Genomic DNA, 111,374 nt, shown 5'->3' with positions numbered 1-111,374 from the left:
TGCCAAGCCGGGCATGCTGTGGGCCGATTTCATTCAATGGCTTGAAGCTCAAACAAGGAGAGCACGATGTCTGACACCCTGTTTATCACCGGCGCGACATCCGGTTTTGGTGAGGCCTGCGCCCGTCGTTTTGCCGAGGCCGGCTGGAAACTGGTGTTGACCGGTCGTCGTGAAGAGCGCCTCAATGCCCTCTGTGCCGAGCTGTCGAAGCAGACCGAGGTCCATGGCTTGGTACTGGATGTGCGCGATCGCAAGGCCATGGAGGAGGCCATCGCCAATCTGCCGCCGTCCTTTGCCAAATTGCGCGGGCTGATCAACAACGCCGGCCTGGCCCTGGGTGTCGACCCGGCGCCCAAGTGCGACCTCGATGACTGGGACACCATGGTCGACACCAACGTGAAAGGCTTGATCTACAGCACTCGCCTGTTGCTACCACGGCTGATTGCCCATGGCCGTGGCGCCGGGATCGTCAACCTGGGCTCCATTGCCGGCAACTACCCGTACCCTGGCAGTCACGTGTATGGCGCGAGCAAGGCGTTCGTCAAACAATTCTCCCTGAACCTGCGCTGCGACTTGCAAGGCACTGGTGTGCGGGTGAGCAACATCGAACCGGGCCTGTGCGAAAGCGAGTTCTCGCTGGTGCGCTTCGGCGGCGACCAGGATCGCTACAACGCGACCTATGCCGGGGCCGAGCCGATCCAGCCAGAAGACATCGCCGAGACGATTTTCTGGGTGCTCAACACGCCGGCGCACATCAACATCAACAGCCTGGAACTGATGCCGGTGAGCCAGACTTGGGCTGGGTTTGCGATCGAGCGTAACAAGGCCTGAGACCGCGTTATCGTTCATCGCGGGCAAGCCTTGCTCCCACGGGATTGACTTGTCGCGGGCAAGCCTTGCTCCCACAGATTTGGTTCGGCTCTGGGGAGTAGGCACAGCCCAGATCCCTGTGGGAGCAAGGCTTGCCCGCGATAGCCATTGGCCGGTCAGCCCAGGTAATCAGCCAGCCCGCGATAGCAGGTCAGCAGGTGGTAAGGCGTGGAGGACGGCATGTCCCGGCGGCTGACGAGGCCGTCGGCATCCAGGCATTCGTTCCAGCCCTTGGCGTGCAGGAAGTGATGTTGCAGCGCTTGCAACTGGCGCAGCAACACTGCCTGGCCTTGCGTTCGCAAGGTCAGCGCGCGCAAGTACTCTGCCTGGGCCCAGATGCGTTGGGTGGCATCGCGTGGCGAGGCCTCCGGCGCCAACCCCAGCATGGCGCAGACGGCGCCGGATTGCGGGTTCACGCCTTGCTGCTCGGTATGGCTGAAGCTCTGTTCCAGGGCGGTGTGCAGCTTGCCGTTGCGCAGCAAGGGCGAGGAGCCCAGCAGGTAATACCATTCGAACTGATGCCCTGGCTCGAACCAGTTACCCACAGCCCCGAGCGGTTTTTCCATCATGACGTGGTGCTGCGGGTCGATGAAGCGCCTGGACATGGCATCGCACAGCTCGAGCAACGCCTTGCAGGTGCCCGCGTCGTCGCGAACCGCAAGGACCGCGAGGAAGGCTTCGGCCAGGTGCATCAAGGGGTTTTGCAACGGGCCGGATCCGGTCGTTGACCAGTCACGTTCGAGGCTGGCCTCGTAGAGGCCATCGCCGGTGGCGAAGCGGCGGCCGATGATTTCCAGCGCCGCATTGAGCACCGACTCCACCAACGGTTCGCGTACCTTGCCCCAGTAATGGGCGCAGGCGAACAGGATGAACGCGTGGGTATAAAGGTCTTTGCCAGTGTCCAACGGCGCGCCTTGCGGATCGATGCTGTAGAACCAGCCACCGTGTTCGGCATCGTGAAAATGCCGTTGCAGCGAGCGGAACAGCGCGGCGGCGCGTTCCTCGGCCTGGGGTACTTCGCCGATCAGGCTGGCGAACACGAACAGCTGCCGGGCACAGGCCATGGCGCGGTAGCGCTGGGGTGGCAGTGGCGCATGGTCGGCATCCAGGGATTCGTAAGGCAAGGCCAGTTCGGCGTTCCAGCCCGGGCCTTGCCACATCGGCACGATTACCTCGTGAAAATGCTGGCGCACTGTAGCGAACAGATCGGTCAGTTCAGGCTGGAGAGCGGAGCGGGAAGCATCTGGCATTGGCGGACGTCGTCGCGGCAGGGGTGATTTGCGCGACATGGTAGCAGAGTGGCAGGCCAGGGAGAGGCGGTGCCTGTCAGGCCGTTATCGCGAGCAGGCACATCCGGCATCGCTGCAAACTGATCCACCGCTATCGCGAGCAAGCTTTGCTCCCACAGAACCTGTGGCGGCAGGTAAATTACAGCCTCTGCAGAGGCTGTAATGGCAGGTAATTGTGCAGCCTCTGCAGAAGCTGTGATGGCAGGTAATTGTGCAGCCTCTGCAGAATCTGTGATGGCAGGTAAATGTGCAGCCTCTGCAGAACTTGTGGGAGCAAAGCTTGCTCGCGATGAGGCCCTTGCAGACGCTAAAAAATCAACCCGCCAACAACCAGACCCCAGCCCCCGCCGAAGCCGCTCCGGCAAGTCGCACCAGTGGCGCCGCTGCTCGCGGCAACACGCGCACCAGCGCAAAACCTGCACCGTGCAGCGCCGCTGTCGCCGCGACGAAGCCCGCTGCATAGGCCCAGGGGCTCGACATGTCCGGCAATTCCAAGCCGTGGGCCACACCGTGGAACAGCGCGAACATTGCCGTCGCACCCACCGCCAGGCTCAACGGTGGGCGAACCGCCAACGCCACTGCCAGGCCCAGGGCCAGTACCGAGGCGGCGATGCCGCTTTCCAGCGCCGGCAGGTCCAGGCCCGCAAAACCCAGCAGGCCGCCGAGCAGCATGGTCCCGACGAAGGCGCACGGCAGTGCCCAGCGCGCCGAGCCTTGTTGTTGTGCGGCCCACAAGCCGACCGCCAGCATCGCCAGCAAATGATCGAGCCCGCCGATGGGGTGGCCGAGGCCGGCGATCAGGCCGTTGTCGCCGTGCCCGGGGTGAGCGAAGGCCAGGGCCGGGGTCAGCAGCAGGGCGAGGGCGCCGAGGATACGTTTGCAGGTCATGGTTTAGCGTTCCTTGTTGTCAGTCGAAAGAATCAGGGTTTGTACGAAAAGTCGCCGAGCGGCGATCAGGCAAGGCGAAAACAGGCGAGGAACGGCCGGGGTCGCGCCCGACTTGACTGGTTGTCAATGAGCATTCCGATCGGACTCGCGCACGAGCCTGTTTTCAACGCAGCATGATCGTCGCGCAGGCACTTTTCGTATAAAGCCTAAGCCGCGCTCAGCAGGCCCTGGCGCTCAATGAAGGCAATGATGTCGTCCAGGCCCTGGCCGGTCTTCTGGTTGCTGAACACGAAAGGCTTGCCGTTGCGCATGCGTTTGGTGTCGCTGCCCATCATCTCCAGGGACGCCCCCACCAGCGGCGCCAGGTCGATCTTGTTGATCACCAGCAGGTCGGATTTGCAGATGCCCGGCCCGCCCTTGCGCGGCAGCTTGTCGCCGGCCGAGACGTCGATCACGTAGATCGTCAGGTCCGACAACTCCGGGCTGAAAGTCGCCGACAGGTTGTCGCCACCCGACTCCACCAGGATCAGGTCCAGGCCGGGGAAGCGCCGGTTCAACTGATCCACTGCCTCGAGGTTGATCGATGCGTCTTCGCGAATCGCCGTGTGAGGGCAGCCACCGGTTTCCACGCCGATGATCCGCTCCGGCGCCAGGGCTTCGTTGCGTACCAGGAAGTCGGCGTCTTCGCGGGTATAGATGTCGTTGGTGACCACGGCCAGGTTGTAGCGCTCACGCAGGGCCAGGCACAGGGCCAGGGTCAGGGCGGTCTTGCCGGAACCCACCGGGCCGCCGATGCCGACGCGCAGAGGTTGTGTATTCATGGGATTCTCCTAGGAACGGAACAGGCGGCTGTACTGGCGCTCGTGGGCCATGCACGCCAGGGACAGGCCAAACGCGGCGCTGCCGCAGTGGTCGGGGTGGACGTTCGAGGCGTTGTGCTGGGCCTGTTGCAGCAGCGGCAGCAGTTCGCTGGTCAGGCGCTGGGCGGCTTGCTGGCCTAGGGGCAGGGTTTTCATCAGCACGGCCAGTTGGTTTTCCAGCCAACTCCACAGCCACGCGGCGAGGGCGTCCTGGGGCGTGATGTGCCAGGCGCGGGCCGCCAGTGCCCAGCCCAGGGCCAGGTGCGGTTCTGGGCGTTGCTCGAGAAAGCCGCGCGCGGCAGCGTCGAGTTCCGGCAGGCCCGCGAGCAGTTGCTGCAACGAGTAGCCCATCTGCCGGCTCTCCTGATACAGCTCACGGGTTTCCCGGCTGGTGCGGTGTTCTTCGCAGTGTTGCTGCAAGGCCTCCCAGTCGTCGGTGCTGGCGGCGGTGCAATGCGCCAGTAACAGGGGCGCTTCGAAGCGCGCCAGGTTGAGCAGCAACTGGTCGCCGATCCAGCGACGGGCGTCGTCGGGGTTCTTCACCTGGCCGTTGTCCACCGCCATCTCCAGCCCTTGGGAATAGCTGTAGCCGCCAATCGGCAACTGCGGGCTGGCCAGGCGCAGCAGCGCCCAGGCCGGGTTCATGTGCGCACGCCGAATTGATGCAGGCGCGGCGCGTAGTTGAAATCTTCGTCGCCGTGCCGTGAATGATGGTGACCGCCGCCATAAGCGCCGTGTTCGGGTTGGAACGGAGCTTCGATGGCTTCGGCGACGGCGCCCAGTTGTTCGAGCATGGCCTTGAGCACGTAGTCGTCCAGCAGGCGCAACCAGCCATCGCCCACTTGCAGGGCGACATGGCGATTGCCCAGGTGATAGGCCGCGCGGGTCAGTTCGAAGGCGTTGGCGCAGGTGACATGCAGCAGTTGTTCGGGGCGGGCGCAGACGCGCACGATGCGCCCGTCTTCGGCTTGCAGGCATTCGCCGTCGTGCAGCGGCGGCTGGCCGCGCTCCAGGAACAAGCCCACGTCTTCGCCCTCGGCACTGAAACAGCGCAAGCGGCTTTTGCTGCGGGCGTCGAAGGTCAGGTGCAGCTCCGCGTCCCAGCGCGGTTGAGGGTCGATTCTGCGGTGAATCACCAGCATCGGCGTGCTTCCAGCAATGAACGATGCGGTGTTTAGAGCAAGGGGCTTGCCAATCGAAGAGGGTGTAGGAAATGGTGCAGGAATGAGGCTGTGGCGTTTTGGAAGGGGGCGGGTTACGTACTATCTTGGTGCGCAGCGTGCGGGCTGCGCACCGTTTGGTGGCTTGCTGAGAAAGCGAACCTGCTGGCGAATGCGTCGGCTCAGCTGGCATCCATGCAAGCGCTACCCTTTGGCGTTGTTCGCCGCCATCGCTTTTGTCTCCAGGTGATCCAACGCCCGCTCGACCAACAACTGAACCCCATCGGCCATGCGGCTGATTGCCAGGGCGACGCAGCGGCGTGAATCGTCCACATCGTCAGCCAGGTCGGCGGCGATGGTGCTGATGGAGAGCAGGTCTTCGGAGGCGTTGGCGAGTAGGGTTTCGGTGTCGATGTGAGGGGCAACGATGAACAGCTGGGTGCTGTCGGGTTCTGGTGAGGCGGGCTTGGGGTTGAGGTAGTAGTCGAGGGCGCGGGTGGCGGCGTCTTCGAGTTTTTTGGCTTCCTGCGCTTCGACGCGGGATTTTTGGCCGTTTTGTGGGGGATTTGGAGTGGCTTTGAACATGGGGTAGGTTTCCTCAAGAGAACCGCCCTGGATCGCTTGCACGCAATGAAGGGTGGCAGCTGTGTGCGAGTGTGCAAGACCGAGTAACCATACCCAAAACTCGGCAGATCCGAAGATCTCCCGAACACAGCCGCCATAAAACACGGGCGCGATTGCGCCGCGAATGGCTAGAAGCATTATGGGTTGGTGTTTTACTCGGACTTGCACGTCCGTGTCACCGTTTTTTGCGATGACGAACAAAGGTTAGCGGCGCTCGAAAGCGCTGCCTAGTTCATGAACCGCCCGGCGTGTCGAAGGAAATGTCCGAGGGTTTGGCGGGGAAAAAGAATCAAAAGATCGCAGCCTTCGGCAACTCCTACGGAAATGGCGTAGGGCTGCCGAAAGCTGCGATCTTTTGATTTGAGCATTCACGTTCCCACAAAGAAGCCATGCCGGGGGCTATTCAGTACTCCCCAACCCACGCCAATGCTTGAGGCCAATGAAGATGAACCGCAGTTGCTGGGTAATCTTCGCCTGGGGCGTGAGGTGTTCGGGCAGGGCTTGCGCGGGTGGGTCGATGATGTCGGGCAGGGTGGCGAATACGCTTTTGACGATAAGGTCGGCCATCACGCTTAACCCGGGCAGGTCCAGGTGTTGCAGTTTGGGCATCAGGGCAAGGTCGGCGGCCAGGTCCGAGCTGATGTCTTCGCGCAACCGGGCGATGGCTTGGCGCACCGGTAGCGAACCGCCGAATTGCTCGCGGGCCAGGAACAGGAACTGGGAATGGTTGGCTTGCACCACATCGAGAAAGATCCGCACCGACGCATCGATGATGCCGCCCATGACGAATTCGTTGTGGCGCACCAGGCGGATGGTTTCGCGAAAGGTCTGGCCGACTTCGCAGACCAGTGCCAGGCCCAACTGATCCATGTCGTCGAAGTGCCGATAGAAACCGGTGGGTACAATGCCCGCCGTCCTGGCGACTTCCCGCAGGCTCAGGCTGCCGAACCCTCGTCCGCACGCCATCAGGTGACGGGCTGCGTCCATCAGGGCGGTTCGGGTCTGTTGTTTCTGTTCGGCGCGGGGCTGCATCGCAAAGCTGGCTTCTGGTTCAGGGGAGCGACGCACTCTAGCAAATCGACTTTGTCGACGTCGAACGGTAGCAGGGGAGTAAGGGGGAACAACGAACGCCCAAAAAGCAAAAGCCCGATTGCAGGAATCGGGCTTTTTTCCGGGCCGCCATGGATCAGCTCACTATGCCGTTGCGTTCGATGACGCGGTCACCACCGTCGGCGGCAACGAGTTGGCCTTGTGGGGTACGCTCGGTGCCATCAGCGGCAAGGGTCTGGCCTTGTGGAGTGCGATCGGTGCCATCAGCGGCAAGGGTCTGGCCTTGAGGCGTGCGATCGGTGCCGTCAGCGGCAAGGGTCTGGCCTTGCGGTGTGCGGTCGGTGCCGTCAGCGGCAAGGGTCTGGCCTTGTGGGGTGCGCTCGGTACCATCAGCGGCCAACGCGTCGCGTTGTGGGGTACGATCACCACCGCCTTCAACCAGGCCTTTCTGTTCCAGGCGATCACGGCCACCTTCGGCGACGGTCTGGCTGTAGACAGAATGGCTGTCCTTGACCTGAGGCGCGGCTTGTTCGGACGCTGGCAGGGCAAAAGCGGTAGAGGCCAGCAGTGAAAGGGACAGGCTCATCAGTAATTGGCGTTTCATGATCGTTGCTCCTTGGGGGGGCTGAAAAGTGGGTACGAGGGCAATGCTACTCTCGATAAATCGATATAAAAGTTCATAAGCACAATGGTAATAATCAACGGAATTGATTGTTCTGGGGGAAGGCTCTAGCACGGGCCTTTCAGGGGAGTGCTTTTGCACTGCGATGGGTATTTTGTACTCACTCGTGCTTCCGGAAAGTGCGGGAGAGGTAACAGATAGCTGTCTGGATGGTCAGGATCCCGCTGTTTTTTTGCCATTCGTCGTCCTCGGGGTTAAACCTGTCGGCCGCTTCGCCAGTCCAATCTTTATTCACAACGGGCCGACCACAGGCTCGGTTTTCCCAGTCGTCGTTTGGACGCTGGTCTTTTTCAGGAGCCTTGTGCATGACGCGCACTTCAAAAATCCTTGCCTGGAGTTTCGCCAGTCTTGTTGTCCTGCTCGCCGTGCTGGTGCTGGTCATTGCCTTCTTCGATTGGAACCGGATCAAGCCTGCGCTCAACGCAAAGGTTTCCGAGGAGTTGCACCGCCCATTCGCCATCAATGGCAACCTGGCCGTGGTCTGGCAGCGCGAGACGCAGGAAGGTGGCTGGCGCGCCTGGCTGCCATGGCCCCACGTGGTGGCCGAGGACCTGAGCCTGGGCAACCCGGATTGGTCGAAAACCCCGCAGATGGCGACGCTCAAGCGTGTCGAGCTGCGTATCTCGCCCCTGGCCTTGCTGGCCCGGCGGGTGGCGATTCCCCGTATCGACCTGACCGGGCCCGACGCCAACCTGCAACGCCTGGCCGACGGCCGCGCCAATTGGACGTTTCAGTTCGATCCGAAAGACCCGGATGCCGAACCCTCCAGTTGGGCGGTGGACATCGGTACGATCGGCTTCGACAAGGGCCATGTCACCCTGGATGACCAGACACTCAAGACCCGCCTCGACCTGCAGGTCGAGCCGTTGGGCAAACCCATTCCGTTCAGCGATATCGTCGGTGAAAAAGTGGCGACAAAAGCCCGGGAGCGCGGTGCGGCGCCCCAGGATTATGTGTTCGCTCTCAAGGTCAACGGCCAGTACCACGGGCAGAATGTGGTCGGCTCCGGCAAGGTCGGTGGTTTGCTGGCCTTGCAGGACGCGTCACAACCCTTTCCGCTGCACGCCCAGGCGAAAATCGCCGACACCAGCGTAGAACTCGCCGGGACCCTGACCGACCCGACGAACCTCGGCGCCCTGGATCTGCGCCTGAAATTGTCCGGCAACAGCCTGGCCAACCTTTATCCGCTCACCGGCGTGACCTTGCCGGATTCGCCGCCCTACGCCACCGACGGTCACTTGACCGCCAAGCTGCGCGAGCCGGGCGGGGCGCTGTTCCGTTACGAAGCCTTCAACGGCAAGATCGGTGACAGTGATATCCACGGCGACCTGGCCTATGTCGCCAGCCAGCCCCGGCCAAAGCTCAGTGGTGCGTTGCTTTCCAATCAGTTGCTGTTCAGCGACCTGGCGCCGTTGATCGGTGCGGACTCCACCGCCGAGCAAAAGGCCCGCGGCGCCACCAGCAAGCAACCGTCGGACAAGGTATTGCCGGTGGAAGCGTTTCGCACCGAGCGCTGGAATGTGATGGACGCCGACGTGGAGTTCACCGGCAAACGCATCGTCCACAGCCAGGAGCTGCCGTTCAGCGACCTGTATACCCACCTGGTGCTCAACGACGGTCAATTGAGCCTCGAACCCCTGCGCTTTGGCGTGGCCGGCGGGCGGCTCGATGCGCAGATCCGCCTCGATGGCCGTGCCCAGCCTCTTGAAGGCCAGGCAAAGTTGACGGCACGAGGTTTCAAGCTCAAGCAACTGTTCCCGGGCTTCGAGCCGATGAAAACCAGTTTCGGCGAATTGAACGGCGACGCCGATCTCAGCGGGCGCGGCAATTCGGTGGCGGCGTTGTTGGGCACTTCCAACGGCACGCTGAAGATGCTGATCAACGACGGTGCCATCAGTCGGGAGTTGATGGAGCTGGCCGGACTGAACGTCGGCAACTATGTGGTGGGGAAAATCTTTGGCGACAAGGAAGTGAAGATCAACTGCGCCGCGGCCGACTTCGACATCAAGACCGGCCTGGCGACCACACGCCTGTTCGTGTTCGACACCGAGAACGCGATCATCTACGTCGACGGCACGGCGGACATGGCCAGCGAGAAACTGGACCTGACCGTCACGCCGGAATCCAAGGGCTGGCGGCTGATTTCCCTGCGTTCGCCACTGTATGTCCGGGGCACGTTCGCCAAGCCCGCCGCCGGGGTCAAGGCCGTGCCGCTGATGCTGCGCGGTGCCGGGATGGTGGCGCTGGGTGTCATCGCGGCACCGGCGGCTGGCTTGCTGGCGCTGGTGGCCCCCAGCGGTGGCGAGCCGAACCAGTGCGCACCGCTGTTGGAGCAGATGAAGGCGGGCAAGGCGCCGGTGACCGTCAAGCCGACGCGCTAGCGATCGGCCGGGATGTCAGGCCTGAGTCGCGCGCTCCTGAAAAAGGCTTAGGGAATTTTTCAGGGGATAACCGGACAGTCGCGCTTCTTCCTCCAGCCACTGGAAGAATGCCCGTACGGGCGGGTGGCGCTCGCGGCCCGGGACGCACAGGGCGCTGTAGCCGGCGCCGTTGACCTGCACGTGCGGGCGATAGCCCACCAGCAAACCGCTGGCGATGCTTTCCGATGCCAGGATATTGCTCGCCAGCACCAGGCCTTGTCCGGCAATCGCCGCCTGCAAGGCGTAATGCTCCTCGTCGTATTCGCGTATGCACGGTTGCCGGCTGAGCCAGGTTTCCCCGGCCTGGGCGCACCAGGCTTCCCAGCCGTGGGCGTACAGCTTGGAGTTGTGCCAGTGCACGCTGATCAGCGTCGGCACTTGGCGGGTCGCCTGGGCCACCTGTTCCGGCGAGCCATAGACGCCGAAACGTTCATCGAACAGGCACAGGCCGTACAGGTTCGGGTAGGTCTCGAGGCTGTAACGCGCCACCAGGTCGACGCTGGCGTCCTGATGCAGGTCGATCACCTCGCAATGGGTGTCCAGGCGCACGTTGATGTTCGGGTGACGGGCATAAAAGCGTCCCAGGCGCGGCACCAGCCACAGGGCGGCAAACGCGGCGGTGGTGGACAGAGTCAGGTGCGTGGTGCTGCGTTGCGGGCGCAGGGTGTCGACGCTCTGCGCCACCTCCAGCAAGGCCCCGTGCAGGCTGTGGAACAGGCGTTGCCCGCCGTCGGTGAGCCGCACCTGGCGGGGCAGGCGTTCGAACAGCATCAGCCCCAGCCAGTTTTCCAGTGAGCGGATCTGGTGGGAGATCGCTGTCGGTGTGACCGACAGTTCCGCCGCGGCTGCCTTGAAACTGAGCAGCCGCGCGGCTGACTCGAAGGCGCGCAAGGCGTTGAGCGGCAGGTTGGCGAACATGTGCACTCTCCATATGGATGAAATTGATTCATCCTGATGAACTAACCCTCATTTGTCTGAAAACAGCCACGGACGACAAGCTGCACAGCACAAGCCGTGTTGATTGTAGTCGCAAACGAAGGAGATTCAGATGAGCAATATTCTTGTGGTGCAGGGCAGTCCCCGTGGCGAGCGTTCCCATTCCCGGCGCCTGGCCGAAGCTTTTGTCTCGGCGTGGCAGGCTGTCCATCCGCAGGCCCAGGTGACGCGTCGTGAAGTCGGCCGGGCGCTGATCGCGCCGGTCAACGAAGCCTTCATCGCCGCGGCGTTCTACCCCGAGCCCGAGGCGCGGCCGCAGGTCATGCAAGCGGACCTGACCCTGAGCGACACCTTGGTCGAGGAGCTCAAGGCCCATGACCGGCTGGTGATCGCCGCGCCCATGCACAATTTCAGCGTTCCCAGCGGCGTGAAGGCCTGGATCGACCAGATCGTGCGCATCGGGCTGACGTTCAACCACAGTCTGGATAACGGTGTGTCGCACTACGAACCGCTGGTGCAGGGCAAGAAGGCTTTGATCGTCACCAGTCGCGGCGATTTTGGCTTCGGCCCCGGTGGCCCGCTGGAACACATGAACCACGCCGATACGCTGCTGCGCACGGTCCTGGGGTTCATCGGCATCACCGATGTGACAGTGGTGGCGGCCGAAGGCGAAGAGTCGGCCGAGCGCAGCTTTGCGTTGTCCTGCGCCGAGGCCGAGGAGCGTTTGCTGGCGCTGGCGCGGACCTTCTGAAGACGTTCTGAAGGCGTTCTGAAAAGAAACGCGGCTGTCATAGACTGGTCATCATCGGTACCGATGCTGAGCACCTCTCGACCGCAAGGATGTCCCCATGTCGCAACGCTGCGCCACTCGCTACCCGCTGGTATTGGTCCCGGGCATGCTCGGTTTCATCCGCCTGGTGCTGTATCCGTACTGGTATGGGATCGTGTCGGCGTTGCGTCGCGGTGGGGCCGTGGTAGTGCCGGTGAAGGTCTCGCCGCTGCATTCGTCCGAGGTGCGCGGCGAACAGTTGCTGGCGCGGATCGATGAGATCCTGCGGCAGACCGGCGCCTCGAAGGTCAACCTGATCGGCCATAGCCAGGGCAGCCTCACCGCACGTTATGCCGCTGCCAAGCGTCCGGACCTGGTGGCGTCGGTGACGTCGGTGGCCGGGCCCAACCACGGCTCGGAACTGGCCGATTACCTGCTGGCCCATTACCCGGCCGACAGCGCCAGGGGGCGCGTGCTCAGTGTCGTGTTGCGGCTGGTCAACGCCCTGATGAGCCTGCTCGACAGCGGCTACCGTGGCCCCAGGTTGCCGGTGGATGTGCACGCTTCCCATGCCTCCCTGACCACTGCCGGCGTGGCACTGTTCAATCAGCGTTATCCACAGGGCTTGCCGTCGACCTGGGGTGGGCATGGGCCCGAAGAGGTCAATGGCGTTCGTTATTACTCCTGGTCCGGAACCCTGCAGCCCGGCAAGACCGACAAGGGACGCAACCTGTTCGACGGTACCCACCGCACCTGCCGTTTATTTGCCCGCACTTTCGTCAAGGAAGCAGGGCAGTGCGACGGCTTGGTCGGGCGCTGCAGCTCGCACCTGGGCACGGTGATCCGCGATGACTACCCGATGGACCACTTCGACATCGTCAACCAGTCGCTGGGACTGGTGGGCAAGGGGGCCGAGCCGATCCGCTTGTTTGTCGAGCATGCCGAGCGGTTGAAGGTTGCGGGGTTGTAGGCCGGCAGGAAGAGCACATTCGCGGGCACGGCAGATGAAGGTGTAACAAGCGTTGTCTACACTGCACCTCAATGCCGCACCCTCGTGCGGCCCTCAGGAGAAACACCATGAAGATGCTGCGTGTCCCTTTGTTGATGCTGGGGCTTTTGCTGTGTTCCCAAGGTTTTGCCGCCACGGCGCAACAGACCAAGATGACCACCTGCAATGCCGACGCCACTGCCAAGGCGCTCAAGGGCGATGAGCGCAAAGCCTTCATGAGCAACTGCCTCAAGGCTGCCCCGGCGACACCCTCCACGCCGCAGGAGCGCATGAAAACCTGCAACGCCACGGCCACCACCCAGGCTTTGAAGGGCGATGCGCGCAAGGCGTTCATGAGTGATTGTCTGAAGACTAAATAAGCCGGTTTGCGAGGGCCTCATCGCGTGCTCGCGATGAGGCCCTCATGGACGCTAAAAAAACGACCAGGGTCGGCCGATACAATCTCTAGTGCTGCTGGTGGAACGCTGGCAGACTTGCGATCCTCTCTCGCCGTTTTGTCCTGGGGCTGTATGCCAACGTTTTCTCAGCGTCATGTGTTGTTGGTGATCAGTTGGGTGATCATTTTTGGTGGGTTGTTGTTGATGCTGCCATTGCGCCTGGTGCCGAGCCTGCTGGCCGGCTTGCTGGTGTTCGAACTGGTCAACATGCTCACTCCGCAGTTGCAACGTCTGATCGAAGGCCGGCGTGCCCGTTGGTTGGCGGTGGCATTGCTGGGCACGCTGGTGGTCAGCGTGCTGACGCTGATCTTCGCCGGCGCCTTCAGTTTCCTCCTGCACGAAGCGGAAAACCCCGGCGCCTCCCTGGACAAGTTCATGGGCGTGGTCGAGCGCGCCCGTGGGCAGTTGCCGCCCTTCCTCGATGCCTACCTGCCGGCCAGCGCCGCCGAGTTCCGCGTGGCGATCGGTGATTGGGTAAGCAAGCACCTGAGCGATTTGCAACTGGTGGGCAAGGACGTGGCGCACATGTTCGTGACGTTGCTGATCGGCATGGTGCTGGGGGCGATCGTCGCCTTGCAGCGCATCCCCGACCTGACCAAGCGCAAACCCCTGGCCGCCGCGTTGTACGATCGCCTGAGCCTGCTGGTCAAAGCGTTTCGCAACATCGTCTTCGCCCAGATCAAGATTTCCCTGCTCAACACCTTCTTCACCGGGATCTTCCTGGCGGTGGTGCTGCCACTGTTCGGCATCAAGCTGCCGTTGACCAAGACCCTGATCGTGATGACCTTCCTGCTGGGGCTGCTGCCGGTCATCGGCAACCTGATGTCCAACACCCTGATCACCATCGTCGGCTTGTCGCTGTCGATCTGGGTGGCGGTGGCGGCGCTGGGCTACCTGATCGTGATCCACAAGCTCGAATACTTCCTCAATGCCCGTATCGTCGGAGGGCAGATCAGCGCCAAGTCCTGGGAACTGCTCATGGCGATGCTGGTGTTCGAAGCCGCGTTCGGCCTGCCGGGGGTGGTGGCAGGGCCGATTTACTATGCGTACCTCAAGAGCGAGCTGAAACAGTTGGGAATGGTTTAAAAAGCAGCTGCGAGCTGCGAGCTGCGAGCTTCGAGCTTCGAGCTGCAAGCTTCAAGTAAGAGCGGTCGGGTTGCCGCCGATAGCTTTTACTTGCAGCTCGAAGCTCGAAGCTCGCCACTGGCTTCAGCCATACCGTTTCATCGCCTCGATCGCCAACCCGCTACCGATACTGCCGAAGATATTGCCTTCGACATGCCGCGCCTGGGGCAGCATGGCCGAGACGCTGTTGCGCAGTGCCGGGATACCGCTGGAGCCGCCGGTGAAGAACACCGTGTTGACCTGCTCTACGCCGACGTTGGCATCGGCGAGCAGTTGCGTGACGCTGGTGCGCACCCGCTCCAGCAGCCCATCGATGGCCGACTCGAACAATGTGCGGCTCAGGTCGACGCTCAGGCCCGGCTCGATCCTGTCCAGTGGCACATGGTGCTGGTCGGTGTGGGTCAATTGGATCTTGGTTTCTTCCACTTCCATCGCCAGCCAGTGCCCGGCGCGTTGCTCGATCAGCTTGAACAGCCGGTCGATGCCGCCGGTGTCTTCGATGTCATAGCGCATGCTGTTCAAGGCCAGGGTGGATTTCTGCGAATACACGCCATTGATGGTGTGCCAGGTCGCCAGGTTCATGTGGTGGCTGGTGGGCATGTAGGCGCCGCTTTTCATCCGGCTGCCGTAGCCGAACAGCGGCATCAGGCCGGCCAGCGAGAGCTGCTTGTCGAAGTCCGTCCCGCCGATGTGCACGCCGCCGGTGGCGAGGATGTCATCGTGACGGTTGTCGCGGGTACGCCGCTCGGGCGACAGGCGCACCAGCGAGAAGTCCGAGGTACCCCCGCCGATGTCGACGATCAGCACCAGTTCTTCCTGCTCGATGCTCGCTTCATAATCGAAGGCCGCGGCGATGGGTTCGTACTGGAACGAGATGTCCTTGAAACCGATGGCGCGGGCGACCTCCGCCAGGGTGTTTTCTGCTTCCTGGTCGGCGGCTTCGTCGTCATCAACGAAAAATACCGGACGCCCCAGTACCACGGCTTCGAACTCCCGACCGGCGGTGGCTTCGGCACGCTGCTTCAGTTGGCCGATGAACAAGCCCAGCAGATCCTTGAACGGCATCGCCGTGCCCAACACGCTGGTGTCGTGCTTGATCAACTTGGAGCCCAGCAGGCTCTTGAGCGAGCGCATCAGCCGGCCTTCGTAGCCTTCCAGGTATTCGTGCAGGGCCAGGCGGCCGTACACCGGACGGCGCTCCTCGAGATTGAAAAAGACCACCGAGGGCAGGGTGATCTTGCCATCTTCCAGCGCGATCAACGTTTCCATGCCGGGGCGCAGCCAGCCGACAGTGGAGTTGGACGTGCCGAAGTCGATGCCGCAGGCACGGGCCGGGGATGGGTTTTTCATGTCTTTGAGGTCCGGTCGAAAAAACGGCCGCGCAGTGTATGCCAGTGCGGCACGGATTCGAAGGCCGGCTATCTACTAATTCGTGAACATTGGCCTTGAAAGACGCCGTTTTACCCCCAAACTTGCAGGCATAGGTCTGGCAGCGCAGGGCGGATACAAGAAACCGCCACCGGCTGCCGATAAACTTCTTCAAGCGCCGCCCGGTCACAAACCTTGAGATTGGTCAAACCCGGGGGCCTGGACCCCGGGCATGCTGCACAGGGCGGTGCGATATCGATAACGGATGGTGATCCTTCGATGGACTTCAAAGACTATTACAAGATCCTGGGGGTCGAGCCGACGGCCGACGATGCCACGATCAAGGGCGCCTATCGCAAGCTGGCGCGCAAATACCACCCGGATGTGAGCAAGGAAAAGGACGCCGAGACCAAGTTCAAGGACGTCTCCGAAGCCTATGAGGCGCTGAAAAGCGCCGACAAACGCGCCGAATATGACGACCTGCGCCGTTACGGTCAGCACGGCCAGCCGTTCCAGGGCCCGCCGGGCTGGCAGAGCCGCGGCGGTTTTGGTGGCCAGAACGGTGGTGATTTCTCGGACTTCTTCAGTTCGATCTTCGGTAATCGCGGGCCGGGTTTCGGCGGCGGACAGTCAGGTCGCAGCGCCGGCCGACGAGGACAAGACGTGGAATTGGAATTACCGATTTTCCTGGAAGAGACCCTGTCCAGCGACTCGAAAAAGGTCAGCTTCCAGGTGCCGCAATACAACGCGGCCGGCCAGCACGTGAGCAACACCAGCAAAAGCCTGAACGTGAAGATCCCTCAGGGCGTGACCGAGGGCGAACGCATCCGCCTCAAGGGCCAGGGCGCGCCGGGTGTTGGTGGCGGCGCCAATGGCGATTTGTACCTGACCATTCGTTTTGCCCCGCACCCCAAGTTCGACGTCGAAGGCCAGGACCTGATCATCACCTTGCCCCTGGCGCCTTGGGAACTGGCGCTGGGCACCGAAGTGGCGGTCCCGACCCTCACCGGCAAGATCAACCTCAAGGTCCCGGCCGGCAGCCAGAACGGCCAGCGCATGCGCGCCAAGGGCCACGGCCTGCGCAACAAGGCGGGGGAGCGCGGCTACCTGTTCGTGCAGCTCAAGGCCGTGATGCCCAAGGTCAATGACGACGCGGTCAAGGCGCTGTGGGCGGAACTGGCGAAGAAAGCGGCGTTCGATCCGCGGGAGAATTTCTGATCTGCTCGCCACAGTCAGACTTGTCACAATCCTGACTAGACTCGACAGTTAAAGCATTGGGAGAAGCAGCATATGAGCAACCCGATCATTGAACTGAGCCTGACTGAATTCTGCGAGGCCGCCGCGTTGGCGGATGTCCATGTGATCGAAATCGTCGAGCACGGCATCCTCGAACCCCATGGCGCGGCGCCGAAGGACTGGACATTCACCGATTACGAACTGGTCCTGGCCCGCCGCGCCGCCAAGTTGCGGCGCGAGCTGGAACTGGAATGGGACGGCGTCGCCCTGGCGCTGGACCTGCTGGAGGAAGTGCAGCAATTGCGCAACGAAAACCGCATGCTCAAGCAGCGGCTGGGGCGGTTGGTGGAGTGAAAAGCGCTCAATGAGCAAGCGCCAACCTGTGGGAGCAAGGCTTGCCCGCGATGGATTCAACTCGGTTCTCAAAAGTTGAGGCGCCTGTATCGCGAGCAAGCTTTGCTCCCACAAGTCTTTGAGCCCAGGCCACTACGCCAGCCCCTATGTCATTCAAAACAGAAAATACCGCTGCGCCATCGGCAGCACTTGCGCCGGTTCGCACCACAACAACACCCCATCGGCCTTGACCTGGTAGGTCTGCGGGTCGACATCGATGTGCGGCAGGTAGTCGTTGTGGATCAGGTCGGTCTTCTGCACATCGCGACAACCTTTGACCACGGCGATTCTTTTCTTGAGCCCAAGCTGTTCCGGTAACCCCGCGTCGGCCGCGGCCTGGCTGATGAACGTCAGGCTGGTGGCGTGTCGCGAACCGCCGAAGCTGGCGAACATTGGCCGGTAATGCACCGGTTGCGGCGTCGGGATCGAGGCGTTGGCGTCGCCCATCAGGCTGGCGGCAATCGCTCCGCCTTTCAGGATCAAGGTCGGCTTGACGCCGAAGAACGCCGGGCGCCACAGCACCAGGTCGGCCCACTTGCCCACTTCGACGGAGCCCACTTCATGGCTGATGCCATGGGTGATCGCGGGGTTGATGGTGTACTTGGCGATGTAGCGCTTGATGCGGAAGTTGTCGTTGCCTTCGCCATCGGCGGGCAGGGCGCCGCGTTGTTTTTTCATCTTGTCGGCGGTCTGCCAGGTGCGGGTGATGACCTCGCCGACGCGCCCCATGGCCTGGCTGTCGGAGCTGATCATCGAGAACGCGCCGAGGTCGTGGAGGATGTCTTCGGCAGCGATGGTTTCGCGGCGGATGCGGCTTTCGGCGAACGCGACGTCTTCGGCGATGCTCGGGTCCAGGTGATGACAGACCATCAGCATGTCCAGGTGTTCGTCGATGGTGTTGCGGGTGAACGGTCGGGTCGGGTTGGTGGAGCTGGGCAGTACGTTGGAGAAGCCACAAGCCTTGATGATGTCTGGCGCATGGCCGCCGCCAGCGCCTTCGGTGTGGTAGGTGTGGATGGTGCGGCCCTTGAACGCGGCCAGGGTGGTCTCGACGAAACCGGACTCGTTGAGGGTGTCGGTGTGGATCGCCACTTGCACGTCGTACTGGTCGGCCACGCTCAGGCAGTTGTCGATGGCCGCCGGGGTGGTGCCCCAGTCTTCATGCAGTTTCAGGCCGATGGCACCGGCCTTGACCTGCTCGATCAACGGCTCTGGCAGGCTGGCGTTGCCCTTGCCGGTGAAACCGATGTTCATGGGGAAGGCATCGGCGGCCTGGAGCATGCGCGCCAGGTGCCATGGCCCGGAGGTGCAGGTGGTGGCGTTGGTGCCGGTGGCCGGGCCTGTGCCGCCGCCGATCATGGTGGTGACGCCGCTCATCAGCGCTTCTTCGATCTGCTGGGGGCAGATGAAGTGGATATGGGTGTCGATACCACCGGCGGTGAGGATCATGCCTTCGCCGGCGATCACTTCGGTGCTGGCGCCGATGGCGATGGTCACGTCGGGCTGGATGTCCGGGTTGCCGGCCTTGCCGATGGCTGCGATGCGCCCGTCCTTGAGGCCGACATCGGCCTTGACGATGCCCCAGTGGTCGATGATCAGTGCGTTGGTGATCAAGGTGTCGACGACGTCGGCGGCTAGCAACTGGCTCTGGCCCATGCCATCGCGGATCACCTTGCCGCCGCCGAATTTCACTTCTTCGCCGTAGGTGGTGAAGTCCTTTTCCACTTCGACCCACAGTTCGGTGTCGGCCAGTCGGACCTTGTCGCCGACGGTGGGACCGAACATGTCGGCGTAGGCTTGTCTCGATATCTTCATGTGTTTGCCTTGGAATTCAATGTCGGTTTTTACAGATCCAGTCGCTGGTAGTCAGGTTTGTAGAGCCCGATCTGTGGGAGCACAGCTTGCTGGCGATGAACGATGACGTGGTCTGACAGGAGCCCGCGGTGCCTGCGTCGCGGGCAAGCCTTGCTCCCACAGGTCAGAGAGCAAGCCTGGTTCCCACAGGTCAGAGATCACCCATGACCCGCCCGGCAAACCCGAACACCCGGCGCAACCCTGCCAGTTCGACAAGCTCGACTTCCCGACACTGCCCCGGTTCGAAGCGCACCGCCGTGCCGGCCGGGATGTTCAGGCGCATGCCACGGCTGGCCTCGCGGTCGAAGGCCAGGGCGTCGTTGGTTTCGAAGAAGTGATAGTGCGAACCGACCTGGATCGGCCGGTCGCCGCGGTTGGCGACATTCAGCGTGAGCGTACGGCGACCGGCGTTGAGTTCGATGTCGCCGGGCCGGACCTGGTATTGCCCTGGAATCATTGCGGTTGCCCCAAAATCTTGTAGTAGATGGCGGTCGGGGTGGATGTCCCATCCGGGCTCAGGCAGTAGTCGGGCAGTTCACCGACGCGGGTGTAGCCCATGGCGCGGTAGAACGCCTCGGCTTCGGAACCGGCCTGGGTGTCGAGGTACAGCAGGCCACGCTTGTGCTGGCGGGCACCGAGTTCCAGGGCGTGCAGCAACTGCTGGCCCAAGCCACGGCGGCGGGCTTCGCCGCGCACCAGCAGCTTTTGCACCTCGGCGCGATTCAACCCATTGGGTTTCTGGCACAGGGCAAGCTGGACGCTGGCCTGCACTTGCTCATCCTTGACCACCACCCACAGCAGCAGGTCGCCCTGGCTGAGGCTGGCCTGGACCTCGTCGAAATAGGCGCGGGCCTGGACGGCATCGAGATCGGCCATGAAGCCGACGCTGGCGCCATATCCCACGGCGTCGAGCAACAGGTCGATCAGGCCCTGGCGGTAGTACGCAAAGCTTTCAGCGTGGACTCGACGCAACTGGGCGGCGTTCATGGGCGTTTCACTCCTTGTTGACGGCAGGCGCCGGGGCACCGGGGTTGAGGATCAATTGCATGAAAGTCAGGTCGAGCCAGCGACCGAACTTGATGCCCACCTGGGGCATCTGCCCGGTCACGGTAAAACCGGCCCGTTCGTGCAGGCGAATCGACGCCGCGTTGCCGCTTTCGATGGCCGCGACCATGACGTGCTTGCCGCATGCCCTGGCATGCTCGATCAGCGCCGCCATCAGCCGTGGGCCGAGGCCATTGCCGCGCTGGTCGTCGCGCACGTACACCGAATGTTCCACGGTGTGTCGGAAACCGTCGAACGGCCGCCAGTCGCCGAATGAAGCGTAGCCGAGGACGTTCTGCTCGCCATCGACAATCACCAGCACCGGATAACCCTGGGACTGCCGGGCGCTGAGCCAGGCCTGGCGATTGCCCAGGTCCACGGTCTGTTCATTCCAGATGGCGGTGGTGTTCAGTACCGCGTGGTTGTAGATCTCGCGGATCGCCGGCAGGTCGGTGGGCTGGGCATCGCGAATGGTGTAGGTCATGGCGCATCCTCAGGCGATGGGCTGGTGGACGGTGACCAGTTTGGTACCGTCGGGAAATGTCGCTTCGACCTGGATCTCCGGGATCATTTCCGGGATACCTTCCATCACTTGCTCGCGGCTGAGCAAGGTGGTGCCGTAGTGCATCAGATCGGCCACGCTCTGGCCGTCGCGGGCGCCTTCGAGCAGGGCCGCGGAAATGTAGGCCATGGCCTCCGGGTAATTGAGTTTCAAGCCACGAGCCAACCGCCGTTCGGCAACGAGGCCGGCGGTGAAGATCAACAGCTTGTCTTTTTCGCGTGGGGTCAGGTCCATGTGCAATCCATAAGGGCAGGTAAAAAATGATCTTTGTAAACACGTTCCACTGTAGGAGCGGGCCTGTGGGGGCAAAGTCATTGCTCCCACAGGGAAGCACGTTCAGGTACTCCAGATTCTGGGGGGTACGGCCGCTCGACCCAGCAGCGCCGGGCGCAGAAGCCGCCACAACTCAATCAACCACCCCCGCGCCAGCAGCGCCTCGCTCGCCAGGCAGCGGGCCACGACCAGGCCGGGCAGTTGGGTCAGGTCGCCACGCACGGCATGGCCCAAGGATCGGCACTGCTCCAGCAGCTCGCTGTCGACTTCGCCGGTGACCAGCAACGTGGCGAGCACCGGGTCGCCGCCCAGCCCAATGGGCGAATCGAGCAACCCATCGCCTCCGACAATGCGCTGGCGCTCGTGCCACAGCAACTGGCCGTCGCGGCGGATGTCCAGCCGTGATTGGAAGTGCCCGTGGTCGAAGCGCTCGCCGCTGGCTGGGCGGCCGAGGGCAACCATGTCCCAATAGAACAAGCGCCCGTCGCCTTGCAGATCGATCTGGGTATTGAGTTCGGCCTGGGCCGCGCTGAAGACGATGGTTTCCTGGGGCAGCCATTCGAGCGTCGCGCCAGGGGCCACGCTCAAGCTCAGTTGCTGGTACGCAGGCGCCGTGGCGCGATACCACTTGGCTGCGCCGGGGCTGGTCAGTTGTGTCCAGGCGCCAGGGCCGACGTGGGCCGCGATGTTCAACCGGTCGCCACCGGCAATCCCGCCGGGCGGGTGGACGATGATGTGTTGGCACACCTCGGGGCCTTCGGCATACAAGTGCTTCTGCACCCGCAGCGGGCCTTTGTGGCGGCGTTGGACCGGGCGCGTGCAGTCGCCAAAACGGGCGTAGCCCAAGTCCAGCTCGGCGTGCCAGCTGGGGGTGAACAGGGCGGATGGAGAAACAGGTAGATTCATGATTTTCTGATGATCGTCAGGACGCTAGAGACTAGATCGTAACCAGCCCGCGCACACCCTCGGCCTCCATGTTTTCTCCGCGCCCCTGCTGCACGATCTCGCCCCGGGACATCACCAGGTACTGATCGGCCAGTTCGGCGGCGAAGTCGTAGAACTGCTCCACCAGCAAAATCGCCATGTCGCCCCGGGCCGCGAGTTTCTTGATGACCGCGCCGATTTCCTTGATCACCGAGGGCTGGATACCTTCGGTGGGCTCGTCGAGGATCAACAGGCGCGGGCGGCTGGCGAGGGCTCGGCCGATGGCCAACTGCTGTTGCTGGCCGCCGGACAGGTCACCGCCACGGCGTTGTTTCATTTGCAGCAGCACGGGGAACAGTTCGTAGATGAACGCGGGTACTTCCCTGGCTTCGGAGCCGGGAAAACGCGACAGGCCCATCAGCAGGTTTTCCTCTACCGTCAGCCGCGCGAAAATCTCCCGGCCCTGGGGTACGTAGGCGATGCCCGCGTGCACCCGCTGGTGCGGCTTGAGCGCGGTGATGGCCTTGCCTTCCCAGTTCACTGCGCCTTCCTTGGCCGGCAACAGGCCCATCAGGCATTTGAGCAGGGTGGTCTTGCCCACGCCGTTGCGGCCCAACAGGCACGTCACCTCGCCGACCTTCACGTCGAACGACAGGCCCCGCAGAATGTGGCTGCCGCCGTAGTATTGGTGCAGCTTGTCGACTTGCAGCATGACTTGGATTCTCCTCAGTCCCCTGGGGGGGCAAAAACCTGTGAGAGCAAAGCTGTGGGAGCAAAGCTTGCTCGCGATGAACGATGACGCGGTCCAGGGAAAAATTGCGGCGGCCCTATCGCGGGCAAGCCTTGCTCCCACAGGCCCCCCCACAAGGGGAATGTGTTCGCAGGCTATCGACCGAGATACACCTCGATCACCCGCTCATTGTCCTGCACCTGCTCCAGCGACCCTTCGGCCAGCACGCTGCCCTGGTGCAGCACGGTGACGTGGTCGGCAATCGCGCCGACGAAGCCCATGTCATGTTCCACCACCATCAGCGAATGCTTGCCCGCGAGGGATTTGAACAGCTCGGCGGTGAAGTCGGTTTCGGCGTCGGTCATGCCCGCCACCGGTTCGTCGAGCAGCAGCAGTTGCGGGTCCTGCACCAGCAGCATGCCGATTTCCAGGAACTGTTTCTGCCCGTGGGACAACAATCCGGCGGGGCGATTGAGCGAAGGCGTGAGACGGATGGTCTCCAACACTTCGTGGATATGGTCGTGTTGCTCGCCGGTCAGTTTCGCCCGCAGGCTGGCCCACACCGATTTGTCGGTCTTGAGCGCCAGCTCCAGGTTCTCGAAGACACTCAAGGCTTCGAACACCGTGGGTTTCTGGAACTTGCGGCCGATGCCGGCCTGGGCGATCTCCACTTCGCTCATGCGGGTCAGGTCCAGGGTTTCGCCGAACCAGGCCTTGCCGTGGCTGGGGCGGGTCTTGCCGGTGATCACGTCCATCAAGGTGGTCTTGCCGGCGCCATTGGGACCGATGATGCAGCGCAGTTCGCCGACGCCGATGTACAGGTTCAGGTCGTTCAAGGCCTTGAAACCGTCGAAGCTGACGCTGATGTCTTCCAGGGTCAGGAGCGTGCCGTGGCGGGTGTTCAGGCCCACGCCGGCTGCCTGGCCGAGGCCGATGGCGTCGCGGCTGCTGCCGGCGTCCTTGTTGGGTTCCGGCGGATAGAAAGCGGGTTCGAGCATGAATTGGGCCGTGGGTGTGATCCTCATGATTCGCCCCTTTTCTTCAGTAGTCCGATCACGCCCTTGGGCAGATACAGCGTCACGACGATGAACAGCGCACCGAGGAAGAACAGCCAGTACTCGGGAAACGCCACGGTGAACCAGCTCTTCATGCCATTGACCACGCCGGCGCCCAGCAACGGCCCGATCAGCGTGCCGCGTCCGCCGAGGGCCACCCACACGGCGGCTTCGATGGAGTTGGTCGGCGACATTTCACTGGGGTTGATGATGCCCACCTGCGGCACGTACAACGCCCCGGCCAGGCCGCACAACACTGCGCTCAAGACCCAGACGAACAGTTTGAAGCCCCGAGGATCGTAACCGCAGAACATCAGGCGGTTTTCCGCGTCGCGCAGGGCGGTCAGCACCCGGCCGAACTTGCTTTGTGCCAGGCGCCAGCCGATGAACAGGCTCGCCACCAGCAACGACACCGTGGCCAGGAACAGCACCGCGCGAGTGCCCGGCTCGGTGATGCCGAAACCCAGGATCGAGCGGAAATTGGTGAAGCCGTTGTTGCCGCCAAACCCGGTTTCGTTGCGAAAGAACAGCAGCATCCCGGCGAAGGTCAACGCTTGGGTCATGATCGAGAAATACACACCCTTGATCCGCGAGCGGAAGGCGAAGAAACCGAACACCAGCGCCAGCGAACCGGGTGCCAGCACCACCAGGCACAAGGCCCAGAGAAAGCTGTCGGTGCCGGCCCAGTACCAGGGCAATTCGCTCCACGACAGGAACGTCATGAACGCCGGCAAGCCATCCCCGGCGGCCTGGCGCATCAGGTACATGCCCATGGCATAGCCGCCCAGGGCGAAGAACAGGCCGTGGCCCAGGGAGAGCAAGCCGGCATGGCCCCAGACCAGGTCCAGGGCGAGGGCGACGATGGCGTAGCAGAGGATCTTGCCCACCAGCGTCAGGGTATACGCCGAGACATGCAGCAGGCTGTCCGCCGGCAACAGCGACAGCAGCGGCAGGCTCAGCAGCACCGCCAGGATGACCCCGCCGACGGCGCAGGTGACTTTGGGACCGGCCTTTCGGGTGGCCGTGAGCATCAGGGGCTGGTTCATCAGTCGATTACCCGTCCTTTGAGCGCGAAGAGGCCTTGCGGACGCTTCTGGATGAACAGAATGATCAGCGCCAGGATCAGGATCTTGCCCAGCACGGCGCCGATCTGCGGTTCGAGGATCTTGTTGGCGATGCCCAGGCCGAACGCGGCGAACACGCTGCCGGCCAACTGGCCGACGCCGCCGAGCACCACCACCAGGAACGAGTCGATGATGTAGCTCTGGCCCAGGTCCGGGCCGACGTTGCCGATCTGGCTCAGGGCCACGCCGCCGAGCCCGGCGATGCCCGAGCCGAGGCCGAAGGCGAGCATGTCCACGCGACCGGTGGGCACGCCGCAACAGGCGGCCATGTTGCGGTTCTGGGTGACGGCGCGCACGTTCAGGCCCAGGCGCGTCTTGTTCAGTAGCAGCCAGGTCAGCGCCATCACGAACAGCGCGAAGACGATGATCACGATGCGGTTGTAGGGCAGCACCAGGTTCGGCAACACCTGGATCCCGCCCGACAGCCACGCCGGATTGGCGACCTCGACGTTCTGCGCGCCGAACACCAGGCGCACCAGTTGGATCAGCATCAGGCTGATGCCCCAGGTGGCGAGCAGGGTTTCCAAGGGGCGCCCGTAGAGGTGACGGATCACCGTGCGCTCCAGGGTCATGCCGATACCGGCGGTGATGAAAAACGCCACCGGCAGGGCGATCAGTGGGTAGAACTCGATGGCGTTCGGGGCCAGGCGCTGGAACAGTAGCTGCACCACGTAGGTGGCATAGGCGCCGAGCATCAACATCTCACCGTGGGCCATGTTGATTACCCCCAGCAGGCCGAAGGTGATGGCCAGACCGAGGGCGGCGAGCAGCAGGATCGAACCCAGGGACATGCCGCTGAAGGCTTGGCCCAGCAGCTCGCCCACCAGGAGTTTGCGTTTGACCTGGCCCAGGCTGGTTTCGGCGGCGGTGCGTACCGCGGCATCGGTCTCGACCCCGGGTTCAAGCAGGCCTTCGAGGCGGGTACGGGCCAGTGGATCGCCGGTTTCCCCCAACAGTCGGACGGCGGCCAGGCGCACGCCGGGGTTGCTGTCCACCAGTTGCAGGTTCGCCAGGGCCAGGCTCAGGGCGGCGTGTACGTCTTCATCCGGCTCGCCGGCCAGTTGCCGGTCGAGAAACGCCAACTGGGCCGGGCGCGCGGTTTTTTGCAATTGCCGGGCGGCGGCGAGGCGCACGCGAGCATCGACAGCCAGCAACTGATGGCTGGCCAGGGCGGTCTCGACCAGCCCGCGCAAGCGGTTGTTCAGGCGCAGGGTCTTGGGTTGGCCGTCGACGCTCAACTGGCCTTGTTGCAGGGCGTTGATCAGTTCGACACGCCCAGGCTCCGGCTGCGCGGCCCAGGTTTCCAGAAGCCTGGCCTGCTGGGTCGGGTTGGCGCCGACGAAGTCTTCGGCGTCGTCGGCGTGGGCGCCTATCGGCAACAGCAGACAGGCAAGAAGAGCGAGCAAACGATAAGGGGACATAACGACGTCCTGTAAGACTGCGACGGACCCTGTGGGAGCAAAGCTTGCTCGCGATGTCGGCGTGTCTGGATGACCGCCATCGCGAGCAAGCTTTGCTCCCACAGAGTTAGGGGCTTGTTCCCAGGCTCAGTTGCTCTTCACCGCATAGTCAGGCTTCTTGTCGTTGCCAGCGATGAACGGGCTCCACGGTTGGGCGCGGATCGGGCCTTCGGTCTGCCAGACCACGTTGAACTGACCGTCGGCCTGGATCTCGCCGATCATCACCGGCTTGTGCAGGTGGTGGTTGGTCTTGTCCATGGTCAGGGTGTAGCCCGACGGTGCGGCGAAGGTCTGGCCGGCCAGGGCTTCGCGGACTTTGTCGACATCGGTGGACTTGGCTTTTTCCACCGCTTGCGCCCACATGTGGATACCCACGTAGGTGGCTTCCATCGGGTCGTTGGTCACCGCTTTGTCAGCGCCCGGCAGGTTCTTGGCCTTGGCGTAGGCTTTCCAGGCATCGACGAATTGCTTGTTCGCCGGGTTGTCCACCGATTCGAAGTAGTTCCAGGCCGCGAGGTTGCCTACCAGCGGCTTGGTGTCGATGCCGCGCAGTTCTTCTTCGCCCACCGAGAACGCCACCACCGGTACGTCGGTGGCTTTCAGGCCCTGGTTCGCCAGTTCCTTGTAGAACGGCACGTTGGAGTCGCCGTTGACCGTGGAGATGACTGCGGTCTTGCCGCCGGCCGAGAATTTCTTGATGTTGGCGACGATGGTCTGGTAATCGCTGTGGCCGAACGGGGTGTAGACCTCTTCGATGTCTTTGTCAGCCACGCCTTTGGAATGCAGGAACGAGCGCAGGATCTTGTTGGTGGTGCGCGGGTAGACGTAGTCGGTGCCCAACAGGAAGTAACGCTTGGCGCTGCCGCCTTCTTCGCTCATCAGGTATTCCACCGCCGGAATCGCCTGCTGGTTCGGCGCGGCACCGGTGTAGAACACGTTCGGCGACATCTCTTCACCTTCGTATTGCACCGGGTAGAACAGCAAGCCATTGAGCTCTTCGAACACCGGCAACACCGATTTGCGTGACACCGAGGTCCAGCAACCGAACACCACCGCGACCTTGTCCTGGCTCAGCAACTGCCGGCCTTTTTCCGCGAACAGCGGCCAGTTCGACGCCGGGTCCACCACCACCGCTTCAAGCTGTTTACCGTTGACCCCACCCTTGGCGTTGATTTCGTCGATGGTCATCAGTGCCATGTCCTTGAGGGACGTTTCGGAGATCGCCATGGTCCCGGACAGCGAATGCAGGATGCCTACCTTGATGGTTTCGGCGGCCTGGACGGTCCAGGTCATGCCCATCGCGGCAATGCTGGCCGAGAGAGTGAAAGCCTTGATCAAGCTACGACGCTTCATGGTGCGATCTCCGTGGTCTTTATGAGTTTTCTTGGTAGGCAGATGCAGATGTTGAAGGGGCTTTTGCAAGGGGTGTGCCCGGTTGGGAGGAGGCGCGGAAACAAGGGAACAGCGAGGGGGATGGACAGGGCGACGCACCATGAGTGCCCGTCGTGCGGTCGTTGGTGCGGCCAGGCGCGCCACATTGGGGCGTAGGATTGCAGTCTCCCCTGTGGGAGCTTTGCTCCCACAGGTCATTTGTTGTTTGGGAGAAAAAGGGGGATCAGCGGCGCCGCATCAAGCCGATGAAGAACAGGCCACCGATGGCCGCGGTGGCGACGCCGATCGGCAGGTCCTCGGGGGCGATCAGGGTCCGGGCGGCGACATCCACCCACATCAGGAACAGGCTGCCCAGCAGCACGCAGGTCGGCAGCAGCCGACGGTGTTCGGCGCCCACCAGTCGCCGGGCGATGTGCGGCACCATCAGTCCGACGAAGCCGATCGAGCCGCTGATGGACACCAGCACGCCGGTCATCAGCGACGCGATCAGGAAGATCCACAAGCGTACCCTCGCAGCGTTCAGGCCCAAGGTCACGGCGGTCTGCTCACCGGCCATCAAGGCGTTCAGCGGGCGAGCCATGCCCAACAGCAACACCAACCCCACCAATACGCTGATGGCCGGCACCGCCAGCAGCTCCCAGCGCGCCAGGCCCAGGCCACCGAGCATCCAGAACATCACCGCGGAGCTTGCGCGATGGTCACCGAGAAACAGCAGCAGATTGGCCGCCGCCATCATCACGAACGACACCGCTACGCCGCACAGCAGCAGGCGATCACTTTCCAGGCGTCCCTGGCGGCTGGCAATCGCCAGCACCAGCAACATGCTCAGCAACGCGCCGACGAACGCGGCGAGAGGTAGGGTCAGCAGGCCGACGATTTCGCCGACATGCAACACCACGATGACCGCGCCGAGGGTTGCGCCGGACGTGACGCCCAGCAGGTGCGGATCGGCCAGCGGGTTGCGCGTGACCGCTTGCAGCACCGCACCGATCAGCGCCAGCCCGGCGCCAACCAGGGCACCGAGCAACAGGCGTGGCACGCGGATCAGCCAGACGATGTGTTCCTGGCCGGGCGTCCAGTAGGCGTCGCCGATGCCCAAGGCCTTGTTCAGCAGGATGTCCCAGACCACGGCCACCGGCACCCGCGCCGGGCCAAAGCCCAGGGACACCACGCACGACACCAGCATCAGCGTGCCGAGCAGGACCAGCAGGGCACCGTAGCGACGATCATTCATGGGCCGTGAAAGCCCTTCGCCAGGGTTTGCACCGCCAGCACGTTATCGATGCCTGGCGTGGCTTGGACGTAGGGGATCACGATAAAGCGTCGATGCTTGATTGCATCCACCGATTGGAGGGCCGGGTTGCCCAGCAAAAACTGCTGCTTCTGTTCGGCACTGACTTCGCCATAGTCAACGATCACGATGACCTGAGGATTGCGCTCCACCACGTTTTCCCAGTTGACCCGGGTCCAACTGGTCTCCACGTCGTCGAGAATGTTGCGCCCGCCAGCCGCGTCGATCAGCGCCTGGGGCATGCCCAGGCGGCCGGAGGTCATGGCTCGGTCTTCGCCGCTGTCGTACAGGAACACCCGAGGTCGATCCGGCGGTAGCTGTTGGCGGACTTCGGCCACCTGGGCCTGCATTGTCGCAATCAGGGCATCGGCGCGCTCCTGCACGTCGAAAATTTTCCCGAGGTTGCGCAGGTCGTTGTAGGTGTCTTCCAGCGAGGCCGCCGGGCGTTTCATCACGAAGGCGCAGGACTCGGTCAGCTCATACACGTTGATGCCCAGCGGTTGCAGGGTCTGCGGCGTCAGGTCACCGCCCACGCGCATACCGTAGTCCCAGCCGGCAAAAAAGAAATCCACGTTGGCATTGAGCAGGGTTTCCACCGACGGGTACTTGGCCGCCAGTTCCGGCAGGCCGTCGAGGATCCTTGCCATCTCGGGCGTTACCGATTTCCAGCCACTGATCCCGCTGTAGCCGACCATGCGCGGCTTGAGCCCGAGGGCGAGCATCATCTGGGTCATGTTGATGTCATGGCTGACCGCGTGCCGGGGGGCCTGGTTGAACTGCACCTGGCGATTGCAACTCTGGATCGTCAGCGGATAGCGAGTGGCCTCGGCCAGGGCCTGGGCGCTGCCCAGCAAGAGGGGCAGGAGCAGCAGAAAACGCAAAGTCATGGTTGGGTTATCCAGGTGATTCGGGGGTAGCCGGACAGCGGGTGTTCATCCACCAGGGCCTTGATGCCGAACACCTCGCGCAACAGCTCGACGGTGAGGACATCCTTGGGGGTGCCGCTGGCGACAATGCGCCCGTGTTCGATCACGTACAGGCGGTCGCAGAAGGCGGCGGCCAGGTTCAGGTCGTGGAGGCTGGCGAGGGTGCCGATGCCCAGGCCCTTGATCAGTTGCAGCAATTGCAGTTGATAGTGCGGGTCGAGGTGGTTGGTCGGTTCGTCGAGGATCAGCAACTGCGGTTGCTGGGCGAGGGCACGGGCGAGGATCACCCGCTGTTTTTCTCCGCCCGAGAGGGTGGCGAAACCATGGTCGCCAAAGCCTTCGAGCCCGACCGATTCCAGCGCCTGGAGCACCCGGCGACGGTCCTCCTGATTGTCGCCATCGAACAGGCCTTTATGGGGCGTGCGGCCCATGGCGACCACTTCCTCGACCGTCAGGCCGAAGGCATCGGGAAACTCCTGCAAGACCACGGCGATACGCTGGGCGCACCAGCGCGAGGACTGCTTCCATACGTTGTGATGTTCAAGTTTCACCTCGCCACGTTCCGGCCGGCTGAAGCGATAGGCGCAGCGCAACAGGCTGGTCTTGCCACTGCCGTTGGGCCCGATCAACCCGACGAACTCTCCGTCCGCCACCCACAACGTGACGTCATGCAGTTGGAACTGGTGATGACAGTGGCCCTGGCCCAGGGGTGTCCAGGCAAGGTGGGAGAGGGTGAGCGAGGTCATGCATCTACTCAAGTCATGTGTGTGGTTTGCAAAGCCGGCGCGATTGTAGAGGTTTCGCGCCGCCGTCCGTTAACGCGCTGTCTTCAACTTAAGATGAAGCCATCTCAGCCCGGCGATTGAAACGGGCGACGAGCCAGTCCAGCAACCACACCGCCAGCAGCGAAATTCCCACCAGCGGAAACACCACCGCCAGGGCCAGCATGATGAACACGCCGGTCTTCCATGTCGGCAAGTCGTGGCGCAGCGGCGGCACGCCGAACCTGCCCTGGGGTCGGCGTTTCCACCAGATCACCACGCCACTGACGGCACTGAGCAGGATCATCAGGCAAATCAGCAGCACGATGATCTGGTTCACCGGGCCGAACATCTTGCCTTCGTGCAGCATCACCCCGGTTTCGGTGGCGCGGGCGACGAAGCTGTAGTGCGCCCAGCGTACGTCGGCCAGGACCTTGCCGGTGTATTGATCGACATGCAGGGTGGCGTCGTTGCGCGGATCGTCGGCGAAGACCGCGATGGTGAACACGCCGCTGGCGGTCTTCGGCAGGGTGATGCTGTAGCCGGCGGTCACGTTGCGTTCGCGGGCGATGTCCTGCACCTCCTGCAGGCTGACGGTCGGGGCGGCGGGGCCTTCATGCTGGCTGCCATGGCCCATGTGTTCGGCGTGGTCGCCGGACATCGGCATCGGGGTGTTTTCCACGGCCCAGGGCACGGTCTGGCGATGAGCGTTGTTGAGGCTGCCAGCCTCCACGTCGGACTTGGGCACGTCGTTCCACATCGCCGCCGGGAAGCGGTTCCAGAGGTTGGCGTATTGCTTGCCCCAGAAACCGGTCCAGGTCATGCCGCTGAGCAGCATCACCAGCAGCAACGCCGCGCCCCAGAACCCAAGGACGACGTGCAGGTCGCGCCAGAACAGCCGACCGCGCGCATGCCAGCGTGGCCACAGCACCCCGGCCGGCGACTGCCCGCGCGGCCACCACAGGTACAGCCCCGAGACCACCAGCACCACGCCCCAGCCGGCGGCCATTTCCACCAGTCGGTCGCCGACAGTGCCGATCAGCAACTCGCCGTGGATGGCCCGGGACAGCGCTTGCAGATTGTTCTTTGCGTCCTGCTCGCCCAGCACGTCGCCATGGTACGGGTCGATGAACACGTTCAATTCACGGCCCTTGTCGATCACCACGAACTGCGCGCTGCGCTCGGCGTTGATCGGTGGCAGGTACTGTTTGACCTGGCCTTCGGGGTAGGCCTGGCGAACCTTTTTCAGCAGGTCGTCGGCTGCCAGCGTGTGATGCCCCGCCGGCACGTTCATCAGGCTGCCGTACATCAGTGGATCGAGCTGTGGCTTGAACAGGTAGATGATCCCGGTCAGGGCCAGCATCACCATGAACGGCGCCACGAACAGCCCGGCATAGAAATGCCAGCGCCAGGCCAGGTGGTAGAAATTCGGTTTGGGTTGGCTCATTGAAAAGCGCTCCGCTTGGCAAATTGGGTTGTTATGTTTTTTGCGGTTGCTGCGCAACCGATCGCGGGCAAGCCTTGCTCCCACAGCTACCTCATTGCTGTGGTTGCAGGGCTTGCCCGCGATGTTTTTCTAGAAACTCATATCCACCTTGGTCCAGAGCGTGCGCCCCGGTTCGTTGATGGCTTGCGGGTCGTTCGCCGGGTAGCCGAACCCGGCGTTACCGGCCAGGTTCAAGTGCTCGGCATAGGCTTTGCCAAACAGGTTGTCGACGCCGCTGCTGACCTTCCAGTGCTGGTTGATGCGATAGGCGCCGTTGAGGGAGAAGACGCCAAAGCCCGAGCTGTTGCCGTAGTCCTTGCCCACCACGTTGCCGCGGTTTTCGTCGACACGGTTCTGGGCCGCGACCACGCGCCACAATGCGCCGGCACTCCAGCGGTCCTCGCTGTAGGTCAGGCCCAGGCGTGCATCCAGCGGAGGCATCTGCGCCAGGGCGGTGCCGTCGCTGCTGTTCTTGCCCCAGGCGTAGGCCAGGGTGGCGTCCGCCTTCCAGTGCTCGGTGAGTTTGTAGGCCGCGCCCAGTTCACCGCCCATGATTCGCGCATCGACGTTCTCGGCCCGGGAGGTGGTGCCCATCATGCCGGGGGTGTAGTCGAACAGGATGTAGTCGCGCACCTGCCCGACATAACCCGAGGCCCAGGCTTCGAGGGCTTCGGTCTTGTATTGCAGGCCGAAATCGAGCTGGGTGGTTTTTTCCGGCTTGATCGAGTCGAAGGCATTCAGCGAGCCGCTGGGGCCGGCGTTCGGCGAGAACAACTCCCAGTAATCCGGGAAGCGTTGGCTGTGGCCCAAACCGGCGTAGAGGGTGGTGGGGCTGTCATCCAGGTCGTGTTCGTAGCGTACGAAACCGCTGGGCAATGTGTCGGCGCGTGTCTCATCGCGGGTGGGATTGGGGCGCGCCGACATGCCGGAGCCGAGGGTCTGGCGATAGTCCTTGGCCGAGGCACGGTCGAGCCGGGCGCCGGTAATCACGCGGTCGCGGTCGGCGGCGTACCAGGTCAACTCGCCGAACACCCCGTAATTGTGGAAGTCGGCATCCTTGGTGTACGGCAAGTCCTTGTAGGCGTCCACGCCCATTGCGCTGCGCTGGCGATGCTCGTTGGTCTGGGCGTCCAGGCCGCTGATCAGTTGCACATCGGCCCAGCGCCAGGTGGCCTTGATACGGGCGCCGAGGGTGCGGCGGTCGACGTTGGAAGCCATGGGCCCGGCCATCATCCCGGTGCCGGACGGTGTGCGCAGGGTGTAGTTGTCCATCACATGGTCGGCGTAGTTGTAGTAGACCTGCGCCTCGACCTTGTCCAACACGTCGCCGATGTTCGAACGCTCGAAACGAAGTCCCAGGCTTTCGCGCTTGAACTGCGAACCGTCCATGCCACGCCCGGCGTAGCGCGCTTCGCCGTCGCCCTTGCCAGCGGTCAGCTCCAGCAGGGTGTCGGCGTCCGGCGTCCAGCCGAGGGTGACGTCGCCATTCCACTTGTCATAGCGCGAGGGCACGGTGTCGTTGTTGCCGTCGCGGTAATCGTCCGAATGAGCGGTGTTGCCGATCACCCGTACATAGCCCAGCGAGCCGCCGGCGGCGGCATCCACGACTTTGTCGAAACGCCCGTTGGAGCCGGCCAGCACGCTGGCGTTGACCCGGGTGCCCAGCTCACCGAACTGCTCCGGCTCGCGGTCGAACAGGATGGTCCCGGCGGATGAACCCGGGCCCCACAGCACGGTTTGCGGGCCCTTGATCACGGTGAGCTTGTCGTAGGTCTCCGGTGATATGTAGGACGTTGGCGCGTCCATCCGGCCCGGACAGGCGCCCAACAGCATGCTGCCGTTGGTGAGGATATTCAGCCGCGAGCCGAACATGCCGCGCAGCACCGGGTCGCCATTGGTGCCGCCGTTGCGTACCAGGGCGAAGCCAGGGATGGTCTTGAGGTAGTCGCCGCCATCACTGGCCGGCACCGGTTGGCGCGGATCCTTGGGATTGGTGACGACGGTCAGCGGCGAACTGGGGGCGATGGCGGTGATGACCGTCGGGCTCAGTTCTTCGACCTGGCCCTCGTGATGGTCGTGCTCAACGGCGAGTACGTAGGGCGTGAGCAGCAGGCCGCACAGGGCGGCAATGGTTTGGCGTAAACGAACCCGTGGCTCGTTCAGGGGGCAGCGAACCTGGGCAGAGCCCAAAGCGGTGCCAGCAGAAAACCTGGACATGAGGATTCCATCGAACAAACGTAGACGACACGGTCGGGCGGCCTGGAGCCGTCTTGTGCGACCGGGGTGAATTAAGTGTCGGACTTACGCGTCGAGGGGCGGTGCGCGGGTACGGGCGCCGGGGAAGAACGCCGAACGGGCATGGCCCAGGCGCGGGGAGGGGGTGGTGTAGGTGCTGCTCGGCGGGGTGTCGAAAACCGCGAACGTGTGACCGCCAGGCAGGGCGGGGCAGTTGGACAGCAGGTTGCAATAGCCGCACTTTTCCCACAACGCATGGTGCTCGCCCTGGGGCGGACAGTGTTCGGCTGCCGGCGCGTCGTGCGCCGTCATGTCCATGTCCATGTCCATGTCCATGTCCATTGCCATGCTCATCGACATCGACGAGGACATGCGCTGATCCATCGGCATCGACTGAGAAATCAGCGGACCGATAAAGATCATCAGCATGGCGAACAGGCTAATCCAGCTGCCGCGTGCCAGGCTCATGGGCGACCGGGTGCGAAGAGGTTGCACGGGTGGCTACGGCTACTGGGCGTGCATGTGGGTCTTGGTGCCGTCAGGGGCTTTCTTCTGCACGGCTACGTCGACGGTGACATCCCCGGCTTTTTCGAAATGCAGGGTCATGGGGAAGCGTTTTCCATCGCTGAGCAGACTGCGGTCCTTCAGGTCCAGCAGCATCACGTGATAGGCCATCGGCGCGAAGGTGACGGTCGCACCGGGGGCGATATCGACGACGGGCACGGGTTGCATTTTCATCAGGTCGTTTTGCATCACGTGCTCATGCAGCTCGGCCTTGCCAGCGATGGTCGTATCGACGCTGAGCAGTTTGTCAGCGGTCGAACCGCCGTTGTGGATCACGAAATACGCGGCCACCGTCGGCGCGTTGGGCGGCAATTCCTGGGACCAGGGATGGGCGATCTCGAGCTCACCCACTTTGTATTGGTGAGCTTGGGCGAAGCCGACGGGAAGCAGCAGGGCAGCCAGCAGGATAAGTCTGTTGAACATGGCAATTCTCCGGAACGATTCAGGGCGCAGTTTTTATGCGAGAAGAATCAGGCCAGAGGCGAAGCGCGGGGGTTGAGGCTTGGCCATTGCTGGCGTGGCGTGGGGTTGTCGAGTTTCGAGCGAATGCCGGCGCGATGGGCCGGTTGTGCATCCAGATACAACTGTGGAACAGGTCCGGCAAGCGCCACCGAAGGCGCCGAACCGGAACAGCACCAGCAGTGCTGCATCGTTGAGTGGTGGTCGTTCTGCGGCGTGCCCTGTTCCAACTTGCCCAGGGACATTGCCACCATTTTCATGCCGCTGGAGGAACAGTAACTGCCCCATAGCACCTGCTCGGCGGGTGCTTTCGCCATCGTGTCAGCGCTGCCGGCAAGCGGCATGGCAAGCATGTTGAACAGCACTGCGAAGCAGGCGATCCAGGCAAATGCAAGCCGGTGTCGGGACATGGGGCAATCCGCTCGGTTGGGGCGATCAGGTGGCGGTATTTAGCCTGATCGGGGGGGATAAGTAAAAAAGCTATATGCGGTGTAGGGTCGCAGGGCTTCGAACACCCCGACAGAAAGCGACGGAACGTTTGTCAGATGGCTGTCGCATGCAACCTCAAGCCCAGAGCTTTCATGACTTTCATGATAGTTGTGAACTCAGGATTGCCCGCACTTCCAAGTGCTTTATAAAGACTCTCGCGCCCTAAGCCTGCATCTCGGGCAATTTGCGTCATGCCTTTTGCCCGTGCGATATCGTTAAGGGCTGCTCGAATCAGGACGCCGTCACCCGCATCCTCTTCAAAACAGGCATCCAGATAAGCGGCCATTTCCTCTGGCGTCTTAAGGTAGGTAGCCGCATCGAAACGTGTGAACTCTTCGGTCATGATTCACTCCTCATTACCCATGATTTGCGCCATTTGAATCGCGCGTGTGATATCCCGTTTCTGAGTCGATTTGTCACCCCCCACAAGTAGCAAGTAAATGACGGAACGCCGGCGGGAAAAGTACACTCTGTAGCCTGGACCCGAGTGAATACGCATCTCATACACTGCGTTACCCACCGGTTCGCAGTCACCAAAATTTCCATGTTCTGCAGATCGAAGTCTGGCAATGATGCGAGCTTTCCCAGAGAGGTCCTTCAACCCGCTAAGCCAGCTCCTAAATACTCGGGACTGTTCAAATTCGATCATTTGGATCGTATTCCTTGGGATACACGTTGGCAAGCAGCGCTTTCTCCGCATGAGAGGGGGCCCTCATGCTTGATGACAGAAAGGTGCTGCGGCGGGTATTAAGGAGCGGAACTATAAAATTGAATGTCTTGGACGAAACAGACAGCTTCGTCTTGAAAGCTTGTGGGAAATGTCGGGCAGATGGGTTGAATTCAGAAGCTGTCTGGTACAGATAAAGCACTCAGCATCTCATTGACCGCACCAAACTCCCGATCCACCCCCGGCAACACCGGCCGCTTCAACACCAACACCGGCACCCCCCGCTCCCGCGCCACTTCCAGTTTCGGCTCAGTAGCCGTGCTGCCGCTGTTCTTGCTGACCAGCACATCGATCTGCCGCCGTTCGAACAGTTCACGCTCGCCTTCGATGTGGAACGGTCCGCGTGCGCCGATCACTTCGCAGCGTTCGTTGCCGGGGTAAACGTCCAGGGCGCGCAGGGTCCAGAATTGCTCGGGCGGGATTTCGTGCAGGTGTTGCAACGGTTCGCGACCGAGGGTGAACAGGGGACGGTGGAAGGGTTTCAGGGCCTGGATCAGTTCGGCCCAGTCGGCCACTTCGCGCCAGTCGTCGCCGGTCTGGGGTTGCCATGCCGGGCGGCGCAGGGCCCAGCAGGGAATGCCGCAGGCGCGGGCTGCATGGGCTGCGTTGTGGCTGATTTGCGCGGCATAGGGGTGGGTCGCGTCCAGCAGCAGGTCGATGCCGTGCTCCTGGATGAAGTGGGCCAATCCCTCGGCTCCGCCGTAGCCACCGACGCGGACCTGGCAGGCCAGGTCGGTGGGGACGCGTCCGATGCCTGCCAGGCTGTAGATGTGTTGAGGGCCCAGGGTTCGGGCGATGGCCAGGGCTTCGGTGACACCACCGAGCAGCAGGATACGTTTCATTTCAAAACTCCCGCGTGACCGACGATCCCGCCCTGGCGGTCGATGGCGAAGACTTCGACCTGGACCTGGGCGGGCACGATGCTACGGGCAAAAGCCAGGGCGTGCCCGCACACCGCGTCGCCGAGGGCGATGCCGGCGGCGCTGGCCATGGCCAGGGCTTGCTGGCTGGTGTTGGCGTTGCGGATGTCAGCCTGCAACGCGTCATCGGCCCCGACAGCGGCCGCCCATTCGGCCAGTTGCGGCAGGTCGATGCTCGAATGTCGGCTGTGCAGGTCCATGTGGCCGGCGGCGAGTTTGCTGATCTTGCCGAAACCGCCGCAGAGGCTGAGTTTTTCCACCGGCACCTTGCGCAGGTGCTTGAGCACGGCGCCGACGAAGTCGCCCATTTCGATCAGGGCGATTTCCGGCAGGTTGTAGACCCGGCGCATGGTGTCTTCGCTGGCGTTGCCAGTGCAAGCGGCGATGTGCAGGTAACCGTTGGTTTTCGCTACGTCGATGCCCTGGTGGATCGAGGCGATGTAGGCCGCGCAGGAAAACGGCCGGACGATACCGCTGGTGCCGAGGATCGACAGGCCGCCGAGGATACCCAGCCTTGGATTCATGGTTTTGAGTGCCAGGGCTTCGCCGCCCTCGACGTTGACCGTGACCTCGAAACCGCCGGCATAGGCGCTTTCCGCGGCCAGGCGGGCCAGGTGGTCGTTGATCATCTGGCGCGGCACCGGGTTGATCGCCGGTTCGCCGACGGCCAGCACCAGCCCCGGTCGTGTTACCGTGCCCACGCCACGACCGGCGACGAAACGCACGCCGGGTTCGGCGATCAGGCGCACCTGGGAAAACAACAGGGCGCCGTGGGTCACGTCCGGGTCATCGCCGGCGTCCTTGATCGTCCCAGCTTCGGCGCCTTGCTCGGTCAACCGGCAAAACTCCAAGCGCATCCGCACCTGCTTGCCCTTGGGCAAGACGATCTCCACGGCATCGGCGTGAGTACCGCCCAGCAGCAAGCGCGCCGCCGCCAGGCTGGTGGCCGTGGCGCAACTGCCGGTGGTCAGGCCGCTGCGCAGGGGAGCGGGTTGTTCGGCGGTTTCGTCACGCATCGAGGGGTTTTACCAGGTCCAGCAAGGTAATCGGCAGTGCCTGGCGCCAGGTGTCGAACTCACCCAGCGGCTGGGCCTGGGCAATGTGGATGCGGGTCAGTTCGCCGCCATGCCGGTCGCGCCAATTCATGAGCGTCACCTCGCTTTGCAGGGTCACGGCGTTGGCCACCAGGCGCCCGCCGGGCTTGAGGCGGGCCCAGCACGCGTCGAGCACGCCTTCGCGGGTGACGCCGCCACCGATGAACACCGCGTCCGGACGCTCCAAGCCTTCGAGGGCCTGCGGCGCGCGTCCGCGAATCAGTTGCAGGCCGGGCACGCCGAGGGTGTCGCGGTTGCGTTCGATCAGGCCTTGGCGGCCTTCATTGGCTTCAATTGCCAGGGCCCGACAACTGGGGTGGGCGCGCATCCATTCGATGCCGATGGAGCCGCTGCCGGCGCCGACGTCCCAGAGCAGTTCGCCAGGTGTCGGGGCGAGACGGGCCAGGGTGATGGCGCGTACGTCGCGCTTGGTGATCTGGCCGTCATGTTCGAATGCCTGGTCGGGTAGCCCGGCCAGGCGCGACAGTGGCTGCGTCGAGGTGTCGGCGCGGCATTCGATGGCGATCAGGTTCAGGTCGGCGGTGGTCGGGTCGGACCATTGCTGCGCGCTGCTGTCGATCCGCCGTTCTGCCTCGCCGCCCAGGTGTTCCAGCACGCTCATGGAACTGGGGCCGAACCCGCGCTCGCGCAATAACGCGGCGACGGCGGCAGGGCTGTGGCGGTCATTGCTCAACAGCAACAGCCGCACGCCTGTGGATAAATGGGCGTTGAGCGCTGCCAAAGGGCGCGCCACCAGCGACAACGTGACCACGTCCTGCAACGGCCAGCCCAGACGTGCCGCCGCCAACGAGCAGGAGGAAGGCGCCGGGATGATTTGCATCTGCTCGCCCGGGACCTGTTTCGCCAGGCTGGCGCCGACGCCGTAGAACATCGGATCGCCGCTGGCCAGCACGCACACCGGCTCGCCCCTGCGTGCCAGCAGTGGCTCAAGGGAGAACGGGCTGGGCCACAACTCCCGCTGGCCGGCGATGCACTTGGGCAAGAGCGCCAGTTGCCGGTCGCTACCGACAATCCGCGTGGCCCGCAGCAGGGCGTGACGCGCCGTCCGGCCCAGGCCCTTGAAGCCGTCTTCGCCGATGCCCACTACGGTCAGCCAGGGGGTCATCTTTGCTCCTCGAATGAATGGGGTGGGTCGCCGGATCCGTTGCTCCACGAACCGGGCCGCCATCATACCGTGCCCTTTCGGTTAAAGCGTGAACCTCTGTCGGCCCCGGCTCGCTGGCGATATCGGCGGGCCGTTCAACGTCGTCATTGCAGTTATCCGCAATTTGCGCCGCCGCTCGGCAATCCGACCGGCAAGCTTTTCCTGACCCCAGGCAAAGCAGGCATAATGGCCGTCCTTCGCCATCGTGGCGTTTCCTAATTTTGGCGGTCTGCCCTTGAACGAACGTCCCTCTTCTTGCCTCATCCGGCCCACCGGTTGCCCCGGGCTGCTGCGTATCGTCCAGGCGCTGGACGGTGGGATCTGCCGGATCAAGCTTGACGGCGGCGTCATCCTGGCGGACCAGGCCGATGCCGTGGCGTCGGCCGCCGAGCGGTTTGCCGGGGGTGTGATCGAGGCGACCAACCGCGCCAACCTGCAAATTCGTGGGATCGGTCCGGACGAGGACGCGCTGATCGGGCAACTGCTGGCCGCCGGACTCGGCCCCCGTAAACCGGACGGCGATGACGTGCGCAATGTGATGCTCAGCCCATCGGCCGGAATCGATCGACACCGGCTGCTCGACACCCGTCCGTTGGCCGCCCAGGTGCTGCTGAGCCTGCAGGACCATGAGCGCTTCCATGAACTGTCGGCCAAGTTCGCCGTGCAGTTGGATGGTGGCGAGCGCCTGGCGATGCTCGAGCACCATCACGACTTGTGGCTATCGGCCGTTGTCCGTGATGGCGAGCCCGGGTGGGCCTTCGGGTTGGCCGGGTCGCCGCTCGATGAGCCAGCGGGCGCGGTGCCGCTGGCCGAGGGGCACGGGTTGGTGATGGCGGTGTTGACGCTGTTCCTCGACCTGGCTCGCCCGGACCAGACGCGGATGCGGCACTTGCTGGACGAAATCCCCCGCCAGGATTTCATCGCCCAACTGGCCCGCCGCGTGCCCTTGCAACCCTGCACCGAATGGCGACGAGCAGGGGCCGTCGATGGGCTGCACATCGGCATTCATCCCCAGCACGACGAGCGAGTCTACGTGGGGGCCGTGGCACCCCTGGGCCGGCTCGACGCGGCCATGTTGCGTGGCGTTGCGCAACTCGCGCGGGAGAAGGGCGACGCGAGTTTTCGCCTGACGCCGTGGCAAAGTCTGCTGTTGCCCAATGTCCGTCGCGAGGAGGCGGACGACGTGCTGGCGCGTCTCGAGGCGCTGGGGTTGCTCGGTTCGGCCGCTCAACCCCTGGCGCAACTCATCGCCTGCACCGGTTCCGACGGTTGTGGCAGGGCGCTGGCCGATACCAAGGCCGATGCCCGCCGACTGGCCGACCTGCTGCAACGCCAGGGTCGCACCTTGAAGGTTCATTTGTCGGGCTGCCCGCGTTCCTGCGCGGCGGCCCATGTCGTGCCCGCCACGTTGCTGGCGGTCGCCCCCGGTCGTTACGACCTGTATCTGCGCGATGCCACGCTGCCGGGTTTCGGCGCGTTGCAGGCACGCAACCTGACTATTGAAGCGCTCGGCCACTGGCTCGATGCGCGCCCCCGGAGCTCCCTTGATGCTTGATTACATCCGCGACGGTCAGGAGATCTATCGCAACTCTTTCGCGATCATCCGCGCCGAAGCCAACCTGGCGCGCATTCCGGCCGACCTGGAAAAACTCGCGGTGCGGGTGATCCACGCCTGCGGCATGGTCGAGGCCATCGATGGCCTGCAGTTTTCCGAAGGCGCGGGCACGGCCGGGCGCCAGGCGCTGGCTGCCGGTGCGCCGATCCTGTGCGATGCGCGGATGGTCAGCGAGGGCGTGACCCGCGCGCGCCTGCCGGCCAACAACCCGGTGATCTGCACCTTGCGCGACGAGCGCGTGCCGGAGCTGGCCCGTGAGCTGGGCAATACCCGCTCGGCGGTGGCCCTGGAACTGTGGCGCCCGTACCTGGAAGGCAGCGTGGTGGTCATCGGCAACGCGCCGACCGCGTTGTTCTACCTGTTGGAAATGCTCGATGCCGGCGCACCGAAACCGGCATTGATCCTCGGTTTCCCGGTGGGCTTCGTCGGCGCCGCCGAATCCAAGGCGATGCTGGCGGCCAACAGCCGCGGCGTGCCGTTCGTGATCATGCAAGGCCGGTTGGGCGGTAGCGCCATGGCCGCCGCAGCCGTCAACGCCCTCGCTACGGAGATTGAATGATGCAGCAACCTGGACGTCTGATCGGCCTCGGCGTGGGCCCCGGTGACCCGGAACTGATCACGGTCAAGGCCCTGCGCCTGCTGCGTGAGTCGCCGGTGGTGGCGTACTTCGTCGCCAAGGGCAAGAAGGGCAACGCCTTCGGCATCATCGAGGCGCACTTGCAGGAGGCCCAGACCTTGCTGCCGCTGGTCTATCCGGTCACCACCGAAGCCTTGCCGGCGCCTTTGTCCTATGAGCAGGTGATCGCCGACTTCTACGATACCGCCGCCGAACAGTTGGCCACGCACCTGGACGCCGGGCGCGACGTGGCGGTGATCTGCGAGGGTGATCCTTTCTTCTACGGCTCCTACATGTACCTGCACGACCGCCTGGCCGAGCGTTACGACGCCGAAGTGATTCCTGGCGTGTGCTCGATGCTCGGTGGCGCCTCGGTGCTCGGTGCGCCGCTGGTCTATCGCAACCAGAGCCTGTCGGTGCTCTCCGGCGTCTTGCCCCATGACGAACTCAAGCGCCGCCTGGCCGATGCCGACGCGGCGGTGATCATGAAGCTGGGGCGCAATTTCCCCAAGGTCCGCCAGGTGCTCGGGGAGCTGGGCCTGGACGGTCGGGCGTTGTACGTCGAACGGGCGACCATGGCCAATCAGAAAATCGTGCCGCTGGATGAAGTCGAGCCCATGTCCTCGCCGTATTTCTCGCTGATCATCGTGCCGGGCGAACGGTGGCAGGGATGACGTCGAAGGCAGCGGCAATCGTCATCCTCGGGCCCGGTAGCCTCGCCACGGCCCGACGGATCCAGCAACGTTACCCCGATGCCCTGATCCACGGCCTGGCCGGACGGGTCGAGGGCGCGGATCGTCAATACCTCGAATTCGGCGCGACGCTGCGCGAGTTCTATCAGCAGGACACGCCGATCATCGCCCTGTGCGCGGCCGGCATCGTCATTCGCACCCTGGCGCCGCTGCTGCTGGAAAAAGGCGCCGAGCCGCCGGTGCTGGCGGTGGCCGAGGATGGCAGCGCCGTGGTGCCGCTGTTGGGCGGGCTGGGCGGGGTCAATGTCATGGCCCGCGACATCGCGGCAGCGCTGCAAGTCGCCCCGGCGATTACCACCAGCGGTGAATTGCGTTTCGGCACCTGCTTGCTCAATCCGCCGAGGGGTTACCACCTCGGTGATTTGGAGCAGGGCAAGCGTTTTGTCTCCGACCTGCTGGCCGGTGAGTCGGTGCGCGTCGAAGGCATCGCCCCGTGGTTGGAGCAGGCGCAGTTGCCCGAGGATGCGCAGGCGCGCCTGGCGATTCGCATCGACAGCGCCGCCGGTACGCCGACGGCGGACGAGCTGCGCATTTACCCGCGCAACGTGGTGGTGGCGTTAGCTGCCGGGGCGTCGACGAACATCGGCGAAACCTTGGGCGGGGTCGGCCTTGCGCCACAATCGCTGGCGTGCCTGTTGGCGGCGGACAGTGACATGGCCCGGCCAGAACTGCACGAAGCCGCCTCGGCCTTGAACGTGCCGTTGCGTTTCGCAACGGCCCAAGGTGAAGTCGCCCAATGGCTGAACGAAGCCCTCGGCCAAGGGGTGTCGATTCACGCCGCGGGTGAGCATGCCATCGCCGTGGCCGAACTACCCCTCGACCCGCAGCGGATCGGCCGTGCGCGTGGTCGCCTGGCCGTGATCGGCCTTGGCCCGGGGGCGGCGGATTTGATGGTCCCGGCGGTGCGCGCCGAACTCGACCGTGCCACCGATGTGCTGGGCTACGAAACCTACGTGCGCATGGCGGGGCCATTTCGAGCCGATCAAGTGCAGCACTGCACCGACAACCGCGAAGAAATGCAACGCGCCCGCCACGCCTTCGAACTGGCGGCCCAAGGGCGTTCGGTGGTGGTGGTGTCGTCCGGCGACCCGGGCGTGTTCGCCATGGCTGCCGCCGTGCTCGAAGCGCTGCACGAGTCGACGGATGTCCGCTGGCACAACGTCGATCTGCAAATCCTTCCGGGGGTCTCGGCGTCCCTTGCCACTGCCGCCCAGGCCGGTGCACCGTTGGGACATGACTTCTGCGTGATGTCGCTGTCGGACAACCTCAAGCCGTGGTCGATCATCGAAAAACGACTGGACCTGGCGGCGGAAGCGGACCTGGCCCTGGCCTTCTATAACCCGATCTCCCGTTCCCGGCCCTGGCAGTTGGGACGTGCCCTGGAGATCGTCGCCCAGCATCGCACCTCGGATACGCCGGTGGTGTTGGGGCGTGACATCGGCCGGCCGGGCCAGACCCTGCGCGTTACCACGCTGGGGCAATTGACTCCGGAGCAGGTGGACATGCGCACCATGGTGTTGATCGGCTCCTCCACGACCTGCGTGTTCCCGCGTGCCGAAGGTGGGGAGTGGGTGTACACGCCGCGCTGGTATGGGCTCAAGCCCGCCTGAACGTTCACTTGAAAACCGTGGCGAGGGAGCAAACTCCCTCGCCACGGTGATTCGCGTAAATGTCGGGGTATTGTATTTTTATTTGTCGCGCGTATAGATAAAGAAGTGATTTTAGTTTGTCCCTGTTTTGAAATGCATTGAAAGCCTTCCTGTTTGAGTTGTTGCTTCTTAAGCGTTAGTTTGCGTGCCTGATCAGTTGTCGCGAGGCGCTCATCAGTATTTGACGTAACTTTAGATGTCACCAGGTTGCAAGATATCAATTGAATGATTCGTCGCCAGGACACACCCTGATGGCGATGTTTTTATATGCCTGTTCTTTCTTGTTTGAACAGGTCAAGGAGTGTTTTATGCAGGAAGCAAACGCCCAGGCTCGCGACAGTGCGGTCGGTTTTATCAGTCTTTTCAAACTGGCCGATCTTGAACGTGCCCTGTTGCCCTACAAGAACAATGAACAATACGACGCGGTCATGCGTTATTACTTTGCTTGTATCGGCATGCCGGATTCCCACAGGCTGCTCGAGCCCCTGGGGTTGTTGAAGCGAACGCTTGCCCGGATCCTGGGCAGCCGCAGGGTCAAACGCAGCCAGGGCACCGGTACGGCGGGTCAGGCCGAGGCCGCGGTGGACTTGCCGCGGATCTATGACAAAGTCGAGCGCCATGAGGCGCGCCTGCAGTTCAGTGCCGAACAGATGAAGCAGCTGCCAACGGAGGTGCCCAGGACGCAGCACTTTGTCTGGCTCGGCGGCGGCCTTGGCGAGATTCAGCGCGATTACCTCAATGTCTGGCGACAGGTGTTGGCCCCGCAGGGCTATACCTTGAATCTTTGGTATGACAGCGATGCATTACTGGCGTGGCAAACCAATAAACTGATTGTCGAGGCTGCCAAGGCCGATGTCTTTTTGAATGGGGTGGATAAAACTATTTCGGAAGTTGAACTGGGTGCTCTGTATAACGAGCGGGCTATTGTGCTGAAACAACAGATGTATATGCATATTAGTGCGGCCGTGGCGGACGGTGGGTCAGCTGACGAAGCCCGAATAGATCTACTGTCGCGCGCTTATGGCCAAGATGCGCAAATATTACGCAAACAGTTGGAACATAATCGTCGCAGTGTTCTGGACATGGGCGGCTTCCAATTGCGTGATATAGCGGCTGGCGAAATCACGTTGCAATTGCATGATGTCTATCAGCGGGAAATGCGTTTGCGCGGCAACATGGCGGCGGCCTCCGATGTTGTGCGAGTGGAAGCGCTGTTTGCAGAAGGTGGCGGTTATACCGATATCGACCACCTGCCGCCGCTGGCGCAAACCCTGGGTGCCGTCGATATCGGCGGTTTCGGCCGGGATGCCCGTCTCGGCACCCTGCAATTGTTGTTGAACGAAAACCCCGAATGGATGCCCGGTCGCCAGGCCTCCTCCCGTTATCGGGTGCATATCCCCGCCGAGCATCTGTCGGCACTGGAGGCGTTCGCAAAAGGTCGGCCAAGCCTGGGCAAGGTCTTCAAGCAGCCGGCGGATCGGCTGGCCCGTCCTTTCGCGCTGCGGGCCCTGGCCATGGAGCAATCGTTATCCAACGCGTTCCTGATGGCTCATCCGGGCAGTGCGGTCGTCAAAAGCGTGATCGACAGGTTCCGTATCAATGACGCGCTGATTGACGCCTCGACCCGGTTGGCCGCCCAGCGCGATGTTGCACTGAGCGATGTCGCCGGCATGTTGAGCCTGGTGGAGGAGGTGTACGAAACATCCAATGGGCCACTGGCCCAGTTGCCGATGGAGGAGGTGCCCGGGGCGATCGCGCTGGTCTCGGCCGTCGCGACCCACTTTGGCGATGGCATTCGCTTTGAAAGCGAGGGCACCATCTACCTGACGGGCCCCGGTGCCATGCGCGACGGCATGGCCGATTACGCGAAGGCGCACTTGAGCGCGGCCATTGCCCAAACCCTGCGCAAAGAAGCGGCCATCGCCCCCCATCGGACGGTGAACGGCGCCACCGAAGAGGAGCAGGATCACTCCTGGAAAGAGAACGAGAGCAATCCGGATAAATGGCTCGGCAACGAGCTGGCGCGCTGGCGCGAGGGGCAGTACAGCGCGCGCTACAGCGGTGACATGGCGCAGTTGCTCAAGCATTCGACCGTCGAGTTCCAGCAGGGCTGGCCGTTGATCGAAGGGCGAGCGGTGCTGCTGACCGATGTGCTCGAGCGTCTGGTCGAGGGGCTCGGCGAGCCGTTTATCGAGGCGATGAGGCAGGGGCATGACGGGGAAATCCGCTTCGACCAGCCGCTGCCGCTGAGTTTCGACGATCGCCAACTGATCCGGCGCCAGGCGGCCGATGCGCTGGTTCCGGTGTTCCTGAGCGATAAGGACGTTCGCCACTTGGGGATCGATGAAGTGCTGAGCAACATCGCCGACGACTCCCTGCGCGTCATTGAAGTGAGTCCTTTGCAAAGGCTGTCGTTGGGCGTGTTGTTGGGAATGGATTCTTTGGACAACCGGCATTTCAATGCGGCCACCAGTGAGCTGGAGAACCTGGCCAACGGCGTTGCCGAGCAGGGCGTGTCCGGGCGTTACGCAGTCATCGAGCGCCAGTTGTACAAGCACAAGGCCGCCAGGTTCATGAGGGGGCTGGGCAGCGAGCCGGCTTATGCGTCGAAGCCTTCGGACAGCGCGCTGGCGCTGAAAAAAGCCGCCTTGAAGGGCGCGCGGACCTTGTTTGAATGGGGTCGTCATGTCGCGCGGATCCAGAAAGTGGCCACGCTTGAGCACCGTATCCAGGTCGTCGAACGATCCGGGCAGGTGCTCGATGGGTTCGGGCACAACGGCGTCCAGATGGTCCCCCAGGATTTGCTGCTCGATCACGACGGCGAGACGATCGGCGGGCGCTGCTATCCCTTGGCACTGGCGATGAGCGCGGCGCTTGCCCTGGGCGATTCTGCCTCTGGACAGTTGCGCGAGCGTTTCTTCCTGGCGGTGCTCGAACCGGGGCAGGCCGATTCCCAGGGCTTTCTCCAGGCGCTGGAGGCCCTGCGGGACGTCGCGATCAGTGATGTCGGCACGTCGTTGGGCCAGGTGAACCTCGATCAGGTCACCGCCGCACTCGAGAAACACGTCGGCACTCGAACACTGATGCTCAACTCCGATAATCATTCGATGCTGGTGGCCAAGACCGTCAGTGCAGAACGCGCCACCTATCATTTTTTCGACCCCAACTTCGGCTTGTGCAAATTCGAGCAACCCGAGGCCTTCCAGCGTGGCCTGGAGCACTTTTTCCAGAAAGAGGGTATGGCCCGTTATTACGCGGCCTATGGTTCTGAAACCCGACCGCAATTCGACCTGATCGAGCTGCAAAGTGAAAAGGTTTCGGCCTTGCAACTGGCCGACGGGGTCACGGTGGAGCAGTTGCTGCAACCCGGCGGCTTGTCCGCCAAGCTGCAACGCCCCATCCGGCAGCGGTTGGCCAACGCCCGTGGGCAGTCACTGCAGAGCAATCCTCGCTTGGGGAGTTCTCTGCTGGCCCTGGATAGCCATTGGTGGAGCCAGCAGATCGAGGAGGCGACCATCCACCTTCAGCAAACGAACCAGTTGGCGCCGCACCTGGTACCGCTGTTCGATACCCTGGAGGTCATGCCGAACGGCTCCTACCGGATGAGCCTGATCGATCCGCAAAAACCTGAGACGTTGGTGCGGATCGTCACCGATGATCATCGGCTCCTGCGGATAAAGAACTACCTCTCGGAACGCTTTTCAGTCCTGGCCAACAGACCTTCGCTGACGGGCGATCCCACCGAGGTGGGCAGCGTCCACACCCTGAACGCCGGTTTCGCCATACAAGCGTTGATGAACGCGTTGCGAGGGCGGGAAGGGCCTGACCGGCCGCTGACCCTGGCGGTCCGGTTGCATGCCTATGTCAATTACGCGCAATTGGTCCATGGCAACGTGGTGGACGTGGCAGCTCTGGTGGGGCTTGTCCGGCAGGCACTGGCCCAGGAGAAGCTGATCGCCCGCACCGTCGCGCCGGTGGTCAAGGCTGCCGTGGGGAGCAGTGTCAGCGAAGCGACGGGCGGATTGCTGCAACTGGCCAACGTCGGATTCGACATTTACCAGTTATCCACCGCGCAAAACGAAGTCGGACGGGCCCAGTTCGGTACCCAGCTGGCGTTCGACTCGGCCAGCCTGGTGCTATCGATAGGCGCTTTTGCCGCCGGCGCCACGACCGCCGGCGCCTTATTGGGCGGCGCGGCGGTGATGCTGGGCGGCTTGGCGGTGGGGGTGACGGCGCTGGCCCAAGGGTTTGCTGGCATTGCTGAGGAGGCCAAGCAAGTCGGGCTGTTTTTCGATGAAGTGGCGCACGCCCATCTGCAGGCCTATCGGTCTGACGCCACCCAGGGCGCCTGGCTGCCTCACCCGTCGCTGATCGTTCACACGCTGGACCTGGCTCGCGGCCAACTTCAGCTGGACAGCCCCCGGCTGTATCCGCTGCGCGATCATTTTGGCGTGCCGACCTTCGATGACGACTATGAGCGGGCGATCAATATTCGCCGTGAGCTCAACCTGCCGGGACGAGTCATATTCAACCCGCCGGCAGGTTCGGTCATTGTCCTGCCCTGCGCACCGCAAACCTGCTACCGGTACGAGTACAAGGCGCTGCCCTTCGCGGGACTGCGCCATGACAGCGGTTTTGACACCGCACGGCGCCTGGAGAAAAGGAAGGCCGACGGTGGATGGTTATTCCTGTTTTCGTTCTATTCGTTTCCCAGTGACTACATCCTTTATCGCCTGGTCCCGGACTATCGTCCGAGCGTGATCAAGGTGGTGCTCGATGGCAACGATCGTTCGTTGGTGGTGCCCGTTCTGCCGCCGGCCTGGCATGGCAAGATCGCCTACGAGATCCAGGGCGCCGGCAAGCAATGTGCCTTGGTGCTCAATCCCGGTGTGAGCCTGACCCTCGGGGCGACGCGCCCGTTGAACGCCAGTTGGGTGTTGGACGCCCCTTGGGCCAGGGAGAGTGACCTGCGGATCGAGCGTTACGGGAAACTGTCCATCGGCGATGTCACGGTCGCGTTCACGGGGACGGGGCGTCATGAGGTGTTGATACGGATCGCCGATGAACAGGTGTTCAAGGCCGAGGCGGGCAAACTCGCCGTGGTTGAACAGCAGGTGCCCCGGGGCATGGACCGACAGGCCTTGCAGGAGCACTTCAAGACCTTGGCCAGGCAACACCGTCTGGTGATGCCGTATACGCCGGTTCATCGTTATCTGATTCCATTCGAGAAAGCGGACGATCCCCGCTACGTTACGGCCTGGTACGAAGCCAGGAACGATCGTTTCCTGTTCATTCGCGATGAACTGCCGGGTAGCGATGAAGCGGTGCTGGGGGCTGTGGCAGGCGATCGCTGTTATTTCTACGATCCGCAGAATCTGATCATCTGGCAAACCGATGCGGTCACTGGCGTGCTGAGCCATCGCTATTGGCTGCGCAGTACGAATAACCTGAGCGCTGTCATCCAGAGCGTCGAGGCGAACGAGCAAGGCGTGATCCATGTCGTCCAGCACATCACCCGCCAGGACCGGACTCACGATGTGCTGGTGTATGTGATTCACGATGGGCAACTGTTGCTCAGTTCCATTAGCCGGGATCTGGACGCGTCGCTGGAGTCGGTCCTCAGTTCCGGCGGGAGACTGGACGATTGGTCGACAGTGTTGGGCGATGCCGCCCCCTTCGTGCCGTTCGCTGACGAGGCGGACACCTTCGAGACCGTCAACTGGCAGCCGGCGCCTTTTGTTTCGGTCTGCTGGAAGATCGATGCGCAGCGGCGGGACATGGCTTGGGTTCGCCGCCGCGACGGCCTGGTCATCCGCCCTTCGCCACGAAGAAACCAGCCGCGTGGGTGGCCCGACTCGATCAAGAACATGACGGACCTGACCTTGCTCGCACCCGCGGACGACAGCGATGTGTTTGTCATCTACGACAGGCTCGACCAAGCGTTGTGCGCCAGGCGGCGGACCTGGGTGGCGGGCCAGTGGCGATGGTCCAGCCGGTGCTTGTGGACGTCGAGCCTGGAAAATGTCGTGGCTGTTGAGGATGGGTACGTGGCGTTGAGCTCAGATGGCTTGTTCTACAACAACGTGACCGGCCACGGCGACCCGCAACTGGGAGGTGTGCGCGAAAACTGGTTCAAGGATCGGGCGCAATGGTGGTTGGCCCTGGACGCGCTAGCCCAAAGACAGGGGAGCAAAAGCCTGGCGCTTATCGGCTTGAGCAATGTTGCAGGGGAGGGGACTTTGTGCGCCTGGTATGTGGGCAATCGGTTGTTGTTGCTCGACTGGGGCGGCGCCACGCAGGTGCGGCTGCTGGGCGCTACCCCGGACGGTGAGGCCGCCTGGTTATTCGATGTGACGAGTGGCGAGGTCTATCGCCAGGCATTCATCGATCCGCAGCGACTGGACGCTGCCTTTGGCCAGGGCTCGCGGTTGTTGCAGGCGGATGGGCTGCCTCATCCGCAGCGCGAATGGGCGCCCTGGCAGTTTGTCGAACTGACGGTGGATGGGGCGGGCCTACGCGGCGTGACATTCGACGGCGTGGAGGTCGTGTTGCATGACCAGGAGCCGGCGAGGGTGGTCGGTGTCACTGAGCAATGGGTCGCAGCGCAAGGTGGTCGCGAGCGCGAGGGATTCAGGCAGTTGACCGCCCGCGCGTCCCACAGCCCATTGCTGTCGGTGGGCGATCCCGATGGCCTGAAGTGGTTCGTCGTCGAGACAGAACGTGTGATCCGGGTGCCCCGGGCCGCCATTCCGGAATCTTTCGAGGTGTTGGGGACGCAGCGCCAGACCCACGTCCTGCTTCATGAGAGCACCCACGGAACGCTGGTGGCCTTGCCCGGCAGTGGCCATGTCGGGCCGCTCAGTTATGTCCGGCGTGAGGGGGAGGTGATGGTCGTCGAGGGGGGCGAAGCGAAGATCGATGATTTACTGCCGTTGATGCCGGATGACGTCAGGATCCTGATCCTGCGCATGGGCCAGGGCGCGGTGAGCTACCGGTTATCCAAAGCCGCCTGGGCGAGGGTCAAGTCGGTGATCCTCGACTGCCGGCACCCGCTGGGCGATGCGATAACGATCCCCGGCAAGTTGATCTGGGACCTGGATGAACCTGACCGGTTATGGCTGAGTAAGGTCCATGAGCACTTGGTCATTCTTGATCCGGACAGCGGTCACAGTCTGATTTGTCGTGAGGTGTATGCCGCTGACGTCAACTTGCGTGGCGACGTATTGCTCAGCTTCGGTGGACATCGACACTATGCCGTCTCGACGCTGGTGCAACGCCTGGACGCCCTGCGGGACAGCCAGAACGGTGTCACGCTGCAAACGCTGTTGCATGAACCGTTGGCGGTGGAGACCAACACGGTGGGTTGAGCCCAACTACAAGCATGGCCGTGAGTAAAAAGGGTTGCTGGTATTATTTCCGGCAACCCTTTTTTGGATAATGGATGAGGCATTACTTTCTCAAGATAAAACGCCTCATCAATTGCTCGCTCAATACTTTATCGATCAATGTTCTTCTGCGGTTGAGTTCGCCTCTGTCCAATTTCAGCAGCGCTCGGCGTTGAATAATCCTGGCTGAGTGATTTTCCCAGTTCCAGAACAGGAAACTACGCCTTTTTATCTGCACGCTCAGTTCGAGTTTGAACAGGGCGATGTGCAGGTTGCCCTGTGGGTCGTATCGGGCCGGGGCAACCTGAAAGGTCTCGCCTTCTCGGGTTTCGTTGTCGAAGGACAGTATGGCCGGGTGATCGGTTTTCAGTGTGTCGAGGGTATCGATCATCGCGTTGGCCTGCCGTGCGTCCCTCATGGCGTGGGCGCTTTCGACCAGGAAGTCCGCTACGGACCTGGAGAGGATGTGTTGTGTGCGCGTATGGATGGAGTCGCCATATAGCGACCAACCGAGGAAGTTCAGGGTGCGGGCGTATTCTTCGAACCAGCCCTTGGGGTTTGCGTAGCGGTGATGGCCGAGGTCGGCTGAGCGGGTGGCGAGGTTGTTGCAATCGGCGATGTCGTTGTGGTCTTGCAGAGACGGTACACCAATATACGAAAACAGGTTGGGACCGCTGACCAGTCCGGTTAATAGTCCATTATTCATGAAAGTTTTCCATTAAGTTCAGTGTGCTGTTGCGCTCTTTGGGAAGGCCATAATGAAGGTTGTTGGTAAGTTTGTGGTTGCTGATGTAAGTCTGGGTGTTGAAAGTGCGCGAGGCGTCGGCTGGCTACATATATTGCAATGGCAGGGTGTTGTTGTTTTCGCAAGGGATGAATTAGATTGAGGCGGGTTCGCAGGAGTGAACTTTAATAACAGCAAGGAAGAGTAACTATGGAGCAGTTTGAAAGTGTAATAAGTGGTGCGCAAAGTGCTGAGTTGATCCAGGCTCGTATCAACCGGCGCAGGGCGCTGGCCGTTACAGCGCGGCGTGTACGCCGGTCCCTGGCGCAGCAGGACAGCCCGACCAGGGAAATGGATGCACTGATGTTGGGGGATGCCCTCGTCGGTTATGGCAACAACATGTCGCTCAATAACATGGCGATCATGGAAAACCTGATGACCATGGCGATCATGGAAGCCAATTTCGAAGTGCCCGGCGGCAAAAACACCCGGGCGTGGTACGACGCCTTCATCCAATGCCTGCAAGACCTCGGCTGCTTCGTCGCCGATGACGGCTACACCCGCTACTCCGAGAGCTCCCGGCGTGTGGACATGGACTTGGTGATCAGCGACATCGTCAAAGGCATCATCGACGGCGTCAAGGCCAGCGTCCCGGCCGCGACGGTGCTCGGTGCGGTGGTGAACACCACGATCGACGGCTTGAAGCGCGACGAGCAGACCATCAGCCTGTTCAACAACCAGGTCAAGACGGCGGACGGCGCACGCCTATCGGTCATCCCCTGCGAGCAGTTGACCAATGGCATCCTGATTGCTTCGTCCACTTCGATAAAACAGTCCGGCACGTCGAGTAATGGCGGGGTTCTCTTCGTGAACTGGCAATCGTCGGCCCGGGAGATCTTTCGCGGCAAATCGTTTGTGACCTTCAACCCGGTCCGCTATGAAGAGTTCCGCCAGGACATCGAAGAGTACCTGGGCGTACACCGCAGGGAAGTACTGAGCCGAAGGTTCGCCCGTCGCAAGCGCGCCTGAGTTTCAAGGTGCCGGCATGGCTATGGCACCAGATAGCCCTTGACCCCGGTAAAGATGATCTGCGCGGCCAACGCACAGACGAACAGCCCCATCAGGCGGCTGACGATCTGCAAGCCCTGGTCACCCAGGATCCGCTCGATGCGGCTGGACAGGTACAGCACCACGCCAACGGTGAAGCTGGCCAGGGCGATGCTGATGATGGCCATGAGCTTGTCGTCCCAGTGCGGCTGGCTCACGCCCATCACCAGCAGGGCACCGATGGTGCCGGGACCAACGGTCAATGGAATGGTCAGCGGGACGATGGTCACGTCCTGCTGGGCACTGTCGGTCTGGACCGCCGACTTACCCTGGGCCATGCCCAGCGCGGAAATGAACAGCACGCTGCCGGCGCCGATACGAAATGCATCCACGGTGATACCGAACACGCTGAAAATCACTCGTCCGAACAGGTACAGCAAGACGCTGGACACCAGGGTGGCGATGGCGACCTTCCAGGCCAGGCGTCGCTGTTCCTTGCGCGAATAGCCACGAGTCAGGCCGATAAAACACGACAATACGAAGAAGGGGCTATAGAGCACCAGCATCTTCAGGTAAACGCTGAACAGCACGTGGAGCATGGTTGAGGCTCAAGGCGGGGAACACGACGGGAGTCTAACAGGCGTTTTGCTATCTGTCGGCTCAGGACGTCTGTGCTTCTCGGTTTTGCTGGTCCCGTTGGGCTACCCAATGTTCGATCAGCTCGCGCAGTTGCGACAACTCCACCGGCTTGGCCATGTGCCCGTCCATCCCGGACTGGCGGGCGCGCTCCTTGTGTTCGGCCAGGATATGCGCGGTGAGTGCCACCACCGGGGTGCGGGTGCGCTGGTTGCCGACTTCCCACGCCCGCAGTTGCTGGGTGGCGGAGAACCCATCGAGGATCGGCATTTCGCAGTCCATGAGGACCAGGTCGTAATGCTGCTCCTTCATGGCCTTGAGGGCCTCCTCGCCATTACTGGCGGTGTCGGGTTGCAGGTTGAGCTTGCCCAGCATGCCGCGGATGACCTTGGTGGAAATGCTGTTGTCCTCGGCCACGAGGATGCGGAAGTCGCTGGGCACCTTCATTGGGGCGGGGAGGCCCGTGCTCGCCGACGCATTCGTCGCCTGGCCCTTGTTGCGCTGGTTCAGCTCGTCCGCCAGGGTGGTCTTGAGGGTGTAACCGGCCACTGGCTTGGCGAGGATGCGCTTGACCCCGCTGTTGCGCGCCCCGATCTTGCTCGGTGCGTTGCTGATGCCGGTGAGCATGATCAGCAGGATGTCGTGGTTCAGGCTCGGGTCTTCCTTGATCTTGGCGGCCAGTTGCATGCCGGTCATGCCCGGCATGTTCTGGTCCAGCAACACCACGTCGAAATAATCGCGCAGGTGCGCCTTGGTGCGCAGCAGCGCCAGCGCTTCCTTGCCCGAGGGTACCGCACTGACGTTCAGGCCCCAGGCGCTGCACTGTTGCACCAGCACTTTGCGACAGGTGTCGTTGTCGTCGACGATCAGCACTCGCGCGCCTTGCAGTGGGCCGTCGAGGTCGGATGTCGGGTGCTCGAGGCGGTCCGGGTCCAGCGGCAACGTCAGCCACAAGGTACTGCCCTGGCTGCTGCCGCTCTTGATGCCGAATTCCCCGTGCATGAGGATGATCAACTGCCGGGCGATCACCAGGCCCAGGTTGCCCCCCAGGCGCGTGGCCGAGAGGAAGTTCTTGCTGTGCAGCTCGGCGTGCATCAGCGTGTCGCGCTCTTCGGCGTCCATCGGCGTTCCGCTGTCCTGCACCGCAATGCGCAGGCGCGGCTGGTCGTTGCGCTCGTCGAGGGCCACGACGATCAACACCTCGCCCTCGTCGGTCTTTTTCAAGGCATTTTCCAGCAGGCTCAACAGCGCCTGGCGCAGGCGTGTCGGGTCGCCGCTGATCACCCGCGGCACCTGCGGCTGGATGAAGCTGATCAGCTCGACATTCTGCTGTTCGGCCTTGGCGCGGAAGATGCTCAGGCAATCCTCGATCAGCGCATTGAGGTCGAACTGCACATCGTCCAGTTCGATCTGCCCGGACTCGAGCCGGGAAATGTCGAGGATCTCGTTGATCAGCGTCAGCAGTTCGTTGCCGGCGCTGTGGATCGTCTGCACGTAGTCGCGTTGCTTGACCGACAACGGTGTGCCCAGCAGCAGTTCGGTCATGCCCAGCACGCCGTTCATCGGCGTGCGGATCTCGTGACTGATCTTGGCCAGGAATTCGGCCTTGGCGTTGATTTCGGCATTGCTCGCCGCCAGGTCACGACTGATGCTGAAGCGGCTTTCGTTGATCGAGCGCTGGCGCTCTCCCAGGGCGACACTCATCAGCAGGCCGCTGAGGCAGATGAACACCATCAGCGTGATGATCAGGCCCTGGGGAGGCACCTCGGTCAGCCCTTGCAGGGCGGGGAGGATGATCAGCGTGCCCAGGTTGAAGATCACCATGGCCGCGACGAACAGGCGTGCCGGGCGGTAGCCCTTTTGCCAGTGCCAGGCGCTGACGAACAGCATGCTCAGGCCGGCTAGGGCCACCAACCCATAGGTGATGATGTTCAGTGGCAGTGTGTTGACGAACAACAGCAACAGGCTGCATAGCATGGTGAACACAATGTTCCCCAGCAGCAGCCGGTTCAGAGGATGCGGCCCCAAGGGCGCGAAAAAACGGTAGGCGAACATCAGGCCACACGGCGCCGTCAGCAACAGGGCCAGGTAGGCTCCTGGCGTCTGGAATGCCGGCCAGTCGGGCAGCCAGGGCCCCGCCAGGTTCAGCAGCAGTACCAGGCTCAGCATCAACAGCCCCTCACAGGCCGCCAGCCACAGGCAACTGCGCGAGCGGGTGTAGGCGTAGCGAGTGAGGTTGTGCAGGATCAGCATGGCGATGCAGCCGAACAGCAGGCCGTAGATCAGCATCAGGTTCTGGTCGGCCGCCGCCAGTACCGCCGGCTGCAAAGTGACGTAGGGACGCAGTTCGTGGCGGGAGGCCAGTCGTACATAAACGTCCAGTGGCTTGTCGCTGCGCGGCAGCGCCAGTATGAAATCGCTGCTGGGGACCGGGTGTTCGCTGCGGGGCAGTGAATTGCCACTGGTCTGTTGGTCGATCAGGTTGTCGCCGTCCAGCACGTAGAGGTTCAGGTGGGACAGGTCGGGGGCGAAGATGCGCAGGATCTGCTCATGATCGTCGGGGGTCAGGCGAAAGCGCAGCCACAGCGCCCCATCGGGTTCGGCGGCCTTGAGGCGGTCCAGGTCAATGGGGCTGAATTGATTGGTGTAGCGGGCCGAGCGGATGTCGCTCAGTTTCAGGTCGCCCTGTTCGTCGAGCAATACCGCCCAACCGCTGCCTGGCGCGGCCTGGGCCGGGAGCATACAGAGCAGCGTCAGCAGGGTGGCGGTAAAGCCTATGGCGATCCTGAGCCAGCGCACGGCGAAATCCCTTCGTAGGTTGATGCCAGATTATAACTATGCGCGGCGCCGGAACAGCCAGGCAAGGGGCATGACCCCTCGCCTGGCTCGACGGCCGGGTTATTCCAGGCTTTCGCCACGCTCGCGAGCAATGGCGCGATAGCCAATGTCCTTGCGGTAGAAGCAACCTTGCCAATCGATCTCGGCGGCAAGCTTGTAGGCCTGCTGCTGGGCGGCATCGACACTGGCACCCATGGCTGTGGCGCAAAGCACGCGACCGCCGGCGGTGACCACCTGTCCATCCTTCAACGCGGTACCGGCATGGAACACCTTGCCTTCCAACCGTGTTGCCGCGTCCAGGCCCTGGATCACGCTGCCTTTAGCGTAGTCGCCAGGGTAGCCACCGGCTGCCAGCACGACACCGACGCTCGGGCGCGGATCCCACTGGGCTTCGACCTTGTCCAGCGCCTGGGCCAGGGCGGCTTCGACCAGCAGCACCAGGCTCGATTGCAGGCGCAGCATCACCGGTTGGGTCTCAGGATCGCCGAAACGGCAGTTGAATTCGATGACTTTTGGGTTACCAGCCTTGTCTATCATCAGGCCAGCATAGAGGAAGCCGGTGTAAACGTTGCCTTCTTCGGCCATGCCACGCACGGTCGGCCAGATCACCTGGTCCATGACCCGCTGGTGCACCTCGGCGGTGACCACTGGCGCCGGGGAGTAGGCGCCCATGCCGCCGGTGTTCGGGCCGCTGTCGCCGTCGCCGACGCGCTTGTGGTCCTGGCTGGTGGCCATCGGCAAGACATTCTTGCCGTCGACCATGACGATGAAGCTGGCTTCCTCGCCGTCGAGGAACTCTTCGATCACCACGCGCGAACCGGCGTCACCGAAGGTGTTGCCGGCGAGCATGTCGCGCACGGCCTCTTCGGCTTCGGCCAGGGTCATGGCAACGATCACGCCTTTACCGGCGGCCAGGCCGTCGGCCTTGATCACGATCGGGGCGCCTTTTTCACGCAGGTAAGCCAAGGCCGGTTCGATTTCGGTGAAGTTCTGGTAGTCGGCGGTCGGGATCTTGTGGCGCGCCAGGAAATCCTTGGTGAACGCTTTCGAGCCTTCCAACTGCGCCGCGCCGGCGGTTGGGCCGAAGCAGTCCAGGCCGCGGGAACGGAACAGATCGACCACGCCGGCAACCAGCGGGACTTCCGGGCCGACGATGGTCAGCGAGACGTTCTTCTCGGCGAAATCGGCCAGTTGTTCCAGGGTCAGCACGTCGATGGCGACGTTTTCGCACTTGGCTTCGATGGCGGTGCCGGCGTTGCCCGGAGCCACGAAGACCTTCTGCACGCGCGGATCCTGAGCCACTTTCCAGGCCAGGGCGTGTTCACGGCCACCGCTGCCAATGATCAAAACATTCATTTCAAAAACCTCGGATGACGCAGAATTCTGTTGAAACCTATGGCGCTTCACGCCATAGGAGGTCGCAATGAAGCCGGTAGATGCAAGGCGGAGCGGTCGTCGCTGAGCGCAGTTGCCTCTTGGCAATGAGCATCAGCGAGGGCCGCTCCAACGCAGCAGATGCCGGTTTCAGTGCGGCCGCTGCCGTACATTAGTGACGGAAGTGGCGCATGCCGGTGAATACCATCGCAATCCCTGCCTCATCAGCAGCGGCAATCACTTCAGCGTCACGCATCGAACCACCTGGCTGGATCACCGCGGTGATGCCGACCTTGGCCGCGTTATCGATACCGTCGCGGAACGGGAAGAATGCATCGGAGGCCATGACGGCGCCCTGTACTTGTAAACCAGCGTGTTCAGCCTTGATCGCGGCGATGCGCGCGGAGTTCACGCGGCTCATCTGGCCGGCGCCGACGCCGATGGTCTGGCGGTTCTTGGCGTAGACGATGGCGTTGGACTTGACGTACTTGGCGACTTTCCAGGCGAAGATCAGGTCGTTGATTTCCTGCTCGCTTGGCGCGCGCTGGGTCACCACTTTCAGGTCCTGGCTGCCGATCATGCCGATATCACGGCTCTGGACCAACAGGCCGCCATTGACACGCTTGTAGTCCCAGGCCGGTGCGCGATCAGCCGACCACTGGCCGCAAGCCAACAGGCGCACGTTGGCCTTGGCGGCGACGATGGCGCGGGCTTCTTCGCTGACCGAAGGGGCGATGATCACTTCGACGAATTGACGGTCGACGATGGCCTTGGCGGTCTCGGCGTCCAGTTCACGGTTGAAGGCGATGATGCCGCCGAATGCCGATTCGGTGTCGGTGGCGTAGGCCAGTTCGTAGGCCTGGCGGATGCCGCCCTCGGCGTCCGGGCTCACGGCCACGCCGCAAGGGTTGGCGTGCTTGACGATCACACAGGCTGGCTTGACGAAGCTCTTCACGCATTCCAGCGCGGCGTCGGTGTCGGCCACGTTGTTGAACGACAGCTCCTTGCCTTGCAACTGGGTGGCGGTGGCGATGCCGACTTCGGCCGGCTTGGCCTCCACGTAGAACGCCGCGCTCTGGTGCGGGTTCTCGCCGTAGCGCATTTCCTGGGCCTTGACGAACTGGGTGTTGAAGGTGCGCGGGAATTCGCTGCGGCCTTCGGTCGACAAGGTGTCGGCGGCCTGGTTCACGGTACCCATGTAGTTGGCGATCATGCCGTCATAGGCTGCGGTGTGTTCGAAGGCCTTGAGCATCAGGTCGAAGCGCTGGGCGTAGGTCAGGCCACCGGCCTTGAGGTTTTCCAGCACGCTGGCGTAGTCGCTGGCGTTGACCACGATGGCCACGTCCTTGTGGTTCTTGGCCGCCGAGCGGACCATGGTCGGGCCGCCGATGTCGATGTTCTCGATGGCGGTCGGCAGGTCGCAGCCAGGCTTGTTGATGGTGGCTTCGAACGGGTAGAGGTTGACCGCTACCAGGTCGATCGGCTTGATGCCGTGTTCGCTCATGATGGCGTCGTCGATGCCGCGACGGCCGAGGATCCCACCGTGGATTTTCGGGTGCAGGGTCTTGACCCGACCGTCCATCATTTCCGCAAAACCGGTGTAGTCCGCGACTTCCACGGCAGCTACGCCGTTGTCTTGCAGCAGCTTGAAGGTCCCGCCGGTGGAGAGGATCTCGACGCCCAGCTGTTGCAGTTCGCGGGCGAATTCAAGGATCCCGGTCTTGTCGGAGACGCTGATCAGGGCGCGGCGGATCGGCAGGCGGGTGGTCTGGTCGGTCATTTCAATTTCCATCAAAAGCAAGGGAAGTCAGCAAAAAAGGCGACCGTTTTTTACGCGGGCGCCTTTCTGGTTTTATTGAATGCTTACAGCAGGTCGTACTGCTTGAGTTTCTTGCGCAGGGTACCGCGGTTCAGGCCCAGCATCTCGCTGGCCTTGGTCTGGTTGCCCTTGACGTAGTTCATCACGCTTTCGAGCAGGGGCGCCTCGACTTCGGAAAGCACCAGGTTGTACACATCCGTGACGGCAGCGCCCTCAAGGTGGGCGAAATAATTGTGCAGCGCCTTCTCGACACTCCCGCGAAGGGTCTGGCCTTCTTCGCTGGGCGTATTGAGGTGCTGTTTCAAATTCACGTTGTCGCTCACGGGTGTTGTTCCACTCACTAAAGTCTCGGTCATCATCGTCATGCGGCCACCCCTTCGTCCCCTGTCAGGCTCTTGTAACGTTCAGCGAAGAAAGCCTGAACGTCGGCGCATTGTGCTTGCGTACCATCCAAACGATTGAAGCGGGCGCGAAACTCCCTGGCGCCCGGCAGGGTTGCGAGATACCAGCCCACATGCTTGCGTGCGATGCGTACGCCCATGACTTCTCCATAGAAGGCATGCAGCGCGGCCAGATGCTCTAGCAGAATACGTTCCACCTCGGACAACTGCGGCGCAGCGAGCTTTTCGCCGGTGCGCAGGAAGTGTTCGATCTCACGAAAAATCCATGGCCGCCCCTGGGCGGCCCGGCCGATCAATAGGCCATCGGCACCGGTCGCGTCCAGCACGTACCGGGCCTTGTCGGGCGAGTCGATGTCGCCATTGGCAAAGACCGGAATCGACACCGCCTGCTTGATCGCGGCGATGGTGTCGTACTCGGCCTCGCCGGTGTACAAATCGGCACGGGTGCGGCCATGCACTGCCAGCGCCGCGATACCTGCCTGTTCGGCGATCTTCGCCACCGTGAGGCCGTTCTTGTTTTCCCGGTCCCACCCGGTGCGAATCTTCAGGGTCACCGGCACATCGACCGCGGCGACGACCGCCTGCAGGATCTCGGTGACCAGGGTTTCATCTTTCAACAGCGCCGAGCCTGCGGCCTTGTTGCAGACCTTCTTGGCCGGGCAGCCCATGTTGATGTCGATGATCTGCGCGCCCAACGCCACATTGGCCCGGGCCGCTTCCGCCAGCATCTGTGCGTCGCCACCGGCGATCTGCACCGAGCGGGGCTCGGGATCGCCTTCGTGGATCATGCGCAGACGCGATTTGCGGGTGTTCCACAAACTCATGTCGCTGGTGACCATTTCCGAAACCACCAGGCCGGCACCCAGTCGCTTGCACAACTGACGAAAGGGCTGGTCGGTGACGCCCGCCATGGGCGCGAGAACCAGGCCGTTGCGCAATGTATATGGGCCGATGCGTACCGCCGACATAGGACTTCCCTGTAGTGGGGCCGGATCATGAGAGTTCGAAAAAGGGTTGGCATGATACCCGCTCTCGATGACTGGATAAAGGTCGAATTGGATAAAATCTGAACAGCTATCTGGTTATCGCCAGCGGTTTGGTCTGGGTGGGGTGAGTCAGAAAGCTGCCGTCAATTGACCGGCCCGGGCCGGATTTACTCGGGCGAGTGGAAGCTCAGGCTGTAGTTCACGGCCTTGGGGCCCGGGTCGAGGATGTCCAGGGCGATGTGGATGGGCGTCTGGGGCGGCATTTCGCCGCGGCCTTCGAGATCGCCGCCCAGGTATTCCCCCGGCTTGAAGCGGCGGCTGGCGATCAGGTGCCCGTTCAAGTCGGCGAAACGCAGTTCCAGCAACGGGAACGGCTGGGAGAAGGGCGCACGATTGTAGATGATCGCGTCCACCACCAGGGCGCCACTGAAGCCCGGATGGCTGCGCACCACCAGGTTGCTGCTCTTGATCTTGGCGATGTCGACCTTGGACGGCACGTCGCAACCGAGGGTCGGGCAGATTTGCAGGAACCACGGGCGGTACTGGTCCTGACGGGCCAGTTCGTCGAAATGGTAGGCAATGTACTGGCCGGCCAGGGCCGCGCTGGCGAGCAGGATCAACAGGGCCCACAGCAAGCGTCGTCCCCAGGGTGAGCGGCGTTTGCGCCAGTCCAGTTGCAGCGGGTCGTCGTCGAGGTCGTGGAGGGCCTCGGCGCGGATCCCGGGCTCCTGGCGCTCGCGGGTCTTGCGCGGCGGCGTCGGTTGCTCGGGTTCGTCGTCGAGGTCGTCGTGATCGTGATCGTCGGTGGCGGACAAACGCTCGAGGTGTTCCTCGGGCGCGTCGGCAGGCTCCAGGCGCAGTGGCGTGACCGGCTCGTCATCAGGCTCCAGCGGCTCGAGAGCCAGGGACAACGATGGCTCCGTGCGCGGTGGTCGCGCCGGCTCGTGGAGCTCGAACTGTTCGACCGGTGTTTGCAACACGGTTTCGGCACGTTCGCTCGGCGGTGTGCTGTAGAGGCTGTCGGACCAGGGGTCTTCACTGGAGAGATGGTCGCGCTGGGCGCTCAGGTTGTCTTCGCGACGCCGTCCGAAACTGTCCGGTGCCCGTTTATCGCGCCGTTCCAGGCGAGCCAGTTCCTTGTCGAGGTCTTCGAGATCCAATTCGGCCGCGGTCCACTGCTTCTGGCTGATGGCCCGGGGCGGCGCTTCGGCGGCAGGTGTCTTGGCGGGTGCTGCGGTGGGCGGCGCGGCAGGCGATGTGACAGGCGCAGCGGATTGCTTGGCGGTGCGTTGTTCCAGCAGTTGGCGTGCCGCGTTGAACACTTGCAGGCACGAGCCGCAGCGAACCACTCCGCGCGCCACGCTCAATTGAGCGTGGCTGACGCGAAAGCGCGTTTGGCAATGCGGGCACTGGGTGACGAAGCTGTCAGTCATGCGGCAATCCGGTTGATACAGGCGGCCATTCTAGCGCCGACGCCCGGTGATGCGCACCCAGCCATCGCGATTGGCGATCGGGTCCAGGTCAAAGTCGGCGGCATAAGCGGCGGCGACTTCCTCGCCCTGTTCGGCGAGGATGCCCGACAGCGCCAGGCGTCCACCCGGCTTGACCAGGCTTGACAGTTGCGGCGCCAGGGAGACCAGCGGTCCGGCCAGGATATTGGCGACCAGCACATCGGCCGGTACCGGCGGCAAGTCCTGTGGCAGGTACAACGGGAACAAGGCTGGGTCGATATTGTTACGCCCGGCGTTGTCGCGGGAGGCTTCCAGGGCCTGGACATCGATGTCGGTGCCGACCGCTTCCCGCGCGCCCAGCAGCAGGGCGGCAATGGCCAGGATCCCCGAGCCGCAGCCGAAGTCGAGCACGTTGCAGTCCTTCAGGTCCTGGCCGTCGAGCCATTCCAGGCACAGCGCGGTGGTCGGGTGGGTGCCGGTGCCGAACGCCAGGCCCGGGTCCAGCAGCAGGTTGACGGCGCCCGGCTCCGGCGCGGCATGCCAGCTCGGTACGATCCACAGGCGCTGGCCGAAACGCATCGGCTGGAAGTTGTCCATCCAGCTGCGCTCCCAGTCCTGATCCTCGATCACTTCGCTGTGATGCTCGGGCAGCGGGCTGCCGGTCAGCAGTTCGAGATGGGCGAGCACACTGGCCGCTTCGGTGCCGCCTTCGAACAGAGCCAGCAGGTGGGTGTGGGACCACAGTGGCGTGGTGTTGAGTTCCGGTTCGAAGATCGGCTGGTCTTCGGCATCCATGAAGGTGACCGATACGGCGCCGACTTCAAGAAACGCGTCTTCGTAGGTTTCAGCTTGTTCCGGGCTGATAGCCAGGCGTACTTGCAGCCAAGGCATGGCGGGCACCTTTGAAAAATATCGACAGGGGGCAGCGCAGGGCTGCAAAGGCGCGCAGTGTACGCCAGGTCGCCGGCAAAGTGGATAAGCGCGTCTGCGTCGTCCGGGTGGGTGTTTCGATATATATATGTATGCCATGGGCGTATCGCAGGGCGGATAAGGTGCCGGTCCACACAACAGGGAGGAATGTGATGGATAACACGGCCGAGCGGCAAGCAAACGTAGGCGGCGTGGGAGCGACGGCTTCCCCGCAAGCGGTAACGGCGCATGCCATCCTGGAAAGACTGACGCGTTGGCAGGCGGCCATCGACTCGCGGCTGCAAACCCAGATGAGCGTGCTGGAGGTGTTGGAAGAATATCTGCTGGTGGAGCTTCGCACCCGCTATTACCAGGGCAATATCGATCCGCATTTCATCGACAGCCTGCTCGATACGGTGTTGCAACGTCTGATCGACCAGCAGCCGGTCATGCCCGATGAAGCGCACGACGCGCCCTATCGTTGGCCTGGTGGTGTCGATCGGGGGATGCCGGTCGAGCGCCAGGAGGTCATTGCCCAGGTGGTGGAGGGCGTCGCTTCGGGCTCTGTCGACCGCTACAGGGACGCGCTGCAGCGGCACTGGCGAATGACGGGGGAGGATGCCTCCCTGATGGAGCTGGTCAGGCAAAGGCTCGACGATCACCTGGCGGATGTCATCCTGATTTTGCGGCCGGACCAATTGGCCGGCCTGGAGGTCGATGAGCTGCGGGACAAGCTTGAGGCGCTCCAGGATGGCTGGTGTCGAATGAGTGAAATGGCGAGATTGGCGAGCGCGTCGGAGCGCCAGAGTCTACAAGCGATCACCCGCTTGCAATTGCCTGACTGGCTGCGTGGGCTGAGCGATACCGACCGTAGGCGCTTGAAAAGTTTTCAGGAGCAGACTGCCCAGGCGCAGGCGCTGGTGGACAAGCTGCTCGATGGATTGGGGTCGTTGCGGGCATTTGCCCGGCAATTGGCCAAGGACTATGTCAGGCACGAACAGGACATGGAGGTCGAGCCCGACAGCATCCGCGTGCAGTTGCAGTGGCGAAGCGTAATGGGTCAACCGCTGTATACCCACAGCCTGAGCGAGTGGCTGGCGGCCGGTCCGCTCAGGCCGGATGCCGTCTCGGTGTTGCTGGTGGAAAACGGTGCAATGCTGCGCAACCAGGCGCTTTCACCGGCATTCATGAGCCAGATGTTGGCGGACGTCGACGCGCCGGCCGGCTACTTGCAGGCACTGCTCGACCGGTATGGTCGAAGAGACCTGAGGGACGCCATGTTCGATTGGCTCTCTGCGCGACTGCAGCAAAGCGCGTTCATTGCCCGTTGTGCAGGTCATCTGAAGGAAGCCAATCACGACGTTGTCAAAACCCTGTGCAATGACGAGGTCTCGGCGCAGGCCGGTGTGTTGCGGGTCAGCGGTGTGGTGCTTCCCAATGCTCTGCGCTGCACCGATTTACTGTTGTTCCATCGTCAGGACCTGGAAGGTGATCTGTTGCTGTACGCCCCCGACAAGCCGGACGGCCAGGAGTGGATCGAGCTGCCCTCGCCGTGGGCGGTGAGCGTGGAGATCGGGACATGGACCCGTAGCGAAGCCGGTCGAGAATATCTACTACAGCGGATCGCCCCCATCGAACGCAGTGCGGCTCGGGAGTATTTCGCCAGCGTGGCGGATAAGCCGACGACCTGGGACTCGAGCCAGGATCCTCGGGGCGCGGTGAACGGTTTGAAGGCCTGCCTTGAAGACGTCGTTGCAATGGGCCTGGACAATCATCTGGCTCAGGTGGAGCTGGACGAGTCGCCTCGCTGGTACGCCGCCATGACACCGGATTCGCGGCGAAACCTCAGCAGCCTGGGCCAGGAGTTGCTGGTTCACCAGCAGGTGTTCAACCAACAGGTCGAGGGCTATGAAGTCTTCGTGGACTTCGCCAAACGTATCGTCAGCCAGGCCATCGCCCCTTACATGCGCAGCAAGGGTGTGCAGGAACCGGTCGATCCCGCCACGGTGCTCATCGACTACAACCCGGGGTTGGCCGATGGCAAGACGAAAGTCGCCAGCCTGCTGGAGCTTGCCATCTATGGGTACGACGACAACTCGGGTATCGACAACCCGCGAAAAGGGGTGCGCTCAGCGGTAGGACAGGACCTGAGGCAGGTTCGCAGTGCGGAGCTGGCAAGCTATCTGCGCAGGGCCTACGTGGGTGAGCAATACGCGCGGCGGATCCGAGCCCGGTTCCTCGACGCAAGCACCCCTGAATACAGCATCCGCCGTAGCGCCTACCGCAACCTGCTGCTGACCCGGATGGACCGCGACCTGCGTGTCGCAACGGGCCAGTCCCGGTTGAGTGCGAACGAGTTCTGGTGGCTCACCCGCCAAGTCACCTTGCTGAGTGGGCCGGTGGCACCGTCCGGCCCGGTGTATCCGGGGGCTGTCGTGCAGCGTGAGGGGGTGATCAGGTTTTCCGTTGGAGGGCATGTCGTGATGGGCGCCTATGTCTTCAGCTACTTCGATCCGAAGGGCTCGTATTGGCTGTACACGCCGGACGCGCCGGACGGTATCACGTTTCGCAGGTACCAGGACTTTGTCGGGAAAGTCGCGGCGCGCCTGCAGGACTACGTGCTGGAACGGGTCGCCCTCAGCGCCCGTACGGCTGTCCGGCGCTCGTTGGTGGGGCTGGCGGCGACGAGCGTGGGCGTGGATGCATTGCGCGAACTCAACCGAGTGAACGACATCCAGGCAGAGTTCGATGCTTGCATCGAACGCGCGATCAGCGATGTGGAAGATGTCACCCACAGTCGCGCCGAAGTGATCAGGCAGCAGGTCATCAAGGGGCTGCTGTTTGCGTCGGCGCCGGTGTGCCTGGTTTATCCGCCCTTCGCCTTGCTGCTGGATGTCGCCTTGATTGCCGCGAGCGCCAGGCAGGCCGCCGAAGCGCATTGGCAGGGCGATACGGATCGTGCGCTGAGCCAGTGGGTGATGGCTTCCTGGGGCGTACTGTTCGCTGCGCTGGGGGCGGGAAGCAGCGCTACGTTGCTGGGGCGGGCGGCCAGGAGCCTGAAGCTTGTCGTCAGGCCCCTGTCACTGTCCGCGCAGCGCTTGAGAAATGCGACGCCGGTGCTTGCCAAGGAGGCCGGGCCGATCATTGCGCCCATACGCTTGAAGCCCAGGCAGGCAGTGAGCAAAACTCCCGAGAACCTGGAGCGGGTGACGCAGGAGGGTATTTTCCAAGGTACCTACCGCAGCCCGTCCAGTGCATCGCAGCCGCTCAATACCTATTTCATACGCAGTGGGGGCAAGTATTTCCAAGTGAAGGAAGACCCCTATTTCGGTGGCTTGTGCCTGGTGGATGCCAGTCGCCCGGGTGCGTTGTACAACATGCCCATTCGCAGGATGGGCAACGGCAAATGGACGCACAGCCAGGTCGGCTTGAGAGGCGGCAATGAGTACGCGCATGTCCTCGGGCGGGTGAGTGATCTGCGGGAGGCATTTGCTGGGCATGTCTTTCCGGACGTATCGAGGGGGGCGTTGCAGGGCGAGGCGGTGGTGGCGAGGTTCAGCGAGGCGGCAGCGGACAACTATCTGTTCTCCCTGAATGCGCAGACGTGCGTGATCGCGTCGTTGTACAACCCGACCACCCGGGTGGGGGCTGTCATTCATTTCGATCACAATATCCGCACGCTGATCGAGCGCAGCCTCCGGGACGTGACGCAGCGGCTGGGCGGAACGCCCCGGGATATTCGCGCCACCTTGGTGGGTGGGGACTGGCTGACGGGCGCCGACATTGGTGGACGGGTCCGCTCGGCGATGAGGCGCCAGGGCCTGCAACCGACCTGGGATCACTGGTCGTACTCTTCCTGCTTCGGCAATACGTACGGGGTGTCACTGGATTTGAGCAGTGGGGTCACGTCGGTGTTCAAGACGTCCCGCAGTCAGGTCGAGCGCTACTACATACCGGTGCTGGCGCGAGCGAAAAAGAGCGGTGACCCGGTGTCGGTACGTGCACGCGGGTTCATGACACGCTTGCGCAGCGACCCTTTGGTCGCCAATGCCAGCGGTGCCGTCAGTACATTGCAGGGCAGGCCTGCGACGGCATCGCAGATCGAGGCCCAGGCATTTTCCACGGTGGCGCTGAGCTGATCGGTTGTTTGTCGAGCGCAGACAAAAAAAGACCCCGGCCAATGGACCGGGGTCTTTTTTACATCACGCGAAACATCAATGCTGGCTGCCCAGCTTGTGCTCCAGGTAATGGATGTTGACGCCACCTTCGCAGAAGCCTGCGTCGCGGGTCAGGTCGCGGTGCAGCGGGATGTTGGTCTTGATCCCGTCCACCACGATCTCGTCCAGCGCATTGCGCATGCGCGCCATGGCTTCGTCACGGGTTGCCCCGTAGGTGATCAGCTTGCCGATCAACGAATCGTAGTTCGGTGGAACGGCATAACCGCTGTACAGGTGCGAATCGACACGCACGCCATTGCCGCCCGGAGCATGGAAATGCTTGACCGTGCCTGGGCTTGGCATGAAGGTTTTCGGGTCTTCGGCGTTGATCCGGCATTCCAGTGCGTGACCGCGGATGACCACGTCATCCTGGGTGAACGACAGCTTGTTGCCGGCGGCGATGCTGAGCATCTCCTTGACGATGTCGATACCGGTGACCATTTCCGAGACCGGGTGCTCCACCTGAACACGGGTGTTCATTTCGATGAAGTAGAAACGACCGTTCTCGTACAGGAACTCGAAGGTACCGGCGCCGCGATAGCCGATGTCGATGCAAGCCTTGACGCAGCGTGCCAGGACTTCCTGGCGGGCCTTCTCGTCGATGCCCGGTGCCGGCGCTTCTTCGAGGACCTTCTGGTGACGACGTTGCAGCGAGCAATCGCGGTCGCCCAGGTGGATGGCGTTGCCTTGGCCGTCGGACAGTACCTGGACTTCGACGTGACGCGGGTTGGTCAGGAATTTTTCCAGGTAGACCATCGGGTTGCCGAACGCCGCGCCAGCTTCGGAGCGGGTCAGTTTCGCCGAGGCGATCAGGTCTTCTTCCTTGTGCACCACGCGCATGCCGCGACCACCGCCGCCGCCAGCGGCCTTGATGATCACCGGATAACCGACTTCGCGACCGATGCGCAAGGCGGTTTCTTCGTCTTCAGGCAGCGGACCGTCGGAACCCGGAACGGTCGGCACGCCGGCAGCGATCATGGCGTGCTTGGCCGATACCTTGTCGCCCATCAGGCGGATGGTTTCGGCTTTCGGGCCAATGAAGGCAAAACCGGAGTTTTCCACCTGCTCGGCGAAGTCGGCGTTTTCCGCCAGGAAACCGTAGCCAGGGTGAATGGCGGTGGCGCCGGTCACTTCGGCAGCGGCGATGATCGCCGGGATGTGCAGGTAGGAGTGCGCAGCCGACGCCGGACCGATGCAGACGGATTCGTCCGCCAGGCCCAGGTGCATCAGTTCTTTGTCGGCCTTGGAGTAAACGGCGACGGTCTTGATGCCCATCTCTTTGCAGGCACGCAGAATCCGCAGGGCGATCTCACCGCGGTTAGCGATCAGAACTTTTTCCAACTTCGCAGTCATCAAAGGCTCTCCGCGGTTCAAACGATGGTGAACAGCGGTTGGTCGTACTCAACCGGCTGGCCGTCTTCGACGAGGATGGATTCGATCACACCGCTGGTTTCAGCTTCGATGTGGTTCATCATCTTCATGGCTTCGACGATGCACAGGGTGTCGCCTTTCTTCACGGTCTGGCCGACTTCAACGAAGGCTGGCGAGGTTGGGGAAGACTTGCGATAGAAGGTACCTACCATCGGCGAGCGGGCAACGGTGCCGTTGAGCGCTGGAGCGGCAGGCGCTGCTGGAGCGGCTGCGGCGGCGGCCGGTGCAGCCGGTGCAGGTGCGGCGGCCGGAACGTGTACCGGTGCTGGCGCGTAGAACGGCTGGGCTGGAGTCTTGCTGTGGCGGCTGATGCGTACGGACTCTTCGCCTTCCTTGATTTCCAGCTCGTCGATGCCGGACTCTTCCAGCAATTCGATCAGTTTCTTAACTTTACGGATATCCATGAATCATCAACTCCCAAGGGTCGGTCAGGGGCGTTTAACGCTTGTTGTTCAAGCCGTTGCCTGTGTTTCAAGCTGCTCTAGGGCGGCCTCCAGGGCCAGTCGGTAGCCGCTGGCGCCAAGGCCGCAGATCACTCCTACCGCTACATCGGAGAAATAAGAGTGATGGCGGAAAGGTTCGCGTTTATGCACGTTGGACAGGTGCACTTCGATGAATGGGATGCTCACCGCCAGCAACGCGTCACGTAATGCGACACTTGTGTGTGTAAAAGCTGCTGGATTGATCAGAATGAAATCCACGCCCTCGTCGCGCGCGGCATGGATGCGGTCGATCAATTCATACTCGGCGTTGCTTTGCAGATAGAGCAGATGATGGCCGGCGGCGCGGGCCCGTTGCTCCAGGTCCTGGTTGATCTGGGCCAGTGTGACGGCCCCGTAGACGCCCGGCTCACGGGTGCCAAGCAGGTTCAGGTTGGGTCCGTGCAGGACCAGAAGGGTCGCCATCGGCTGTTCCTTGTTATCTGTGAGCAAGTATCAGAACCCGGCGACTATGCCGCAAAGCTTTGATGACTGTCCAGTTCTCGGCAATAGCCAGCACGATGACCGATGTTTACGCGAAATTTGTGACCATGCCCTCGAATCCGGTCATCTGCATCGCGAGTAAGCTTGCCCTTCCATTCAATCTGTTGGACTTGAACGCAAATAAATACTCACGGGTGTGTAGTCGGCACCATCGGCATGTCGATAGAGCGTATTGCTGTGGTAGGCATAGACTTCCTTATTAACCGATACCGTAATCGTCCGTTCCTGGATATCAACGATTATTGAATCATCCCGGGTGATCAGAAACGGCGTCGCGGTTTTCAATTCGGAAAGGATGTCGCTGTCGGCTGTCAGGGTTCGATAGACGTAGTATCGATAACTGAAAGGGACCGTCGCCCCCCCGCGCTCATCTTTTACGCCATAGATAAACGCATCGTGAGACAAAGGTTTTCGTAATACGATTTCGGTCAAGTGGGGTGTGTTCTGAGGGGAAAAACACAGCCAACCGATGTATGTCAGCGCGAGGGCGAGCAATCCGCCAATGGCAACAAGATAGATGGGATTTTTAGTAATTCCTGAATTTGGCATATCTTACCCCCTCCTTGATCCATCGTTGATCTGCCGGATCGTCGCCGAAAGGGGCTTGCCCCCACCATGTACCGAATTCTGCTGTTGTTGTTCCGGCTCGACTTTGAGCCAGGCCAGCTGCCCGTAAAAGGATGTCCTCGCTGAAGCCTGCCGCGGTTCCGGTGGCGCCGTAGTTGAAGTTTCCAAAGGCTTCATATTCGGCGGATAGTTTCTTGTAGTCCCAAGGCCCACGATTTCTGACCTGCGTGTAAAACCACGAGTAGATAAAAGCCGACCCGGCTTTTAAGACATTCTTCTTATGGAACGCCACTGCCATATTTTCTTCGACAGAGACGCCGGGGGGCGATGCAGGTACCCTCATTGCATGTTCCTTTTGCAATTGCTTGAGGGGGCGGAAGCCTAGCACGAAGAGGGTCACTGAAAAATTTCGTTCCTGCTCCACGCGGAATTTCCCATAGGGATGGCCGTGGCTGAAATCACACCCGAAACGCCTGCACCGCTGTATGCAACCGTCCCCCCAGCACCAGCAGGTTGTCGCCCTGTTCCCGCCCTTGGCCGATGCGCAGCAGGTTATCCCCGCCCAGTTGGTGGATCCGTTCGCTGTGATCGCGGATTTCGCTGACGGCGCCGCTTTGTTGGGCGGTGACGTCGGCTATGCGCACGGCTGTGTCGGAGATGGTCTGGATGGCGCCGACGATCTCGTCCAGCGCGCCGTCGGCCGCTTGCGCCTGGCTGGCGGTGGCCTCGGCGTGTTCGACCTGGGCGCGCATGCCGTCTACGGACTGGCGCGCGGCCAGTTGCAGGCGGGCGATCAAAGCCTGGATTTCAGCGGTGGCGCCGGCCGTGCGTTGGGCCAGGGAGCGGACTTCCTCGGCCACCACGGCAAAGCCACGACCCATTTCCCCGGCGCGGGCGGCTTCGATGGCGGCGTTGAGGGCCAGCAGGTTGGTCTGGTCGGCAATCGAGCGAATCACCGTCAGCACGCCGCCGATGGTGGCGGACTCCTCGGCCAACTGCTCGATCATTTGCGCATTGCCCTGGACTTCGCCCACCAAGGCGTGCAAACCCGTGAGGCTCAGGCCGATGACTTTCTGCCCTTGCTCCACCGCCTGCCCGGCGCTGCGACTGGCGTCGGCTGCCTGGCTGGCGTCGCCGGCGACCTGCTGGATGGTCGCCTCCAGCTCGCTGAGGGAGTCCCGGATCAGCGCGGTGTCGTCGGCCTGGTCTTCGGCGCCGCTGTGCAGCTCGCCACTTAACTCCGCCAGGGCCCGGCTGCTGCCGGCGACCTGTTCGGCGTTCACCCGGATAGTGCCTACCAGGTCCACCAGATAAGCGCGCAGGCGATTGAGTGACGCCTCGATGTCTTTCAGCTCGCGGTTGCTGGCGCCGACCTGGATGTCCCGGCTGAAATCCCCTTCGGCCCAAGTCGACAAGGCCGGCGCCAGCTGGGTCAAGGTCCGGGCCAGGCGCCGTTGCAGGGTGTCGATCAGCAGCGCGATCAGCAGGATCAGGCCGATCATCAGGCCCTGGATCAAGCGCACCTCACTCTGGATCCGCCCATGCTGGGCTCGGACCGCAGGTTCCATGGCATCGATCGCTTGTTGCACGTCGGCGGTTTTCAGGTGGGTCGTGTTGCTCAACTCGGTGCGTTTCTGAATCAGTTCGCGGGTCCGGGCGAGCTCTGCGGGATAGCGCCCGAGCAAGCTGTTGAGCTCGCGCTTGAGGGCGATGCCGGCATCTTCGCTGACGGTTTTCTCCTCGGATTGCAGGCCCATCAGCGCGGCGAAATCATCGCTGCCGGTTGCGTTGCTGGTCGTCACACCCAGCAGCGGCAGGCCGTCCAGGCGTTCGGCCTCCGTGCGGATGCTGGCCAGTTCCCGTTCGACGTCGGCGGCCAGCTCGCTGCGACCGCTGCTGACCAATTTGTCCCGGGCCAGCGATAACCTGCCCAAGTGCTGCGAAGCGGCGAACAATGGCGGCAGGTACGCCGGGGCGCCATTGGCGTACCGGGCCAGCTGATCGAGCTGGGCGCCCAGTTCACGCTCGGCTTGCAACAACAGGGCCTGCGGGTCGCCGGCCAGTTTGCCGGCCGCCAGCAAGTCGGTCTTGCTGAAGCCATCGAGGTTCGACAGGCTCGGGCGCAGTGTCTTGGCCAGTTCCGGGGGGAACTGGTCCAGGTCATTCTGCAAGGTTTCGAGGGCCTGGGTCGCGCCGTTCAGGCGCAAGGCGTCGCCGCTGGCCAGATAATCCTCGATGTTGCGCGCCACCTCGGCCTGGAACTGTCGCGACAGGCCCAGGTAGCGTTCCATCAATAGGTAAGGGCGTTCCAGGGCCACCTGTGACCACCACAAGGTGGCACCCAGGCCCAGGCAAACAGTCACTAAAAGAAGGGTGTTGAGATTGGTCAGCAGCTTCAGGCGCATCGTGGGCCTACCGGGGCAGTATCGTAAGCGCCTGAATTTATTGCGTTTGCATTACATGTTTATGACCGAATCGGTGGAATTCGATGAAAAAGTGGCACTTTGCTGTCGCGCGCTTTGCACCCGGTTGCGTCCGGCGTGCTTGGCGCGATACAGCGCCTCGTCGGCCTGGCTGGCCATCATCAGGCTGTCGGACTCTTCACTCATCTGCACCACGCCCGCGCTGAAGGTGCACCACAGGTCATGGGGCTGGGCCGGGTAATGGATCTCGGCGAAGCGCTGGCGGATTTCGTCCAGCACCTTGCAGGCGGCTTCGATGTCAGTATCGGGCATCACGATGGCGAACTCTTCGCCGCCGTAGCGGCCGATGAAGTCGGTCTTGCGCAGCCGCTGCTTGAGAAACAGCGCCAGGCTCTTGATCACCCGGTCGCCCATGGGATGGCCATGGCTGTCGTTGACCCGCTTGAAATGGTCGATGTCCAGCATCGCGAAGCTCAGCGGCTTGCCTTCTCGACGGGCACGGAAACCGCAATCTTCAAGCAGTTGCAGGATATGGGTGTGGTTGTACAGTCCGGTGAGGCTGTCACGCACCATGCGCGCCTTGAGGTTGCGGGCCCGCGCCGCGCGGTTGCGCACGGTGGTGATCAGGTGCCGGGGCTTGATCGGCTTGGTCAGGAAGTCGTCGCCACCTTCGCTCATGGCGTCGAGCTGCTTGTCCAGGTCGTCTTCGGCGGACAGGTAAATGATCGGTACGCTGACGTAGCGGTCATTGTGGCGGATCACCTTGGCCAGTTCCGTGCCGGTGCAAGCCGGCATGTACATGTCCAGGATGATCAGGTCAGGCTGGAAATCCGCCAGCTCGGCCATGGCCTGGATTGGCTCGATCAGCGTGCGGGTGACGATGCCGGCGCTGTTGAGCAGGCGCTCGGTGTGCAAGGCCTGGGCGCGGGAATCGTCGATGATCAGCACTTTGTAGGGGTCGTACTGGGCGACGCAGGTCAGCACCTCGATTTTTTCCAACAGGCTTGAAGCCTCGAGGGTGCCGGTGAGGAATTCCTGGCCACCGGCGCGCACGGCGGCCAGGCGTGTCGGGGTGTCGGTTTCCAGCAGGCTGAAGAACAGCAGCGGCAAAGGCTGGTCCAGGCCCTGTTGGGCTTCGGCGGCCAGCTTCAGGCCGATGCCGGGGCCGCTGAAGTCCACGTCCATGACAATCGCCGCCGGCAAGCGCTCGACCATCGATGACCGGAAAGCCGCCACGCTGTCCAGTGCCTGGGCACTGAGGCCGAAAAATTCCAGTTGCTTGGCCAAGCGCTCGGCGCGGTCATGGTCTTGCAGCAGCACATAAACAGGTTTGCGCAGCGGTGGCAGGAAGGTTTGTTCGAGCTGGTCGCCATGGCGCAGGCCGGTGCGCGACAGGCGCTGCATCAGGCGATTGATTTCGGTGATCAGGTGGCTGCTCAGGCGCCCGCGATTGGCGTCCACCGCTTGCAGTGACTGGCTGATGCCCTGGGCAAGCTGGGAGTGTTCCGGCTGTTCGAAGCGCTCGGCGAAGCGCAGCAGGCGCAGATTGGCTTCGCTGAGTTCCGACAGATCGGTGCTCGACCACTCGCTGCGTTGCAGGCGTTGCCATATCTCCAGGATCTGGCGAGCCTGATGAATTACCCGCTGGGCAAAGTGGTGCTTGAGGCGCTCACGGCTGGGGTCTTCTGGCTCGGTCATATCCTGACTACTAGTTAGTGGCCTGTGTGGCTAATTCAAGCACTCAACTTCGGCGCCATTTGAATGCTTGAATTAACCGTACAGGCCATCAGGTGCATTCTGAAGTCGACTGGTGGCTCTATGCTAGCACCTCTTTTCATGTCCACCAGTGTCGTACGTCAATAATCTGCACAGTCGTGCTATTCAGTTTGTGACCGGTCAGTCTCGTAGGCCGATGGCGACGCTTCCTTTATAGTGAGTGTTCGATTGGCCTGTCGCGGCCGGCATGATTGGCGCCGTATTATTGCGTTTCAAATCAGGCACGATGGCGTAGGCTTTGTACGGAAAGTGCCTGCGCGGCGATCATGCTGCGTTGAAAACAGGCTCGGAATGCTCATGTACTCCAGTACAGTCGGGCGCGACCCCGGCCGTTCCTCGCCTGTTTTCGCCTTGCCTGATCGCCGCTCGGCGACTTTTCGTACTAAAGCGTAGGGTTATGGTCGAATCGTGAACTCAAGTGATTGAAGGGAAATCGCCATGCTGGACTGGAAAAACCGCGCGGGCAGTGCGCCTGAACGTGCCGCCGAACCGAAGTCGGACACCCGCAGCTACCTGGGTGGGCTGTTTTTCAGCCGCGCATTGGGCACGCTGATTGGCTTGTATCTGCTGGTGACCATCGCTGTCGGCTGGTACTGGAGCCAGGAGCCTGCGCTGTTCCCGGTCCAGCACAATGCCCAGGCGGCGGCCGAGAAGGATGGCCGGCAAATGGTGGTGGGCTACACCACGGTCGAGACCCTGAAGACGGTGGCCGGGACGCTGCTGACCAAGCCGGGTGGCTACATTTCCAACGACCGTTTCCCGCCGGGCCTGTGGATGGACAACATGCCGAGCTGGGAATATGGCGTGCTGGTGCAGGTCCGCGACCTGAGCCGTGCCTTGCGCAAGGACTTCGCCCGGTCCCAGTCCCAGTCTGCCGAGGACGCTGACCTGGCCAAGGCCGAACCGCGTTTCAACTTCGACAACCGTAGCTGGGTGCTGCCCTCCAGTGAGTCCGAGTACCAGGAAGGCATCAATTCCCTGAGCCGTTATCAGGCGCGCCTGTCCGACCCGAACCAGAAGAGCGCGCTGTTCTATGCCCGTGCCGATAACCTGAATAACTGGCTGGGCGACGTCGGCACTCGCCTGGGGTCGCTGTCCCAGCGTCTGTCGGCCAGCGTGGGCCGGGTCAAGCTCAATACCTCGCTGAAAACCGAAGTCCCGGCCCCGGGCCAGGTGCCGCAGGTGGACGAAGAAGTGGTCGAGACCCCTTGGCTGCAAATCGACAACGTGTTCTATGAAGCCCGCGGCCAGGCCTGGGCGCTGTCGCATCTGCTGCGTGCCATCGAGGTGGATTTCGCCGATGTGCTGGCGAAAAAGAACGCCACGGTCAGCGTGCGCCAGATCATTCGGGAACTGGAAGCGTCCCAGGAAGCGGTCTGGAGCCCGATGATTCTCAACGGCAGCGGCTTCGGCGTCCTGGCGAACCACTCGTTGGTGATGGCCAACTACATTTCCCGGGCCAACGCCGCAGTGATCGATTTGCGGCAGTTGCTGAACCAGGGTTGATCCATGGACGAGCGTTCCCGGGAGGTCGCTCACCGAGCGGCCTCGGATGCCGAGCTGATCGCTTGGGTCGATGAGCACGACAATCTGCTCGGCAGCCTGGTGCGCGCGGACCTGCGCGAGCGCGGCCTGATCGGACGCGGCAGCTACATCATGCTGTTCAATTCGGCCGGGGAACTGTGTGTGCACCGGCGAACCCTGAGCAAGGCCATCTATCCCGGTTTCTGGGACGTGGCGGCGGGTGGCATGGTGCAGGCGGACGAGACCTACGCCGAGTCGGCTGCCCGTGAGCTGGCGGAGGAGTTGGGCGTGAGCGGTGTGGAGCTGACCGCCCACGACCATTTCTATTTCGAAGACCCCGGCAGTCGGCTGTGGTGCTCGGCCTTCTCGGCGGTGTGGGATGGCCCGCTGGTCCTGCAACCTGAAGAAGTCCTCGAAGCGCGTTTCCTGCCCCTCGAACAGGTGCTCGATGAAATCCAGCGCAAGCCTTATTGCCCGGACTCTCTGGCGGCCCTCGAGCGCTATTTACGGGTTCATGGCGGCGACGTCGCAAAGAAGCTATAAATTGACGTCGATTGGCTCTTAGCAAGTCGATGGTTTGCCGTTACACTGCGCGCCTTTTCAAGCTGGACCGACGTCTGCGGTCCAGTAGCGCTGCCCCTGCCTGAGTGGGGTTTCGCGGTCGAGGCTCTTTGCACCCCGACCAGTCTTTGTCCTCCCAAGAGGATTGCCGGTGGCCAAAAAAGCCGCATCCTTTGCCGCCCTGGGCGGCCTGGTATTTTCTACCGACGCCGGTCGTCATTGCCCTGGTTGCCGTCAACCGGTGGATGCCTGCATCTGCAAACAAACCGTCATCCCCGCCGGAGATGGCATCGCCCGCGTGCGCCGTGAAAGCAAGGGGCGTGGCGGCAAGACGGTGACCACGATCACCGGCGTGCCGTTGGCCGAAGACGCGCTCAAGGAGTTGGCCACGACGTTGAAAAAACGCTGTGGCACCGGTGGCGCGCTGAAGGACGGCATCATCGAGATCCAGGGCGATCACGTCGAACTGCTGCTGGCCGAATTGGTCAGGCACGGTTTCAAGGCGAAGAAATCCGGCGGCTGAACGGGTTTCTAAACTCATCGCTGGGGGCAGGGTCTACCTTGCTGACAGACAATTCGTCATTTTCACTCTCTAGACTGCGCCAGCCTCCGACGGGATGGTGAGTTTCTGACTTCTTTTTTATAGGGGACTTCGATGTCCGTACGACGCACACGCAAAGACGATGGCAGCCAATGGACAGTTGCGGACAGCCGCAGTGTTTACGGGATTCGTCATTGGGGGGCCGGGTATTTCGCGATCAATGATGCCGGTCGCGTCGAAGTTCGTCCGAACGGCCCCGGCAGCTCGCCCATCGACCTGTTCGAGCAAGTCGAACAGTTGCGTCAGAGCGGCCTGTCGCTGCCCTTGCTGGTGCGCTTCCCCGACATCCTGCAAGACCGTGTGCGTCAGTTGACCGGTGCGTTCGACAGCAACATCGCGCGCCTGGAATACCAGAGCAAGTACACCGCGCTGTATCCGATCAAGGTCAACCAGCAGGAAGCGGTGATCGAGAACATCATCGCCACCCAGAACGTTTCCATCGGCCTGGAAGCTGGCTCCAAGCCTGAGCTTCTGGCCGTGCTGGCCCTGGCACCGAAGGGCGGGACCATCGTCTGCAACGGTTACAAGGACCGCGAGTTCATCCGCCTGGCGCTGATGGGCCAGAAGCTCGGTCATAACGTGTTCATCGTGATCGAGAAAGAGTCCGAAGTCGGCCTGGTCATCGAAGAAGCGGCCTCGCTCAAGGTCAAGCCACAGGTTGGCCTGCGGGTGCGCCTGTCGTCCCTGGCGTCGAGCAAGTGGGCCGACACCGGTGGCGAGAAGTCCAAGTTCGGCTTGTCTGCTGCCCAGTTGCTGTCGGTGGTCGAGCGCTTCCGTGACGCCGGCCTGGACCAGGGCATTCGCCTGCTGCACTTTCACATGGGGTCGCAGATCGCCAACCTGGCGGACTACCAGCACGGCTTCAAGGAAGCGATCCGTTATTACGGTGAGCTGCGCAACCTCGGCCTGCCAGTGGACCACATCGACGTCGGCGGCGGCCTGGGCGTGGACTACGACGGTACCCATTCGCGCAATGCCAGCTCGATCAACTACGACATGGATGACTATGCCGGTGTCGTGGTCGGCATGCTCAAGGAATTCTGCGATGCCCAGAGCCTGCCGCACCCGCACATCTTTTCCGAAAGCGGCCGCTCGCTGACGGCCCACCACGCGATGCTGGTGGTGCAGGTGACCGACGTCGAGAAGCACAACGACGAAGTGCCGGCGATCGAAAACAAAGAGCAACTGCCGGAAACCGTACAGTGGCTGGTCGACCTGTTGGGCCCGACCGACATCGAGATGGTTACCGAGACCTACTGGCGCGCCACCCACTACATGAGCGACGTGGCCACCCAGTACGCCGATGGCAAACTGACCCTGGCCGAAAAAGCCCTGGCCGAACAGTGCTACTTCGCCGTGTGCCGGCGCCTGCACAACTCCCTGAAGGCCCGCCAGCGTTCCCATCGCCAGGTGCTGGACGAACTCAACGACAAGCTGGCCGACAAGTACATCTGCAATTTCTCGGTGTTCCAGAGCCTGCCGGATACCTGGGCCATCGGCCAGGTGTTGCCGATCCTGCCGTTGCATCGCCTGGACGAAGAGCCGCTGCGCCGTGCCGTGCTGCAAGACCTGACCTGCGACTCCGACGGCAAGATCAAGCAGTACGTCGACGAGCAGAGCATCGAGACCAGCCTGCCGGTCCACGGGCTCAAGTCGGGCGAGGACTACCTGCTGGGTATCTTCCTGGTCGGCGCCTACCAGGAAATCCTCGGCGACATGCACAACCTGTTCGGTGACACCGACTCGGTGAACATCTACCAGAACGCCGATGGCAGCGTGTACCACGCCGGTATCGAGACCCACGACACCATCGAGGACATGCTGCGCTACGTGCACCTGTCGCCGGAGGAGTTGATGACTCACTACCGCGACAAGTGCGCCAGCGCCCGCATCAGCACCGCCGAGCGCACCCAGTTCCTCGATGCGCTGCGGTTGGGGTTGACGCGTTCGTCGTACCTGTCTTCCTGATGAACCCGGTGCCCCCTGCAACCAGGGGGCATTTGAGGCTGCATGAGTTCCGTGGCGAGGGAGCTTGCTCCCGCTTGAGTGCGCGGCACTCACCAACAGGCTGTTTCGCCGCCCTGCGGGAGCAAGCGCCCTCGCCACTGTGTCCGTCTTCCCAACAATTCGCGTTGCCCTCTGGATCTGTCAGAAACGACTGCGCAAGTTGCAGGCTTCTTCCGATAGTCTTGAAGGGCGCTTTTATTTATATCGGCCGTTTTTTCGGCAACGCAGCCCATTTAACCGGCAGCGTCCTTAAATCATGTAGTCCCTTTCCGAACTTGTACTTCGACCCTCTACTCGGCCATGGCTCTCGGCGAGAATCCCCGACCGCCCCTCCTGTAGAGCAACGCCGATGTCCGATCCAGCCTGCGAGCCATCCTTTCGTCTGCAGATAGCCGGTCTGCCCGAGCCCTTTGTCGTCGTGGCCTTCACCGGTAGCGAAGCCATCGACGAACCGTTCGTTTTTGAAGTGCAACTGCTGATTCGCGACGCGACCCTGGACCTGTCGGGGCTGTTGTACCGCAGCGTCTGGTTGAGCTTCGATGGTTCGGGCCGGGGCATCCATGGGCAGCTTCACGAGCTTGTCCAGCCGTGCCATGGCGCCGGCTGCCGGGTGCGCATCGGGCCAAGGCTGGCCTGCCTGGCGCAGCGCTTCAGCCAGCGGGTATTCAGCGCCCGTTCGGTGCCGCAGATCATCCGCCAGGTGCTCAAGGAGCATGGCATCCGTGGCCGCCACCTGTGCCTGGACCTGACGGGGGATTATCCGCCGCGGGACTTTTGTACCCAGTATCGGGAATCGGACCTGCAGTTCCTGCGCCGGGTGTGTGCCGAGGCGGGCATTCACTTTCACTTCGAGCACGCCCGGGGTGGGCACTGCGTGGTTTTCACCGACAGCGTCGAGCATTTTCCAGCGCTTGGCGAGGTGCTGTCCACGGGCCCGGGGCAGGGGAACGGGGTGCAGGCCTTTCGTGTGCGAACCGCCGCCTCGGGCGCTCAGCTCGCCCAGGGGCATAGCGACCTGGCGCATCTGCGCAGTGGCCGGACGCTGTCGCTGACGGCCCATCCTTTCGCCGGTTGGAACCGGCGCTGGTTGTTGACGAAGGTCGAGCATCGTGGCCACGCCGGGGAGTACGGCAACAGGTTTTCGGCCATCCCTGCGGGTGCCCTTTTCGTTGCCGACAAGGTCCCGGCAAAGCCGCGCATGGCGAGTCGGCAACGTGGCTGGGTGGTGAGGGTGCCGGAGCCGGCGGCACCGAGGGCCGGGCATGTGGCGGTGCAGTTCGACTGGACCTACCAAGGTGAAGGCGCCAGTCCCGGTCACTGTTGGCTGCCGCTGGCACGCGGACTGTCCAGCGGTGGGCCTGAGGTCATCGATGAAGGCACCGAGGTGCTGGTGAGTTTTGTCGAGGGCGACCCGGATCGTCCGGTGATCAGTGCCTTCCTCGACGTGCCGGCCGTTGCCGAGGAGGTGGATGACTCGATTTCCAGCGAGACATTTGCCAACGAGGTCGACCCGGTCTTGTTGTCCGCGATCCGCCAGGGCGAACCGCTGGTCCTGTTGTGCCTGGTCCCCGGAGGCGGTCGTTTCAGCCCCTGTACCCAACCCGTGTGCACCTGCCGCCTGCTCACCCGACACGGCGCGGGCAGTGCGCCATGAGCGGGGCGGTCGTGCCAGGGCCCACGCCTCAATGGTTGCTGCTCGACGTACCCGGTGCGCCGACAGCGGCGCGACGGTTGCAGGAGCAATTTGCCCAGGCCCCGCGCTTTGCCCTGTTCGAGGGTACCGAGTGGCACGGGTTGAGGGCCCACGGTCCGCTACTGGTGGACCTTCGGCCAGCGCCGGCGCTGGCGAGCCTGTGTCACCTGGATGCCGCTGCCTGGCCGGGGTTGCTGCTCGGGAGCGCGGCGCCCGTCGGGCAACTGCTGGCGCACCTTCGACGCATGCTCACGGTGACGCTTGGCCCACATCACCGGGCCTTGGTGAATTACTACAACCCGCACACCGCCAGCTATTTCTTCGACGGTTGCGATGCTGGGGAACTCAGTTGCTGGCTGGGCCCGATCAGCTTGCTGCGCTGGTTCGGCGGCACCTGGAGCGACCGGGCGGCCGGCAGCCAGGGTTGGCAGCAACTGTCCAATCCGGGGCTGGCGGTACCGGCGCTGGAGAACGAGCACAGCCTCAGCGACCGACAGCAACTGCGGTTGCAGCAATGCCTGCTGGAGCGCCACACCTGGCAATGGGCACGTTCCACTGGTCGTGACTATCGATTGCTCTGGGACTACTTGCAGCAAGGGCTGGCGTTGGGGTTTACCGAGCAGGCGGTGCTCGACGGCTGGTTATGGCTACGCCTGCAGTACCCCAACGCTAGCCCGGTGCCAGGATTCAAGGGCGCGTCGCAAGGCGAACACCTCGAGCACCTGCGGCGGTTATGGCAGGGCGATCAAGGTTGAACGTTCATGGCGCGTGCGCACCGAGCCACTGGTCGCCGCGCTGCAAACGCCAGGCGATGGCCCCAAGGGTCAGGCTGCGCAGGGCCATGAACAGCAGGAAGGTGAGCCACAGTCCGTGGTTGCCCAACCCTTGCAGCGCCCAGGCGAAGGGGGCTACCAGCAGCAGGGCCAGCAGCATGCCGTTGCGCATTTCCCGGGCGCGGGTGGCGCCGATGAACAAGCCGTCCAACAGGTAGCTCCACACCGCAATCAATGGCAGGGCTGCCAGGTACGGCAGGTAGTGGTAAGCGGTGTCACGCACATCGGCGATGTTGGTTTGCAGCTCGACGAACAGGTGACCGGCCAGCATGAACAACAGCGCGAACCCGACGCTGGCGATCAGCGACCAGCCACCGGCCACCACCAGGGAACAGCGCAGGGCCTGACGGTCGCGAGCGCCGATGGCGTGACCGCACAGCGCTTCGACCGCGTGGGCCAGGCCGTCGAGGGCGTGGGCGGTCAGCAGCAGGCCGTTGAGCAGCAAGGCATTGGCGGCCACGGTCGCGTCTCCCAGGCGCGCGCCTTGCACGGTAATCAGGAAAAACACCGCTTGCAGCGCCAGGCTGCGAATGAAAATGTCGCGGTTCACCGCCAGCAGCGGGCGCCAGTTCTGCCATGCGCCCAAGGCCGCCCAGGCAATCTGCCCGGGCCATGCCTGCAACGTTTTGCGGGCCAGGGCCAATCCCACCAGGGCTCCGGTCCATTCGGCGACCACCGAGGCCCGGGCCGAGCCGATCACTCCCCAGTCCAGGCCGATCACGAACCACAGGTTCAAGGCAATGTTCACCAGGTTGGTGACCAGCAGGATCGCCAGCGGCGCCCGGGCATTCTGGGCACCGAGGAACCAGCCCACCAGCGCGTAGCTGGCCAGCGCCGCTGGCAAGCCGAAGAGCCGGGTGTGGAAAAAGTCGCGGGTCAACTGGTTGAGTTCGGCGGAGGGCTGCATGAGGTGCAACGCCACGTCGCTCAACGGCACGCCGACTGCGCCGAGCACCGCCGCCAACCCCATCGCCAGGAGCAGACCCTGCAACAGCACTTGCCGCAACGCCGCCCCGTCACCTCGCCCGGCGGCCTGGGCGGCGAACCCGGTGGAGCCCATGCGCAGGAAACCCATGGCCCACGCCAGCACCGTATACAAACTGGCCCCGACCGCCACGGCGCCCAGTTGATGGGCGTGAGGCAAATGGCCGATGACGGTGCTGTCCACCAGCGCCACCAGCGGCACGGAAATGTTCGAGAGAATCATCGGGGCAGCCAGTGCCCAGACCCGGCGATGGGTGAGGCGATCGCGCCAGGCGGTGATCAGGTTGGACATGCGGCGGGGCTCCTGGATGGAGCGCTTCAGTGAATAATCCAACTCAACAACCACAACCCCAGCACCAGCCAGATAATCCCCATGACGATCGACGCCCGCATGAACGCGCGGATGGCCGAGTACAGCAGCATGAGCCCGAGGATCAGCGTGACGATGCTGATGATCGACGTGTCCATGCCCAAGGTGCGCGACAGGCCGTCGATGAAGTTGCCGCCGGCATTGGCCAGGGTGTTGAACAGGCCGCTGAGCAGGTCGACGATGAAGCGGATCACCGAACCGAGTGCCTGGCCGAGCCATTCGAAAAAACTATCTACCTGCATGTTTGCATCCTGATGGGGGGCGGCGTTCTTGATTGTAGGAGCCGTTGGCGCCGCGAACGTTCGATTATGGGGGAAAACGCCGCTTCGTATCGAGACACTTGCCTTCCCCGAGTATCCCCCCGAAGCTACGCGCATTAGGCTCTGTACGAAAAGCCTTGATACTCGTTCATGCTGCGTTGAAAACAGCCTCGCAATGCTCATGTACTCCAGTACACTCCGCTTCCTCGCCTGTTTTCGCCTTGCCTGACCTTCGTCTCAAGGCTTTTTGTACAGAGCCTAGGAGACCCCAATGAACCTTGTTGAACTGACCGAGCGCCTGCACGCCATTCGCGACCGTAACGATTGGCGGCAATTCCACAGCCCGAAGAACCTCGCCATGGCCGCCAGCGTGGAAATGGCTGAGCTGGTGGAGATTTTCCAGTGGCTGACCGAAGACCAGTCGCGCCAACTGCCGGCCGACAAGCTGGCCCATGCCGGGCAGGAGGTCGGTGACATCGTTCTGTACTTGTTGCTGTTGTGCAGCGAACTCGGGCTGGACATGGACGCTGTGGTGCGCAGCAAACTGGCTGACAGCGAACGGCGGTTCGGCCAATGAGCGACCGTCACTTCGATCAGCTCGCCACGCGTTTTGCCGAAAAGATCTACGGTGGGGCCAAGGGCGCGATCCGTCTGGCGGTGCTGCAGGCCGATCTGCTGGAAGCGCTGCCGGAGCGCCCGTTGCGGGTTCTGGACATCGGCGCCGGCCTGGGGCACATGTCGTTGTGGCTGGCCGAGCGCGGGCACCAGGTGACCCTGGCCGAACCGGCCGAACCGATGCTCGAGGGCGCCCGCCAACGCTTCGCCGAGGCGGGGCAGAGCGCCACGTTCATCCAGGCGCCATGGCAGGAACTGCCCGGCCAGCTCACCGAGCGCTATGACCTGGTGCTGTGTCACGCGGTGTTGGAGTGGTTGGCCGAACCCCACGCGATCCTGCCGGTGCTGCATCAGCTCACGGTCCCCGGTGGCTGGCTGTCACTGGCGTTCTACAACCGCGATGCACTGGTCTACCGCAACTTGCTGAAAGGGCATTTTCGCAAGTTGCGCAAGAACGACATGGCCGGTGAAAAACAGAGCCTGACGCCGCAACAACCCCTTGATCCGCGGGAATTGGCGGCGCAACTTGAAGGTCTGTGGCAGGTCGAAAGCCAGAGTGGCGTGCGGGTTTTCCACGACTACATGCCGGTGGAGTTCCAGGCCCGCGCAGAGCTTGCGCAGTTGCTGGAAATGGAACTGGCGCACCGTCGCCATCCGGCGTTTGCCGGGCTGGGGCGTTATCTGCATTGGGTCTGTCGTCCGCTCTGATCCAGCGCAATCGGAGAGTGAAATGAAAGGTCGTTCAGGGGTGTTGCTGTTGTGCTTGGGGTTGGCCGCCTGCCAGGGCAGCAACCCGTACGTGGCCACGTCTAATCCGCTGCCGCCGGCACCGCCCGAGGCCGCCACGGTGTTCGATCGCAGCGCCTACCCGGCACCGCCCCGTGATTATGGGCGCTACCGCAGTTGGGCCTGGCTCAATGGCCGAATGCCGGCGGGGACCGCCTGGGCGGACTCGGCCCAGGTCGCCGAAGCGGTGAGCAACGCCTTGGACCAGCGCGGCCTGCGCCCCCTGCATGACAACCGGCCAGCGGACCTGTTCGTCAGCGCCGACCTGCGCCTGGAAACCCGCGTGCGCCAGGTCCGGGAAGACTATGATGCAGGTTACTACGGTGGCTACAACCGCTACGGCCCAGGTTATGGCATGTACAACACGGTGCCGATGGTGCGTACGTATCAGGAGCAGGTCGTGGTGGTGCGAGTAGACCTGTTCGATGCCAGCACGGGGCAGCCGGTGTGGAGTTCCAGCGCCGAGACCGGCCAGCGTGGCAAGCAGGGCGATAGCACCGATGCCATTCGCGAGGCGGTGGAAAAAGCCCTCTCGGCTTATCCGCCAAGTTGATCACGTAACGGAGAACCACCATGTTTCGCCGTCTTGTCCTACTGGCGTTTGCAGTGCTGCTCAGCGCCTGTGCCAATACTCTGGTCAACCATGACTTTGACCCCAGCCGTGATTTCGCGGCCTATCGCAGCTGGAGCTGGAAAGACCCGGCACTGCAATATCGCCCCGACGATCCGCGCATCAAGAGCGACCTGACCGAACAGCGGATCCGCCAGGCGGTCGCCGACCAGCTCGACCAACGCGGCCTGCGTCCGGCTGCGGCGGGTGGGCGGGGCGATGTGCTGGTCCAGGCCTACCTGATTGTCGAAGACCGCCAGCAGCAAGTGACGACCAATTACGGCGGCGGTTGGGGCGGCCCTTGGAATGGCTATTGGGGCGGGCCGATGTACAACGAAACCCGCAACGTCAGTTACAAGGTCGCCACGCTGCAGATCGATCTGCTCGATGGCAAGGATGGCAAGCTGGTGTGGCGAGGCAGCGATGAACAACTGCTCAGCAGCTCACCCAATCCGAATGAGCGCAGCACCGCCGTGCGCGAGACGGTGGCGCGGATCCTGGCCAACTATCCTCCGCGATAATGAATCAAACCTATGGGAGCTGTGGGGGCAAAGCTTGCTCCCACAGGCTTCACAAACAGGGATTGGGGCCCGGTTCAGGCAACCGGCCCCCAACTCCCCACCATGTGCTCCAACTCTCCCGCCCCCACCAACCGCAAATTGCCACTGGACCCCGCCGCACTCGCCAGCAGGGTCACTTCGCTAGGCAGACGCACGGGTTTCTTGAAGGTTACGCCGATTTCCAGGTTGGCGTCGGGCAGCCGGTCCTCCAGTGCCGCCAGGGTCCTGGCCTTGTTCCACAGGCCGTGGGCGATGGCGGTGGGGAAGCCGAACAGGCGGGCGCTGGGGCCGCTCAGGTGGATCGGGTTGTAGTCGCCGGACACCTTGGCATAGCGCCGACCGATGTCAGCCGCTGCCGTCCAGTGGGCCACTTCGGCCAATGCCAGGTCGGTCGGCGGTGGGGCGTCCACAGGCGTGCCGTCCAGCTGAACGCCTTTGCAGAGCATCTGGCTCCAGGCTTGCCATAGCGGTCCCAATTGATCATCCAGGTGAGTTACCAGGTCGAACACCGCGCCCTTGGGGTGGGGCTGCAGGTTCTCGACATGGACACTGGCCCGCACCTGGCTGATCCCACCCATGGGGCGCAGCACACGGATGCGGTTGCTCAAATGGACCAGCCCCAGCAGCGGGAAAGGAAAATCCCGGGCGGTGAGCAATTGCATTTGCAGGGCGAACGCCAGGACGTGGGGGTAGGTCGGTGGCAGCAGCCCGTTTTCAGAGAAACCACAGACGGTGCGATACGCCGCCAGGCGTTGTTGATCGACTTGGAGCATCTGGCGCAGACCGTCCTCGGGCAAGGTCTTGCCGGTGACCCTGCGCCGCGTCGCCGCTTTCACGTACAGCCCGGACATGCTCGGCGCGCTGTGGACCTCATGCCATTGGATTGTCATGGTCATGCCCCCAGGAGGCTTTGCCCGCACACCCGCAGGGCTTGCCCGGTGACGGCGCCGGTGCCCGGCTGGGCGAGCCAGGCCACGGCTTCGGCGACATCCTGGGGCAGCCCGCCCTGGCCCAGCGAACTCATGCGCCGCCCGGCTTCGCGCAGGGCGAAGGGGATCTCGGCGGTCATGCGGGTTTCAATGAAGCCCGGCGCCACGGCGTTGATGCTGATCCCACGGGGTTGCAAAACCGGCGCCCAGGCCTGGGCCAGGCCGATCAAGCCGGCCTTGCTCGCCGCATAGTTGGTCTGGCCACGGTTGCCGGCGATGCCACTGATGGACGCCAACAGGATCACCCGGCCGTTGTCGTGCAGGGTGCCGCTGTCGAGCAGGGCCTTGGTCAACACTTGCGGGGCATTGAGGTTGACTGCCAGCACCGCGTCCCAGAACTCCGGGGTCATGTTGGCGAGGGTCTTGTCCCGGGTGATGCCGGCGTTGTGCACCACGATGTCGATACCGCTCGGCAAGTGTTCGATCAACTGGGTGGAGGCGTCTTCGGCGCAGATGTCCAGGGTCACGCTACGCCCGCCCAGGCGTGCGGCCAAAGCCTCGAGGTCGGACTTGGCTGGCGGGACATCCAGCAGGATCACATCGGCGCCATCCCGGGCCAGGGTTTCGGCGATGGCGGCACCGATGCCGCGGGCGGCGCCGGTGACTAACGCCTTGAGCCCGGTGAGCGGTCGCGTCCAGTCCTGGACCTGGACGTCACAGGCAGTGAGGCGCAGGACCTGCCCGGACACGAAGGCGCTCTTGGGTGACAGGAAAAACCGCAACGCGCCTTCCAATTGGGTTTGCGCGCCGTCGCCGACGTACAGCAGTTGCAGCGTCCCGCCGTGGCGCAACTCCTTGGCCAGGGAACGGCTGAACCCTTCAAGCGCACGCTGGGCACTGGCGGCGAATGGATCGGCAAGGCTTTGCGGAGCGCGACCGAGAATCACGATGTGGGCACTGCGGTCGAGGTTTTTCATCAGCGGCTGGAAAAATTCACGCAACTGCTTGAGCTGATCGACCTGCTCCAGGTGGCTGGCGTCGTACACCACGGCCTTGATTTTCGGGCCGTGGCCGGGAATCCACTCAGTGGCCAGCGTCGGCTCGCCACCGTAGATGAAGATTGCGTCGGTCAGGCGCTTGGCGAACGTGCCGACGTGTTCGATCAGCGCTCCGCCGCCCAACAGCAGGGCGCCTTCGATCGGCCGCAGCCGTCCGGCCTGCCAGCGTTCCAGGCGTGCTGGCGCTGGAAGGCCAAGGGACCCGACCATGCGCCGGCCCAGGGCTGAGTTGGCGAAATCTATGTAACGGTCTGACATGAAACACCCTCCCACTGATGAGGTTGCAGTGTGGACCATGATTGGCGATCGGTCGTTCGATCTGCGAGATAAAGCCTAAGCTAGTCTTTGGCACATTCGTACCTATACGGGGAAGTCTTCATGGCACAGCTACGTCGCGTCGCGATCATCGGTGGTAATCGCATTCCCTTCGCCCGCTCCAACGGGCCCTACGCCACCGCCAGCAACCAGGCGATGCTGACGGCCGCGCTCGAGGGGCTGATCGAACGCTACAACCTGCATGGCTTGCACATCGGTGAGGTGGCCGCCGGCGCCGTGCTCAAGTTTTCCCGGGATATGAACCTGACCCGCGAATGCGTGCTCGGCTCACGGTTGTCGCCCAGCACCCCGGCCTACGATGTGCAGCAGGCTTGTGGCACGGGGCTGGAGACGGTGCTGTTGGTCGCCAACAAGATTGCCCTGGGCCAGATCGACAGTGCCATTGCCGGCGGCGTGGACACCACGTCGGACGCGCCGATCGCCATCAACGAAGGGTTGCGGCGGATCCTGCTGCAAGCTAACCGCGCCCGGACGACCGCTGAGAAGATCAAGGCATTCCTGCAATTGCGCCCCCACCACCTCGTGCCGCTGTTGCCGCGGATCAACGAGCCGCGCACCGGCCTGAACATGGGCGAACACTGCGAGCTGATGGCCCAGACCTGGCAGATCCCACGAGAAGCACAGGACCGGTTGGCCCTGGAAAGTCACCAGAAAATGGCCGCGTCCTACGCCGAAGGCTGGCAGAACGACTTGATCACGCCGTTTCTCGGCCTGACCCGGGACAACAACCTGCGCCCGGAGCTGACCCTGGAAAAACTCGCTTCCCTCAAGCCGGCCTTCGAAAAAAGCGCCAAGGGCACGATGACAGCGGGCAATTCCACGCCGCTGACCGATGGCGCCTCGTTGGTGCTGCTGGGCAGCGAAGAGTGGGCCAAGGCCCGTGGCCTGCCGATCCTGGCGTATTGGCGTGACGGCCAGACGGCGGCGGTGGATTTCGTCAATGGTGCAGAAGGGTTGCTGATGGCGCCGGCCTACGCCGTGCCGCAGTTGCTGGCGCGTAATGGCCTGACCTTGCAGGACTTCGATTACTACGAGATCCACGAAGCGTTCGCCGCCCAGGTGTTGTGCACCCTCAAGGCGTGGGAGGATCCGGACTACTGCAAGACCCGCCTGGGCCTCGACGCGCCGCTGGGGCCATCGACCGCAGCCGCTTGAACGTGAAAGGCAGTTCCCTGGCCGCCGGCCACCCGTTCGCCGCCACGGGCGGGCGCATTGTCGCCAACCTTGCCAAGCTGCTCGATGCCGCCGGGCGGGGCCGCGGGCTGATCTCCATCTGCGCCGCCGCCGGCCAGGGCGTGACGGCGATCATCGAGCGTTAAGGAGCGCTTTGTCCTGGCCAGTGGCTTGCGTGCGGCGACGACTGGCGTAGCGCTCGGCCAGGATCGAGCAGACGATCAACTGCAACGGGTGGTAAATCATGATGGGCAGCAGGATCAGCCCCAGGCCGGGGTGATTGCCAAAGATCAGCGCGGCCATCGGTACGCCGGCGGCGAGGGATTTCTTGCTGGCACAGAACACCGCGGCGACTTCATCGGCGCTGTTGAATTGCAAGGCGCGGGCGGTGCGAGTGGTCGACCAGAGGATCACGGCCAGCAGCACGGCACTGCCCAGTACCGCGCTGAAAAGCACGCCGTTACCCTGTTGCTGCCAGATGCCGGAAACCATCGAGTTGCAGAACGCCGCGTAGACCAGCAGCAGGATCACCAGTTTGTCGATGACGCTGGTATAGCGCTTGTATCGCCCGAAAAAGCCGGCCAGCCAGCGCCGCAGGAACTGCCCGAGCACCAGCGGCAGCAGCAACATGAGGCAGAGATCGATCAAGGTCGAACCCAGGTCGATGCCACCGGCACCGCGCCCGACGACGAAGCTGACCAACAGCGGCGTCAGGAAAACCCCCAGCACACTGGACAGGCTCGCATTGAGAATCGCCGCCGGCACGTTGCCGCCCGCGCTGCCGGTCAGGGCCACCGAGGAGGATATGGTCGAAGGCAGGGCGCACAGGTAGAAGAACCCCAGCATCAACAACGACGGCACGTGGTTGCCGATTGCCACGCTGGCGAGCAGCCAGATCAATGGGAACACGCCGAAGGTAAAGCCCTGCACCATCAGGTGCAGCCGGACGTTTTTCAAGCCGTGGCGGATCTGTTCGCCGGACAGGTTGACGCCGTGCAGGAAGAACACCACGAAGATGCCGATATTGACGACCCATTCGGCATGCATCGCGCCGCCGCTGGCGCCAAAACGTGGAAAGAGGTAGGCCAGCAGCGTGGCAAGCAACATGCCGCACAAGAACCAGTCGGTCGCCAGGCGTTTGAGGTGTCTGAAAACATGCATGGGGCACCGGTATTTGTAAGAAAAGTCGACTTAGCCTAACGTCGTGCCTAATAGACGTCTTGCGACATAAGGCCAATCAATGCCGACTAATGGACAGCAGCAGCTCGAACGACGCATTCCCGACCTGGCGCAATTGCCCCGGCCGCTGTATGCCCGTGTCGAAAGCTTGAGCGCAGGTTCGTGGACACAGGCCCATCGTCATGACTGGGTGCAATTTTCCTATGCCATCAGCGGCGTGCTTGGTGTACACACCGCGGCGGGCAGTTTTTTTGCGCCGCCCCAGCGGGGTATCTGGATTCCGGCTGGCCTGGAACACCAGGTCGTGACCTCCACCCGGGCGGAAATGCGCAGCCTGTATGTCCGTCGCGAAGCCTGCCCGTGGGCAGATGAGCGTTGCCGGGTACTGCAAGTCACGCCACTGGCCCGGGAGTTGATCAAGGTCTTTTGCCAGTTCCCGGCGAATTATCCACAGGGCGAAAGCCAGGAAGCACGGTTGGTACAGGTGCTGCTGGACCAATTGGCAACGCTGCCGGAAGTGGGGTTTTCCCTGCCGCTGCCTCGCCATGGGCGTTTACTGGAACTGTGCAACGAACTGATCGCCCGGCCTGAGCAGAGCGTGACCCTGCAAGCCTGGGCGGAGCGTCTGGGGACGTCGCAAAAGACCCTGATGCGCTTGTTCCAGCGCGAAACCGGCCTGAGCTTCCGCGCCTGGCGCCAGCGCATGCGCTTGTTATCGTCGCTGGGGGCGCTGGAGGAGGGCGAGAGCGTGACCAGCACGGCGCTGTCCTGTGGGTACGATTCGACGTCGGCTTTCATCGCGGCGTTCAAGGGGATGTTTGGTTTCACCCCGGGAGAATTGTTCAAGCACTGAATACCCGTCAGCGCTTGTCGCAAAATACCGGCGCATTCAATTCCCAATGCCACGACCGGTCTCGGCTATGATTCGGTTCGTTCGATTCATCCCGGCACAGTGTGTGCATTGCCGGTTCATAGGTCGGCAACCCCTCCCCGTGGGAGGAGGATTGCCGTATAACGACTGTCATTCGCGTGTTCGGTAATAAAGGTCCCACAATAAAAGCTGATGAAGACTCCAAAACGCATTGAACCCCTGATCGAGGACGGTCTGGTCGACGAGGTGCTGCGGCCACTCATGAGTGGTAAAGAAGCAGCTGTTTATGTGGTGCGCAGTGGCAAAGAGCTACGTTGCGCCAAGGTCTACAAGGAGGCGAACAAGCGCAGTTTTCGTCAGGCGGCCGAATACCAGGAAGGCCGCAAGGTCCGCAACAGCCGTCAGGCCCGGGCCATGGCCAAGGGCTCGAAGTTCGGGCGCAAGGAAGCCGAAGACGCCTGGCAGAACGCCGAAGTGGCGGCGTTGTTCCGCCTGGCCAACGCCGGTGTGCGCGTGCCCAAGCCGTACGACTTCCTTGAAGGCGTATTGCTTATGGAACTGGTGGCCGACGAATACGGTGACGCGGCGCCGCGCCTGAACGATGTGGTACTGGAGCCGGATCAGGCGCGCGAATACCACGCGTTCCTGATTTCCCAGATCGTGCTGATGCTGTGTACCGGTCTGGTGCACGGTGACCTGTCGGAGTTCAACGTGCTGCTCGGGCCCGATGGCCCGGTGATCATCGATCTGCCGCAAGCGGTGGATGCCGCGGGTAACAACCACGCGTTCAGCATGCTGGAGCGGGACGTGGGCAACATGGCGTCCTACTTTGGCCGTTTTGCCCCGGAACTCAAGCACACCCGCTACGCGAAGGAAATGTGGAAGTTGTACGAAGCCGGCAGCCTGCATCCGGCCAGCGTATTGACCGGTGAGTTCGATGAGCCACAGGCGCTGGCGGATGTCGGCGGCGTCATGCGCGAGATCGAAGCCGCACGCCGTGACGAAGAACGCCGCCAGGCGATGCGCGTCGCCGCCGATGCCCCACCGGGCAAGACCGAAGAACCACCGCCACCGTGGATGCAGTGAGCGATTAGAGAAACCCGGCCTGGGCCGGGTTTTTTGGTACTACAAACCCAGCCCTCAGGGCGGAGGTCAGGGTCAATTCTGGCAACACCCCGACGCCAGTTCCTTGAGGATCGGGCAGTCCGGGCGATGGTCGCCATGGCAGTGTTCCACCAGGTCTTGCAAGGTGTCGCGCAGCTCGGCCAGTTCGCGGATTTTCTGGTTCAGTTCGTCGATGTGTTGCCGGGCCAGGGCCTTGACGTCGGCGCTGGCCCGCTGGCGGTCTTGCCAGAGGGTCAGCAGTTTGCCGACCTCTTCCAAGGAAAACCCCAGGTCACGGGAGCGCTTGATGAAGGCCAGGGTGTGCAGGTCATCGGTGCCATAAATCCGATAGCCACTGTCGGTACGATGGGCCGCCTTGAGCAAGCCGATGGACTCGTAATAGCGGATCATTTTCGCGCTCAGACCACTCTGACGGGCCGCTTGGCCGATGTTCATCGCTTGTCCTCCAACGGCTGGGGTGTCCAGAACTTCAACAGTAACGCATTGCTCACCACGCTGACGCTCGACAGCGCCATGGCCGCGCCGGCCAATACCGGGTTGAGCAGGCCGAACGCCGCCAGGGGAATGCCGATCAGGTTGTAGACGAACGCCCAGAACAGGTTCTGGCGGATCTTGGCGTAGGTCTTGCGGCTGATGTCCAACGCCGCGGGCACCAGTCGCGGATCGCCGCGCATCAGGGTGATACCGGCGGCATGCATCGCCACGTCGGTGCCGCCACCCATGGCGATGCCGATGTCCGCAGCCGCCAGGGCCGGGGCATCGTTGATCCCGTCGCCCACCATGGCCACCACCGCGTTTTTCTTCAGTTCGAGCACCGTGGCCGATTTGTCGCCCGGCAGCACCTCGGCATGCACGTGAGTGATCCCCAATGCCTCGCCCACGACCCGGGCGCTGCCGCGGTTGTCGCCGGTGAGCAGGTGGCTGCCGATGTGTCGTGCCCCCAGCGCCTGCACGGCCGCGAGAGCGCCGGGCTTGAGAGTGTCGCCAAAGGCGAACAGGCCCAATACCCGAGGCGTTGCGTCTTGTTCGATCAACCAGGACAAAGTGCGACCTTCGGTTTCCCAGGCCTGTGCCGACTCGGCCAGCGTGCCGGGGGCCAGGCCCAATTCGTCGAGCAAGCGCCGATTGCCCAGGGCCAGGCGGCGGCCATCGAGACTACCGGCGATGCCACGCCCGGTCAGCGATTGGCTGTCGCTGATCGGCGGCACTTCAAGACCTCGTTCGGTGCAGGCGTCCAGCACGGCCTTGGCGAGAGGGTGTTCGCTGCCACGCTGCAGCGCGCCGGCCATTTGCAGCAGGGCGTCTTCGTTGCCGTCCAAGGCATGCAGATGTGCGATGCGCGGGGTGCCGGAGGTCAAGGTGCCGGTCTTGTCGAACACCACCGTGTCGACTTCATGGGCGCGTTCGAGTGCTTCGGCGTCCTTGATCAGGATCCCGTGGCGCGCGGCCACGCCGGTGCCGGCCATGATCGCTGTCGGTGTCGCCAGGCCCAGGGCACAGGGGCAGGCGATCACCAGCACGGCGACGGCATTGATCAACGCGGTTTCCAGCGGTGCGCCGTACAGCCACCAGCCGATCAGCGTTGCCAAGGCCAAGACCAGTACCGCCGGCACGAAGACCTGGCTGACTTTATCCACCAGTTTCTGGATCGGAGCCTTGGCTGCCTGGGCGTCTTCCACCAGGCGGATGATCCGTGCCAGGACTGTCTCGGTGCCCAACGCCTGGGTGCGCACCAACAGTCGGCCTTCGCCGTTGATCGCCCCTCCGGTGACCTTGTCCCCAGGCTGCTTGGGCACCGGCAGGCTTTCACCGCTGATCAGCGCTTCGTCGGCATGGCTCTGGCCCTCCACGACTTCGCCGTCCACCGGAAAGCGTTCGCCGGGCTTGACCAGTACCAGGTCGTCCAGGCGCAGGGCGCTGATGGCAACGTCCCGTTCCTGACCATCGATCATCTGGATCGCCCGTTCCGGCCGCAGGGCTTCCAGGGCGCGAATGGCGCTGGCGGTCTGTCGCTTGGCGCGGCTTTCCAGGTATTTGCCCAGCAAGACCAAGGCGATCACCACGGCTGACGCTTCGAAATACAGGTGCGGCATGCTGCCCGGACGGGCGATGACCCATTCATAAACGCTCAGGCCGTAACCGGCGCTGGTGCCCAGGGCCACCAGCAGATCCATGTTGCCAGCCCCGGCGCGCACGGCCTTGAAGGCCGCGACATAGAAGCGCGCCCCAAAGATGAATTGCACCGGCGTCGCCAGGGCGAACTGGACCCAGGCTGGTAGCATCCAGTGCACGCCAAAGGGCTGCAACACCATCGGCACCACCAGTGGCACGGACAACACGATCGCCAGGACGAGTGCCAGGCGCTCACGGCCCAGGCGGGTGTCCCGCTCGTCGTGGGCTTGCTCGGCCTGCCAGACGCTGGCGTCGTAGCCGGCGCGCTTGACGGCATCGATCAGGGTCTGCGGATCGACCGGGCCGAGTAACTCCAAGTGCGCCCGTTCGTTGGCAAGGTTGACGCTGACGCTGCGCACCCCATTGATTTTGCCCAGTGCGCGTTCGACCCTGCCGACACAGGAGGCGCAGGTCATTCCGTCGATCTTCAGCTCCAGGGTTTGCATGGGGACGCTGTAGCCGGCTTGTTCCACGGCTTGCACCAACGCGGGCAGGCTATCCGCGGGGGCTTGGATGCGCGCCTGTTCGGTGGCCAGGTTCACGCTGACGGCTTGTGCGCCGGTGACCTTGCTCAAGGCGCGCTCGACCCGGCCTGCGCAACTGGCGCAAGTCATGCCGGCGATCGGCAGGTCGAAAGTGCTGGATTCAGACATCGCTCAGGCTCCCTGTAGTGAATGACCACAGGATCAACCTTGCCATGCTGGCAAGGTCAAGCACCAATCAAAAAGTGCCTTTGCAAACGGTATCAGTAACCCAGTCCTGCCGGCTTCAGGTAGAGACCTTGTTCATTCATGGCAATGCGGAACTTCAAGATGTCCCCGGCCTTGAGCGTGATGTCCTGGGAACCTGGTGCGAGCATGCCGGGGTTGCAGCCTGGCGCCTGGCCCGGTAGCAACTTGAGGCGCAGGGAAAACCGGCCCGCCGGCAGGTTGAAGGAGGTGCTGGTCTCTTGGAACAGCCTGGCCGAGAGCTGGTCCTGGATGTAGATGCCGATTTCGCAATTGGTCGCCACTTCCAGGCGCTCGCGGGAAATGATCAGCACGCCGTAGTCTTCGCCAGCGGCCGGTGCCTGGGGGACTATCGCTGAAAAACCAAGCATGCAAAACAGGCTGAACGCTGACCAGCGCATGGCTGAACCTCCGGTGTGGAATCCTCGATGTGTGCAGCTTGGCCGAGCGCGGCGGCGAATGCCAGCCCGGCAGTAATCGGCAGAACTTGACCTTGCCATGATGGCAAGCCTGAAGCTGCCGGCAACCCCACTCACCAGGAGTTATCCCATGCAAACATTCAATGTCCAAGGTATGTCCTGCGGCCATTGCGTCAAAGCCATCACCCAGGCTGTACAGGCCCGGGATTCGGCGGCTCAGGTGCAGGTCGACCTAGGCGCCAGGACCGTGCAGGTGCAGAGTTCACTGGCGCCGGATGCGGTGGTCGAGATCATCAAGGAAGAGGGCTATGAGGTCAGCCCCGTTTGAAATCTTTTAATAGTTAGCGACCTATCGGAATGTTCAAGCGCGCCTGGCCCGGCTAGACTGTCGGGCTGGCGACTGACGCCTGACCAGGACGCGCGATGAACCTCCGTACCCTTCTGATTCTTGGCGCCTTGAGCGCTTTCGGTCCCTTGGCGATCGACTTCTACCTGCCCGCTTTCCCGGCGATGGCGAGCGCCTTCGGCACCGACGAAAAACACATCCAACTGACCCTGGCGGCGTATTTCCTGGGATTGTCCATCGGGCAACTGGCCTACGGGCCGGTGGCGGACCGCTTCGGACGCCGGATCCCATTGCTGGTCGGGGTCGGTTTATTCACGGTGGCGTCCCTGGCCTGCGCCTACGCGCCGAGTCTCGAATGGCTGATCGGCGCCCGCTTCGTCCAGGCCCTGGGGGGATGCGCGGGCATGGTGATTTCCCGCGCCGTGGTCAGCGACAAATGTGACGCAGTGGGTTCGGCCAAGGTGTTTTCGCAGTTGATGCTGGTGATGGGCCTGGCGCCGATCCTGGCGCCGATGCTCGGTGGCGTGCTGGTGAATCTGCACGGCTGGCAATCGATCTTCGTCGGCCTGACCTTGTTCAGTGCACTGGTTGCCACGGCGGTCGCCTTGTGGCTGCCGGAAAGCCTGCCGGCCCATGTGCCGCGCCAGCCGTTATCCGGTGCCTTGCGCCAATACGGCCGACTGTTGACCGACCCGGTGTTCCTCGGTCATGCCTTCACGGGGGGCATCGCGATGGCCGGGATGTTTGCCTATATCGCCGGTTCGCCTTTTGTTTTCATCAAGCTCTATGGCGTTGCGGCCGAACACTTCGGCTGGCTGTTCGGTGCCAACGCGGCGGGCTTCATTCTGGTGGCGCAAGTCAATGCCCGCTTGTTGTCCAAGCGCGGTCCGGCATTCCTGCTGGCTCGCGCGGTGTGGGTGTACCTGCTCGCCGGGTTGAGCCTGCTGGCTGTCAGCGCCTTGCATCCGGCGCAGTTGTGGCCGTTGTTGATTCCTTTGTTCATTTGTATCGCCAGCCTGGGCTGCATCATTCCCAATGCGTCGGCTTGCGCCATGAACGGCCAGGGCGCCCGCGCCGGCAGCGCTTCGGCGATGCTCGGCTGCTTGCAGTTCTCGGTGGCTGCCGGGGCTGCGGCCTTGGTGGCGGCGCTGCACGATGGCACCGCCGTACCCATGGCCCTGGTCATCAGCCTGTGTGGATTGTTGGTGGTGAGTGCAGCGCTGCTGACCCGCCGTCGGCAAAATAAACAGGCGCTGGCGCAGGCCAGTCGCCAAAGCTGATTCAGCCGGCCGCTCGCTGCTGCTGTTCGGGGAAATGATGGGGCGCGTGGATCCGCGCTTGCAGGGTACTGGCGAAGGCCTTGGCCTCGGCTTCGGTGCGGAACGTGACAGCGTGCTGGTCAAGGCGCACTTGCCATTGGGATTTTGCCACTTCTTTTATCAGGATCTTCATTGCTGACCTCCTCACGTAAAAGATTGCGTTGCAAAGGCCCCGAGTGTAGACCGGATTGCGATCGCAATTGTGACAAGGGGCAACTCTCGGACTGACGGCATGGGTTTTTGTGGGGGCAAAGCCTTCAACGCAGGCCAGAAACCTTCGAGCGCGATCCAGCCTTTGGTCGTGCCGCTTACACCGTCGGGACAACGCAATTTCCGCTCTCCGCGGGGGCCGGTCATTAGTCGCGCGCAAATAGAGACTTTTCCCTCAGGAACAATCGCCTCCAAAGGTTTCCGGAGGACAGGCAACGGTGACGGCCGCGCTTATACTAGCGGCCGCCTGCGCCAGAGCAGTGGACAAATGATTCAACAGGGAGTGAATACATGGAACATGCACCTTGCATCAGCCAGATTGCCACGCTGCTGGCTGACCCCAAGCGCAGTGCAATGATGTGGGCCTTGATGGACGGCACGGCCCGGCAGGCCGAGGAACTGGCCTTGCTCGCCGGGCTGTCGCCGTCCTCGGCCAGCGCGCACTTGGGGCGCCTGTCCGCCGGAGGCCTGTTGAAAGTCGAGATCCGGGGCCGCAAGCGGTTTTTCCGCCTGGCCGCACCTGAGGTTGGTGCTGCCGTCGAAGCCCTGGCCAGCGCGACCCTGGTCAGTACGCCGCGAAAGCTTCCGGTCGTCTTCAAGCGCGGGGTCATGCCGACCAAGGCCCCCTCGGCCCCCGCGTCGTTGATGCGGGCCAGGCTGTGCGACGATCATCTGGGGGGCACACTGGCCGCCGACCTGTACCAGCATCTGCTGGACGCAGGCTGGATCGAGCAGTGCGAGCAGCGGGTGATCGTCACCCACAAGGGTGCGAGCCAGCTGGCCGAACGCGGCCTGTTCATCCAGGCGCTGGCCCATCGCAACGCCCGCATTGCCTGCGCCTGTCCGGACTGGAGCGAGCGTCGCCCGCATCTGGGCGGCGCGCTGGGGGCCGCGTTGCTGCAACTGTTCATGCAGTCCGGCTGGCTGAGCCTGCCCAACGATTCGCGAGCCGTGCAGGTGACCGTGCTTGGCCAGCAGGAAATCCGCCAGTTCGCCGAGCAGGAGGTGGTGGAAATGGCTTTCTAGGGTTTGTACGAAAAGTCACCGAGCGGCGATCAGGCAAGGCGAAAACAGGCGAGGAAGCGGAGTGTACTGGAGTACATGAGCATTCCGAGCCTGTTTTCAACGCAGCATGATCGTCGCGCAGGCACTTTTCTTACAAAACCTAGTACGTCGCTGCCGGCTGCCAACAGGTCGCATCCAGCCATCGCCCTCGATGAGGTTCGCGCACACTCGCTCCTGGGATTATCGGAGGGGGATTGCGCATGGACATTCACGGCTACAGTGCGGCGGAACGCTTGGAGCGACTGCCGCTCAGCGGTTATCACCGGGTCATTTTCATCATCATCGCCCTGGCGTTTTTCTTTGACTCCATGGACCTGGCGATGATGACGTTCCTGCTGGGCTCGATCAAAACCGAGTTCGGCCTGAGCACGGCCCAGGCGGGTTTGCTGGCCAGTTCGAGCTTCTTCGGCATGGTGCTGGGGGCTTCGCTGTCGGGCATGCTGGCCGATCGTTTCGGACGCAAACCGGTGTTCCAGTGGAGCATCGTGCTGTGGGGCGTTGCCAGTTACCTGTGCTCCACGGCCCAGGACGTCGAGACATTGACACTGTTTCGCATCTTGCTGGGCATTGGCATGGGCATGGAGTTTCCGATTGCCCAGTCGATGCTCTCGGAACTGATCCCGGCCAAGCGCCGGGGCCGCTACATTGCGCTGATGGACGGCTTCTGGCCGCTGGGTTTCGTGGCGGCGGGCGTGCTGTCGTATTTCCTGCTGCCGGTGATCGGCTGGCGCGACATTTTCCTGGTGTTGGCGGTGCCGGCGGTGTTCGTCCTGGCGATTCGCTTTTTCATCCCCGAGTCGCCGCGTTGGCTGGAACAGGCCGGGCGGGCGGAGGACGCGGATGCCGTGCTCAAGCGGATCGAAGACAAGGTCAAGGCCTCGCTGGGACGTGGGGATTTGCCGCAGCCGATCCGGTTGCCACGGATGGCGAGTACGCCGGGCAACTTCTTCTCGGCCCTGGCGCAGATCTGGTCCCCGGTGTATCGCCAGCGCACGATGATGATCTGGAGCGTCTGGTTCTTTGCCTTGCTGGGCTTCTACGGCCTGACGTCATGGCTCAGTGCATTGTTGCAACAGTCGGGCTTCGCCGTGACCCAGTCGGTGTACTACACCGTATTGATTTCCCTGGGCGGAATTCCCGGCTTCCTGATGGCGGCCTGGCTGGTCGAGCGTTGGGGGCGTAAACCGGTGTGTGTCATCACACTGTTGGGCGGCGGCGGGATGGCGTTTCTCTACGGTCAGAGCGCGGTGTTCGGCGGCAACGTCGGCTTGCTGATCGGCTCCGGGTTGTTGATGCAGTTTTTCCTGTTCGGCATGTGGGCGGTGCTCTATACCTACACGCCGGAACTCTACCCCACCTCGGCCCGGGCCACGGGCTCGGGCTTTGCCTCGGCGATTGGCCGCATCGGTTCGCTGCTTGGCCCGCTGGTGACCGGGCTGGTGTTTCCCATCACCGGGCAGGGCGGAGTGTTCGCCCTGGGGGCGCTGTGCTTCGCCGTGGCGGCGGGGGTGGTCTGGTTGTTCGGGATGGAAACCCGGGGCAGGACGCTGGAGGAATTGAGCGAAGGGAACGTGGGATAGAGAACGCTGTGGCGAGGGAGCAAGCTTCCTCGCCACAAGTGCTATTCAGTGGCGAGGACGACTCGACGCCACATGCCTCAAGGTTTCACCAATCGAGCATCCAGGCTGTTCTGCGCCAGGCGCTTGGCCTGCTCCTGGGTCATGCCCAGGTGGGTATACAGCGCGTGGAAGTTCTCGGTGACGTAGCCACCAAAGTACGCCGGGTCGTCGGAATTCACCGTCACCTTCACGCCGCGCTCGAGCATGTCGAGGATGTTGTGCTGCGACATATCGTCGAACACGCACAGCTTGGTGTTGGACAACGGGCACACAGTCAGCGGGATCTGCTCATCGATGATCCGCTGCATCAGCCGCTCGTCCTCGATGGCCCGCACGCCATGGTCGATGCGCTGGATCTTCAGCAGGTCCAGGGCTTCCCAGATGTACTCGGGCGGACCTTCTTCGCCAGCGTGGGCGACCGTCAGGAAGCCTTCGTGGCGCGCACGGTCGAAAACCCGTTGGAATTTGCTCGGCGGGTGCCCCATCTCCGAACTGTCCAGGCCCACCGCGATGAAGGCATCGCGGAACGGCAGCGCCTGGTCGAGGGTTTTCTGCGCCTGTTCTTCGCTCAGATGGCGCAGGAAGCTGAGAATCAGGCCGCTGGTGATGCCTAATTGTTGCTCACCGTCCTTGAGGGCGGCGGCGATGCCGTTGAGCACCACTTCGAACGGGATGCCACGGTCAGTGTGGGTCTGCGGGTCGAAGAACGGTTCGGTGTGAATCACGTTCTGCGCCTTGCAGCGCAACAGGTAGGCCCAGGTCAGGTCGTAGAAATCCTGGGAGGTGCGCAGTACATCGGCGCCCTGGTAATACAGGTCGAGAAATTCCTGCAGGTTGTTGAAGGCGTAGGCCGCGCGCAGGGTTTCCACGTCGTTCCAGGGCAGGGCGATCTTGTTGCGCTCGGCGAGGGCGAACAGCAACTCAGGCTCGAGCGAGCCTTCCAGGTGCAGGTGTAATTCAGCCTTGGGCAGGGCGTTCAGCCAGTCGTACATAGTCTTTTCTCATCCGAAAATCGATGGCAGGCATTCTACAGGGGCTGGCCGCAATGTCTGGTAAAACCTGACCGATGTGGGAACGAGCAAGCGCGCTCCCACCCTCAGGCTTGGGCGGGTTCAGGCACCGGCGATCAACTCTCGCGCCGCCTGGCTGTGCTCGGCGATCAAGCCCTTCAAGTCCAACCCCTCGACCTGCCCGTCGATGACCCGCCATTGCCCGGCGACCATCACCCGATCCGCCCTGTCGGCGCCGCACAGCAGCAGCGCCGAGATCGGGTCGTGGCTGCCGGAGAAGCGCAACTCATCGAGCTTGAACAGCGCCAGATCCGCTTGTTTGCCCACTGCCAATTCGCCGATATCGCTGCGCCCGAGCAGTTGCGCCGAACCTCGGGTCGCCCAGCCCAGCACGCGCTCTGGTGTGATCGCTTGCGCGCCATAGCGCAACCGCTGGAGATACAGCGCCTGGCGGGTTTCGAGGAGCATGTTCGAGGCATCGTTGGACGCCGAACCGTCTACCCCCAGGCCCACGGGCGCGCCGGCAGCAGTCAGGTCCAAAGTGGGACAGATGCCCGAGGCCAGGCGCATGTTGGAACTCGGGCAATGGCAGATACCAGTGCCGGCGGCGCCGAGACGGGCGATTTCATCGGGGTTGAAATGAATGCCATGGGCCAGCCAGGTGCGTGGGCCGAGCCAGCCGACGCTGTCCAGGTAATCCACGGTGCGCAGGCCGAAGCGTTGCAGGCAGAAGTCTTCTTCATCGAGGGTTTCGGCCAGGTGCGTGTGCAGGCGGACATCGAGTTTTTCCGCCAGCTCGGCGCTGGCGCGCATGATTTGCGGCGTAACCGAGAACGGCGAGCAGGGCGCCAGGGCAATCTGGATCTGCGCGCCGTCGCCGCGCTCATGGTATTGGCTCACCAAGCGCTGGCTGTCGTCGAGAATCACCTGGCCCTGCTGCACGGTCTGTTGCGGCGGCAAACCTCCGTCGGCCTCGCCCAGGCTCATGGAGCCGCGGGTCAGCATCGCCCGCATGCCCAGTTCGCGAACACTTTGTACTTGCACGTCGATGGCATTTTCCAGGCCTTCGGGAAACAAGTAATGGTGGTCGGCCGCCGTGGTACAGCCTGACAGCAGCAGTTCGGCCAACGCTACTTTGCTCGCCAGGGCGAGTTTCCCCGGGGTCAGCCGCGCCCACACCGGATAGAGGGTCTTGAGCCACGGGAACAACGGCTGGTTCACCACCGGCGCCCAGGCGCGGGTCAAGGTTTGGTAGAAGTGATGATGGGTGTTGATCAAGCCTGGCAGGATCACGTGCTCGCGCGCGTCGAACAGCTTGTCGCACGGCTGGGCGGGGTGCTGGCCGAGACCCAGCAACTCGACGATCACACCGTCTTGCAGGACGAGCCCGCCACGGGCATCGAGCTCGTTGGCGGTGAAAATGGCGAGGGGATTTTTTAACCAGGTACGGGTCGCAGGCATGGTCGCCGGCTCCTCTGAAAGTGGGTTCAGGTTAGCCAGCTCAGTGATGCCCTGTCTGCTGATCCAGGGTCGCCGCGAAGGGCGAGGCTCGGAGTTTACTCAGGTTGCCCGGCACATTTCCAGCGCCCGACAAAGATCCTAATGTGTGAGCGAACCCGCTCGCTCACACAGGAGGTAGGCGTGGGTTACCAGGGAATCGTCTCGCCCCGGTAGTTGACGAAATGATGCCCACCCTTGCCCGCGAACGCGTTGACCTGGTCAATCAGCCCGCGGGTACTGGTTTCCACATCAATGTCCGCGCCTTCGCCGCCCATGTCGGTTTTCACCCAGCCGGGATGCAGCGACAGCACCGTCAACGACTGCTCCCCCAACTGGCTGACAAAACTGTTGGTCATGGAGTTGAGCGCTGCCTTGCTTGCCTTGTACAGCGCCAGTTCTGGCGCGTCGGGCATGGTCACGCTGCCCAGCACCGAACTCATGAATGCCAGCACGCCGCTGCCGTTGCGGATCTGCCCGACGAAGCGCTGGGCCAGATTGATCGGGGCAACGGCGTTGGTGAAGAACAACTGGCCGACTTCCGCCAGCGTCGCGCCGCCCGGGCCCTGGTTCTCCGGGCCCTTGACGCCGGCATTGACGAACAGCAGGTCGAAGGTTTCATCCTTGAGCTTCTGGCTCAGGGCAATGACGGCTTGCTGGTCGTCCATGTCGAGTTTTTCGATCCGTACCGGGCCCAGTGCCGTCAATGCCTCGGCGTTCTGCGGGTTGCGTACGGTGGCGGTCACGTTCCAGCCATCGCTGAGCAATGTCTTCACCAGCCCAAGGCCCAAGCCCCGGGAGGCGCCGATGATCAAAGCGTTTTTTGCCGAATTCATGAAGGGCATCCTTGAAAGAAAAGGTCACGGATCTAAGGGACAACGCTGCCCGAGCCGTTGTTGCAGCTCGTGGCGCAATGCGCCGAGTTCGTTCATGCGGGTTTCGATCAGGTTCAGTTTGTCTTGCAGCAGTTGGGCGACGGCATTATCCGGCTTCGGAGCGTTCCAGAGGGCAGCGACGCTGCTGCCGATCTCGCCGAGGGTAAAGCCCAGGCGCTGGGCTGTCTTGATGTAGAGCACCAGTTGCACCATCTCTTCGGGATAGTCGCGGTAGCCATTGGCACTGCGCCCCGAGGCAATCAAACCACGCTGTTCGTAGAAACGCAGCGTGTCACGACTGACAGCGCAAGCCTGGGCGAGTTCGCCGATGCGCATATTTGGACTCCGAAGGGGTTGACCTTGGAGCATACCCCAGGCTTTAACCTCCTGACTCCTCAATTATCTGGAGCAGTATCGATGTGGACCCCAATGCAATACAGCCGAGTGGTGCGCGGCGGCGCCTGGTATGACCTGATCGTGACGGCCGCCTTTGCCACACCTTGGAGTTTCGCCGCGCTGCACGGCTTCCTGACGAGTATTGCCCAGCTCCTCGACCTGCCGGGCGAACTGCCGTCATTTGCCCCGGCGCACCTGTTGATGGCGAACCTGTTTGGTTCGATCGTTTGTGTGTGGGCGGTGTTGCGCATCCGCGATCCACAACCGGTGTTTGGACGCTACGATGCGGTGGGGCGGTTTCTGTTCGCGACTTGGATGCTTTATGCGCTGCTTCATGGGGCCACAGCGGTGGCGTGGATTTTTCTGTGTTTCGAATTGGTGTGGGGTGTCATGCAGGCCCTACCCGTTCGCGAAGAGCAAACCTCCTCTCGCCAAGGCACGCAGCGCTCGCCAATGGCTGGTTAAAAAATGAGCATCCGGCTGTGGGCCATGCCGTTCTTGGGGCGGAGTCAGGCATGAACGGGTTATCCACAGTTTGCTCCACAGTAATTGTGCGCAAGCCAGAAACTCGGGCATAAGGCGAGCGTGGCTTTCTTCGAAAGGCGATAAACCCTTGCAAGCGTTTGTTTTGTGAGTGGATTCAGCAGGAAGGCAGGGCTTTGGATGAAAAGTGATCAGTACCCTGAAACCCGCATGACAAAAGGGTTACAAGGGAATGTGCTCAGGTTATCCACAGCCGGGTGCACAGTGGATGTGGGCAACTGTGGCCGTTCCAGCGAAGGTTATCGTTCCAACTGAATCCGTCCGCGGCTCAGGTCGGCAAGCTGCCTGCTCAGCTTGTCGATCTGCGCTTCCCCCACGGCCAGTTGCAATGCCACGCCGTTGGCGGTGAACGACTCCTCCGTCACCAGGCCTGTGCATTCGGCCACCCGCAGCTTGACCAGGGCCAGCTCGGCGAACCCACAGGTACAACGCAACGCCACGCGGCTGATCAATTCGATTTTCTCGGCCTGTTGCAGGCATTTGTTCGCGCCGCCGCCATACGCCCGTGCCAGTCCCCCCGTGCCCAGTTGAATACCGCCATACCAACGGATCACCAGCACCGCCACCTGGTCGCAGGCCTGGGCTTCGATGGCCGCCAGGATCGGCCGCCCGGCGGTGCCACCCGGCTCGCCATCGTCGTTGCTGCGGTATTGGTCGCCCAACTTCCAGGCCCAGCAATTGTGCGTGGCGTTCAGGTCGCTGTGCTGTTCGATGAAGGCCTGGGCCTCGGCTGGGGTGCTGATGGGGGCGGCGAGGGTAATGAAGCGGCTTTTGCGAATCTCTTCGCGGTATTCGCAAAGACCGGCAAGGGTAAAAGGCATTGGGATCCTACAGCGTGGGTGTCAGGCCGCAGCCCTTGAGAATGATGCGGATCAGGTTGTCGCCGGCATCGAGCATGTCCTGCTTGGTCAACTTGCTGCGACCGGTCACGCGGCAGATCTGCGTGGCGAAATCGGCGTAATGCTGGGTGCTGCCCCACAACAGGAAAATGAGGTGCACCGGGTCGACCGGGTCCATCTTGCCGGCATCGATCCAGGCCTGGAACACCGCCGCACGGCCCTTGAACCAGGCACGATAATCCTGGTTGAAGTATTCCGTCAGGCATTCGCCCCCGCTGATCACTTCCATGGCGAAGAGCCGCGAGGCCTGGGGCTGGCGACGGGAGAACTCCATCTTGGCGCGGATGTAGCGGGTCAGGGCTTGCGCCGGGTCGTCGTCGGCGGTCAGGGTGTTGAAGGTGCTGTCCCACAATTCGATGATGTTGCTCAGTACCGCCACGTACAAGCCAAGCTTGTTGGTGAAGTAGTAATGCAGGTTCGCCTTGGGCAGCCCCGCCTTCACGGCGATGGTGTTCATGCTGGTGCCCTTGAATCCATGACGGGCGAATTCATCTTCGGCGGCCTTGAGAATGGTTTCTTCGTTCTGTTGACGAATGCGGCCTGTGGACTTGCCACCGTGGGCAGGAACTTCAAAGGTCATGGGCATTTCCGGGCTGGGTCTGTGGGGCAAGCAAATGCGTTGATAGCGCACCGGCAGCGATCCGACAAGTGCCGCTTCTGTATAAAGCCGATTTGCACACCCTGGGGGCATCAGCGAGTCGCCGCCAGGCTCTCGAGAAAGCTTTCCAGCACCAAATGAGGGCGACGTCCCTTGCGCGTGACCGAGGCCAGGCTCAGATCATAGAACCGCGCCCCAGGCTTCAAGGCTCGCAGCCGACCTTGCTGGACCCAGAGGCTGGCGTAGTGATCCGGCAGGTAACCGATGTAGCGTCCGGTGAGAATCAGGAATGCCATGCCTTCGCGATCCGATGCGCTGGCGGAGCAATTGAGTGCCTGGTAATGCGCCTGGATCTCCGCCGGCAGTCGGAACGTTGGGGCGATGGCGTCCTGGCGGTTGAGGCGATCATCGTCCAGTTTCTGATCATCCACGTAGAACAGCGGATGTCCGACCGCGCAGTACAGCAACGACCGTTCGCTGTAGAGCGGCTGATATTCCAGGCCCGAGAGGGCACTGGCCTGGGGCACCACGCCGACATGCAGGCGACCGTCGAGCACACCTTGCTCGACTTCGTTGGGGGCGATCATGCGAATCTGGATCTGCACGTCGGGGCCGCGTTCCTTGAGTTGGGCCAAGGCGTGGGTGATACGCATGTGGGGCAGGGTGACCAGGTTGTCGGTCAGGCCAATGGTCAATTCGCCACGCAAATGTTGGTGCAGGCCATTGACCTCGGTGCGAAAGCTTTCCAGCGCACTCAATAACTGCAACGCCGATTGGTAAACCTCGCGACCTTCCTCCGTGAGGGAAAAACCTGCCCGCCCACGCTGGCACAGACGCAATCCCAAGCGTTGTTCAAGGTCGCTCATTTGCTGGCTGATGGCTGAGCGGCCGATGCCCAACACGGTTTCCGCCGCCGAGAAGCCGCCGCACTCCACTACACTGCGGAAGATGCGTAACAGGCGGATATCAAAGTCGCTGACCTGGGCCAGCGGATCGGGACGGCGAATGCTCATAGTTTAGTGATCTACTGACTGAAGGTTAGAAAAGTTGGATTTCACCGACTTTATCGCCGTGGCAACTTAGCTGCAAGAACGCTTTTGACCCACGCCATTCATAATCCTGCGAGGTTTTGTCAATGAACATGCTCGAACACGCGGCCAATTCCCTGGCCGGCCAGCTCAAGCTTGATGCCCACTGGATGCCTTACACCGCCAACCGCAACTTTCAGCGTGACCCGCGTCTGATCGTTGCCGCCGAAGGCAGTTGGTTGGTCGATGACAAGGGGCGCAAGGTCTATGATTCGCTGTCGGGCTTGTGGACCTGTGGCGCCGGGCATACTCGCAAGGAAATCCAAGAGGCAGTCGCCAAGCAATTGGGCACCCTGGATTACTCGCCGGGCTTCCAGTACGGTCATCCGCTGTCGTTCCAACTGGCGGAAAAAATCACCAGCCTGACGCCGGGCAATCTCAACCATGTGTTCTTCACCGACTCCGGTTCCGAGTGCGCCGATACGGCGGTGAAAATGGTCCGCGCCTACTGGCGTCTCAAGGGCCAGGCCACCAAGACCAAGATGATCGGCCGCGCCCGTGGCTATCACGGTGTGAACATTGCCGGCACCAGCCTTGGCGGTGTCAGTGGCAACCGCAAGCTGTTCGGGCAGGCGATGATGGACGTCGATCATTTGCCCCACACCTTGCTGGCCAGCAACGCCTATTCCCGCGGCATGCCGAAGGAGGGCGGAATTGCCCTGGCCGATGAGTTGTTGAAGCTGATCGAGTTGCACGATGCCTCCAACATCGCCGCCGTATTCGTCGAACCGCTGGCCGGGTCGGCGGGTGTGCTGGTGCCGCCTGAGGGCTACCTCAAACGCCTGCGGGAAATCTGCGACCAGCACAGTATTCTGTTGGTGTTCGACGAAGTGATCACCGGTTTCGGCCGCACCGGTTCGATGTTTGGCGCCGAAAGCTTCGGTGTCACCCCCGACCTGATGTGCATCGCCAAGCAAGTCACCAATGGCGCGATCCCCATGGGCGCGGTGATTGCCAGCTCCGAGATCTACCAGACCTTCATGAACCAGCCGACCCCCGAGTACGCGGTGGAGTTTCCCCACGGCTACACCTACTCGGCGCACCCGGTGGCCTGCGCTGCCGGCCTGGCGGCGCTGGACCTGCTGCAAAAGGAAAACCTGGTGCAAAGCGTGGCCGAAGTTGCCCCGCACTTCGAGAGCGCCCTGCATGGCCTGAAAGGCTCGAAGAACGTCATCGACATCCGCAACTTCGGCCTGGCCGGGGCGATCCAGATCGCGCCGCGCGATGGCGATGCGATCGTGCGTCCGTTCGAGGCTGGCATGGCGTTGTGGAAAGCCGGGTTCTATGTGCGCTTTGGCGGCGACACCCTGCAGTTCGGCCCAACGTTCAACAGCAAGCCACAAGACCTGGATCGTCTGTTCGATGCGGTCGGTGAAGTGCTGAACAAGCTCGACTGACGGTTCCTTCTCTTTAGCGTTCAATGACAGGCGTCCGGCTCCGGGCGCCTGCGGATAAATTCTGGAGTTCCCTCATGAGTCTCATCCCGCATTTGATCAATGGCGAGTTGTTGAGTGGCAGCGCGCGTACGGCTGATGTGTTCAACCCGTCCACCGGACAGGTGATCCATAAAGTGCCATTGGCCGATCGCGCGACGATCCAACAGGCTATCGACGCTGCCACTGCGGCGTTCCCTGAATGGCGCAAGACACCGGCGGCCAAGCGCGCGCAGGTGATGTTTCGTTTCAAGCAATTGCTGGAGCAGAATGAGGCGCGTATCGCCCAACTGATCAGCGAGGAACACGGCAAGACCCTGGAAGACGCCGCCGGTGAGCTCAAGCGTGGTATCGAGAACGTCGAGTTCGCCTGCGCAGCGCCGGAAATTCTCAAGGGCGAATACAGTCGCAACGTCGGGCCGAATATCGATGCCTGGTCGGACTTCCAGCCGCTGGGTGTGGTGGCGGGCATCACCCCGTTCAACTTCCCGGCGATGGTACCGCTGTGGATGTACCCGCTGGCGATCGTCTGCGGTAACTGCTTCATCCTCAAACCGTCCGAGCGCGATCCGAGTTCCACATTGCTGATCGCCCAATTGCTGTTGGAAGCCGGTTTGCCCAAAGGCGTATTGAGCGTGGTGCATGGCGACAAGGCTGCGGTGGATGCGTTGATCGAAGCGCCGGAAGTCAAGGCGCTGAGTTTTGTCGGCTCGACACCGATCGCCGAGTACATCTATGCCGAGGGCACCCGGCGCGGCAAGCGCGTCCAGGCATTGGGCGGGGCGAAGAACCATGCGGTATTGATGCCGGATGCCGACCTGGACAATGCCGTCAACGCTCTGATGGGGGCGGCGTATGGTTCCTGCGGCGAGCGCTGCATGGCGATTTCGGTTGCGGTGTGCGTCGGTGACCAGGTGGCCGATGCCCTGGTAAGCAAGCTGGTGCCAAACATCAAGGCCTTGAAGATCGGTGCCGGTACATCGTGCGGGCTGGACATGGGGCCGCTGGTGACCGGTCAGCACCGGGACAAGGTCAGTGGCTATATAGAAGATGGCGTGGCGGCGGGGGCTTCGCTGGTCGTCGATGGCCGCGGTTTGAGCGTGACCGGACATGAGGAGGGCTTCTTCCTGGGTGGCTGCCTGTTCGATCGCGTGACCCCCGAGATGCGCATCTATAAAGAAGAGATCTTCGGGCCGGTGCTGTGCATTGTCCGCGTCAACAGCCTGGAAGAGGCGATGCAGCTGATCAATGATCACGAGTATGGCAATGGCACCTGCATCTTTACCCGCGATGGCGAGGCGGCGCGGTTGTTCTGCGACGAGATTGAAGTAGGCATGGTCGGGGTCAACGTCCCCTTGCCGGTACCGGTTGCGTATCACAGCTTTGGTGGTTGGAAGCGGTCGCTGTTCGGTGACCTGCACGCCTATGGTCCGGACGGGGTGCGTTTCTATACTCGTCGCAAGGCCATCACCCAACGCTGGCCGCAACGTGCTACCCACGAGGCTTCGCAGTTCGCTTTCCCTAGCTTGTAATGAATGAACAAAGAGGCCGGCGCCCTGGGCGCCGGCCTCTTTGTATTCGGTTGCTTTTGACCGATGTGACAGAAATATGAAAAAAGGTGTTGACGGCAGATTCTGGATCTCTATAATTCGCCCCACTTCCGGCGCAGTCGAAGCGGAAAACTCCTTGAGATTCAATGAGTTAAGTAAGTTTCGAGGGTGCAGGGCTTCAAGTCATCGAAGTCCGGAAGCGCTGAAAAAGAGGTGTTGACAGCAGCGAGTAACGCTGTAGAATTCGCCTCCCGCTGACGAGAGATCGAAAGCGCAAGTGGT

102 protein-coding genes and 1 pseudogene are annotated in these 111,374 nt (G+C 62.7%); 36 read left to right on the top strand and 67 right to left on the bottom strand.

From position 1 onward, the window contains the following. The first annotated feature begins 66 nt into the window (after window positions 1–66). Window positions 67–831, top strand: a complete 765-nt coding sequence (locus N4Q37_RS15305; protein WP_260958856.1) for an SDR family oxidoreductase — start codon at window positions 67–69, stop codon at window positions 829–831. A 155-nt stretch (window positions 832–986) separates the two neighbouring features. Here the strand turns inward: N4Q37_RS15305 and N4Q37_RS15300 are convergent, their stop codons facing one another. The 9 genes from N4Q37_RS15300 to N4Q37_RS15260 form a co-directional block, all read right to left on the bottom strand. Next, window positions 987–2,120: an AGE family epimerase/isomerase gene (locus N4Q37_RS15300; RefSeq protein ID WP_260958855.1), complete on the bottom strand. Its 1,134-nt coding sequence runs from the start codon at window positions 2,118–2,120 to the stop codon at window positions 987–989. A 354-nt stretch (window positions 2,121–2,474) separates the two neighbouring features. After that, entirely contained in the window at window positions 2,475–3,047 is a 573-nt protein-coding gene (locus tag N4Q37_RS15295; protein ID WP_260958854.1) for a HupE/UreJ family protein, read from the bottom strand. 206 nt (window positions 3,048–3,253) lie between these two features. Next, on the bottom strand, window positions 3,254–3,868 hold the full coding sequence (gene ureG, locus N4Q37_RS15290) for an urease accessory protein UreG (protein WP_260958853.1): 615 nt from the start codon (window positions 3,866–3,868) through the stop codon (window positions 3,254–3,256). Window positions 3,869–3,877: 9 nt separating this feature from the next. Continuing rightward, window positions 3,878–4,552: an urease accessory protein UreF gene (locus N4Q37_RS15285; protein WP_260958852.1), complete on the bottom strand. Its 675-nt coding sequence runs from the start codon at window positions 4,550–4,552 to the stop codon at window positions 3,878–3,880. Then, entirely contained in the window at window positions 4,549–5,049 is a 501-nt protein-coding gene (gene ureE, locus N4Q37_RS15280) for an urease accessory protein UreE (protein ID WP_260958851.1), read from the bottom strand. The genes N4Q37_RS15285 and ureE overlap by 4 nt, the downstream gene beginning before the upstream one ends. A 222-nt stretch (window positions 5,050–5,271) precedes the next feature. Continuing rightward, window positions 5,272–5,652 (bottom strand): DUF6124 family protein, encoded by a 381-nt coding sequence (locus N4Q37_RS15275; RefSeq protein ID WP_260958850.1) that lies wholly within the window; start codon window positions 5,650–5,652, stop codon window positions 5,272–5,274. 438 nt (window positions 5,653–6,090) lie between these two features. Then, complete coding sequence (locus tag N4Q37_RS15270) at window positions 6,091–6,723, bottom strand: TetR family transcriptional regulator (protein WP_260958849.1); 633 nt, start codon at window positions 6,721–6,723, stop codon at window positions 6,091–6,093. A gap of 154 nt (window positions 6,724–6,877) precedes the next feature. Then, on the bottom strand, window positions 6,878–7,345 hold the full coding sequence (locus N4Q37_RS15265; protein ID WP_260958848.1) for a hypothetical protein: 468 nt from the start codon (window positions 7,343–7,345) through the stop codon (window positions 6,878–6,880). A gap of 178 nt (window positions 7,346–7,523) precedes the next feature. Next, window positions 7,524–7,739: a hypothetical protein gene (locus N4Q37_RS15260; protein WP_260958847.1), complete on the bottom strand. Its 216-nt coding sequence runs from the start codon at window positions 7,737–7,739 to the stop codon at window positions 7,524–7,526. On the opposite strand from N4Q37_RS15260, the gene N4Q37_RS15255 reads away from it, so the two are divergent. Beyond that, window positions 7,729–9,804 (top strand): AsmA family protein, encoded by a 2,076-nt coding sequence (locus N4Q37_RS15255; RefSeq protein WP_260958846.1) that lies wholly within the window; start codon window positions 7,729–7,731, stop codon window positions 9,802–9,804. The genes N4Q37_RS15260 and N4Q37_RS15255 overlap by 11 nt on opposite strands. Before the next feature lie 15 nt (window positions 9,805–9,819). Here N4Q37_RS15255 and N4Q37_RS15250 read toward each other — a convergent pair whose 3' ends face one another. Beyond that, window positions 9,820–10,761, bottom strand: a complete 942-nt coding sequence (locus N4Q37_RS15250) for a LysR substrate-binding domain-containing protein (RefSeq protein WP_260958845.1) — start codon at window positions 10,759–10,761, stop codon at window positions 9,820–9,822. A gap of 130 nt (window positions 10,762–10,891) precedes the next feature. Here N4Q37_RS15250 and N4Q37_RS15245 point away from each other — a divergent pair, with 130 nt between their 5' ends. From N4Q37_RS15245 to N4Q37_RS15230, 4 genes are all read left to right on the top strand, one after another. Then, window positions 10,892–11,530, top strand: a complete 639-nt coding sequence (locus N4Q37_RS15245) for an FMN-dependent NADH-azoreductase (protein ID WP_260958844.1) — start codon at window positions 10,892–10,894, stop codon at window positions 11,528–11,530. A gap of 97 nt (window positions 11,531–11,627) precedes the next feature. Continuing rightward, complete coding sequence (locus tag N4Q37_RS15240) at window positions 11,628–12,518, top strand: esterase/lipase family protein (RefSeq protein ID WP_260958843.1); 891 nt, start codon at window positions 11,628–11,630, stop codon at window positions 12,516–12,518. Between the two features lie 107 nt (window positions 12,519–12,625). Further along, window positions 12,626–12,916: a PsiF family protein gene (locus N4Q37_RS15235; RefSeq protein WP_260958842.1), complete on the top strand. Its 291-nt coding sequence runs from the start codon at window positions 12,626–12,628 to the stop codon at window positions 12,914–12,916. Window positions 12,917–13,066: 150 nt separating this feature from the next. Further along, window positions 13,067–14,080, top strand: coding sequence for an AI-2E family transporter (locus tag N4Q37_RS15230; RefSeq protein WP_260958841.1), 1,014 nt, complete (start codon window positions 13,067–13,069; stop codon window positions 14,078–14,080). A 123-nt stretch (window positions 14,081–14,203) separates the two neighbouring features. Here the strand turns inward: N4Q37_RS15230 and N4Q37_RS15225 are convergent, their stop codons facing one another. Beyond that, window positions 14,204–15,469 (bottom strand): Hsp70 family protein, encoded by a 1,266-nt coding sequence (locus N4Q37_RS15225; protein ID WP_260958840.1) that lies wholly within the window; start codon window positions 15,467–15,469, stop codon window positions 14,204–14,206. 297 nt (window positions 15,470–15,766) lie between these two features. Between N4Q37_RS15225 and N4Q37_RS15220 the strand changes: the two genes are divergently transcribed. Then, window positions 15,767–16,705 (top strand): DnaJ C-terminal domain-containing protein, encoded by a 939-nt coding sequence (locus tag N4Q37_RS15220; RefSeq protein WP_260958838.1) that lies wholly within the window; start codon window positions 15,767–15,769, stop codon window positions 16,703–16,705. Between the two features lie 72 nt (window positions 16,706–16,777). Beyond that, complete coding sequence (locus N4Q37_RS15215; protein WP_260958837.1) at window positions 16,778–17,077, top strand: chaperone modulator CbpM; 300 nt, start codon at window positions 16,778–16,780, stop codon at window positions 17,075–17,077. A gap of 153 nt (window positions 17,078–17,230) precedes the next feature. Here the strand turns inward: N4Q37_RS15215 and ureC are convergent, their stop codons facing one another. From ureC to cbiE, 24 genes are all read right to left on the bottom strand, one after another. Continuing rightward, on the bottom strand, window positions 17,231–18,931 hold the full coding sequence (gene ureC / locus N4Q37_RS15210; protein ID WP_260958836.1) for an urease subunit alpha: 1,701 nt from the start codon (window positions 18,929–18,931) through the stop codon (window positions 17,231–17,233). Between the two features lie 190 nt (window positions 18,932–19,121). Next, window positions 19,122–19,427: an urease subunit beta gene (locus tag N4Q37_RS15205; protein ID WP_260958835.1), complete on the bottom strand. Its 306-nt coding sequence runs from the start codon at window positions 19,425–19,427 to the stop codon at window positions 19,122–19,124. Next, window positions 19,424–19,957 (bottom strand): GNAT family N-acetyltransferase, encoded by a 534-nt coding sequence (locus N4Q37_RS15200; protein ID WP_260958834.1) that lies wholly within the window; start codon window positions 19,955–19,957, stop codon window positions 19,424–19,426. The genes N4Q37_RS15205 and N4Q37_RS15200 overlap by 4 nt, the downstream gene beginning before the upstream one ends. Window positions 19,958–19,964: 7 nt before the next feature. After that, on the bottom strand, window positions 19,965–20,498 hold the full coding sequence (locus tag N4Q37_RS15195) for a GNAT family N-acetyltransferase (RefSeq protein WP_260958833.1): 534 nt from the start codon (window positions 20,496–20,498) through the stop codon (window positions 19,965–19,967). Between the two features lie 9 nt (window positions 20,499–20,507). After that, window positions 20,508–20,810 carry an urease subunit gamma gene (locus N4Q37_RS15190; protein ID WP_060837311.1) on the bottom strand — a complete coding sequence of 101 codons (303 nt, stop codon included), beginning with the start codon at window positions 20,808–20,810 and terminating at the stop codon, window positions 20,508–20,510. Window positions 20,811–20,912: 102 nt separating this feature from the next. Then, window positions 20,913–21,755, bottom strand: coding sequence for an urease accessory protein UreD (locus N4Q37_RS15185; protein ID WP_260958830.1), 843 nt, complete (start codon window positions 21,753–21,755; stop codon window positions 20,913–20,915). 31 nt (window positions 21,756–21,786) lie between these two features. After that, complete coding sequence (gene urtE / locus N4Q37_RS15180) at window positions 21,787–22,485, bottom strand: urea ABC transporter ATP-binding subunit UrtE (protein WP_260958829.1); 699 nt, start codon at window positions 22,483–22,485, stop codon at window positions 21,787–21,789. Between the two features lie 173 nt (window positions 22,486–22,658). After that, complete coding sequence (urtD, locus tag N4Q37_RS15175) at window positions 22,659–23,528, bottom strand: urea ABC transporter ATP-binding protein UrtD (RefSeq protein ID WP_260958828.1); 870 nt, start codon at window positions 23,526–23,528, stop codon at window positions 22,659–22,661. Continuing rightward, a complete protein-coding gene (gene urtC, locus N4Q37_RS15170; protein WP_260958827.1) occupies window positions 23,525–24,604 on the bottom strand; it encodes an urea ABC transporter permease subunit UrtC in 1,080 nt (359 codons plus the stop codon). The genes urtD and urtC overlap by 4 nt, the downstream gene beginning before the upstream one ends. Further along, window positions 24,604–26,103 (bottom strand): urea ABC transporter permease subunit UrtB, encoded by a 1,500-nt coding sequence (urtB, locus tag N4Q37_RS15165; RefSeq protein ID WP_260958826.1) that lies wholly within the window; start codon window positions 26,101–26,103, stop codon window positions 24,604–24,606. The genes urtC and urtB overlap by 1 nt, the downstream gene beginning before the upstream one ends. 126 nt (window positions 26,104–26,229) lie before the next feature. Beyond that, a complete protein-coding gene (gene urtA, locus N4Q37_RS15160; RefSeq protein ID WP_260958824.1) occupies window positions 26,230–27,495 on the bottom strand; it encodes an urea ABC transporter substrate-binding protein in 1,266 nt (421 codons plus the stop codon). Window positions 27,496–27,757: 262 nt separating this feature from the next. Continuing rightward, window positions 27,758–28,768, bottom strand: coding sequence for a FecCD family ABC transporter permease (locus N4Q37_RS15155; RefSeq protein ID WP_260958822.1), 1,011 nt, complete (start codon window positions 28,766–28,768; stop codon window positions 27,758–27,760). Next, window positions 28,765–29,712 carry an ABC transporter substrate-binding protein gene (locus tag N4Q37_RS15150; protein WP_260958821.1) on the bottom strand — a complete coding sequence of 316 codons (948 nt, stop codon included), beginning with the start codon at window positions 29,710–29,712 and terminating at the stop codon, window positions 28,765–28,767. The genes N4Q37_RS15155 and N4Q37_RS15150 overlap by 4 nt, the downstream gene beginning before the upstream one ends. Further along, window positions 29,709–30,497: an ABC transporter ATP-binding protein gene (locus N4Q37_RS15145; protein ID WP_260958820.1), complete on the bottom strand. Its 789-nt coding sequence runs from the start codon at window positions 30,495–30,497 to the stop codon at window positions 29,709–29,711. Before N4Q37_RS15145 ends, N4Q37_RS15150 begins: the two co-directional genes overlap by 4 nt. Before the next feature lie 88 nt (window positions 30,498–30,585). Beyond that, entirely contained in the window at window positions 30,586–31,959 is a 1,374-nt protein-coding gene (locus N4Q37_RS15140) for a PepSY-associated TM helix domain-containing protein (protein WP_260958819.1), read from the bottom strand. Window positions 31,960–32,088: 129 nt separating this feature from the next. After that, window positions 32,089–34,215, bottom strand: coding sequence for a TonB-dependent copper receptor (locus tag N4Q37_RS15135; protein ID WP_260958818.1), 2,127 nt, complete (start codon window positions 34,213–34,215; stop codon window positions 32,089–32,091). An 84-nt stretch (window positions 34,216–34,299) separates the two neighbouring features. Next, window positions 34,300–34,701 carry a DUF2946 domain-containing protein gene (locus N4Q37_RS15130; protein WP_260958817.1) on the bottom strand — a complete coding sequence of 134 codons (402 nt, stop codon included), beginning with the start codon at window positions 34,699–34,701 and terminating at the stop codon, window positions 34,300–34,302. A gap of 39 nt (window positions 34,702–34,740) precedes the next feature. Next, a complete protein-coding gene (locus tag N4Q37_RS15125) occupies window positions 34,741–35,220 on the bottom strand; it encodes a copper chaperone PCu(A)C (protein WP_260958816.1) in 480 nt (159 codons plus the stop codon). Window positions 35,221–35,267: 47 nt separating this feature from the next. Beyond that, complete coding sequence (locus N4Q37_RS15120) at window positions 35,268–35,666, bottom strand: DUF2946 domain-containing protein (RefSeq protein ID WP_260958815.1); 399 nt, start codon at window positions 35,664–35,666, stop codon at window positions 35,268–35,270. Between the two features lie 131 nt (window positions 35,667–35,797). Continuing rightward, window positions 35,798–36,088, bottom strand: coding sequence for an addiction module antidote protein (locus N4Q37_RS15115; protein WP_260958814.1), 291 nt, complete (start codon window positions 36,086–36,088; stop codon window positions 35,798–35,800). Window positions 36,089–36,091: 3 nt separating this feature from the next. After that, complete coding sequence (locus N4Q37_RS15110) at window positions 36,092–36,394, bottom strand: type II toxin-antitoxin system RelE/ParE family toxin (RefSeq protein ID WP_260958812.1); 303 nt, start codon at window positions 36,392–36,394, stop codon at window positions 36,092–36,094. A 191-nt stretch (window positions 36,395–36,585) separates the two neighbouring features. Next, window positions 36,586–37,314, bottom strand: a complete 729-nt coding sequence (locus tag N4Q37_RS15105; protein WP_260958811.1) for a cobalt-precorrin-6A reductase — start codon at window positions 37,312–37,314, stop codon at window positions 36,586–36,588. Continuing rightward, window positions 37,311–38,408: a cobalt-precorrin-5B (C(1))-methyltransferase gene (locus tag N4Q37_RS15100; protein ID WP_260958810.1), complete on the bottom strand. Its 1,098-nt coding sequence runs from the start codon at window positions 38,406–38,408 to the stop codon at window positions 37,311–37,313. The genes N4Q37_RS15105 and N4Q37_RS15100 overlap by 4 nt, the downstream gene beginning before the upstream one ends. Further along, the gene (cbiE, locus tag N4Q37_RS15095) at window positions 38,401–39,612 is read right to left on the bottom strand and encodes a precorrin-6y C5,15-methyltransferase (decarboxylating) subunit CbiE (protein WP_260958809.1); all 1,212 of its coding nucleotides are present in this window, start codon (window positions 39,610–39,612) and stop codon (window positions 38,401–38,403) included. Before cbiE ends, N4Q37_RS15100 begins: the two co-directional genes overlap by 8 nt. Before the next feature lie 274 nt (window positions 39,613–39,886). On the opposite strand from cbiE, the gene cobG reads away from it, so the two are divergent. From cobG to N4Q37_RS15070, 5 genes are all read left to right on the top strand, one after another. Then, entirely contained in the window at window positions 39,887–41,206 is a 1,320-nt protein-coding gene (gene cobG, locus N4Q37_RS15090; protein ID WP_260958808.1) for a precorrin-3B synthase, read from the top strand. Next, window positions 41,199–41,825 (top strand): precorrin-8X methylmutase, encoded by a 627-nt coding sequence (locus tag N4Q37_RS15085; RefSeq protein WP_260958807.1) that lies wholly within the window; start codon window positions 41,199–41,201, stop codon window positions 41,823–41,825. The genes cobG and N4Q37_RS15085 overlap by 8 nt, the downstream gene beginning before the upstream one ends. Continuing rightward, the gene (locus N4Q37_RS15080; protein ID WP_260958806.1) at window positions 41,822–42,556 is read left to right on the top strand and encodes a precorrin-2 C(20)-methyltransferase; all 735 of its coding nucleotides are present in this window, start codon (window positions 41,822–41,824) and stop codon (window positions 42,554–42,556) included. The genes N4Q37_RS15085 and N4Q37_RS15080 overlap by 4 nt, the downstream gene beginning before the upstream one ends. Continuing rightward, window positions 42,553–44,244, top strand: a complete 1,692-nt coding sequence (gene cobJ, locus N4Q37_RS15075; RefSeq protein WP_260958805.1) for a precorrin-3B C(17)-methyltransferase — start codon at window positions 42,553–42,555, stop codon at window positions 44,242–44,244. The genes N4Q37_RS15080 and cobJ overlap by 4 nt, the downstream gene beginning before the upstream one ends. A gap of 347 nt (window positions 44,245–44,591) precedes the next feature. Beyond that, entirely contained in the window at window positions 44,592–51,650 is a 7,059-nt protein-coding gene (locus N4Q37_RS15070) for a TcdA/TcdB catalytic glycosyltransferase domain-containing protein (RefSeq protein ID WP_260958804.1), read from the top strand. A gap of 82 nt (window positions 51,651–51,732) precedes the next feature. On the opposite strand, the gene N4Q37_RS15065 is transcribed toward N4Q37_RS15070, so the two are convergent. Continuing rightward, complete coding sequence (locus tag N4Q37_RS15065; RefSeq protein WP_260958803.1) at window positions 51,733–52,374, bottom strand: hypothetical protein; 642 nt, start codon at window positions 52,372–52,374, stop codon at window positions 51,733–51,735. Between the two features lie 52 nt (window positions 52,375–52,426). Here N4Q37_RS15065 and N4Q37_RS15060 point away from each other — a divergent pair, with 52 nt between their 5' ends. After that, window positions 52,427–52,555 carry a hypothetical protein gene (locus tag N4Q37_RS15060; protein WP_260958802.1) on the top strand — a complete coding sequence of 43 codons (129 nt, stop codon included), beginning with the start codon at window positions 52,427–52,429 and terminating at the stop codon, window positions 52,553–52,555. Between the two features lie 47 nt (window positions 52,556–52,602). Then, window positions 52,603–53,421 carry a hypothetical protein gene (locus N4Q37_RS15055; protein ID WP_260958800.1) on the top strand — a complete coding sequence of 273 codons (819 nt, stop codon included), beginning with the start codon at window positions 52,603–52,605 and terminating at the stop codon, window positions 53,419–53,421. 20 nt (window positions 53,422–53,441) lie between these two features. Here the strand turns inward: N4Q37_RS15055 and N4Q37_RS15050 are convergent, their stop codons facing one another. The 8 genes from N4Q37_RS15050 to prmA form a co-directional block, all read right to left on the bottom strand. Further along, window positions 53,442–54,038, bottom strand: coding sequence for a MarC family protein (locus tag N4Q37_RS15050; protein ID WP_260958799.1), 597 nt, complete (start codon window positions 54,036–54,038; stop codon window positions 53,442–53,444). Window positions 54,039–54,099: 61 nt separating this feature from the next. Next, window positions 54,100–56,874 (bottom strand): hybrid sensor histidine kinase/response regulator, encoded by a 2,775-nt coding sequence (locus N4Q37_RS15045; RefSeq protein WP_260958798.1) that lies wholly within the window; start codon window positions 56,872–56,874, stop codon window positions 54,100–54,102. 99 nt (window positions 56,875–56,973) lie between these two features. Beyond that, complete coding sequence (gene purD / locus N4Q37_RS15040; RefSeq protein WP_260958797.1) at window positions 56,974–58,269, bottom strand: phosphoribosylamine--glycine ligase; 1,296 nt, start codon at window positions 58,267–58,269, stop codon at window positions 56,974–56,976. 190 nt (window positions 58,270–58,459) lie between these two features. Beyond that, window positions 58,460–60,067: a bifunctional phosphoribosylaminoimidazolecarboxamide formyltransferase/IMP cyclohydrolase gene (gene purH, locus N4Q37_RS15035; RefSeq protein ID WP_260958795.1), complete on the bottom strand. Its 1,608-nt coding sequence runs from the start codon at window positions 60,065–60,067 to the stop codon at window positions 58,460–58,462. A gap of 83 nt (window positions 60,068–60,150) precedes the next feature. Continuing rightward, complete coding sequence (fis, locus tag N4Q37_RS15030; protein WP_008368706.1) at window positions 60,151–60,471, bottom strand: DNA-binding transcriptional regulator Fis; 321 nt, start codon at window positions 60,469–60,471, stop codon at window positions 60,151–60,153. Beyond that, window positions 60,468–61,475: a tRNA dihydrouridine synthase DusB gene (gene dusB / locus N4Q37_RS15025; RefSeq protein ID WP_260958794.1), complete on the bottom strand. Its 1,008-nt coding sequence runs from the start codon at window positions 61,473–61,475 to the stop codon at window positions 60,468–60,470. Before dusB ends, fis begins: the two co-directional genes overlap by 4 nt. A 185-nt stretch (window positions 61,476–61,660) precedes the next feature. Beyond that, window positions 61,661–62,926 carry a DUF3426 domain-containing protein gene (locus N4Q37_RS15020; RefSeq protein WP_260958793.1) on the bottom strand — a complete coding sequence of 422 codons (1,266 nt, stop codon included), beginning with the start codon at window positions 62,924–62,926 and terminating at the stop codon, window positions 61,661–61,663. A 30-nt stretch (window positions 62,927–62,956) separates the two neighbouring features. Next, window positions 62,957–63,835 carry a 50S ribosomal protein L11 methyltransferase gene (prmA, locus tag N4Q37_RS15015; protein ID WP_260958792.1) on the bottom strand — a complete coding sequence of 293 codons (879 nt, stop codon included), beginning with the start codon at window positions 63,833–63,835 and terminating at the stop codon, window positions 62,957–62,959. A gap of 191 nt (window positions 63,836–64,026) precedes the next feature. Here prmA and N4Q37_RS15010 point away from each other — a divergent pair, with 191 nt between their 5' ends. Continuing rightward, on the top strand, window positions 64,027–67,992 hold the full coding sequence (locus N4Q37_RS15010) for a dermonecrotic toxin domain-containing protein (RefSeq protein WP_260958791.1): 3,966 nt from the start codon (window positions 64,027–64,029) through the stop codon (window positions 67,990–67,992). A gap of 75 nt (window positions 67,993–68,067) precedes the next feature. Here N4Q37_RS15010 and accC read toward each other — a convergent pair whose 3' ends face one another. The 7 genes from accC to N4Q37_RS14975 all read right to left on the bottom strand — a co-directional run bounded on the left by accC (window position 68,068) and on the right by N4Q37_RS14975 (window position 75,172). Further along, complete coding sequence (accC, locus tag N4Q37_RS15005; RefSeq protein WP_260958790.1) at window positions 68,068–69,423, bottom strand: acetyl-CoA carboxylase biotin carboxylase subunit; 1,356 nt, start codon at window positions 69,421–69,423, stop codon at window positions 68,068–68,070. A 17-nt stretch (window positions 69,424–69,440) separates the two neighbouring features. Beyond that, window positions 69,441–69,905 (bottom strand): acetyl-CoA carboxylase biotin carboxyl carrier protein, encoded by a 465-nt coding sequence (accB, locus tag N4Q37_RS15000; protein WP_260958789.1) that lies wholly within the window; start codon window positions 69,903–69,905, stop codon window positions 69,441–69,443. Window positions 69,906–69,953: 48 nt separating this feature from the next. Continuing rightward, complete coding sequence (gene aroQ / locus N4Q37_RS14995; protein ID WP_260958788.1) at window positions 69,954–70,406, bottom strand: type II 3-dehydroquinate dehydratase; 453 nt, start codon at window positions 70,404–70,406, stop codon at window positions 69,954–69,956. A gap of 174 nt (window positions 70,407–70,580) precedes the next feature. After that, window positions 70,581–71,033 carry a hypothetical protein gene (locus N4Q37_RS14990; protein WP_260958787.1) on the bottom strand — a complete coding sequence of 151 codons (453 nt, stop codon included), beginning with the start codon at window positions 71,031–71,033 and terminating at the stop codon, window positions 70,581–70,583. Continuing rightward, on the bottom strand, window positions 71,011–71,475 hold the full coding sequence (locus tag N4Q37_RS14985; RefSeq protein ID WP_260958786.1) for a polymorphic toxin type 44 domain-containing protein: 465 nt from the start codon (window positions 71,473–71,475) through the stop codon (window positions 71,011–71,013). The genes N4Q37_RS14990 and N4Q37_RS14985 overlap by 23 nt, the downstream gene beginning before the upstream one ends. A 34-nt stretch (window positions 71,476–71,509) precedes the next feature. Beyond that, window positions 71,510–73,456, bottom strand: a complete 1,947-nt coding sequence (locus tag N4Q37_RS14980; RefSeq protein WP_260958785.1) for a methyl-accepting chemotaxis protein — start codon at window positions 73,454–73,456, stop codon at window positions 71,510–71,512. A gap of 51 nt (window positions 73,457–73,507) precedes the next feature. Then, window positions 73,508–75,172, bottom strand: coding sequence for a PleD family two-component system response regulator (locus tag N4Q37_RS14975; protein ID WP_260958784.1), 1,665 nt, complete (start codon window positions 75,170–75,172; stop codon window positions 73,508–73,510). Window positions 75,173–75,688: 516 nt separating this feature from the next. Between N4Q37_RS14975 and N4Q37_RS14970 the strand changes: the two genes are divergently transcribed. From N4Q37_RS14970 to N4Q37_RS14945, 6 genes are all read left to right on the top strand, one after another. Next, window positions 75,689–76,756 (top strand): DUF2333 family protein, encoded by a 1,068-nt coding sequence (locus tag N4Q37_RS14970; RefSeq protein ID WP_260958783.1) that lies wholly within the window; start codon window positions 75,689–75,691, stop codon window positions 76,754–76,756. Between the two features lie 3 nt (window positions 76,757–76,759). After that, on the top strand, window positions 76,760–77,317 hold the full coding sequence (locus N4Q37_RS14965) for an NUDIX hydrolase (protein WP_260958782.1): 558 nt from the start codon (window positions 76,760–76,762) through the stop codon (window positions 77,315–77,317). Between the two features lie 169 nt (window positions 77,318–77,486). Next, window positions 77,487–77,858, top strand: coding sequence for a translation initiation factor Sui1 (locus N4Q37_RS14960; RefSeq protein WP_260958781.1), 372 nt, complete (start codon window positions 77,487–77,489; stop codon window positions 77,856–77,858). 132 nt (window positions 77,859–77,990) lie between these two features. Beyond that, complete coding sequence (gene speA, locus N4Q37_RS14955; protein ID WP_260958780.1) at window positions 77,991–79,904, top strand: arginine decarboxylase; 1,914 nt, start codon at window positions 77,991–77,993, stop codon at window positions 79,902–79,904. A gap of 388 nt (window positions 79,905–80,292) precedes the next feature. Next, complete coding sequence (locus N4Q37_RS14950) at window positions 80,293–81,597, top strand: type VI secretion system Vgr family protein (RefSeq protein ID WP_260958779.1); 1,305 nt, start codon at window positions 80,293–80,295, stop codon at window positions 81,595–81,597. Then, entirely contained in the window at window positions 81,594–82,391 is a 798-nt protein-coding gene (locus tag N4Q37_RS14945) for a DUF4123 domain-containing protein (protein ID WP_260958778.1), read from the top strand. Before N4Q37_RS14950 ends, N4Q37_RS14945 begins: the two co-directional genes overlap by 4 nt. A gap of 4 nt (window positions 82,392–82,395) precedes the next feature. On the opposite strand, the gene N4Q37_RS14940 is transcribed toward N4Q37_RS14945, so the two are convergent. Beyond that, the gene (locus N4Q37_RS14940) at window positions 82,396–83,745 is read right to left on the bottom strand and encodes an MATE family efflux transporter (protein WP_260958777.1); all 1,350 of its coding nucleotides are present in this window, start codon (window positions 83,743–83,745) and stop codon (window positions 82,396–82,398) included. A 26-nt stretch (window positions 83,746–83,771) separates the two neighbouring features. Next, complete coding sequence (locus tag N4Q37_RS14935) at window positions 83,772–84,065, bottom strand: hypothetical protein (protein WP_260958776.1); 294 nt, start codon at window positions 84,063–84,065, stop codon at window positions 83,772–83,774. Between the two features lie 289 nt (window positions 84,066–84,354). Between N4Q37_RS14935 and N4Q37_RS14930 the strand changes: the two genes are divergently transcribed. Genes N4Q37_RS14930 through N4Q37_RS14915 form a run of 4 tightly spaced genes read left to right on the top strand, consistent with a single transcriptional unit; the run spans window position 84,355 to window position 86,615 of the window. Continuing rightward, complete coding sequence (locus N4Q37_RS14930; protein WP_003186192.1) at window positions 84,355–84,660, top strand: MazG-like family protein; 306 nt, start codon at window positions 84,355–84,357, stop codon at window positions 84,658–84,660. Beyond that, window positions 84,657–85,406 carry a methyltransferase domain-containing protein gene (locus tag N4Q37_RS14925; protein WP_260958775.1) on the top strand — a complete coding sequence of 250 codons (750 nt, stop codon included), beginning with the start codon at window positions 84,657–84,659 and terminating at the stop codon, window positions 85,404–85,406. The genes N4Q37_RS14930 and N4Q37_RS14925 overlap by 4 nt, the downstream gene beginning before the upstream one ends. A 22-nt stretch (window positions 85,407–85,428) precedes the next feature. After that, entirely contained in the window at window positions 85,429–86,037 is a 609-nt protein-coding gene (locus N4Q37_RS14920) for a DUF4136 domain-containing protein (protein WP_260958774.1), read from the top strand. Window positions 86,038–86,057: 20 nt separating this feature from the next. After that, entirely contained in the window at window positions 86,058–86,615 is a 558-nt protein-coding gene (locus tag N4Q37_RS14915) for a DUF4136 domain-containing protein (RefSeq protein WP_260958773.1), read from the top strand. Window positions 86,616–86,689: 74 nt separating this feature from the next. Here N4Q37_RS14915 and N4Q37_RS14910 read toward each other — a convergent pair whose 3' ends face one another. Together N4Q37_RS14910 and N4Q37_RS14905 are read right to left on the bottom strand one after the other, a co-directional pair. Beyond that, window positions 86,690–87,544, bottom strand: coding sequence for a MaoC family dehydratase (locus N4Q37_RS14910; protein ID WP_260958772.1), 855 nt, complete (start codon window positions 87,542–87,544; stop codon window positions 86,690–86,692). A 2-nt stretch (window positions 87,545–87,546) separates the two neighbouring features. Continuing rightward, complete coding sequence (locus N4Q37_RS14905; RefSeq protein ID WP_260958771.1) at window positions 87,547–88,899, bottom strand: 3-oxoacyl-ACP reductase; 1,353 nt, start codon at window positions 88,897–88,899, stop codon at window positions 87,547–87,549. A gap of 120 nt (window positions 88,900–89,019) precedes the next feature. On the opposite strand from N4Q37_RS14905, the pseudogene N4Q37_RS14900 reads away from it, so the two are divergent. Continuing rightward, window positions 89,020–90,296 (top strand): annotated as a pseudogene (locus N4Q37_RS14900) (acetyl-CoA C-acetyltransferase). Here N4Q37_RS14900 and N4Q37_RS14895 read toward each other — a convergent pair. Next, window positions 90,283–91,311 (bottom strand): bile acid:sodium symporter family protein, encoded by a 1,029-nt coding sequence (locus tag N4Q37_RS14895; protein ID WP_260958770.1) that lies wholly within the window; start codon window positions 91,309–91,311, stop codon window positions 90,283–90,285. The pseudogene N4Q37_RS14900 and the gene N4Q37_RS14895 overlap by 14 nt on opposite strands. A gap of 79 nt (window positions 91,312–91,390) precedes the next feature. On the opposite strand from N4Q37_RS14895, the gene N4Q37_RS14890 reads away from it, so the two are divergent. Then, on the top strand, window positions 91,391–92,182 hold the full coding sequence (locus tag N4Q37_RS14890) for an AraC family transcriptional regulator (protein ID WP_260958769.1): 792 nt from the start codon (window positions 91,391–91,393) through the stop codon (window positions 92,180–92,182). A 210-nt stretch (window positions 92,183–92,392) separates the two neighbouring features. Then, entirely contained in the window at window positions 92,393–93,286 is an 894-nt protein-coding gene (locus tag N4Q37_RS14885; RefSeq protein ID WP_260958768.1) for a PA4780 family RIO1-like protein kinase, read from the top strand. 72 nt (window positions 93,287–93,358) lie between these two features. Here N4Q37_RS14885 and cueR read toward each other — a convergent pair whose 3' ends face one another. The 3 genes from cueR to N4Q37_RS14870 form a co-directional block, all read right to left on the bottom strand. After that, complete coding sequence (gene cueR, locus N4Q37_RS14880; RefSeq protein ID WP_260958767.1) at window positions 93,359–93,760, bottom strand: Cu(I)-responsive transcriptional regulator; 402 nt, start codon at window positions 93,758–93,760, stop codon at window positions 93,359–93,361. Further along, window positions 93,757–96,150, bottom strand: a complete 2,394-nt coding sequence (locus N4Q37_RS14875; protein ID WP_260958766.1) for a heavy metal translocating P-type ATPase — start codon at window positions 96,148–96,150, stop codon at window positions 93,757–93,759. The genes cueR and N4Q37_RS14875 overlap by 4 nt, the downstream gene beginning before the upstream one ends. Window positions 96,151–96,242: 92 nt before the next feature. Beyond that, window positions 96,243–96,626, bottom strand: a complete 384-nt coding sequence (locus tag N4Q37_RS14870) for a hypothetical protein (protein ID WP_260958765.1) — start codon at window positions 96,624–96,626, stop codon at window positions 96,243–96,245. Between the two features lie 148 nt (window positions 96,627–96,774). Here N4Q37_RS14870 and N4Q37_RS14865 point away from each other — a divergent pair, with 148 nt between their 5' ends. Next, a complete protein-coding gene (locus N4Q37_RS14865; RefSeq protein ID WP_260958764.1) occupies window positions 96,775–96,972 on the top strand; it encodes a heavy-metal-associated domain-containing protein in 198 nt (65 codons plus the stop codon). 95 nt (window positions 96,973–97,067) lie between these two features. Further along, window positions 97,068–98,270 (top strand): multidrug effflux MFS transporter, encoded by a 1,203-nt coding sequence (locus tag N4Q37_RS14860; RefSeq protein WP_260958763.1) that lies wholly within the window; start codon window positions 97,068–97,070, stop codon window positions 98,268–98,270. 1 nt (window position 98,271) lies between these two features. On the opposite strand, the gene N4Q37_RS14855 is transcribed toward N4Q37_RS14860, so the two are convergent. Continuing rightward, window positions 98,272–98,442: a hypothetical protein gene (locus N4Q37_RS14855; RefSeq protein ID WP_238965418.1), complete on the bottom strand. Its 171-nt coding sequence runs from the start codon at window positions 98,440–98,442 to the stop codon at window positions 98,272–98,274. A gap of 368 nt (window positions 98,443–98,810) precedes the next feature. On the opposite strand from N4Q37_RS14855, the gene N4Q37_RS14850 reads away from it, so the two are divergent. Then, complete coding sequence (locus N4Q37_RS14850; protein ID WP_260958762.1) at window positions 98,811–99,545, top strand: ArsR/SmtB family transcription factor; 735 nt, start codon at window positions 98,811–98,813, stop codon at window positions 99,543–99,545. Window positions 99,546–99,784: 239 nt separating this feature from the next. Beyond that, window positions 99,785–101,164, top strand: a complete 1,380-nt coding sequence (locus N4Q37_RS14845; RefSeq protein ID WP_260958761.1) for an MFS transporter — start codon at window positions 99,785–99,787, stop codon at window positions 101,162–101,164. A gap of 77 nt (window positions 101,165–101,241) precedes the next feature. Here the strand turns inward: N4Q37_RS14845 and N4Q37_RS14840 are convergent, their stop codons facing one another. The 4 genes from N4Q37_RS14840 to N4Q37_RS14825 form a co-directional block, all read right to left on the bottom strand. Next, the gene (locus tag N4Q37_RS14840) at window positions 101,242–102,195 is read right to left on the bottom strand and encodes an adenosine deaminase (RefSeq protein ID WP_260958760.1); all 954 of its coding nucleotides are present in this window, start codon (window positions 102,193–102,195) and stop codon (window positions 101,242–101,244) included. A gap of 120 nt (window positions 102,196–102,315) precedes the next feature. Then, entirely contained in the window at window positions 102,316–103,674 is a 1,359-nt protein-coding gene (locus tag N4Q37_RS14835) for an 8-oxoguanine deaminase (RefSeq protein WP_260958759.1), read from the bottom strand. Between the two features lie 185 nt (window positions 103,675–103,859). Continuing rightward, window positions 103,860–104,546 carry an SDR family oxidoreductase gene (locus N4Q37_RS14830; protein ID WP_260958758.1) on the bottom strand — a complete coding sequence of 229 codons (687 nt, stop codon included), beginning with the start codon at window positions 104,544–104,546 and terminating at the stop codon, window positions 103,860–103,862. 24 nt (window positions 104,547–104,570) lie between these two features. Then, window positions 104,571–104,921, bottom strand: a complete 351-nt coding sequence (locus N4Q37_RS14825) for a MerR family transcriptional regulator (RefSeq protein WP_260958757.1) — start codon at window positions 104,919–104,921, stop codon at window positions 104,571–104,573. 81 nt (window positions 104,922–105,002) lie between these two features. On the opposite strand from N4Q37_RS14825, the gene N4Q37_RS14820 reads away from it, so the two are divergent. Next, complete coding sequence (locus N4Q37_RS14820; RefSeq protein WP_260958974.1) at window positions 105,003–105,446, top strand: hypothetical protein; 444 nt, start codon at window positions 105,003–105,005, stop codon at window positions 105,444–105,446. Window positions 105,447–105,763: 317 nt separating this feature from the next. On the opposite strand, the gene N4Q37_RS14815 is transcribed toward N4Q37_RS14820, so the two are convergent. From N4Q37_RS14815 to N4Q37_RS14805, 3 genes are all read right to left on the bottom strand, one after another. After that, window positions 105,764–106,345 (bottom strand): IMPACT family protein, encoded by a 582-nt coding sequence (locus N4Q37_RS14815; RefSeq protein WP_260958756.1) that lies wholly within the window; start codon window positions 106,343–106,345, stop codon window positions 105,764–105,766. 7 nt (window positions 106,346–106,352) lie between these two features. Then, complete coding sequence (locus tag N4Q37_RS14810; RefSeq protein ID WP_260958755.1) at window positions 106,353–107,003, bottom strand: TetR/AcrR family transcriptional regulator; 651 nt, start codon at window positions 107,001–107,003, stop codon at window positions 106,353–106,355. Window positions 107,004–107,113: 110 nt separating this feature from the next. Continuing rightward, a complete protein-coding gene (locus N4Q37_RS14805; RefSeq protein ID WP_260958754.1) occupies window positions 107,114–108,034 on the bottom strand; it encodes a LysR family transcriptional regulator in 921 nt (306 codons plus the stop codon). Between the two features lie 122 nt (window positions 108,035–108,156). Here N4Q37_RS14805 and N4Q37_RS14800 point away from each other — a divergent pair, with 122 nt between their 5' ends. Together N4Q37_RS14800 and N4Q37_RS14795 are read left to right on the top strand one after the other, a co-directional pair. Further along, window positions 108,157–109,506, top strand: a complete 1,350-nt coding sequence (locus tag N4Q37_RS14800) for an aspartate aminotransferase family protein (RefSeq protein ID WP_260958753.1) — start codon at window positions 108,157–108,159, stop codon at window positions 109,504–109,506. Between the two features lie 74 nt (window positions 109,507–109,580). Then, window positions 109,581–111,074: a CoA-acylating methylmalonate-semialdehyde dehydrogenase gene (locus tag N4Q37_RS14795; RefSeq protein ID WP_260958752.1), complete on the top strand. Its 1,494-nt coding sequence runs from the start codon at window positions 109,581–109,583 to the stop codon at window positions 111,072–111,074. Window positions 111,075–111,374 lie beyond the last annotated feature (300 nt).

The sequence above is a fragment of the Pseudomonas citri genome, from assembly GCF_025336485.1.
Classification (GTDB): domain Bacteria; phylum Pseudomonadota; class Gammaproteobacteria; order Pseudomonadales; family Pseudomonadaceae; genus Aquipseudomonas; species Aquipseudomonas citri.
This window is presented reverse-complemented; position numbering and strand designations above follow the sequence as displayed.

What these genes read in the sequence shown, in the direction of transcription:
- N4Q37_RS15220 (WP_260958838.1), top strand. Translation starts at nt 15,767, where the DNA reads ATGGACTTCAAAGACTATTACAAGATCCTGGGGGTCGAGCCGACGGCC.
- N4Q37_RS15125 (WP_260958816.1), bottom strand. Translation starts at nt 35,220, where the DNA reads ATGTTCAACAGACTTATCCTGCTGGCTGCCCTGCTGCTTCCCGTCGGC.
- accC (WP_260958790.1), bottom strand. Translation starts at nt 69,423, where the DNA reads ATGACTGCGAAGTTGGAAAAAGTTCTGATCGCTAACCGCGGTGAGATC.
- urtA (WP_260958824.1), bottom strand. Translation starts at nt 27,495, where the DNA reads ATGAAGCGTCGTAGCTTGATCAAGGCTTTCACTCTCTCGGCCAGCATT.
- N4Q37_RS15265 (WP_260958848.1), bottom strand. Translation starts at nt 7,345, where the DNA reads ATGAAACGCCAATTACTGATGAGCCTGTCCCTTTCACTGCTGGCCTCT.
- N4Q37_RS14950 (WP_260958779.1), top strand. Translation starts at nt 80,293, where the DNA reads ATGTCCGATCCAGCCTGCGAGCCATCCTTTCGTCTGCAGATAGCCGGT.
- N4Q37_RS14980 (WP_260958785.1), bottom strand. Translation starts at nt 73,456, where the DNA reads ATGCGCCTGAAGCTGCTGACCAATCTCAACACCCTTCTTTTAGTGACT.
- accB (WP_260958789.1), bottom strand. Translation starts at nt 69,905, where the DNA reads ATGGATATCCGTAAAGTTAAGAAACTGATCGAATTGCTGGAAGAGTCC.
- N4Q37_RS14800 (WP_260958753.1), top strand. Translation starts at nt 108,157, where the DNA reads ATGAACATGCTCGAACACGCGGCCAATTCCCTGGCCGGCCAGCTCAAG.
- N4Q37_RS15235 (WP_260958842.1), top strand. Translation starts at nt 12,626, where the DNA reads ATGAAGATGCTGCGTGTCCCTTTGTTGATGCTGGGGCTTTTGCTGTGT.
- N4Q37_RS15195 (WP_260958833.1), bottom strand. Translation starts at nt 20,498, where the DNA reads ATGACCTACACCATTCGCGATGCCCAGCCCACCGACCTGCCGGCGATC.
- N4Q37_RS14930 (WP_003186192.1), top strand. Translation starts at nt 84,355, where the DNA reads ATGAACCTTGTTGAACTGACCGAGCGCCTGCACGCCATTCGCGACCGT.
- N4Q37_RS14905 (WP_260958771.1), bottom strand. Translation starts at nt 88,899, where the DNA reads ATGTCAGACCGTTACATAGATTTCGCCAACTCAGCCCTGGGCCGGCGC.
- N4Q37_RS15245 (WP_260958844.1), top strand. Translation starts at nt 10,892, where the DNA reads ATGAGCAATATTCTTGTGGTGCAGGGCAGTCCCCGTGGCGAGCGTTCC.
- ureC (WP_260958836.1), bottom strand. Translation starts at nt 18,931, where the DNA reads ATGAAGATATCGAGACAAGCCTACGCCGACATGTTCGGTCCCACCGTC.
- N4Q37_RS15140 (WP_260958819.1), bottom strand. Translation starts at nt 31,959, where the DNA reads ATGAGCCAACCCAAACCGAATTTCTACCACCTGGCCTGGCGCTGGCAT.
- prmA (WP_260958792.1), bottom strand. Translation starts at nt 63,835, where the DNA reads ATGCCTTGGCTGCAAGTACGCCTGGCTATCAGCCCGGAACAAGCTGAA.
- N4Q37_RS15055 (WP_260958800.1), top strand. Translation starts at nt 52,603, where the DNA reads ATGGAGCAGTTTGAAAGTGTAATAAGTGGTGCGCAAAGTGCTGAGTTG.
- N4Q37_RS14965 (WP_260958782.1), top strand. Translation starts at nt 76,760, where the DNA reads ATGGACGAGCGTTCCCGGGAGGTCGCTCACCGAGCGGCCTCGGATGCC.
- N4Q37_RS15285 (WP_260958852.1), bottom strand. Translation starts at nt 4,552, where the DNA reads ATGAACCCGGCCTGGGCGCTGCTGCGCCTGGCCAGCCCGCAGTTGCCG.
- N4Q37_RS15270 (WP_260958849.1), bottom strand. Translation starts at nt 6,723, where the DNA reads ATGCAGCCCCGCGCCGAACAGAAACAACAGACCCGAACCGCCCTGATG.
- N4Q37_RS14875 (WP_260958766.1), bottom strand. Translation starts at nt 96,150, where the DNA reads ATGTCTGAATCCAGCACTTTCGACCTGCCGATCGCCGGCATGACTTGC.
- N4Q37_RS14925 (WP_260958775.1), top strand. Translation starts at nt 84,657, where the DNA reads ATGAGCGACCGTCACTTCGATCAGCTCGCCACGCGTTTTGCCGAAAAG.
- N4Q37_RS15100 (WP_260958810.1), bottom strand. Translation starts at nt 38,408, where the DNA reads ATGCGTGACGAAACCGCCGAACAACCCGCTCCCCTGCGCAGCGGCCTG.
- N4Q37_RS15305 (WP_260958856.1), top strand. Translation starts at nt 67, where the DNA reads ATGTCTGACACCCTGTTTATCACCGGCGCGACATCCGGTTTTGGTGAG.
- N4Q37_RS14810 (WP_260958755.1), bottom strand. Translation starts at nt 107,003, where the DNA reads ATGACCTTTGAAGTTCCTGCCCACGGTGGCAAGTCCACAGGCCGCATT.
- N4Q37_RS15110 (WP_260958812.1), bottom strand. Translation starts at nt 36,394, where the DNA reads ATGATCGAATTTGAACAGTCCCGAGTATTTAGGAGCTGGCTTAGCGGG.
- N4Q37_RS14805 (WP_260958754.1), bottom strand. Translation starts at nt 108,034, where the DNA reads ATGAGCATTCGCCGTCCCGATCCGCTGGCCCAGGTCAGCGACTTTGAT.
- N4Q37_RS14910 (WP_260958772.1), bottom strand. Translation starts at nt 87,544, where the DNA reads ATGACAATCCAATGGCATGAGGTCCACAGCGCGCCGAGCATGTCCGGG.
- N4Q37_RS15020 (WP_260958793.1), bottom strand. Translation starts at nt 62,926, where the DNA reads ATGACTGACAGCTTCGTCACCCAGTGCCCGCATTGCCAAACGCGCTTT.
- N4Q37_RS14885 (WP_260958768.1), top strand. Translation starts at nt 92,393, where the DNA reads ATGAAGACTCCAAAACGCATTGAACCCCTGATCGAGGACGGTCTGGTC.
- N4Q37_RS14970 (WP_260958783.1), top strand. Translation starts at nt 75,689, where the DNA reads ATGCTGGACTGGAAAAACCGCGCGGGCAGTGCGCCTGAACGTGCCGCC.
- N4Q37_RS14890 (WP_260958769.1), top strand. Translation starts at nt 91,391, where the DNA reads ATGCCGACTAATGGACAGCAGCAGCTCGAACGACGCATTCCCGACCTG.
- N4Q37_RS15115 (WP_260958814.1), bottom strand. Translation starts at nt 36,088, where the DNA reads ATGACCGAAGAGTTCACACGTTTCGATGCGGCTACCTACCTTAAGACG.
- N4Q37_RS14820 (WP_260958974.1), top strand. Translation starts at nt 105,003, where the DNA reads ATGTGGACCCCAATGCAATACAGCCGAGTGGTGCGCGGCGGCGCCTGG.
- urtD (WP_260958828.1), bottom strand. Translation starts at nt 23,528, where the DNA reads ATGAGGATCACACCCACGGCCCAATTCATGCTCGAACCCGCTTTCTAT.
- N4Q37_RS14990 (WP_260958787.1), bottom strand. Translation starts at nt 71,033, where the DNA reads ATGCCAAATTCAGGAATTACTAAAAATCCCATCTATCTTGTTGCCATT.
- N4Q37_RS15070 (WP_260958804.1), top strand. Translation starts at nt 44,592, where the DNA reads ATGCAGGAAGCAAACGCCCAGGCTCGCGACAGTGCGGTCGGTTTTATC.
- N4Q37_RS15060 (WP_260958802.1), top strand. Translation starts at nt 52,427, where the DNA reads ATGAAGGTTGTTGGTAAGTTTGTGGTTGCTGATGTAAGTCTGGGTGTT.
- N4Q37_RS14830 (WP_260958758.1), bottom strand. Translation starts at nt 104,546, where the DNA reads ATGAATTCGGCAAAAAACGCTTTGATCATCGGCGCCTCCCGGGGCTTG.
- urtE (WP_260958829.1), bottom strand. Translation starts at nt 22,485, where the DNA reads ATGCTGCAAGTCGACAAGCTGCACCAATACTACGGCGGCAGCCACATT.
- N4Q37_RS15155 (WP_260958822.1), bottom strand. Translation starts at nt 28,768, where the DNA reads ATGAATGATCGTCGCTACGGTGCCCTGCTGGTCCTGCTCGGCACGCTG.
- N4Q37_RS15010 (WP_260958791.1), top strand. Translation starts at nt 64,027, where the DNA reads ATGGATAACACGGCCGAGCGGCAAGCAAACGTAGGCGGCGTGGGAGCG.
- N4Q37_RS14940 (WP_260958777.1), bottom strand. Translation starts at nt 83,745, where the DNA reads ATGTCCAACCTGATCACCGCCTGGCGCGATCGCCTCACCCATCGCCGG.
- cbiE (WP_260958809.1), bottom strand. Translation starts at nt 39,612, where the DNA reads ATGACCCCCTGGCTGACCGTAGTGGGCATCGGCGAAGACGGCTTCAAG.
- N4Q37_RS15135 (WP_260958818.1), bottom strand. Translation starts at nt 34,215, where the DNA reads ATGTCCAGGTTTTCTGCTGGCACCGCTTTGGGCTCTGCCCAGGTTCGC.
- N4Q37_RS14935 (WP_260958776.1), bottom strand. Translation starts at nt 84,065, where the DNA reads ATGCAGGTAGATAGTTTTTTCGAATGGCTCGGCCAGGCACTCGGTTCG.
- speA (WP_260958780.1), top strand. Translation starts at nt 77,991, where the DNA reads ATGTCCGTACGACGCACACGCAAAGACGATGGCAGCCAATGGACAGTT.
- N4Q37_RS15185 (WP_260958830.1), bottom strand. Translation starts at nt 21,755, where the DNA reads ATGAATCTACCTGTTTCTCCATCCGCCCTGTTCACCCCCAGCTGGCAC.
- N4Q37_RS15240 (WP_260958843.1), top strand. Translation starts at nt 11,628, where the DNA reads ATGTCGCAACGCTGCGCCACTCGCTACCCGCTGGTATTGGTCCCGGGC.
- ureE (WP_260958851.1), bottom strand. Translation starts at nt 5,049, where the DNA reads ATGCTGGTGATTCACCGCAGAATCGACCCTCAACCGCGCTGGGACGCG.
- N4Q37_RS14845 (WP_260958761.1), top strand. Translation starts at nt 99,785, where the DNA reads ATGGACATTCACGGCTACAGTGCGGCGGAACGCTTGGAGCGACTGCCG.
- N4Q37_RS14975 (WP_260958784.1), bottom strand. Translation starts at nt 75,172, where the DNA reads ATGACCGAGCCAGAAGACCCCAGCCGTGAGCGCCTCAAGCACCACTTT.
- N4Q37_RS14945 (WP_260958778.1), top strand. Translation starts at nt 81,594, where the DNA reads ATGAGCGGGGCGGTCGTGCCAGGGCCCACGCCTCAATGGTTGCTGCTC.
- N4Q37_RS15225 (WP_260958840.1), bottom strand. Translation starts at nt 15,469, where the DNA reads ATGAAAAACCCATCCCCGGCCCGTGCCTGCGGCATCGACTTCGGCACG.
- aroQ (WP_260958788.1), bottom strand. Translation starts at nt 70,406, where the DNA reads ATGGCGACCCTTCTGGTCCTGCACGGACCCAACCTGAACCTGCTTGGC.
- N4Q37_RS14895 (WP_260958770.1), bottom strand. Translation starts at nt 91,311, where the DNA reads ATGCATGTTTTCAGACACCTCAAACGCCTGGCGACCGACTGGTTCTTG.
- N4Q37_RS15085 (WP_260958807.1), top strand. Translation starts at nt 41,199, where the DNA reads ATGCTTGATTACATCCGCGACGGTCAGGAGATCTATCGCAACTCTTTC.
- N4Q37_RS15200 (WP_260958834.1), bottom strand. Translation starts at nt 19,957, where the DNA reads ATGAACGCCGCCCAGTTGCGTCGAGTCCACGCTGAAAGCTTTGCGTAC.
- N4Q37_RS15080 (WP_260958806.1), top strand. Translation starts at nt 41,822, where the DNA reads ATGATGCAGCAACCTGGACGTCTGATCGGCCTCGGCGTGGGCCCCGGT.
- N4Q37_RS15120 (WP_260958815.1), bottom strand. Translation starts at nt 35,666, where the DNA reads ATGTCCCGACACCGGCTTGCATTTGCCTGGATCGCCTGCTTCGCAGTG.
- N4Q37_RS15250 (WP_260958845.1), bottom strand. Translation starts at nt 10,761, where the DNA reads ATGTTCGCCAACCTGCCGCTCAACGCCTTGCGCGCCTTCGAGTCAGCC.
- N4Q37_RS14855 (WP_238965418.1), bottom strand. Translation starts at nt 98,442, where the DNA reads ATGAAGATCCTGATAAAAGAAGTGGCAAAATCCCAATGGCAAGTGCGC.
- N4Q37_RS15230 (WP_260958841.1), top strand. Translation starts at nt 13,067, where the DNA reads ATGCCAACGTTTTCTCAGCGTCATGTGTTGTTGGTGATCAGTTGGGTG.
- N4Q37_RS15205 (WP_260958835.1), bottom strand. Translation starts at nt 19,427, where the DNA reads ATGATTCCAGGGCAATACCAGGTCCGGCCCGGCGACATCGAACTCAAC.
- N4Q37_RS14870 (WP_260958765.1), bottom strand. Translation starts at nt 96,626, where the DNA reads ATGCGCTGGTCAGCGTTCAGCCTGTTTTGCATGCTTGGTTTTTCAGCG.
- N4Q37_RS15295 (WP_260958854.1), bottom strand. Translation starts at nt 3,047, where the DNA reads ATGACCTGCAAACGTATCCTCGGCGCCCTCGCCCTGCTGCTGACCCCG.
- urtB (WP_260958826.1), bottom strand. Translation starts at nt 26,103, where the DNA reads ATGTCCCCTTATCGTTTGCTCGCTCTTCTTGCCTGTCTGCTGTTGCCG.
- N4Q37_RS15105 (WP_260958811.1), bottom strand. Translation starts at nt 37,314, where the DNA reads ATGAAACGTATCCTGCTGCTCGGTGGTGTCACCGAAGCCCTGGCCATC.
- N4Q37_RS15255 (WP_260958846.1), top strand. Translation starts at nt 7,729, where the DNA reads ATGACGCGCACTTCAAAAATCCTTGCCTGGAGTTTCGCCAGTCTTGTT.
- fis (WP_008368706.1), bottom strand. Translation starts at nt 60,471, where the DNA reads ATGACGATGATGACCGAGACTTTAGTGAGTGGAACAACACCCGTGAGC.
- purD (WP_260958797.1), bottom strand. Translation starts at nt 58,269, where the DNA reads ATGAATGTTTTGATCATTGGCAGCGGTGGCCGTGAACACGCCCTGGCC.
- N4Q37_RS14840 (WP_260958760.1), bottom strand. Translation starts at nt 102,195, where the DNA reads ATGTACGACTGGCTGAACGCCCTGCCCAAGGCTGAATTACACCTGCAC.
- N4Q37_RS15150 (WP_260958821.1), bottom strand. Translation starts at nt 29,712, where the DNA reads ATGACTTTGCGTTTTCTGCTGCTCCTGCCCCTCTTGCTGGGCAGCGCC.
- N4Q37_RS15190 (WP_060837311.1), bottom strand. Translation starts at nt 20,810, where the DNA reads ATGGACCTGACCCCACGCGAAAAAGACAAGCTGTTGATCTTCACCGCC.
- ureG (WP_260958853.1), bottom strand. Translation starts at nt 3,868, where the DNA reads ATGAATACACAACCTCTGCGCGTCGGCATCGGCGGCCCGGTGGGTTCC.
- N4Q37_RS14915 (WP_260958773.1), top strand. Translation starts at nt 86,058, where the DNA reads ATGTTTCGCCGTCTTGTCCTACTGGCGTTTGCAGTGCTGCTCAGCGCC.
- N4Q37_RS14795 (WP_260958752.1), top strand. Translation starts at nt 109,581, where the DNA reads ATGAGTCTCATCCCGCATTTGATCAATGGCGAGTTGTTGAGTGGCAGC.
- N4Q37_RS15050 (WP_260958799.1), bottom strand. Translation starts at nt 54,038, where the DNA reads ATGCTCCACGTGCTGTTCAGCGTTTACCTGAAGATGCTGGTGCTCTAT.
- N4Q37_RS15215 (WP_260958837.1), top strand. Translation starts at nt 16,778, where the DNA reads ATGAGCAACCCGATCATTGAACTGAGCCTGACTGAATTCTGCGAGGCC.
- cueR (WP_260958767.1), bottom strand. Translation starts at nt 93,760, where the DNA reads ATGAACATCGGCCAAGCGGCCCGTCAGAGTGGTCTGAGCGCGAAAATG.
- dusB (WP_260958794.1), bottom strand. Translation starts at nt 61,475, where the DNA reads ATGTCGGCGGTACGCATCGGCCCATATACATTGCGCAACGGCCTGGTT.
- N4Q37_RS14835 (WP_260958759.1), bottom strand. Translation starts at nt 103,674, where the DNA reads ATGCCTGCGACCCGTACCTGGTTAAAAAATCCCCTCGCCATTTTCACC.
- cobJ (WP_260958805.1), top strand. Translation starts at nt 42,553, where the DNA reads ATGACGTCGAAGGCAGCGGCAATCGTCATCCTCGGGCCCGGTAGCCTC.
- N4Q37_RS15275 (WP_260958850.1), bottom strand. Translation starts at nt 5,652, where the DNA reads ATGTTCAAAGCCACTCCAAATCCCCCACAAAACGGCCAAAAATCCCGC.
- N4Q37_RS14825 (WP_260958757.1), bottom strand. Translation starts at nt 104,921, where the DNA reads ATGCGCATCGGCGAACTCGCCCAGGCTTGCGCTGTCAGTCGTGACACG.
- N4Q37_RS15145 (WP_260958820.1), bottom strand. Translation starts at nt 30,497, where the DNA reads ATGACCTCGCTCACCCTCTCCCACCTTGCCTGGACACCCCTGGGCCAG.
- N4Q37_RS15300 (WP_260958855.1), bottom strand. Translation starts at nt 2,120, where the DNA reads ATGCCAGATGCTTCCCGCTCCGCTCTCCAGCCTGAACTGACCGATCTG.
- N4Q37_RS14920 (WP_260958774.1), top strand. Translation starts at nt 85,429, where the DNA reads ATGAAAGGTCGTTCAGGGGTGTTGCTGTTGTGCTTGGGGTTGGCCGCC.
- N4Q37_RS15130 (WP_260958817.1), bottom strand. Translation starts at nt 34,701, where the DNA reads ATGAGCCTGGCACGCGGCAGCTGGATTAGCCTGTTCGCCATGCTGATG.
- purH (WP_260958795.1), bottom strand. Translation starts at nt 60,067, where the DNA reads ATGACCGACCAGACCACCCGCCTGCCGATCCGCCGCGCCCTGATCAGC.
- urtC (WP_260958827.1), bottom strand. Translation starts at nt 24,604, where the DNA reads ATGAACCAGCCCCTGATGCTCACGGCCACCCGAAAGGCCGGTCCCAAA.
- N4Q37_RS14865 (WP_260958764.1), top strand. Translation starts at nt 96,775, where the DNA reads ATGCAAACATTCAATGTCCAAGGTATGTCCTGCGGCCATTGCGTCAAA.
- N4Q37_RS14860 (WP_260958763.1), top strand. Translation starts at nt 97,068, where the DNA reads ATGAACCTCCGTACCCTTCTGATTCTTGGCGCCTTGAGCGCTTTCGGT.
- N4Q37_RS15065 (WP_260958803.1), bottom strand. Translation starts at nt 52,374, where the DNA reads ATGAATAATGGACTATTAACCGGACTGGTCAGCGGTCCCAACCTGTTT.
- N4Q37_RS14850 (WP_260958762.1), top strand. Translation starts at nt 98,811, where the DNA reads ATGGAACATGCACCTTGCATCAGCCAGATTGCCACGCTGCTGGCTGAC.
- N4Q37_RS14815 (WP_260958756.1), bottom strand. Translation starts at nt 106,345, where the DNA reads ATGCCTTTTACCCTTGCCGGTCTTTGCGAATACCGCGAAGAGATTCGC.